This is a genomic window from Delftia tsuruhatensis (assembly GCF_903815225.1).
GTDB lineage: Bacteria > Pseudomonadota > Gammaproteobacteria > Burkholderiales > Burkholderiaceae_C > Comamonas > Comamonas tsuruhatensis_A.
In genome coordinates this window covers 3,824,522-3,939,864 of sequence record NZ_LR813084.1, presented here as the reverse complement: position 1 = coordinate 3,939,864, position 115,343 = coordinate 3,824,522, and the positions used below count along the sequence as shown (strand labels likewise).

General features: G+C 66.2%; 88 protein-coding genes, 4 tRNA genes and 1 pseudogene (2 of these 93 running past the window's edge). 51 read left to right on the top strand and 42 right to left on the bottom strand.

Annotation, left to right across the window (positions count from 1 at the left end; all coding sequences use genetic code 11):
• The 9 genes from L1Z78_RS17805 to adhP form a co-directional block, all read left to right on the top strand.
• Positions 1-1,270 carry the 3' portion of an NAD(P)-dependent oxidoreductase gene (locus tag L1Z78_RS17805; RefSeq protein ID WP_234637712.1) on the top strand. The gene continues 107 nt to the left of window position 1, outside the view, so only the last 1,270 of its 1,377 coding nucleotides appear in the window; its start codon lies off the left edge, out of view; the stop codon is at positions 1,268-1,270.
• Positions 1,271-1,304: 34 nt separating this feature from the next.
• Positions 1,305-2,624, top strand: coding sequence for an NAD-dependent dihydropyrimidine dehydrogenase subunit PreA (gene preA, locus L1Z78_RS17800; protein WP_234637711.1), 1,320 nt, complete (start codon positions 1,305-1,307; stop codon positions 2,622-2,624).
• Between the two features lie 132 nt (positions 2,625-2,756).
• Positions 2,757-4,250, top strand: a complete 1,494-nt coding sequence (locus tag L1Z78_RS17795; protein WP_234637710.1) for an NCS1 family nucleobase:cation symporter-1 — start codon at positions 2,757-2,759, stop codon at positions 4,248-4,250.
• Positions 4,251-4,280: 30 nt separating this feature from the next.
• Positions 4,281-5,741, top strand: a complete 1,461-nt coding sequence (gene hydA / locus L1Z78_RS17790; protein WP_234637709.1) for a dihydropyrimidinase — start codon at positions 4,281-4,283, stop codon at positions 5,739-5,741.
• Between the two features lie 24 nt (positions 5,742-5,765).
• Positions 5,766-7,031, top strand: a complete 1,266-nt coding sequence (locus L1Z78_RS17785) for a Zn-dependent hydrolase (protein WP_234637708.1) — start codon at positions 5,766-5,768, stop codon at positions 7,029-7,031.
• Positions 7,032-7,101: 70 nt separating this feature from the next.
• A tRNA-Val gene (locus L1Z78_RS17780) sits at positions 7,102-7,178 on the top strand.
• Positions 7,179-7,388: 210 nt separating this feature from the next.
• Positions 7,389-7,928 (top strand): polyhydroxyalkanoate synthesis repressor PhaR, encoded by a 540-nt coding sequence (gene phaR / locus L1Z78_RS17775; protein ID WP_234637707.1) that lies wholly within the window; start codon positions 7,389-7,391, stop codon positions 7,926-7,928.
• A gap of 103 nt (positions 7,929-8,031) precedes the next feature.
• Positions 8,032-9,420, top strand: coding sequence for a 30S ribosomal protein S12 methylthiotransferase RimO (gene rimO / locus L1Z78_RS17770; RefSeq protein WP_234637706.1), 1,389 nt, complete (start codon positions 8,032-8,034; stop codon positions 9,418-9,420).
• A gap of 155 nt (positions 9,421-9,575) precedes the next feature.
• A complete protein-coding gene (gene adhP, locus L1Z78_RS17765) occupies positions 9,576-10,604 on the top strand; it encodes an alcohol dehydrogenase AdhP (protein WP_234637705.1) in 1,029 nt (342 codons plus the stop codon).
• A gap of 66 nt (positions 10,605-10,670) precedes the next feature.
• Here the strand turns inward: adhP and L1Z78_RS17760 are convergent, their stop codons facing one another.
• The 5 genes from L1Z78_RS17760 to L1Z78_RS17740 all read right to left on the bottom strand — a co-directional run bounded on the left by L1Z78_RS17760 (position 10,671) and on the right by L1Z78_RS17740 (position 15,649).
• On the bottom strand, positions 10,671-12,092 hold the full coding sequence (locus L1Z78_RS17760; RefSeq protein ID WP_234637704.1) for an MATE family efflux transporter: 1,422 nt from the start codon (positions 12,090-12,092) through the stop codon (positions 10,671-10,673).
• Positions 12,093-12,140: 48 nt separating this feature from the next.
• Positions 12,141-12,761, bottom strand: coding sequence for a DUF2239 family protein (locus tag L1Z78_RS17755; protein ID WP_234637703.1), 621 nt, complete (start codon positions 12,759-12,761; stop codon positions 12,141-12,143).
• Between the two features lie 147 nt (positions 12,762-12,908).
• A complete protein-coding gene (efp, locus tag L1Z78_RS17750; protein ID WP_234637702.1) occupies positions 12,909-13,463 on the bottom strand; it encodes an elongation factor P in 555 nt (184 codons plus the stop codon).
• Positions 13,464-13,625: 162 nt separating this feature from the next.
• Positions 13,626-14,759 carry an elongation factor P maturation arginine rhamnosyltransferase EarP gene (earP, locus tag L1Z78_RS17745; RefSeq protein WP_234642202.1) on the bottom strand — a complete coding sequence of 378 codons (1,134 nt, stop codon included), beginning with the start codon at positions 14,757-14,759 and terminating at the stop codon, positions 13,626-13,628.
• A 5-nt stretch (positions 14,760-14,764) separates the two neighbouring features.
• Entirely contained in the window at positions 14,765-15,649 is an 885-nt protein-coding gene (locus tag L1Z78_RS17740) for a LysR family transcriptional regulator (RefSeq protein ID WP_234637701.1), read from the bottom strand.
• Positions 15,650-15,805: 156 nt separating this feature from the next.
• Here L1Z78_RS17740 and L1Z78_RS17735 point away from each other — a divergent pair, with 156 nt between their 5' ends.
• The 10 genes from L1Z78_RS17735 to L1Z78_RS27995 all read left to right on the top strand — a co-directional run bounded on the left by L1Z78_RS17735 (position 15,806) and on the right by L1Z78_RS27995 (position 26,091).
• Positions 15,806-17,023, top strand: coding sequence for a CaiB/BaiF CoA transferase family protein (locus L1Z78_RS17735; protein WP_234637700.1), 1,218 nt, complete (start codon positions 15,806-15,808; stop codon positions 17,021-17,023).
• Positions 17,020-18,009 (top strand): hydroxymethylglutaryl-CoA lyase, encoded by a 990-nt coding sequence (locus L1Z78_RS17730; RefSeq protein ID WP_234637699.1) that lies wholly within the window; start codon positions 17,020-17,022, stop codon positions 18,007-18,009. The genes L1Z78_RS17735 and L1Z78_RS17730 overlap by 4 nt, the downstream gene beginning before the upstream one ends.
• A gap of 51 nt (positions 18,010-18,060) precedes the next feature.
• Positions 18,061-19,047, top strand: a complete 987-nt coding sequence (locus L1Z78_RS17725) for a Bug family tripartite tricarboxylate transporter substrate binding protein (protein ID WP_234637698.1) — start codon at positions 18,061-18,063, stop codon at positions 19,045-19,047.
• Between the two features lie 50 nt (positions 19,048-19,097).
• Positions 19,098-21,050: an excinuclease ABC subunit UvrC gene (uvrC, locus tag L1Z78_RS17720; protein WP_234637697.1), complete on the top strand. Its 1,953-nt coding sequence runs from the start codon at positions 19,098-19,100 to the stop codon at positions 21,048-21,050.
• A gap of 77 nt (positions 21,051-21,127) precedes the next feature.
• Positions 21,128-21,697, top strand: a complete 570-nt coding sequence (gene pgsA, locus L1Z78_RS17715; protein WP_234637696.1) for a CDP-diacylglycerol--glycerol-3-phosphate 3-phosphatidyltransferase — start codon at positions 21,128-21,130, stop codon at positions 21,695-21,697.
• A gap of 452 nt (positions 21,698-22,149) precedes the next feature.
• Positions 22,150-22,422, top strand: coding sequence for an HU family DNA-binding protein (locus L1Z78_RS17710; RefSeq protein ID WP_012204727.1), 273 nt, complete (start codon positions 22,150-22,152; stop codon positions 22,420-22,422).
• 14 nt (positions 22,423-22,436) lie between these two features.
• A tRNA-Val gene (locus tag L1Z78_RS17705) sits at positions 22,437-22,512 on the top strand.
• Positions 22,513-22,573: 61 nt separating this feature from the next.
• The gene (locus tag L1Z78_RS17700) at positions 22,574-24,469 is read left to right on the top strand and encodes a SurA N-terminal domain-containing protein (protein ID WP_234637695.1); all 1,896 of its coding nucleotides are present in this window, start codon (positions 22,574-22,576) and stop codon (positions 24,467-24,469) included.
• A 74-nt stretch (positions 24,470-24,543) separates the two neighbouring features.
• Positions 24,544-24,619: transfer RNA gene (locus L1Z78_RS17695), tRNA-His, on the top strand.
• Between the two features lie 329 nt (positions 24,620-24,948).
• The gene (locus L1Z78_RS27995) at positions 24,949-26,091 is read left to right on the top strand and encodes a hypothetical protein (protein ID WP_267966984.1); all 1,143 of its coding nucleotides are present in this window, start codon (positions 24,949-24,951) and stop codon (positions 26,089-26,091) included.
• A gap of 47 nt (positions 26,092-26,138) precedes the next feature.
• Here the strand turns inward: L1Z78_RS27995 and L1Z78_RS17685 are convergent, their stop codons facing one another.
• Positions 26,139-26,771 (bottom strand): TetR/AcrR family transcriptional regulator C-terminal domain-containing protein, encoded by a 633-nt coding sequence (locus tag L1Z78_RS17685; RefSeq protein WP_234637694.1) that lies wholly within the window; start codon positions 26,769-26,771, stop codon positions 26,139-26,141.
• 63 nt (positions 26,772-26,834) lie between these two features.
• Here L1Z78_RS17685 and L1Z78_RS17680 point away from each other — a divergent pair, with 63 nt between their 5' ends.
• Positions 26,835-28,052 (top strand): TCR/Tet family MFS transporter, encoded by a 1,218-nt coding sequence (locus L1Z78_RS17680; RefSeq protein WP_234637693.1) that lies wholly within the window; start codon positions 26,835-26,837, stop codon positions 28,050-28,052.
• On the opposite strand, the gene L1Z78_RS17675 is transcribed toward L1Z78_RS17680, so the two are convergent.
• The 5 genes from L1Z78_RS17675 to L1Z78_RS17655 form a co-directional block, all read right to left on the bottom strand.
• Positions 28,022-30,115, bottom strand: coding sequence for an IPT/TIG domain-containing protein (locus L1Z78_RS17675; RefSeq protein WP_234637692.1), 2,094 nt, complete (start codon positions 30,113-30,115; stop codon positions 28,022-28,024). The two genes, L1Z78_RS17680 and L1Z78_RS17675, sit on opposite strands and share 31 nt — an antisense overlap.
• Before the next feature lie 291 nt (positions 30,116-30,406).
• Positions 30,407-32,932, bottom strand: coding sequence for a PAS domain S-box protein (locus L1Z78_RS17670; RefSeq protein ID WP_234637691.1), 2,526 nt, complete (start codon positions 32,930-32,932; stop codon positions 30,407-30,409).
• A gap of 22 nt (positions 32,933-32,954) precedes the next feature.
• Entirely contained in the window at positions 32,955-33,710 is a 756-nt protein-coding gene (locus L1Z78_RS17665) for an ABC transporter substrate-binding protein (RefSeq protein ID WP_234642201.1), read from the bottom strand.
• 104 nt (positions 33,711-33,814) lie between these two features.
• The gene (locus tag L1Z78_RS17660; protein ID WP_234637690.1) at positions 33,815-34,579 is read right to left on the bottom strand and encodes an HD-GYP domain-containing protein; all 765 of its coding nucleotides are present in this window, start codon (positions 34,577-34,579) and stop codon (positions 33,815-33,817) included.
• A complete protein-coding gene (locus L1Z78_RS17655) occupies positions 34,576-34,950 on the bottom strand; it encodes a response regulator transcription factor (RefSeq protein WP_234637689.1) in 375 nt (124 codons plus the stop codon). The genes L1Z78_RS17660 and L1Z78_RS17655 overlap by 4 nt, the downstream gene beginning before the upstream one ends.
• 115 nt (positions 34,951-35,065) lie before the next feature.
• On the opposite strand from L1Z78_RS17655, the gene L1Z78_RS17650 reads away from it, so the two are divergent.
• Together L1Z78_RS17650 and L1Z78_RS17645 are read left to right on the top strand one after the other, a co-directional pair.
• Complete coding sequence (locus L1Z78_RS17650) at positions 35,066-35,725, top strand: helix-turn-helix domain-containing protein (protein ID WP_234637688.1); 660 nt, start codon at positions 35,066-35,068, stop codon at positions 35,723-35,725.
• Positions 35,722-36,471, top strand: coding sequence for a response regulator (locus tag L1Z78_RS17645; RefSeq protein WP_234637687.1), 750 nt, complete (start codon positions 35,722-35,724; stop codon positions 36,469-36,471). The genes L1Z78_RS17650 and L1Z78_RS17645 overlap by 4 nt, the downstream gene beginning before the upstream one ends.
• A 30-nt stretch (positions 36,472-36,501) precedes the next feature.
• On the opposite strand, the gene L1Z78_RS17640 is transcribed toward L1Z78_RS17645, so the two are convergent.
• Complete coding sequence (locus tag L1Z78_RS17640) at positions 36,502-38,241, bottom strand: methyl-accepting chemotaxis protein (RefSeq protein ID WP_234637686.1); 1,740 nt, start codon at positions 38,239-38,241, stop codon at positions 36,502-36,504.
• Positions 38,242-38,468: 227 nt separating this feature from the next.
• The gene (locus tag L1Z78_RS17635) at positions 38,469-41,111 is read right to left on the bottom strand and encodes a putative bifunctional diguanylate cyclase/phosphodiesterase (RefSeq protein ID WP_234637685.1); all 2,643 of its coding nucleotides are present in this window, start codon (positions 41,109-41,111) and stop codon (positions 38,469-38,471) included.
• A 411-nt stretch (positions 41,112-41,522) separates the two neighbouring features.
• Between L1Z78_RS17635 and L1Z78_RS17630 the strand changes: the two genes are divergently transcribed.
• The 19 genes from L1Z78_RS17630 (at position 41,523) to L1Z78_RS17540 (ending at position 64,739) form a co-directional block, all read left to right on the top strand.
• Entirely contained in the window at positions 41,523-42,032 is a 510-nt protein-coding gene (locus L1Z78_RS17630; RefSeq protein ID WP_234637684.1) for a chemotaxis protein CheW, read from the top strand.
• 11 nt (positions 42,033-42,043) lie between these two features.
• On the top strand, positions 42,044-43,687 hold the full coding sequence (locus L1Z78_RS17625; RefSeq protein ID WP_234637683.1) for a methyl-accepting chemotaxis protein: 1,644 nt from the start codon (positions 42,044-42,046) through the stop codon (positions 43,685-43,687).
• Positions 43,688-43,742: 55 nt separating this feature from the next.
• Positions 43,743-44,972, top strand: a complete 1,230-nt coding sequence (locus L1Z78_RS17620) for an HD-GYP domain-containing protein (RefSeq protein WP_234637682.1) — start codon at positions 43,743-43,745, stop codon at positions 44,970-44,972.
• 110 nt (positions 44,973-45,082) lie between these two features.
• On the top strand, positions 45,083-48,139 hold the full coding sequence (locus tag L1Z78_RS17615) for a diguanylate cyclase (RefSeq protein ID WP_234637681.1): 3,057 nt from the start codon (positions 45,083-45,085) through the stop codon (positions 48,137-48,139).
• A 290-nt stretch (positions 48,140-48,429) separates the two neighbouring features.
• Positions 48,430-48,978 (top strand): GspH/FimT family pseudopilin, encoded by a 549-nt coding sequence (locus L1Z78_RS17610; RefSeq protein ID WP_234637680.1) that lies wholly within the window; start codon positions 48,430-48,432, stop codon positions 48,976-48,978.
• A complete protein-coding gene (gene pilV, locus L1Z78_RS17605; protein WP_234637679.1) occupies positions 48,978-49,526 on the top strand; it encodes a type IV pilus modification protein PilV in 549 nt (182 codons plus the stop codon). The genes L1Z78_RS17610 and pilV overlap by 1 nt, the downstream gene beginning before the upstream one ends.
• A 31-nt stretch (positions 49,527-49,557) precedes the next feature.
• Complete coding sequence (locus L1Z78_RS17600) at positions 49,558-50,370, top strand: prepilin-type N-terminal cleavage/methylation domain-containing protein (RefSeq protein WP_234637678.1); 813 nt, start codon at positions 49,558-49,560, stop codon at positions 50,368-50,370.
• Between the two features lie 41 nt (positions 50,371-50,411).
• The gene (locus tag L1Z78_RS17595; RefSeq protein WP_234637677.1) at positions 50,412-50,957 is read left to right on the top strand and encodes a pilus assembly PilX family protein; all 546 of its coding nucleotides are present in this window, start codon (positions 50,412-50,414) and stop codon (positions 50,955-50,957) included.
• A gap of 60 nt (positions 50,958-51,017) precedes the next feature.
• Entirely contained in the window at positions 51,018-55,469 is a 4,452-nt protein-coding gene (locus L1Z78_RS17590; protein ID WP_234637676.1) for a pilus assembly protein, read from the top strand.
• 80 nt (positions 55,470-55,549) lie between these two features.
• Complete coding sequence (locus L1Z78_RS17585) at positions 55,550-55,963, top strand: type IV pilin protein (protein WP_267966983.1); 414 nt, start codon at positions 55,550-55,552, stop codon at positions 55,961-55,963.
• A gap of 739 nt (positions 55,964-56,702) precedes the next feature.
• A complete protein-coding gene (locus L1Z78_RS17580; protein WP_418921633.1) occupies positions 56,703-57,869 on the top strand; it encodes an ABC transporter substrate-binding protein in 1,167 nt (388 codons plus the stop codon).
• A gap of 38 nt (positions 57,870-57,907) precedes the next feature.
• Positions 57,908-59,368 (top strand): 4-hydroxyphenylacetate 3-hydroxylase family protein, encoded by a 1,461-nt coding sequence (locus L1Z78_RS17575; RefSeq protein ID WP_234637674.1) that lies wholly within the window; start codon positions 57,908-57,910, stop codon positions 59,366-59,368.
• A gap of 18 nt (positions 59,369-59,386) precedes the next feature.
• The gene (locus L1Z78_RS17570; protein WP_234637673.1) at positions 59,387-59,941 is read left to right on the top strand and encodes a flavin reductase family protein; all 555 of its coding nucleotides are present in this window, start codon (positions 59,387-59,389) and stop codon (positions 59,939-59,941) included.
• A 71-nt stretch (positions 59,942-60,012) separates the two neighbouring features.
• On the top strand, positions 60,013-60,420 hold the full coding sequence (locus L1Z78_RS17565) for a cupin domain-containing protein (RefSeq protein WP_234637672.1): 408 nt from the start codon (positions 60,013-60,015) through the stop codon (positions 60,418-60,420).
• 110 nt (positions 60,421-60,530) lie between these two features.
• Complete coding sequence (locus L1Z78_RS17560; RefSeq protein WP_234637671.1) at positions 60,531-61,307, top strand: ABC transporter ATP-binding protein; 777 nt, start codon at positions 60,531-60,533, stop codon at positions 61,305-61,307.
• Positions 61,300-62,010 (top strand): ABC transporter ATP-binding protein, encoded by a 711-nt coding sequence (locus L1Z78_RS17555; RefSeq protein WP_234637670.1) that lies wholly within the window; start codon positions 61,300-61,302, stop codon positions 62,008-62,010. Before L1Z78_RS17560 ends, L1Z78_RS17555 begins: the two co-directional genes overlap by 8 nt.
• Before the next feature lie 3 nt (positions 62,011-62,013).
• The gene (locus L1Z78_RS17550) at positions 62,014-62,901 is read left to right on the top strand and encodes a branched-chain amino acid ABC transporter permease (RefSeq protein WP_234637669.1); all 888 of its coding nucleotides are present in this window, start codon (positions 62,014-62,016) and stop codon (positions 62,899-62,901) included.
• 1 nt (position 62,902) lies between these two features.
• The gene (locus L1Z78_RS17545) at positions 62,903-63,916 is read left to right on the top strand and encodes a branched-chain amino acid ABC transporter permease (RefSeq protein ID WP_234637668.1); all 1,014 of its coding nucleotides are present in this window, start codon (positions 62,903-62,905) and stop codon (positions 63,914-63,916) included.
• 250 nt (positions 63,917-64,166) lie between these two features.
• Complete coding sequence (locus L1Z78_RS17540) at positions 64,167-64,739, top strand: MarR family winged helix-turn-helix transcriptional regulator (RefSeq protein WP_234637667.1); 573 nt, start codon at positions 64,167-64,169, stop codon at positions 64,737-64,739.
• Positions 64,740-64,746: 7 nt separating this feature from the next.
• Here L1Z78_RS17540 and L1Z78_RS17535 read toward each other — a convergent pair whose 3' ends face one another.
• The 8 genes and pseudogenes from L1Z78_RS17535 to L1Z78_RS17505 form a co-directional block, all read right to left on the bottom strand.
• Positions 64,747-66,885: a TonB-dependent siderophore receptor gene (locus tag L1Z78_RS17535; RefSeq protein ID WP_234637666.1), complete on the bottom strand. Its 2,139-nt coding sequence runs from the start codon at positions 66,883-66,885 to the stop codon at positions 64,747-64,749.
• A gap of 46 nt (positions 66,886-66,931) precedes the next feature.
• Positions 66,932-67,063 (bottom strand): hypothetical protein, encoded by a 132-nt coding sequence (locus L1Z78_RS27990; protein WP_418921719.1) that lies wholly within the window; start codon positions 67,061-67,063, stop codon positions 66,932-66,934.
• A 260-nt stretch (positions 67,064-67,323) separates the two neighbouring features.
• On the bottom strand, positions 67,324-69,804 hold the full coding sequence (locus L1Z78_RS17530) for a TonB-dependent siderophore receptor (RefSeq protein ID WP_234637665.1): 2,481 nt from the start codon (positions 69,802-69,804) through the stop codon (positions 67,324-67,326).
• A 135-nt stretch (positions 69,805-69,939) separates the two neighbouring features.
• Positions 69,940-70,935 (bottom strand): FecR domain-containing protein, encoded by a 996-nt coding sequence (locus tag L1Z78_RS17525; RefSeq protein ID WP_234637664.1) that lies wholly within the window; start codon positions 70,933-70,935, stop codon positions 69,940-69,942.
• Positions 70,932-71,447, bottom strand: coding sequence for a sigma-70 family RNA polymerase sigma factor (locus L1Z78_RS17520; RefSeq protein WP_234637663.1), 516 nt, complete (start codon positions 71,445-71,447; stop codon positions 70,932-70,934). Before L1Z78_RS17520 ends, L1Z78_RS17525 begins: the two co-directional genes overlap by 4 nt.
• 391 nt (positions 71,448-71,838) lie before the next feature.
• Positions 71,839-71,915 (bottom strand) — tRNA-Arg (locus L1Z78_RS17515).
• A gap of 88 nt (positions 71,916-72,003) precedes the next feature.
• Positions 72,004-73,748, bottom strand: a pseudogene (locus L1Z78_RS17510) (M14 family metallopeptidase).
• A 432-nt stretch (positions 73,749-74,180) separates the two neighbouring features.
• Positions 74,181-75,944 carry a DEAD/DEAH box helicase gene (locus tag L1Z78_RS17505; protein ID WP_234637661.1) on the bottom strand — a complete coding sequence of 588 codons (1,764 nt, stop codon included), beginning with the start codon at positions 75,942-75,944 and terminating at the stop codon, positions 74,181-74,183.
• A gap of 268 nt (positions 75,945-76,212) precedes the next feature.
• Between L1Z78_RS17505 and ettA the strand changes: the two genes are divergently transcribed.
• Together ettA and L1Z78_RS17495 are read left to right on the top strand one after the other, a co-directional pair.
• Positions 76,213-77,874, top strand: a complete 1,662-nt coding sequence (gene ettA, locus L1Z78_RS17500; protein ID WP_234637660.1) for an energy-dependent translational throttle protein EttA — start codon at positions 76,213-76,215, stop codon at positions 77,872-77,874.
• Positions 77,875-77,934: 60 nt separating this feature from the next.
• On the top strand, positions 77,935-80,427 hold the full coding sequence (locus L1Z78_RS17495) for a DUF1631 family protein (protein ID WP_234637659.1): 2,493 nt from the start codon (positions 77,935-77,937) through the stop codon (positions 80,425-80,427).
• Between the two features lie 9 nt (positions 80,428-80,436).
• Here the strand turns inward: L1Z78_RS17495 and L1Z78_RS17490 are convergent, their stop codons facing one another.
• The gene (locus L1Z78_RS17490) at positions 80,437-81,414 is read right to left on the bottom strand and encodes an AraC family transcriptional regulator (RefSeq protein WP_234637658.1); all 978 of its coding nucleotides are present in this window, start codon (positions 81,412-81,414) and stop codon (positions 80,437-80,439) included.
• Between the two features lie 173 nt (positions 81,415-81,587).
• On the opposite strand from L1Z78_RS17490, the gene L1Z78_RS17485 reads away from it, so the two are divergent.
• On the top strand, positions 81,588-82,733 hold the full coding sequence (locus L1Z78_RS17485) for an FAD-dependent monooxygenase (RefSeq protein WP_234637657.1): 1,146 nt from the start codon (positions 81,588-81,590) through the stop codon (positions 82,731-82,733).
• A gap of 37 nt (positions 82,734-82,770) precedes the next feature.
• Here L1Z78_RS17485 and L1Z78_RS17480 read toward each other — a convergent pair whose 3' ends face one another.
• From L1Z78_RS17480 to L1Z78_RS17435, 10 genes are all read right to left on the bottom strand, one after another.
• Positions 82,771-83,781: a P1 family peptidase gene (locus L1Z78_RS17480; RefSeq protein ID WP_234637656.1), complete on the bottom strand. Its 1,011-nt coding sequence runs from the start codon at positions 83,779-83,781 to the stop codon at positions 82,771-82,773.
• Between the two features lie 55 nt (positions 83,782-83,836).
• Positions 83,837-84,196: a copper-binding protein gene (locus L1Z78_RS17475; protein WP_234637655.1), complete on the bottom strand. Its 360-nt coding sequence runs from the start codon at positions 84,194-84,196 to the stop codon at positions 83,837-83,839.
• A 15-nt stretch (positions 84,197-84,211) separates the two neighbouring features.
• Positions 84,212-84,721 (bottom strand): DUF411 domain-containing protein, encoded by a 510-nt coding sequence (locus L1Z78_RS17470; protein WP_234637654.1) that lies wholly within the window; start codon positions 84,719-84,721, stop codon positions 84,212-84,214.
• A 33-nt stretch (positions 84,722-84,754) separates the two neighbouring features.
• A complete protein-coding gene (locus L1Z78_RS17465; protein ID WP_234637653.1) occupies positions 84,755-85,246 on the bottom strand; it encodes a cupredoxin domain-containing protein in 492 nt (163 codons plus the stop codon).
• Between the two features lie 20 nt (positions 85,247-85,266).
• The gene (locus L1Z78_RS17460) at positions 85,267-86,649 is read right to left on the bottom strand and encodes a multicopper oxidase family protein (protein ID WP_234637652.1); all 1,383 of its coding nucleotides are present in this window, start codon (positions 86,647-86,649) and stop codon (positions 85,267-85,269) included.
• A 1-nt stretch (position 86,650) separates the two neighbouring features.
• The gene (locus L1Z78_RS17455) at positions 86,651-88,066 is read right to left on the bottom strand and encodes a TolC family protein (protein ID WP_234637651.1); all 1,416 of its coding nucleotides are present in this window, start codon (positions 88,064-88,066) and stop codon (positions 86,651-86,653) included.
• Complete coding sequence (locus tag L1Z78_RS17450) at positions 88,063-88,413, bottom strand: hypothetical protein (RefSeq protein ID WP_234637650.1); 351 nt, start codon at positions 88,411-88,413, stop codon at positions 88,063-88,065. Before L1Z78_RS17450 ends, L1Z78_RS17455 begins: the two co-directional genes overlap by 4 nt.
• A 106-nt stretch (positions 88,414-88,519) precedes the next feature.
• Positions 88,520-88,966: a hypothetical protein gene (locus L1Z78_RS17445; RefSeq protein ID WP_234637649.1), complete on the bottom strand. Its 447-nt coding sequence runs from the start codon at positions 88,964-88,966 to the stop codon at positions 88,520-88,522.
• Between the two features lie 49 nt (positions 88,967-89,015).
• The gene (locus L1Z78_RS17440) at positions 89,016-89,402 is read right to left on the bottom strand and encodes a DUF3703 domain-containing protein (protein WP_234637648.1); all 387 of its coding nucleotides are present in this window, start codon (positions 89,400-89,402) and stop codon (positions 89,016-89,018) included.
• Positions 89,399-91,591, bottom strand: a complete 2,193-nt coding sequence (locus L1Z78_RS17435) for a heavy metal translocating P-type ATPase (protein ID WP_234637647.1) — start codon at positions 91,589-91,591, stop codon at positions 89,399-89,401. The genes L1Z78_RS17440 and L1Z78_RS17435 overlap by 4 nt, the downstream gene beginning before the upstream one ends.
• Before the next feature lie 39 nt (positions 91,592-91,630).
• On the opposite strand from L1Z78_RS17435, the gene L1Z78_RS17430 reads away from it, so the two are divergent.
• From L1Z78_RS17430 to L1Z78_RS17415, 4 genes are read left to right on the top strand one after another with little or no spacing between them, the layout of a single operon-like run.
• Positions 91,631-92,101, top strand: coding sequence for a MerR family transcriptional regulator (locus L1Z78_RS17430; RefSeq protein WP_234637646.1), 471 nt, complete (start codon positions 91,631-91,633; stop codon positions 92,099-92,101).
• A 60-nt stretch (positions 92,102-92,161) separates the two neighbouring features.
• Complete coding sequence (locus tag L1Z78_RS17425) at positions 92,162-92,965, top strand: MlaE family ABC transporter permease (protein WP_234637645.1); 804 nt, start codon at positions 92,162-92,164, stop codon at positions 92,963-92,965.
• 49 nt (positions 92,966-93,014) lie between these two features.
• Positions 93,015-94,007 (top strand): MlaD family protein, encoded by a 993-nt coding sequence (locus L1Z78_RS17420; RefSeq protein ID WP_234637644.1) that lies wholly within the window; start codon positions 93,015-93,017, stop codon positions 94,005-94,007.
• Positions 94,004-94,687 carry a hypothetical protein gene (locus L1Z78_RS17415; protein WP_234637643.1) on the top strand — a complete coding sequence of 228 codons (684 nt, stop codon included), beginning with the start codon at positions 94,004-94,006 and terminating at the stop codon, positions 94,685-94,687. The genes L1Z78_RS17420 and L1Z78_RS17415 overlap by 4 nt, the downstream gene beginning before the upstream one ends.
• A 46-nt stretch (positions 94,688-94,733) precedes the next feature.
• Here the strand turns inward: L1Z78_RS17415 and L1Z78_RS17410 are convergent, their stop codons facing one another.
• Both L1Z78_RS17410 and L1Z78_RS17405 read right to left on the bottom strand, forming a co-directional pair.
• Positions 94,734-94,898 carry a hypothetical protein gene (locus tag L1Z78_RS17410; protein WP_234637642.1) on the bottom strand — a complete coding sequence of 55 codons (165 nt, stop codon included), beginning with the start codon at positions 94,896-94,898 and terminating at the stop codon, positions 94,734-94,736.
• A 238-nt stretch (positions 94,899-95,136) separates the two neighbouring features.
• Entirely contained in the window at positions 95,137-96,165 is a 1,029-nt protein-coding gene (locus tag L1Z78_RS17405; RefSeq protein WP_234637641.1) for a porin, read from the bottom strand.
• Between the two features lie 505 nt (positions 96,166-96,670).
• Here L1Z78_RS17405 and L1Z78_RS17400 point away from each other — a divergent pair.
• Positions 96,671-97,309, top strand: coding sequence for a LuxR C-terminal-related transcriptional regulator (locus tag L1Z78_RS17400; protein ID WP_234637640.1), 639 nt, complete (start codon positions 96,671-96,673; stop codon positions 97,307-97,309).
• A gap of 9 nt (positions 97,310-97,318) precedes the next feature.
• Here L1Z78_RS17400 and L1Z78_RS17395 read toward each other — a convergent pair whose 3' ends face one another.
• Positions 97,319-99,970 carry a PAS-domain containing protein gene (locus tag L1Z78_RS17395; RefSeq protein ID WP_234637639.1) on the bottom strand — a complete coding sequence of 884 codons (2,652 nt, stop codon included), beginning with the start codon at positions 99,968-99,970 and terminating at the stop codon, positions 97,319-97,321.
• Between the two features lie 212 nt (positions 99,971-100,182).
• On the opposite strand from L1Z78_RS17395, the gene L1Z78_RS17390 reads away from it, so the two are divergent.
• Positions 100,183-101,514, top strand: coding sequence for a dicarboxylate/amino acid:cation symporter (locus tag L1Z78_RS17390; RefSeq protein ID WP_234637638.1), 1,332 nt, complete (start codon positions 100,183-100,185; stop codon positions 101,512-101,514).
• A 1,353-nt stretch (positions 101,515-102,867) separates the two neighbouring features.
• On the opposite strand, the gene L1Z78_RS17385 is transcribed toward L1Z78_RS17390, so the two are convergent.
• Both L1Z78_RS17385 and L1Z78_RS17380 read right to left on the bottom strand, forming a co-directional pair.
• Positions 102,868-107,106: an RHS repeat-associated core domain-containing protein gene (locus tag L1Z78_RS17385; protein WP_234637637.1), complete on the bottom strand. Its 4,239-nt coding sequence runs from the start codon at positions 107,104-107,106 to the stop codon at positions 102,868-102,870.
• A gap of 54 nt (positions 107,107-107,160) precedes the next feature.
• Positions 107,161-109,809, bottom strand: coding sequence for a type VI secretion system Vgr family protein (locus L1Z78_RS17380; RefSeq protein ID WP_234637636.1), 2,649 nt, complete (start codon positions 109,807-109,809; stop codon positions 107,161-107,163).
• A gap of 337 nt (positions 109,810-110,146) precedes the next feature.
• On the opposite strand from L1Z78_RS17380, the gene L1Z78_RS17375 reads away from it, so the two are divergent.
• Complete coding sequence (locus L1Z78_RS17375) at positions 110,147-111,121, top strand: DUF4434 domain-containing protein (protein WP_234637635.1); 975 nt, start codon at positions 110,147-110,149, stop codon at positions 111,119-111,121.
• Positions 111,122-111,137: 16 nt separating this feature from the next.
• On the opposite strand, the gene L1Z78_RS17370 is transcribed toward L1Z78_RS17375, so the two are convergent.
• The 5 genes in view from L1Z78_RS17370 to L1Z78_RS17350 are tightly spaced (at most 51 nt apart) and all read right to left on the bottom strand, a layout consistent with a single transcriptional unit that may run on beyond the window.
• On the bottom strand, positions 111,138-112,265 hold the full coding sequence (locus L1Z78_RS17370) for an acyl-CoA dehydrogenase family protein (RefSeq protein ID WP_234637634.1): 1,128 nt from the start codon (positions 112,263-112,265) through the stop codon (positions 111,138-111,140).
• A 31-nt stretch (positions 112,266-112,296) separates the two neighbouring features.
• A complete protein-coding gene (locus L1Z78_RS17365; protein ID WP_234637633.1) occupies positions 112,297-112,995 on the bottom strand; it encodes an alginate O-acetyltransferase AlgF in 699 nt (232 codons plus the stop codon).
• Positions 112,992-114,467 (bottom strand): AMP-binding protein, encoded by a 1,476-nt coding sequence (locus L1Z78_RS17360; RefSeq protein WP_234637632.1) that lies wholly within the window; start codon positions 114,465-114,467, stop codon positions 112,992-112,994. Before L1Z78_RS17360 ends, L1Z78_RS17365 begins: the two co-directional genes overlap by 4 nt.
• Positions 114,468-114,518: 51 nt before the next feature.
• Positions 114,519-114,758 carry an acyl carrier protein gene (locus L1Z78_RS17355; protein ID WP_234637631.1) on the bottom strand — a complete coding sequence of 80 codons (240 nt, stop codon included), beginning with the start codon at positions 114,756-114,758 and terminating at the stop codon, positions 114,519-114,521.
• 20 nt (positions 114,759-114,778) lie between these two features.
• A protein-coding gene (locus L1Z78_RS17350) for an MBOAT family O-acyltransferase (RefSeq protein WP_234637630.1) crosses the window boundary here: on the bottom strand, positions 114,779-115,343 show its final stretch. The gene runs 1,016 nt beyond the window's last position; 565 of the gene's 1,581 nt are visible here — the last part of the coding sequence; its start codon lies off the right edge, out of view; its stop codon occupies positions 114,779-114,781.

The following is a 115,343-nucleotide window of genomic DNA, read 5'->3' as shown; positions in this document are numbered from 1 at the left end:
GGCCTTGATCGAGGCCGAGCGCTGCTATTACTGCTATGACGCGCCGTGCACCACGGCTTGCCCCACCAGCATCGATGTGCCGGCCTTCATCGCCCGCATTGCCCAGGACAACGTCCGTGGCGCGGCGCGCGAGATCCTGACGGCCAATCCGCTCGGAGGCATGTGCTCACGCGTCTGCCCCACGGAGCAGTTGTGCGAGCAGGCCTGCGTGCGCAATACCCAGGAAGACAAGCCGGTCGAAATTGGTGCGTTGCAGCGCTATGCGACCGATGCCTTCATGGCCTCCGGTGGTGCACCGCTGTTCCAGCGTGCCGCCGCCACGGGCAGGAAGGTGGCCGTGGTCGGGGCAGGGCCTGCCGGCCTGACCTGCGCCCATCAGCTGGCGCTGCAGGGCCACGAGGTGGTGCTGTTCGACGCCCGGCCCAAGCTGGGCGGGCTCAATGAATACGGCCTGGCCAGCTACAAGACCCCGGGCGATTTTGCGCAAAAGGAAATCGACTGGCTGCTGTCCGTGGGCGGGATCACGCCGCGCAACAACCAGCGGCTGGGGCGTGATTTCACGCTGGATTCGCTGCTGGCAGAGCATGACGCCGTGTTCCTCGGCCTGGGCCTGGCGGGCGTGAATGCGCTGGGTACAGCAGAGCCGCAGGCCGAAGGCTTGCGCAATGCGGTGGACTTCATTGCCGACATCCGCCAGGCGGCCGACAAATCCACGGTGCCGGTGGGCCGGCGCGTGGTGGTGATCGGCGGCGGCATGACGGCTGTGGATGCGTCCGTGCAGGCCAGGCTGCTGGGCGCCGACGAGGTCACCATGTTCTATCGCCGGGGCAAGGATGCGCTGTCCGCCTCCTGGGTGGAGCAGGAGTGGGCGCAGACCCATGGCGTCAACCTGCGGCTGTGGGCCGCGCCCCAGGAGATCCTGGTGCAGGACGGCAAGGTCTGCGGCGTGCGCATGGCCAGCACCCGCATGGAGGGCGGCAGGCTGCAGGTGACGCAGGAGGTGTTCGACGTGCCGGCCGACATGGTGCTCAAGGCCATCGGCCAGACCTATGTCGGCGCTTCGGCGGGCGCGGCAATCGCGCTGCGCGATGGCCGCATCGATACCGACGCCCAGGGCCAGACCAGCGTGCCCCGCGTGTGGGCAGGCGGTGACTGCCGCGCCGGGGGACAGGATCTGACCGTGCAGGCGGTGGAGCACGGCAAGGTAGCCGCGCGTGCCATGCATCAGGCGCTGATGGGCGCTGCAGTGGCCGTGGCCACCGGGGTGTAAGCGGCTGTGCCCGCGCTTTTCAAGGAGCATTGACATGGCAGACATCAGCAGCCGCTTTCTGGGCATTTCCAGCCCCAATCCGTTCTGGCTGGCCTCGGCCCCACCCACGGACAAGGAAATCAACGTCACCCGCGCATTCGAGGCCGGCTGGGGCGGCGTGGTGTGGAAGACCCTGGGCGAGGACCCGCATGTGGTCAACGTGAACGGGCCGCGCTACTCCACGCTCATGGCGCAGGACCGGCGCGTGATGGGCCTGAACAACATCGAGCTGATCACCGACCGGCCGCTGCGCACCAACCTGGAGGAGATGACCCGCGTGAAAAAGGCCTGGCCTGACCGCGCGCTGATCGCCTCGCTGATGGTGCCCTGCGTGGAGGAAAGCTGGAGGCGCATCCTGCCCATGGTGGAGGACACCGGCGCCGACGGGCTGGAGCTGAACTTCGGCTGCCCGCACGGCATGAGCGAGCGCGGAATGGGTGCGGCCGTAGGCCAGGTGCCCGAGTACATCCAGATGGTCACGCAGTGGTGCAAGCAGTACAGCCGGCTGCCCGTGATCGTGAAGCTCACGCCCAACATCACCGACGTGCGCTTTCCCGCGCGGGCGGCCAAGGCCGGGGGGGCGGATGCGGTGTCCCTGATCAACACCATCAACTCGCTGATGGGCGTGAATCTGGACACACTGGTGATGCACCCCAGCACCGACGGCCAGGGCTCGCACGGCGGCTACTGCGGCCCTGCCGTGAAACCCATCGCCCAGAACATGGTGGCCGAGATCGCGCGCGACCCGCAGACGGCCGGTCTGCCCATTTCGGGGATTGGCGGCATCACCACCTGGAAGGACGCTGCCGAATACATCGCGCTGGGATGCGGCAATGTCCAGGTGTGCACGGCGGCCATGGTCTATGGCTTTCGCATCGTGCAGGACATGTGCGACGGCCTGTCCAACTACATGGATGCCCACGGTTTTGCCTGCATCGAGGACTTCCGGGGCCGGGCAGTGCCCACGGTCAGGGACTGGAAGGACCTCAACCTCAACCACATCGAAAAGGCCGTGATCAACCAGGACAGCTGCATCCAGTGCGGGCGCTGCCATGTGGCCTGCGAGGACACCTCGCACCAGGCCATCACCTTCAGCAAGGAGGGCGGTGTGCGCCGGTTCGAAGTGGATGACACCGAATGCGTGGGCTGCAACCTGTGCGTGTCCATCTGCCCCGTGCCCGAGTGCATCACCATGCGCAGCCTGCAGCCGGGCGAGGTGGACCCCCGCACCGGCCAGACGGTCACCGGGGAGTATGCGAACTGGACGACGCATCCCAACAACCCCATGCGCCAGGCCGTGACGGCGCAGGGCTAGAGGGACCATTGCGGCAGGTCGGCGCACGGCCCGCATCCGGGTCGACCTGGCACGAAATGCGCTTGATGGAAAAGGTCAGACCCTGGATCAGCAATGGATTGGTGATTTCTCTCTTCGAGAAGGAGCTTCGCAATGTCGCATGCCCCGCATTCCGGTGATTCCGCAGGCAACCTGTGGAACCACGACCTCGCACCCACGCTGCCCAGTCAGCGTACCTGGACCTGGTACCACTTCGCCGCCCTGTGGATAGGCATGGTGATGTGCATCCCGGCATACACGCTGGCGGCCAGCATGATCACCAACGGCATGTCGTGGTCGCAGGCCGTGATGACGGTGTTCCTGGGCAATCTGATCGTGCTGATTCCCATGCTGCTCATCGGCCATGCCGGGGCCAGGTACGGCATTCCCTTTGCGGTGCTGGCCCGTGCCTCGTTCGGCACCCACGGCGCCAAGCTGCCCGCCTTGCTGCGGGCCCTGGTGGCCTGCGGCTGGTACGGCATCCAGACCTGGTTCGGCGGCATGATGATCTACACCCTGCTGGGCGTGCTGCTGGGCCATCCGCTGGAGGGCGAGAAGATCGCGGGCCTGGGCATCAATCTGGGGCAGCTGGTGTGCTTTCTGGTGTTCTGGGCGATCCAGTTCTACTTCGTGGTGCATGGCATAGAGTCCATCCGCAAGCTGGAGACCTGGACCGCGCCGCTCAAGATCCTGATCTGCTTCGTGCTGCTGGGATGGGTCTACCAGAAGGCGGGCGGCTTCGGTCCCATCATGGAGCAGCCTTCGCAGTACGCGCCGGGCGGCCCCAAGGCGGGCCAGTTCATGACGGTGTTCTGGCCGTCGCTGACGGCCATGGTGGGCTTCTGGGCCACGTTGGCATTGAATATTCCGGACTTCACGCGCTTTGCCAAGTCGCAGAAGGACCAGGTGGTGGGCCAGGCCATCGGCCTGCCGGTGCCCATGGGGCTGCTGGCCATGCTGGCGGTGGTGGTGACATCGGGCACCGTGGTGATCTACGGCAAGGCCTTGTGGGACCCCGTGGATGTCGCCAGCCGCATGACGGGGGCGGCCGTGCTGATCGCGCTGATCGTGCTGCTGATCGATACCGTGAGCGTGAACCTGGCGGCCAACCTGGTCGGGCCGGCCTATGACTTCTCGGCCCTGGCGCCGAGGAAGATCAGCTACCGCGTGGGCGGCTACATGACGGTGGCCATTGCCATCGTGATGATGCCCTGGAAGATCCTCGAGTCCACCGAGGGCTACATCTTCACCTGGCTGATCGGCTACTCGGCACTGCTGGGACCGATCGCGGGCATTCTGATGGTGGACTACTTCCTGGTGCGGAAAAAGCAGCTGGTGGTGGAGGACCTGTACCGGGAAGAGGGCGCCTACCGCTACTCCAACGGCTGGAACTGGGTGGCCGTGGCGGCCTTCGCGCTGGGCGTTGCGCCCAACCTGCCCGGCTTCCTGCATGCGGCGTTTCCTGCCGCCTTCCCGAACGTGGGTGATTTCTTCAAGCATGCCTATGACTACGCATGGTTCATCGGCCTGTTCATTGCCGGCGTGGTGTACCGCATCGGCATGGCAGGCCAGGTGACCAAGGGCGCTCCCGCGCTGAGCAAGGCATAGGCCGGACCAACCAACAGGAGGCATGACGCTATGGGTCAATCACAGGGTTCGGTATGGGTGCGTGGCGGCACGGTGGTGAATGCAGACCGGCAGGAGAAGGCCGATGTGCTGTGTGTGGACGGGGCGATTGCGGCCGTGGGGCCGGATGTGGCGGCCCTGGTGCCGGCCGGGGCGCAGGTGATCGATGCCTCGGGGCAGTTCGTCATGCCCGGCGGCATCGATCCGCACACCCACATGCAACTGCCCTTCATGGGCACGGTCACGGCCGATGACTTCTACACCGGCACGGCGGCGGCGCTGGCCGGTGGCACCACCAGCATCATCGACTTCGTCATTCCCGATCCGCAGGAGCCGCTGCTGGACGCCTACCGCAAATGGCGCGGCTGGGCCGAGAAGGCTGCGGCCGACTACTCCTTCCACGTGGCCGTCACCTGGTGGAGCGACAGCGTCCATGCCGACATGGGCACGCTGGTGCGCGAGGAGGGCATCAACAGCTTCAAGCACTTCATGGCCTACAAGAACGCCATCATGTGCGACGACGAAACCCTGGTGAACAGCTTCAAGCGCGCGCTGGAGCTGGGCGCCATGCCCACGGTGCATGCCGAGAACGGCGAGCTGGTCTACCTGCTGCAGCAGGAAGTGGCCAAGATGGGCATCACCGGGCCCGAGGGCCATCCGCTGGCCCGCCCGCCCATGGTGGAGGCCGAAGCAGCCAACCGCGCCATCGCCATCGCCGGCGTGCTGGGCGTGCCCATCTACGTGGTGCATGTCAGCTGCACCGAGGCGGCGCAGGCCATTGCCGCTGCCCGAGCGCGCGGCCAGCGCGTGTATGGCGAGGTGCTGGCCGGCCATCTGGTGATCGACGAAAGCGTGTACCGCGACCCCGACTTCGCAAAGGCGGCCGCCCATGTGATGAGCCCGCCCTTCCGGGCCAAGGGCCACCAGGAGGCCTTGTGGCAGGGCCTGCAGTCGGGCCAGCTGCACACCACGGCCACCGACCATTGCACCTTCTGCGCCGCGCAGAAAGCCATGGGCAGGGACAACTTCGCCAAGATCCCCAACGGTACCGGCGGCGTGGAAGAGCGCCTGGCCGTGATCTGGGATGCGGGTGTGAACACCGGCCGGCTGACGCCCAGCGAATTCGTGGCCATCACCTCGGCCAACACCGCCAGGCTGTTCAACATCTATCCGCGCAAGGGTCTGGTCGGTGTGGGGGCCGATGCCGATCTGGTCGTCTGGGACCCCGCCGCCACTCACACCCTGTCGGTCAGGACCCAGCATTCCAAGGGCGACTACAACATCTTCGAGGGCCGCACCGTGCAGGGCATGCCCAGCCACACCATCAGCCAGGGCGTGGTGGCCTATGCGCAGGGCGATCTGCGTGCCGAGATGGGTCGTGGCCGCTATATCAAGCGCCCGGCGTTCGGCCCCAACTTCGATGCGGTGCAGCGCCGCGCTGCCGCGCTGCAGCCCACGGCCGTGGCGCGCTGAACCCCGCATGACAAGGAGACAGCAATGGATACGGATACCCAAGTGAAGCAGGACATCGCACAACTGCGCGTCAACGGAAGCAGGCTGTGGGATTCACTCATGGAGCTGGCCCGGATCGGCGCCACGCCCAAGGGCGGCGTCTGCCGCCTGACGCTGACCGACCTGGACCGCCAGGGCCGTGACCTGGTGACCCGCTGGGCGCGCGAGGCGGGCATGACGGTGACCATCGACAAGATAGGCAACGGCTTCATGCGCCGGCCCGGGCGCGACAACAGCCTGCCTCCCATCATGACGGGCAGCCACATCGACACCCAGCCCACGGGCGGCAAGTTCGACGGCAACTACGGCGTTCTGGCGGGGCTGGAGGTGGTGCGCACGCTCAACGACCACGGCATCGAGACCGAAGCTCCCATCGAGGTGGCCTTCTGGACGAACGAGGAAGGCTCGCGCTTCGTGCCGGTGATGATGGGCTCCGGCGTGTTTGCCCGGGCCTTCACGCTGGAGCATGCCTATGCCGCCACCGACTCCGAGGGCAAAACCGTCAAGGGCGAGCTGGAACGCATCGGCTATGTGGGCAGCCAGGAGCCCGGCGACCACCCGATCGGTGCGTACTTCGAGGCGCATATCGAACAGGGTCCCGTGCTGGAGGACCACGCCAAGACCATTGGCGTGGTCACCGGCGTGCTGGGCATACGCTGGTATGACTGCGTGGTCACCGGCATGGAGGCCCATGCCGGCCCCACGCCCATGGCTCTGCGCAAGGACGCGCTGCAGGCGGCCACGCAGCTCATGCAGGAAGTGGTGGCCTGCGCCCACCGCCACCCGCCGCACGGCCGTGGCACGGTGGGCATGGTGCAGGTCCACCCCAACAGCCGCAACGTGATTCCGGGGCAGGTCAAGTTCAGCATAGACCTGCGCAACGCCACAGATGCCGACTGCGAAGCCATGGACGCCGACATCCGTGCCGTGGCCGACCGCATCAGTCGGGAGACGGGCTTGCCCATCGCGATCAACCTGGTCTCCAGCTACCCGGCCCAGCCCTTTCATGGCGACTGCGTGGATGCGGTGGCGCGGGCGGCCAGGACCCTGGGCTACTCGCACATGCCCGTTGTCTCGGGGGCCGGGCATGACGCGGTCTACATGGCAAGGCTGGCGCCGGCCGGCATGGTCTTCATTCCCTGCAAGGACGGAATCAGCCACAACGAGATCGAAGATGCCGCGCCCGCGGACATCACTGCAGGCTGCGATGTGCTGATGCACGCCATGCTGGAACGCGCCAAGGTGCTGTGATCGGAAAAACTGCGCAACTTGCCCGGAAGCCCTGTTTTGCACTGCTATACTTGCGGCTTCAACAAACGACAGGCGCGTAGCTCAGCTGGTTAGAGCACCACCTTGACATGGTGGGGGTCGTTGGTTCGAGTCCAATCGCGCCTACCAAATATCTCAGTCTCGCCAGGGGCTGAAAAAAATCCCGCTTCATGCGGGATTTTTTTTGTCCGGATGATTGTGCGTCCATGGGACGTGTCGCATGCGTTGATCGCCATCAGGGTTACTGCTGCGCCGGGGGGCGTGGGCGCTGCCTAGAATCTGTTGCAGTGCAAAAGATCGATGGCCCGTACAAGACCGTGCAAGAGGAGAAGCATTGCAATGCAAGAGACGCCAAAAGCCGCTGCCCCCAACGCCCAGCGCGTGATCAAGAAGTATCCCAACCGCCGTCTCTACGACACCGATACCTCCTCCTACATCACCCTGGCCGAGGTCAAGCAGCTCGTGATGGCCAGCGAACCCGTGGTGGTCAAGGATGCCAAGACGGGCGAGGACCTCACGCGCAGCATCCTGCTGCAGATCATCCTGGAGGAGGAGGCCGGTGGCGCGCCCATGTTCTCCGAGGCCGTGCTGGCCAACATCATCCGCTTCTACGGCCATGCCATGCAGGGCTACATGGGCTCCTACCTGGAAAAGAACGTGCAGATGTTCACCGATTTCCAGAGCAAGCTGGCCGAGCAGGCGCAGGGGGCATCGCCCGAGGCCTGGAACCAGTTCATGCGCATGCAGCCGCCGGCCATGCAGAACATGATGAGCAGCTACCTGGAGCAGTCCCAGAACATGTTCAGCCAGATGCAGGAGCAGATGCAAAAGCAGACCGAGCAGATGCTCAACGCCATGGGCATCAAGCGCAACGGCTGAGTCCTGCCCGGCGGTGCCGGGGCAAGTTCCCGGGCGGCGTGCCAGGTTCGCCCAGAACTGGGACAATACCGCCCCTATGAACCCCACGAGCGACGCAACAACCATGACAACCCCTGCCGGCGCGGCCGCGCCGCGAGTGGGATTCGTATCCCTCGGGTGCCCCAAGGCGCTCACGGATTCCGAGCTCATCCTCACCCAGCTCAGTGCCGAGGGCTACCAGACCTCCAAGACCTTCGAGGGCGCGGACCTGGTGATCGTCAACACCTGCGGCTTCATCGATGATGCGGTGCGCGAGAGCCTGGACACCATTGGCGAGGCCCTGGCCGAGAACGGCAAGGTCATCGTCACCGGCTGCCTGGGTGCCAAGGCAGGCAAGGACGGTGGCAACCTGATCCAGGAGGTGCATCCCAGCGTGCTGGCCGTGACCGGCCCCCATGCCACGCAGGAGGTGATGAACGCCGTGCATACGCACCTGCCCAAGCCGCACGATCCGTTCATCGATCTGGTGCCTGGAGCCTTCGGCGAAGCGGGCATCAAGCTCACGCCCAGGCACTACGCCTACCTGAAGATTTCCGAGGGCTGCAACCACCGCTGCACCTTCTGCATCATCCCCTCCATGCGCGGCGATCTGGTCTCGCGTCCCGTCGGCGATGTGCTCAAGGAGGCGCGTGCGCTGTTCGAGGGCGGCGTCAAGGAACTGCTGGTGATCAGCCAGGACACCTCGGCCTATGGCGTGGACGTGAAGTACCGCACGGGCTTCTGGGATGGCAAGCCTGTGAAGACGCGCATGCACGAGCTGGTGCAGACACTGGCGCAGATCGCCGAGCCCTATGGGGCCTGGGTGCGCCTGCACTATGTGTATCCGTACCCCAGCGTGGACGAGATCATCCCGTTCATGGCCACGGGTCGCGTGCTGCCCTACCTGGACGTGCCGTTCCAGCACAGCCATCCCGATGTCCTCAAGCGCATGAAGCGCCCGGCCAACGGCGAGAAGAACCTGGAGCGCCTGCAGCGCTGGCGCGAGATCTGCCCCGACCTGGTGATCCGCTCCACCTTCATCGCGGGCTTTCCTGGCGAGACGGAGGCGGAATTCGAGCATCTGCTGCAGTTCCTGCGCGAAGCGCAGATCGACCGCGCGGGCTGCTTTGCCTACAGCCCCGTGGAAGGGGCTGCTGCCAACGACATTCCCGGCATGCTGCCCGAGGAGGTCCGCGAGGAGCGCCGTGCGCGCTTCATGGCGGTGGCCGAGGAGGTCTCCACGGCGCGCCTGCAAAAGCGCGTGGGCCAGACCCTGCAGGTGCTGGTGGACAAGTCCGTGGGCCTGGGCAAGAAGGGTGGCGTGGGCCGCAGCTATGCCGATGCGCCCGAGATCGACGGCCTGGTCCATCTGCTGCCGCCCGAGAAGGCCAGCAAGACCTACAAGGTGGGCGACTTCGTGAAGGCGCGCATCGTGGGCACGCAAGGCCACGACCTGGTGGGGCAGCCGGTCTGAGGCGGCGCTGGCGCCCGCGCCGGTGCTCAGGCAAAAGGCAAGGTCATCCTTGCCTTTTTTGCTTTCCCGGGAGATTCTTGATCTTCATCAGGACGGCGGGGCCTGTTCGCTGAAATGCTGTCCACACCGTTTGAATTCGAGAAAGGATGGCGCGAATGAACAGGACCATGAAAGCCGCCGTGGTGCGGGAGTTTGGCAAGCCACTGACCATCGAGGAAGTCCAGGTGCCCCGGCCCGATCCTGGCCATGTGCTGGTGAAGATCGAGGCCTGTGGCGTCTGCCACACCGACCTGCATGCCGCGCATGGCGACTGGCCGGTCAAGCCCAATCCGCCCTTCATACCGGGTCATGAAGGCGTGGGCTATGTGGCTGCCGTGGGAGCGGGTGTCACCCATGTCAAGGAAGGCGACCGCGTCGGCATTCCCTGGCTGTATACGGCCTGCGGCCATTGCGAGCATTGCCTGGGCGGCTGGGAGACGCTGTGCGAGCAGCAGAAGAACACCGGCTACTCTGTCAACGGCGGCTTTGCGCAGTATGCGCTGGCCGATGCCAATTTCGTGGGCCTGCTGCCCGGCAACGTGGACCTCATCGAGATCGCTCCCGTGCTGTGTGCGGGCGTCACCGTCTACAAGGGACTGAAGGTCACCGACACCAGGCCCGGCAACTGGGTGGTGATCTCGGGTATCGGCGGCCTGGGCCATATGGCTGTGCAGTATGCCAAGGCCATGGGCCTGAACGTGGCGGCGGTGGATGTGGATGATGCCAAGCTGGATCTGGCTCGGCGCCTGGGTGCCCAGGTCACGGTCAATGCCATGACCACGGATCCGGCGGCCTATCTCAAGAAGGAGATCGGTGGCGCGCACGGCGCCCTGGTGACGGCGGTGTCGCCCAAGGCCTTCGAGCAGGCGCTGGGCATGGTGCGGCGCGGCGGCACGGTGTCGCTCAACGGCCTGCCGCCCGGCAGCTTCCCGCTGCCCATCTTCAACATGGTGCTCAGCGGCGTGACCGTGCGCGGCTCCATCGTGGGCACGCGGCTGGACCTGCAGGAGTCGCTGGACTTCGCGGCCATGGGCAAGGTCAGGGCCACGGTGGCCACCGACCGGCTGGAGAACATCAACGACATCTTCTCCCGCATGCACGAGGGCAGGATCGAAGGCCGCATCGTGCTGGACTTGAACGCCTGAGCGTTCGCCGCAGGCAAGAAAGGCTTCCCGCGGGAAGCCTTTTTTCTCAGGGTGGCACAGGGCCTGTCAGACCATCCGCCGGATCGGCTTCTTTTTCCAGACCAGCCGGTAGTAGGCGGTCTGCAGGCACAGGGTGATGGTGTAGGACAGCGGGAAGGCCATCCAGATGCCCATGAGCCCGAAGCCGCGGCTCAGCCACCAGGCCAGGGGCAGCTCCAGCACGGCCAGCACCGCAATGGTGATGGCGGTGGGAATGACCACGTCGCCGCTGGCGCGCATGACCGAGGACAGCGCGATGAAGCAGCCCAGCAGCAGCCCGCTCCACAGCACGATGTACAGCAGCTCGATGGCCAGCACCAGCACCTGCTCGTCGGTGATGAACAGGCCCAGCAGCGGCCGTGCGAACAGGCTGCCGATCAGCGCCAGGGCCGCGCCCAGGGCGAGGTTCATGCGGATGGCCGTGGCCGTGATGGCGCCCAGGCGCTCGCTGCGGCCCGCGCCGATCGCCTGTGCACCGAGGATGGATGCCGTGATGGCCACCGAGATCACGGGAAACTGCGCGAACGAGTTGATCTGGTTGACCGCGCCGTAGGCCGCCGTGGCGCTGGAGCCGAAGCCGTTGACCAGGGAGACCACGACCAGGCCCGCCATGGACGAGGCGATCATCTGCACCCCCGTGGGAATGCCCACGCGCAGAATGCTCTTGAGCAGGGCCTTGTCGATGCGCATCGCCTTCCACAGCGCGGCATTGGGTGCCAGCGGGCTGGCGATGCGGCGCAATCGCCAGCCCAGCCAGGCCAGCGCCAGCGTGAAGCCGATGATCATGGACACGCCCGCGCTGGCCACGCCCAGGCGCGGCAGCCCGCCCCAGCCCGCGATCAGGGCCGGCGTGCAGACCAGGCCCGTGGCCGTGGAGATCAGCAGGGCCAGCATGGGCGAGACCGTATCGCCAACGCCGCGCAGCAGCGAGGTGGCCAGCAGGAACACGAACAGCCCGGGCATGCCCAGCAGCACGATGCGCGAGTACAGCGTGGCCTGCTCCATGATGTCGGGCGGCGTGCCCAGCAGGCGCATCAGCGGCTCGGTGAACAGGCCGCCGAACAGGGCGACGAGGGCGCCGAACAGCAGGCCCACGCACATGGCCGTGCCGGCGATGGCGCGCAGCTTGTCATGCAGGCGTGCGCCATAGGCCTGGCCGACCAGCACCGAGGCGCCGGCGCCCAGGCCGATCACGAAGGCAATGAACAGGAACATCACCGGAAAGAAGGCCGCGACCGCTGCCAGGGCCTGCACGCCCAGCATCTGACCGATGAAGACGCTGTTGATCGTGCCCGACAGCGACTGCAGGATGTTGGCCAGGACCATGGGCCCGAGGAATACGAGGAAGATGCGCCACAGAGGCTGGCTGCCGGAGGCGATGGGCGGACCCGCGGGGGTGGGCATGGCAGGCGCGGCGGCCTGCGGCAAAGGGGTGTCGGGCTTCGTCATGTGTTGTGTGTCTGGTATTGCGACGAGAAATCGGAGCCGGGCGGACGGTCAGCCCTGCATGGGCCACAGCGGCTGGCTGAGCTGGCGCAGGTAGCTTCGCACGTCCTCGGGCCAGGCGGCGGTATGTTGTGCAAAGGCGTCGGCCTGGCGTGCGAACAAGGCACGGCTGGCTTCCTCGAAATGGGGAAGATCGCCCGCGATCTCGCTCATGAACCGGTAGCTGGCCTCGGTGGCCGCGCGCATGGCGTCCTGCTCGGCATGCTTGCCCCGGGCTTCCTCGACCAGCCGCCGCAGCGCACCGGAGGCGCCGCCGGGCTGGCGGTTGAGCCATTCCCAGTGGCGCGGCAGCAAGGTCACTTCGCGCGCCACCACGCCGAGCTTGGGCCGGCCCACGCTGCGCGCCGGCGGGTTGGGTGCGGCGTGCGATGTGGCTGCTGTGGCCGCTGTTGCAGCCAGCTCGCTGCGCCAGTCCAGGTCCAGCCGCATGCCGCTGTGGTCTTCGAAAACCCATGGCATGGACTCGTCGGCCTTGCCGTCGGTTCGCTGTTCATGGCTTTGCAGAAACCGCAGCACGGCCTGGCGGTCACCCTGCAGCAGGCGGCGGTGGCCCAGGAAGATGGTGTAGCTGGCGCGGGGTTCGGCGCCGGCCTCTTGGAAAGGTGTCGTCATGGCGCGGAATATTACCTGGGTAAAAATAAGAAGTCAATTCAACCCGGGTAAAAATTTCGCAACACTGGCACGGCAAAGAAGAATCCAAAGAAAAAGCCCCTGGCAGACGGGCTGCCAGAGGCTTCGCAGGGGGAATGCAGGCGCTGCTTAGACGCGCTTGCGGTATTCGCCGGTGCGGGTGTCGATTTCGATCTTGTCGCCCTGGTCCACGAACAGGGGCACGGGCACTTCGAAGCCGGTGGCGATCTTGGCGGGCTTGAGCACCTTGCCGGACGTGTCGCCCTTGACGGCGGGCTCGGTCCAGGTGATCTCGCGCACCACGGAGGTGGGCAGCTCGCAGGAAATGGCCTTGCCATCGTAGAACACGACTTCGGCTTCCATGCCGTCTTCCAGGTAGTTGATGGCGTCGCCCATGTTGGCGGCTTCCACTTCGTACTGGTTGTATTCGGTGTCCATCCAGACGTACATCGGGTCGGCGAAGTAGGAGTAGGTGCACTCCTTCTTGTCCAGGATCACGTTGTCGATCTTGTCGTCGGCCTTGAAGACGACTTCGGTGCCCATGTTCGACAGCAGGGCCTTGAGCTTCATGCGCACCGTGGCGGCGCCACGGCCACCGCGGGCGTATTCGGTCTTCAGGACGATCATGGGGTCCTTGCCCTGCATGATCACGTTGCCGGCGCGGATTTCTTGAGCGATTTTCATAGCTTGCTTGGCTGGGGTTGGAGCCGCTCAACAGGGCAGGCAAGCGAAGTCGCTGGGACGGTGCGCCTGCCGCATGTTCCGCGGCGGGTGCAACCCTGGTCGTCGGCGCCCGGCTGGCGGTCGCCCGCAGCGGCACCTCTCCAGGGAGGCAAAACGTGCATTCTAGCTTTTTTCGGCTGCAAAAGCTTGCAGTTGGTCAATCAGTGGGGGCTGGCGCAGCAGTTGCGCGCGTGCCGCCTGGATGCATTGCTGCCATTGGCCCAGCAGTGCGGGCGTGAGCGCCGGCAGCGTGGATGCGGGCGCCATGCCGTTCCAGGCATGGTGGAAGGCACGCAGGCTGGGCGGCGCCCGCAGCCAGTCCAAGAAGGCGTCGAGCTTGTCGTGGTGGGCATCGTCGTGCTGGGGGTAGATGTGCCAGACCAGGGGTTGGCCTGCCCACAGTGCGCGCACCAGGGAATCCTCGCCGCGCACCAGGTTCAGGTCGCAGGCCCAGAGCATGTCGTCGAACTGGCGCTGGGGGCAGGGCGCCAGCGCATGATGCCTGACGGCACCGTGCCCCGTGGCGGCCATGGCGCCCATGGCCTGTCGTACGGCATCCGCCGCGCGGCCCGGGGTGACCAGCAGGTGGGTGGCGCCTGGCAGGGGAGGCTGGGCATGCAGGGCCGCCAGCCATTCGGGCAGGGCGGCCGGCTCATAGCAGAACAGCGAGATGGCGCAATCGCCAGGCGCGATGGCATGGCGCGCGCGCCAGGCGTTGCGGCCTTCGCCCGCAAAGGTCTGCTGGCGCGCGGCCAGGTCGCTTTCGCGCAGCAGCCCGCCCGTGGCGGCCGTGAAGCCGGGATAGAAGAACCAGCGCGTCAGGCCCGCGGCCGGACCGGACATCAGTGGCGAAGGCAGGCCGTGGCAGCGCTCCACATAGCCTTCGGCCGACAGGTACTCGAGATTGATCCATAGCGGCGCCCGGCGGGCGATGGCGGCCAGGAAGGGGGGCGGGATCTCGCAACCGAAGGCCTCGATGACCACATCGCCCACCACGGGCGGCACGTCGGCTGCCTGCACGGGCCAGCCGTGCACGCTGAGCCCTTCGGGGTGGGGCAGGGGCGCCATCCAGGCCAGCGCGCCGGCATCATCCATCCACAGCCGCACACGCTGGCCGCGCGAAGCCAGGTCGGCCGCCGCGCGCCAGCACACGCCGATGTCGCCGAAGTTGTCTATGACCTGGCAGAAGATGTCCCAGGTCAGTGCGGGCCGGGGCTGCGAGGCGTGCGTGGAGGGCAGGGGAATGAAGGGCAGCATGGGGGTCAGGGTTGGCACAGGTGTTCGGCCAGCAGCTGGGCCACGGGGGGCAGTGCCTCCTGCGAGCGCAGGCAGAGCATCAGTTCGCGCTCGGCCCAGGGTTCGTCCAGCGCGATGCAGCGCAGCGGCAGGGCGCCCAGGTACAGGCGCGCGCTGCCCTTCGGCAGTATGCCTATGCCCAGTCCCGAGGCCACCATCAGGCACAGCGCGTCATAGCCCGTGACCTTCATGCGCAGCCGGGGTTGCAGGCCCAGGTCGGCCGCGGCACGCGTGATCTGGTGGTTGAGGGCGCTGCCCGCATGCATGCCCACGAGGTCATGGTCCAGCACCTGGGCCAGGCGCAGGCTGCGGCGGCGCGCCAGCGCATGGCCCTGGGGCACGATGACGATGAGGCGGTCGCGCCGGTAGGGGCGCAGGCGGATCTTGTCGCCATAGCTGCCCTGGTTGAGGATGCCGATGTCGGCCTCGTTGTCGGCCACGGCGCGGGCGATGTCGCTGCTCACGCGCTCTTGCAGGCGCACGTCCACATGCGGGTGCTGCTCAAGAAAGCCTTGCAGCTGGGAGGGCAGGAACTGCGTGATGGCCGAGATGTTGGCCATCACGCGGACGTGGCCGCGCAGGCCCCGGCCATAGTCGCGCATCTGCCCGGCGATGCCGTCCAGGTCGTTGAGCACTCCGCGCGCCATGTTCAGCAGTGCATAGGCCGCGGCCGTGGGTTCGCTGCCCCGGTTGCTGCGCGTGAACAGCTCCACCTGCAACTGCCCTTCCAGCTCGGCCAGGCGCCGGCTGGCGGCCGACGGGGCGATGTGCTCGCGCGCGGCGGCACGGGCGATGGCGCTTTCCTCCATCACGGCCACGAACAGGCGCAACGAGATCGGGTCGAGTTTCATGGGGTGGCGATTATCCCCGCCTCGGCCGTGCCATGCCGGTTTGCGATGGCAGCGTCGCGCTTGAGCGTTTTGCGGCCGGCGAGGACAGCGGCAAGATCGGCGCCGCGGCTGTGCCATCGCAGGCAGGCTGCGGAGACAACGAGGAAGCGTTCACCCATGACACAACAGACAAGGCTGGTCCCCACCCCCGGCGCGCTCAACGGCGTGCGCGTGGTCGAGATGGGGCAACTGATCGCAGGGCCGTTCTGCGGCAAGACGCTGGGCGAGTTCGGCGCCGACGTGGTCAAGATCGAGGCGCCGGGCGCGGGCGACCCGCTGCGCAACTGGCGCCTGATCAAGAACGGCACCTCGGTCTGGTGGCAGGTGCAGTCGCGCAACAAGCGGTCCGTGGCACTGGACCTGCGCCAGCAGGAGGGCCAGGACATCGCGAGGCGCCTGATCGCCGAGGCCGATGTGCTGGTCGAGAACTTCCGCCCCGGCACGCTGGAAGGCTGGGGCATGTCGCCCGAGGAGCTGCATGCGCTCAATCCCGGCCTGATCATCCTGCGCATCTCTGGCTATGGCCAGACCGGCCCCTACCGTGACCTGCCGGGCTTTGGCGTGATCGGCGAGGCCATGGGCGGCCTGCGCCACCTGACGGCCGAGCCGGGCCGCGTGCCCGTGCGCGTGGGTGTGTCCATCGGCGACACGCTGGCCGCGCTGCATGGCGTGATCGGCGTGATGATGGCCCTGTACCACCGCAAGGTGAATGGCGGCGCGGGCCAGGTCATCGACGTGGCACTGCATGAGGCCGTGTTCAACGTCATGGAAAGCCTGCTGCCCGAGTACAGCGCCTTCGGTGCCGTGCGCGAGGCGGCGGGCAGTGCGTTGCCGGGCATTGCACCTTCCAACGCCTATCCCTGCCAGGACGGCTGGGTGCTGGTGGCCGGTAATGGCGACTCCATCTTCAAGCGGCTGATGGCCACCATCGGTCGTCAGGATCTGGCCGATGATCCGCAACTGGCCGACAACGCGGGCCGCGTGGCGCGCGTGGCCGAGATCGATGCCGTGATCGGCGGGTGGACGAAGGCGCAGGGCGTGCAGTCGGTGATGGACCAGCTGGCCGCCGCGCGCGTGCCGGCCGGCAAGGTCTATACGGCCAAGGACATCGCCGAGGACCCGCATTACCGCGCCCGCGACATGATCCTCAGCCAGCACACACGCGATGGCGACGACATTGAGGTGCCGGGCATCGTGCCCAAGCTGTCGCTCACGCCCGGCACGGTGCGCAGCAGTGCGCCCCATGTCGGTGACGACACCGATGCCGTGCTGGCCGAGGCCGGCCTCACGGCCGAACAGATCGCGCTGCTGCGCAGCAAGGGAGTGATCCAATGAATACCGTCCACACCACGGATGTCTGGCAGGGCGCGGGCCGCCGCGTCTTCTTCAACGAGGTCGGTACGCGCGACGGTCTGCAGATGGAGCAGGCCTTCGTTCCCACCGAGGACAAGATCGCCCTGGTCAATGCGCTGTCGCGGGCCGGCCTGTCCAAGATCGAGGTCACGGCCTTCGTCTCGCCCACGGCCATCCCCGCGCTGCGCGATGGCGAGATCGTGATGCGCGAGATCGAGCGCCGCCCCGGCACGGTCTACACCGCCCTGGTGCCCAATGCGCGCGGCGCCGAGCGTGCCATCGAGGCACGCACCGACGAACTCAACCTCGTCATGTCGGTCAGCGAGACCCACAACCTGTGCAACCTGCGCATGCAGCGCAGCCAGTCGTTCGCGGCCCTGGCCCGGGTCGTGGCCACGGCCCGGCAGGCGGTCGTGCCCGTCAACGTCTCGCTGTCGTGCTGCTTCGGCTGCCCCATGGAAGGAGACGTGCAGCAGCAGGAGGTGTTCGACTGGGTGCAGCGCTTTGCCGACCTGGGCGTGCAGGGCATCACGCTGTGCGACACCACGGGCATGGCCTACCCCACCCAGGTCCGCGCCATGGTGGCCGCCTTCCTGCTGCGCTGGCCGCGGCTGGGCCTGACGCTGCACTTCCACAACACGCGCGGCATGGCCCTGGGCAATGTGCTGGCCTCGATCGCGGCCGGAGGCCAGCGATTCGACGCGTCCATCGGCGGCCTGGGCGGCTGCCCCTACGCGCCCGGCGCCTCGGGCAATGCCTGCACCGAGGACATCGTGCACGCGCTGCAGCTCATGGGCTATGACACGGGCGTGGACCTGGCGCAGATCGTCGCTGCCGCGCGCAGCCTGCCCGCGCTGATCGGTCATGACACGGCCAGCCAGATCGCCAAGGCCGGTGCGCGGCTGGACCTGCACCAGCCACCAGCCGACTTTGCAGCCATCCGCGAACGGGCGTTGGCCAAGGGCTGAGGCCGGCGCGCATTCTCATTCACAGGAACCGGGCAAACCAAGGAGACAAAGATGAAGAAGATTCAACGCAGACAGATCGCAGCCGTGGCCCTGGCCATCGCAGGACTGGGCCTGGGCGGCACGGCCGCGCTGGCCCAGGGCGGCTACCCCGCCAAGACCATCACCATGATCGTGCCGGCCGCGGCCGGTGGCACCACGGACCTGGCCGCGCGCATGGCGGCCCAGGCGCTGGCGCCCGTCATCGGCCAGCCGGTGGTCGTGGACAACAAGGGTGGCGGCAACGGCGCCATCGCGGCCAGCCTGGTCAAGCGTGCCGAGGCCGATGGCTACACGCTGCTCATGCAGTACTCGGGCTACCACGTGATCTCGCCCCACCTCACGAAGGCGCGCACCTGGGAGCAGGGCGACTTCCAGCCCGTGGCGAATGTGCTGTCCGCGCCGCAGATCATCGTGGTGCGTTCCGAGCTGCCGGTGAAGACGCTGGCCGAGCTCGTGGCCTATGCCAAGGCCCAGCCGGGCAAGCTCAACTACGCTTCCTCGGGCAATGGTTCGCTCCAGCATGTGACGGGCGCCATGCTGGAGCAGCAGGCCGGCATCAAGATGGTCCACGTGCCCTACAAGGGCACGGGCCCCGCCCTGCAGGACCTGCTGGGCGGCCAGGTGGACCTGACCTTCGGCACCGCGCCGCCCTTCATGCCCCATGTGCACAGCGGCAAGCTGCGCGTGCTGGCCGTCACGGGCGCGCAGCGCCTGCCCAGCCTGCCCGACGTGCCGACCACGGCCGAGGCCGGCTATGCGGGCGTCAACGCCACCTCGTGGTTCGCCGTGTTCGCGCCGGCCGCGACCCCCAGGCCCGTGATCGACAAACTCACGGCCGACCTGAAGAAGGTGGTCGAGAACCCCGCCTTCAGGCAGAAGGCCCAGGAGCAGGGCGCCACGGCCGACTACATGAACCCGCAGCAGCTCGGCGCCATGGTCAAGGCCGAATGGGCCAGTTGGGCCCAAGTGGTCAAATCCTCGAAGATCGAGGCCGAGTAAGCCGCCCCGGGCTCGCTGCGGCGGGCCCGGGCAGCGGACACAATAGGCGCATGTCCGAACCCCATTCCGATGAACTGCTGGCCCAGGTGGCCGGCTTGCCGGGCCTGCCCGGCGTCTACCGCTATTTCGATGCGGCGGGCAGCCTGCTGTACGTGGGCAAGGCCATCAACCTCAAGCGCCGTGTCTCCAGCTACTTCAGCAAGAACCACGGGGGCACGCGCATCGGCCACATGGTGGGCAAGATCTCCCGCCTGGAGACCACGGTGGTGCGCTCCGAGGCCGAGGCGCTGCTGCTCGAGAACAACCTGATCAAGACGCAGCACCCCAAGTACAACATCCTGTTCAGGGACGACAAGAGCTATCCCTACCTGAAGATCACCGGCGTGGCCGCGCGCGACGGCAAGGATGGCGAGCCCGCGCACCAGCGCTTTCCCCGCATGGCCTACTACCGCGGCGCGGTGGACAAGCGCCACCGCTACTTCGGGCCCTATCCCAATGCCTGGGCCGTCAAGGAAAGCATGCAGCTGTTGCAAAAGGTCTTCAGGCTGCGCACCTGCGAGGACACGGTCTTCGCCAACCGCTCGCGGCCCTGCCTGCTCTACCAGATCAAGCGCTGCACGGGGCCTTGCGTGGACCTGATCTCGCCCGAGGCCTATGCGCTCGATGTACGCAATGCCGAAGCCATGCTGCGCGGCGAGACGCAGGAGCTGCTCCTGCAGCTCGAGGCCCGCATGATGGAGTACGCGGGCCGCATGGAGTACGAGCAGGCCGCCGAGGTGCGCAACCAGATGACGGCGCTGACACGCGTGCTGCAGCAACAGGCCATCGAGACCGCCGATGACCGTGACGTGGACATCCTCGCCGTGAAGGTGCAGGGCGGCCGCGCCTGCGTCAACCTGGCCATGGTGCGCGGAGGTCGCCACCTGGGCGACCGGCCGTACTTCCCTGCCAATCTGGGCGATGCCACATCGGTCTATGCGGGCGAGGAAGAGGCCAGCCTGGCCGAGTCCGCGCGGCCTGTCGAAGACATCGTGCTGGAGGCCTTCATCGCCCAGCACTACACGGGTGTGACCGTGCCGCCCGTGCTCATCGTCAGCCATCCGGTGGACAAGAAGCTGCTGGCCCTGCTCGCCGAGCAGGGGGGCACGCGTGTCACCGCGATACAGCAGCCGCGCGGGCAGCGGCGCATCTGGCTGGAGATGGCGCAGCAAAATGCCGGCATCCAGATGGCCCGCCTGCTGGCCGAGGAGGGGTCACAGCAGGCGCGCACACGCGCACTGGCCGAAGCGCTGGATCTGCCCTGCGAGAACCTGGACGAACTCACCATCGAGTGCTTCGACATCTCTCACACGGCAGGCGAAGCCACGCAGGCTTCCTGCGTGGTCTTTCACCACCACAAGATGCAAAGCAGCGAATACCGGCGCTTCAACATCGAGGGCATCACCGGCGGCGACGACTACGCGGCCATGCGCCAGGTGCTGATCCGCCGCTACAGCCGGGTGGCCGAGGCACAAAGAGAGGCCGGCGGCGCCGAGCTCACGGGCAGGCAGCCGCAACTGCCGGACCTGGTGCTGGTCGACGGTGGCAAGGGCCAGGTCAGCATGGCGCGCGAAGTGTTCGAGCAGCTCGGCCTCGATGTCGCGCGCATCGTCGGCGTGGAAAAGGGCGAGGGCCGCAAGGTCGGCCTGGAGGAACTGGTCTTCGCCGACGGACGCGAGAAGATCTACCTGGGCCATGATTCGGCGGCCCTGATGCTGGTGGCACAGATCCGTGACGAGGCCCATCGCTTCGCCATCACCGGCATGCGCGCGGCGCGTGCCAGGGTGCGCATGGGAGGCGGACAGCTGGAGGACATTCCGGGCGTGGGCCCCAAGAAGCGGGCACGCCTGCTGCAGCGTTTCGGCGGTGTGCGCGGTGTGGCCGAAGCCAGTGTCGAGCAACTGTGCAGCGTCGACGGCATCTCGCCCGCGCTGGCCGAGGACATCTACCGTGCGCTGCATTGATCCGCTAGTCGCGCAGGCTGCATCCGGGACCCGCAAACAGAGCCTCAAGGACCAAGGTACGTGACACAATGGCGGCCATGTTCCTCACCATCCCCACCTTGATGACATGCACGCGGATCGTCGCGATTCCGCTGATCGTCGGGGTGTTCTATGCGCCTCTCGACGAAGCGACCCGCAACCTGGTCGCCACCGTGATGTTCATCGTGTTCGCGGCCACCGACTGGCTGGACGGCTACCTGGCGCGCAGGCTCAACCAGACCTCGGCCTTCGGTGCCTTCCTGGACCCCGTGGCCGACAAGTTCCTGGTCTGTGCATCGCTGCTGGTGCTGGTGCATCTGCAGCGCACCGATGTGTTCGTGGCCCTGATCATCATCGGCCGCGAGATCGCCATCTCGGCACTGCGCGAGTGGATGGCCCATCTGGGTGCCGGCAAGAGCGTGGCCGTTCACATGCTGGGCAAGCTCAAGACCACGGCGCAGATGGTGGCCATCCCCTTCCTGCTGTACGACGGCCGCGTGTTCGGCGTGGTCGACACCGGGGTCTGGGGCCAGGTGCTGATCTGGGTGGCGGCCGTGCTGACCGTGTGGTCCATGGTGTACTACCTGCAAAAGGCATTGCCGGAGATCCGCGCACGGGTCACGCACTGAGTGCGCCAGGGTCCCGGGAGAGGCGCTGCCGGGGGGGGGCTGGGCAGGCGCAGAGGTGCTATGTTTTTAATGGCGCTTCAGCAAGACGGGGCAAGGCCTTGCGGCGTTGCATGCGGGCGTCTTGGGAGCACATCTCAGCATTGGCAAGGCCTGCGGCGGTGCGGCGCTTTGTCAACCCTTGTCAATTCGTGAAGCCGCTAGCGTGCCTGGCCCGCAAAAAACCGGCCGCCAAGCCAAAGCTGGCGCCAAAACCGCATAGAATCGTGGCTTGTCGCTGCGATGCGCAGCGCGCATTGACACTTGGAAGGTCGATGGCTTTGATCCCAGGATGCCCACCGTCAGGTGACGTCCCGCAGCAAGCCAGATTCCGTATCCGTCGCGCCGGGTTTCTGGCCGCGCCAAGCTTGTGGCCGCAGAGACATTCCATTCACTTATTTCTCGAGAGGCATCTTGTGAATAAAACCGAACTGATTGAGCACATCGCCAACAACGCCGACATCTCCAAGGCTGCGGCTGCTCGCGCACTGGACTCCACGATTGAGGCTGTGAAGAAAACCCTCAAAAAGGGTGGTACAGTGTCGCTCGTTGGTTTTGGCACATTCGCCGTCGGCAAGCGTGCTGCTCGCACGGGCCGCAACCCCCGCACTGGCGAAACCATCAAGATCAAGGCCGCCAAGGTTCCAAAGTTCCGTCCGGGCAAGGCATTGAAGGATGCCCTGAACTGACATCAGTCAAGGTGGGGTGCTTAGCTCAGTTGGTAGAGCGGCGCCCTTACAAGGCGTAGGTCGGCGGTTCGACCCCGTCAGCACCCACCAAGAACAGAAGGCGAACGAGAGTTCGCCTTTTTTTATTTCTGCCAGTGAAAGACGACAGACCATGTTCGAATCCATCCGCAAGCATTCCAAGTTCGTGATGATCTTGTTGTTCTTGCTGATCATTCCCTCGTTCATCTTCGTGGGCGTGAACCAGAACTACTTCACCGAGTCCAGCGTCATCGTGGCGCGTGTGGACGGACATGAGATCAAGCAGGCGGACTGGGAGAACGCGCACCGCATGGAAAGCGACCGCCTGCGCGCAGAGAACCCCAACATCGACCCCAAGCTGCTCGATTCGCCGCAGGCGCGTTACGCCACGCTGGAGAAGATGGTGCGCGACCAGGTGCTGGCTGCCGCCGTGCAGAAGATGCACCTGGCTGCCTCCGATGCGCAACTGGTGCGCTCGCTGCAGGAGATCCCCGCGATTGCCGCGCTCAAGAAGCCTGACGGCACGCTGGATGCCGAGGCCTATCGCGCCCTGGTCGGATCGCAGGGCCTGACCCCCGAAGGTTTCGAGGCCAATCTGCGCCGCGAACTGTCCATGAACCAGGTGATGGGTGGCGTGACCGGCACGGCCTTCGCGACCGACACCCAGGTGCGGCAAGCCATCGATGCGCTGTACCAGCGCCGTGAAGTGCAGGTGGCGCGCTTCGACGCCAGCGCCTATGCGTCCAAGGTCCAGCCCACCGAGGCCGATCTGAAGGCCTACTATGACGCGCACACCGCCCAGTTCCAGCAGGCCGAGGAGGCCACGGTGGAGTACCTGCTGCTGGACGTTCCCGGCATCGAAGCCGGCATCACCCTGAGCGAAGAGGATGTGCGCTCCTACTACACGCAGAACCTCGAGCGCCTGTCCGGCCCCGAAGAACGCCGTGCCAGCCACATCCTGATCAATGCCACCAAGGATGCGCCGGCCGCAGAACAGGAAAAGGCCAAGGCCAGGGCCGAGGAGTTGCTGGCCGAACTGCGCAAGGACCCCAAGCGCTTCGCCGAGCTGGCCAAGGCCAACTCGCAAGACGGCGGATCCGCGGCTGCTGGTGGCGACCTGGGCTACTTTGGCCGCGGTGCCATGGTCAAGCCGTTCGAGGATGCGGCCTTCGGCATGAAGGTCGGCGACATCAGCGACGTGGTCCACAGCGATTTCGGCTACCACATCATCTCGCTGGTGGACATCAAGAAGCCCAAGGCACCGAGCTTCGAGCAGATGCGCCCCAAGCTGGAAGCCGAACTCAAGCAGCAGCAGGCGCAGCGCAAGTTCGCTGAACTGGCCGAAGGCTTCTCCAATGCCGTCTACGAGCAATCCGACAGCCTGCAGCCCGTGGCCGAGAAGTTCAAGCTTACCGTGCACAAGGCCGAGCATGTGACGCGCCAGCCCGGCCCCAATGTCAAGGGACCGTTGGCCAACCCCCGTTTCCTGGAGGTGCTGTTCTCCAGCGACTCCCTGAACAGCAAGCGCAACACCGATGCCGTGGAGCTGGGCTCCAGTCAGCTCGTCGCTGGCCGTGTGCTCGATTACACCCCGGCACGCACACTGCCCATGGCGGAAGTGGGTGACCGGCTGCGCACGCTGTACGTGGCCCAGAAGTCCGCCGAGCTGGCCAAGGCCGATGGCGAAGCCCGGCTTGCCGCCTGGAAGGCCCAGCCCGATACGGCGCAACTGCCCGCTGCCAAGGTGATCGGCCGGGACCAGCCTGAAGGCCAGCCGCGCGAAGTGGTGGATGCGGCCCTGCGTGCCTCCACGGCCCAGCTGCCGGCTTGGACGGGCGTGGATCTGGGTGCCCAGGGCTATGCCGTGCTCAGGATCAACCGCATCGTCGAGCGTCCTGCGGATGATGCGCAAACTGCCGCCGCGCAGAAACAAGATTTCCTGCGAAGCTCGGCAGTGGCAGAAGCTGTGGCATACTACGAGCTTCTCAAGAAACAGCTCAAGGTGCAGATCAAGGTCACGCGCCCCTGATGAGAGAAATTTCTAGAAAATCAGAAATTTCAAAAATCAAGCAGTTTTTTGACATATAATAGAATTCTTCTACGGTGGCTGTAGCTCAGTTGGTAGAGTCCAGGATTGTGATTCCTGTCGTCGTGGGTTCGAGTCCCATCAGCCACCCCAAATAAAAAAAGCGCCAGTGCAAATGCACTGGCGCTTTTTTCTTTTCCGATCCGCATTTCGGTGCAATGCCGTTCAAAACCGGATTTCTGGATTTCCCCCACGGCGCATGCCCTCTGCACGGCACCGCGCTCATGCCGCGTCTCCTTGCGGCTACCTCCTTTGCACGGCCCGAGGCCATCCCCCTTGCGACCCGCAGGCCTGACGAACTGCGGGTGCAGCAGGTTTGTCAGATAACGAAAATTGAAAATCTATTTTGATAGTTTTTGGCTATCGATCATTCACAATGAAAGGATGTTGAACAACACAGAGCTGTGAGGGAGGGAAAGCCGATGAAGGTGGAAAGAAAGCCCGATGCCATGCCGGGCCTGGAGGCATGCCGCGACAGTTGCCATGGTTCATGGCAGCCCGTGCCCTTGCCGGATCCGCACGCTGAAGGACAGCCGCCTGGCCCCGACATCCGACGAGCCGGCCTTGCCGGGTCGGTGGCGGGCGCGATGGTGCTGCTGGGCTGCCTGGTGGCCATGCCGTCGGCGGCCCAGGTCGCAGGAGGAACTACCGTATTCACGGTGCCCGGCGTGACCACCTATGTCGTGCCGCCGGGCACGGTGGCCTTGCAGGTCGAGGTCCGCGGTGGCGGCGGCGGCGCGGGAGGCTGGGACGATGCCAGGGGGGGGGACGGGGCCGGAGGCGCCATCGTCACAGCCATGATTGCAGTACAGGGCGGAGAGAGCGTGCATCTGGTGGTGGGCGCCGGTGGCATCGGTACGGTGCTCAACCCGTTCGGTCAGGGCGCGGCCGGCGGGGGCGCGGGCCAGCCAGGCGCCGGCGGCGCAGGAGGGGATGCCGGCTCGGTTGGCTCCAGTCCTGGCGGCAGCGGTGGTGGCGGCGCTTCCAGCCTGAGGGTGAACGGTGCCATGGTTCTTGCCGGCGGCGGTGGGGGAGGGGGCTCCAACTCGCGGATCTTCCAGAACGGTCAGTGGAATGTCCCGGCCGATTCCGCCGTCAATGCCCTGGCTCTGGGCATCCAGGATGCCGCCTGTCTCCAGATGGTCGATGGCGGTTCGGGTGAGAGTGCCGGGACAGGAGTCGATGGCAGCGGCGGTGGCGGAGGCGGTGGTGGCTACCAGGGCCAGGCCGGGCAGGGAGGCATCAGCGGCCGTGATGGAAGTCGCAACAGCGGCCCGGGAACCAGTGGCGGTTCCTGCACGCTGGAAGCCGGCCCGCACAGGATCAGCGCAGTCGGCATCTCCGAGGGCAGCAAGGCACAGGCGGATCGCTACAACAAGGCGGTTCAGCAGGAGGCCGGCGAAGACGGTCGCATCTCCATCACCGCGATAGCCGGCATCGTCCCCGGGCCTGGGCAGGCCAGGGCGATTCCCGTATTCGATGGCGCGGGATGGTTGCTGGCCACATCTGTCCTGGGCAGCCTCGGGGCCTTGCTGGCACGGCGCCGCAAAAGGCAGGTGCCCTAGCAGGCTTCCAGGTCCGTGGCGCGGTCTTGCGGCGTTGCGGGCACAGTCTAGGCCCCGTCCTTGGCCAGCATGGCCTGCGCGCCGGCCACGAACAGTCGCAGCTGCCGGTCAAAGACTTCGTCCGGGGCCTGGGCCGCCAAGGTCTGCCAGCCGCGGGCGCTGAGAGGATGGCGGGTCGGATCGGGGCCATCGCCTCCCAGTTGACCGCCTTCCGGGGCCGCCTGTTCCTCGAGCACCCAGCCGACCACGAAGCGGCTGATCGCCAGCATCAGGCCGATGGCCTGCCCAGGCTCGAAGCCGGCGCCATGCATCAGGGCCAGCTTGGCTTCCAGGGCCTCGAACTGCGCGCCATGCGGCCGAGTGCCCGCATGCAGGCGCGCGCCGTCGCGATAGGCCAGCAGGGCGCGGCGAAAGCTGTGGGCGTTGGCCACGAAGCCTTCCTGCCAGGACAGGCTGCGGTTCGGCAATGATTGCTGGTGCTGCTCCAGGATGGCCTCGTTCATGGCTGCCAGCAGTTCAGCCTTGTTCTTGAAATGCCAGTACAGCGTCGGCGACTGCACGCCCAGGCGTTCGGCCAGCCGGCGGGTGCTGAGGGCATCGATGCCCACCTCATTGAGCAGGTCCAGCGCGGCGCGCAATACGGTGTCGCGGCTCAGGCGCGGGGAAAAGGTGTCGTTCAAGGCTCTATCACTGATAGGGTGGATGTGGAATAATTGCATCTCTATCACTGCTAGAGATGCCGTATGCGCCAACCGTTGTTCGTTCTGCTTGCCATTTTGCTGATCGATGCGATCGGCCTGGGGTTGATCATGCCCATTCTTCCCGGGCTGCTGCAAGGCATGGTTCCTGGCCCGAGTGCCAGCAGCTTCCACTACGGCGCGCTGCTGGCAGTGTATGCACTGGCGCAGTTCCTGTGCGCACCGCTGCTGGGTGTGCTGAGCGATCGCCATGGCCGCCGCCGGGTGCTGCTGGTGTCCCTGGCAGGAGCCGCGCTCGATTACGTGCTGATGGCCCTGGCGCCCGACCTGGGGTGGCTCTACCTGGGACGTGTGCTCGCAGGCGTCACGGGGGCCAACATGGCGGTGGCCAGCGCCTATCTCACCGACATCACGCCGCCGCGGCAGCGTGCGGCGCGCTTCGGCCAGATGGGGGCGGCCATCGGCATGGGCTTCATTGCGGGGCCGGTGCTTGGCGGTCTGCTGGGGGACTGGTGGCTGCGGGCGCCCTTCATGCTGGCGGCGTTGCTCAACGGCGCCAACCTGATCCTGGTCTGGAGCCTGCTGCCGGAGCCGCAGCCGCAGGGCCGCACCGACCTGCCCGGGGAGCCGATGCTGGAGCCGCCACGGCAACCGGGCAGCCTCAACGCCTTTGCCGCGCTGCACGGGCTGCGAGAGCAGCCAGGCCTGGGGCCTCTCGTGGGGGTGTTCGGCGTGGTGATGCTGGCCTCCCAGTGGCCAGCCACGCTGTGGATCCTGTATGGACAGGAGCGTTTCGGCTGGAGCCTTTGGCTGGGCGGTGTGTCCTTGGCCTGCTATGGGCTGTGCCACGCGCTGGCGCAGGCTTTTGCTATCGGCCCGCTGGTCTCCCGCCTGGGTGAACTGCGCGCGCTGTTGACGGGCCTGGCCTGCGAGGCCCTGGGTCTGCTGCTGCTGGCGTTTGCCGGTGCAGGCTGGGCGCCTTTCGCGCTGCTGCCACTGTTCGCCGCAGGCGGCATGGCCGTGCCGGCCCTGCAGGCCCTGATCACGGGAAGGATCGACGCCGGACGCCAGGGCGAGATGCAAGGAACGCTGACCAGCATCACCAGCCTCATCGGCGTGGGTGGTCCCTTGCTGGTCACCTCGCTGTATGCAGTGAGCCGCAACCTGTGGCCGGGGCTGGTCTGGGCCGTGGGTGCTGCGAGCTATCTGCTGGCCTTGCCGCTCTTGCTGAGTTATCGCCGTGCCCGACGGACCCACTCCTGAGATGGATCGAAGGGCACCCGATGCAGGCCTCGGACCGCCAGCCCGCCCAGTGCCATGGACAGCAGCACCAGGGCCCACAGGCCGAGGCTGGGTATCGGAGCCGGTGCCGCCGGAGCCAGAGCGATGGCCACCATGATCGGATCATCGATCCGGCCGGGCGCAGGGTCGTTGTCCCCGGTGGCTTCGGCCGTGGAGCTGCCTGTGTTGTCCGTGACCGAGAATTCGAGGTTCGCGCCATCCATGCTTGCTGCCCACTTCACCCACCGGCCGCCCACCTGTTTGTAGATTGCAGAGCCGGGTGCCGGTTTCTCCGGTAGTGTGAGCGCCACACGCAGCACCCCGCCGCTGGTGCAGCCACTGGCCTGGAATGCGATCTGTCCGTAGGGCGCCTCGAAGCCCGGTGGTACGTCGCTGGAGTGGATGGTGCCTGCGCTGGGCGTACCCTCGAAACTGCAGTCTGCACCGGTGATCCGCATCTGTACCTGACCCCGGGGGAACTGCAGTGAGGCCGCGGTGGGCTGATAGCGGAACTGGGCTGCAGGCGCTGTGGCGCTGGTTCCTTCCGGTGTCGTGACCGACACATCCACCAGCCCCGGGGATCCGGGCGGGGCAACGGCCGTGATCCGGGTCGCACTGTCCACCGTGAAGCCGGTGGCGCTGGCCGTGCCGAATCTCACCGACGTGGCGCCGGTGAAATCGCTGCCCGTGATGACGACCGGAGTGCCGCCTCCCACCGGGCCGCGCTGGGTGGAAAGGGCTGTGATGCCGGGCAGGCCCGCATAACGGAACAGGGCTGTGCCGTTGGCGACCGAGGTGCCTCCCGGCGTGCTGACCGTCAGATCCACCGAGCCCGTGCCGGGCGGGGAGACGGCAGTGAGCTGGGTGGCGCTGATCACCGTGACATCCGTGGCAGCGTGGGCACCGAACATCACGGTGTTCGCTCCCGTCAACTGGGTACCGCTGACCGTCACCCGCGTCCCGCCAGCGCTGGGTCCCCCGGCAGGGCTGATGGCGGTGACGGAAGGCGCCGCCACGTAGGTGAACTGGTCGGCCGCGCCGGTGGTGGAGATGCCTCCAGGCGTGGTCACGGTGATATCGACCGTGCCGGCTGCCGCGGCGGCAGGGGCGGTGGCGGAGATCCGCGTATCGCCGAGGATGGTGTAGGTGGCGGGCGTGCTGCCGAAGCGCACGGCGCCGGTGGCCGCAGCGGCGGCGAAGCCGGTGCCGGTGAGCGTGACGATGGTGCCGCCTGCCGTGGGTCCGCTGGCGGGGCCGATGGCGGTGATGGACGGGCTGGCCACAAAGGTGAAGTTGCCGCTGGTGGAGGCTGCGTTGGCGCTGGTCGTCAGCTCCATGCTGACGGTCCCACCGGGATGAAGGGGCGTGATGGCCGTGATCTGGGTGTCGCTGTCCACCTGGAAGTGGGCGGCATCCACATTGCCGAATCTGATCCGGCTGGTATCCAGCAACCCGGTGCCCGTGAGTATGACGGTGGTGCCGCCGCTCGATGGGCCAGCCGCCGGCGCTGCCAGATGGACCGTTGGCAGCGCAAGGGCAACCACCTTGGCCGCAAACAGATATCCTGGAGCGGCCGTGGATGCGCCGGGGACGGTCCTGGACCCCATATAGACACCGTAGCCGGACGGTGTGTCGCAGGCGCAGTCGAAGATGATTCGGACAAATCGATTCGCGGTGACCTGATAGGCGCCGGTGAACCGGTAGACGTTGCTGCCCGAAATGTCCTGGTGGATGAACTGCTGGCAGTTCGCGGAGGCATCATCGCAGAGCCTCACGGTGGGAACAGCCGCGCCATAGGTGTCGGCAATCCGCATGGATATCTCGGAGACGACGGCGTTTGCGTCCCCCGTGCTGAACCGGAGGTACCTGGGATTGCTGGCGTTGACCCATACGTTGCCCGAGCCGGCGTCCAGGGTGTCCAGCAAGGTTCTCGGCGTGGCTGCATGGGCCTTGAGCGCGAAAATGCTGATGATGCAGAGTGCGAGAAGGATGCACAGCCATCGGCCTGCATCCATCCACGGATGACCTCTCTTGTCATTTGCCATGTTGTTCTCTTTTTCCGTTGGAAGTTTCGATGCGCAAGCCGAGTCCATTGCGAAGGGTGCAATCCGGCAGGCCCACCGTCTGGCGCATGCAACCCATGGGCGCAATGCGGCATCGACCTATCTTGCATGCCGGAGCCGCCTGTGACTTGACCGAGCGTCCGCCCAATGCTTGACCGTGCATATGGCGCCAGGCGGCCCTTTGCCGGCTGGGATCAGTGGCCCTTGCGGCTGGCGGGGAGGCAGGTGCGGCCACGCTGCCCGGCAAGGCATCGGACCACGGCGGACGACCCGCTATGCCAGCGCTCCAGGCTGGGTTTCACAGGCGTGGCGGCAAGGCAGCAGAATGCGGAACATGGAGCCACCGGAGGAGCGGTTGCTTGCCATGATGGTTCCTTCCATGGCGGCAATGATTTTCCGGCAGATGGCCAGGCCCAGCCCCGTGCCTCCTGCGCCGTCCTTGGTTTTGCTCGATTGCACGAAGGGCTGGAAGATCTTGTCGAGTTCCTGCACGGGAATGCCGGGCCCTTGGTCCAGACAGTCGATGCGGATGTTTCCCTGACCGTCCAGCATGCCCCGCACATCGATGCGTCCGCCGGACGGGGAGAACTTGATCGCATTGGCCAGTACATTGCGTATGACCTGCTGGAATCGGACGGGGTCGGCCTTGGCGATGAGGGGGGCGTCATCCAGTTGCAGGCGCAGGTCTATCTGTTTCTGGTGCTGCAGGGGCTCCAGTTCACGCACCACCGGTCGGATGAGGTTTCTGAGGTCCACGCGCTCGAGGTGGATGGTGCCCATGGTGCTTTCGAGCTTGGCCACATCGAGCAGGTCGTTGACCAGGGCCAGCATGCGCTGGCCGGCGGCATGGATGTCGCCGAACATGTCGGCCAGCTTGGGCGTGGCCTGGGCTCGCAGCTGGCCCAGTTCCGCGAATCCCATGATGGACTGCAGTGGAGTGCGCAGCTCATGGCTCATGTTGGCGACGAACTCCGATTTCACGCGCACGGCCTCCTCGGCGGCATCGCGTGCCTCCCGGGTGGCCAGCTCGGCGGCACGGAATTCACTCACGTCCACGGAGATGCTGAGCACGCCGGTGATGTGGCCCTCCGCATCCTGCACGGGCGCCTTGGAGATCTGCATGTCCCGGTAGCTGCCGTCGGCGTGGGCGACCTTGGCTTGCAGCGTCATGCGCTGTCCCGTGTGCATCACCTGGGTGTTGCCGAGCATCTGGTGGAGAGCGTCGTCGCGCGGCATGAAGCCCAGCAGATCGGCGCCCAGCACGGCGTAGCGGTTCTTGCCGAAGAAGTCTTCCCAGGCCTTGTTGACGAGCGCCACGCACTGGTTGGCATCCGTGACCAGCATGGGCAGCGGCGTGGTCTCGAACAGCAGGTGCTGGAACGCCAGCTGGGTCTGCAGTTCCTGCTGGGCTTTCCACCGGGCCGTCACGTCCACGGCGCTGCCCGCAAAGCCCACCAGCCTGCCATCGCGCATGAGCGGCACGACGGCGATGTCGCACAGCATTTCCATGCCATTGGGCAGCCGAAAGAGGGCCTGGCAGGAGCGCGGCTTGAGCGGAGCCTGGGGGTCGAGAAGCGCCTGGACCCGTGGCCGGTAGTGCTCGTCCACGATCTTGTCCAGGCCCAAACCCATGGCCTTGTCGCTGCTCTGGCCCGTGAGCTTTTCCCAGCGGGCGTTGACGAAGATCAGCAGGCCTTCGCTGTCGGTGCGAAAGATCAGCTCCTGCACGCTGCGCATGAGCACGGCCAGCTCATGTTCGCTGCGTGCGATGCGTGCCTGGGCCTGCTCCATGTCCTTCTGGGCCGATTTCTGCAGCCTGCGTGTCTTGAGCACCGAAAAGCCCAGTCCCAGCACCAGGGCCAGCAAGGCCAGTCCGGCCACGAAGAAGACGAAGGCGTCGTCACGCCAGCGTGCCACGAGGGCTGAGTAGGGCTCCTCGACGACCAGCAAGAGCGGCAGGTTGCGCACGGTGCGAAACGAGACGATCTCGCGCTCGCCCAGCATGCCCATGCCCACGTAGGAGCCGAATTCCCGGCTCGGCGCCTGGCCCCTGAACACCGGCGTCTGCAAGGCCGCTTGCGTCGTGACGCCAGCGCGCGCATTGGTGCTGGCCAGCGGCCTGCCCTCATAGGACAGCAGCACGGCCTCGTAGCTGAGCGATTCCAGTGTCGCCTGGTAGAAGTTGGCCACGGCGTCGGGGTTGATCAAGGCCACCAGCAGGCCGCGCGTCCCGTCGTCGTACTCCAGGCCCAGTGCATAGGGAAGAAAGGCGATTCCCCGGGGCGTGGCCTTTTCGGCATGCGCCAGGGCCGCCAGGCCACGGCCGGGGACCAGCCCGCCGAGCTGGGCCTTGCCCGGGGCCGGTATCTTCAGCGGCTGGCCCAGCAACTGCGGCATTGGTATCGGCAGGCCCACCTCGTCGGCCCGGGTACTGGCCAGGACGCGGCCTTGCGCATCCAGCAAGGCCATGCCGCGCATGAAAGGCAACTGGGCGACGGTCTGCGCCATGGCGGCCTCGCGTGTGGCCTGCTGGCCATCGTGTGCACGGATGACGGGATTGTTGGCAAGGCTGGACAGGGCGACTTCGCTGGTCTCGAAAGTCTTTGCCGTCTGGTCTTCCAGAACCCGTGCCAGCAGCGTTGCCTGCGTCCGGCTCTGCTCCGCCTGGACATGCAGCTGGTTCCAGACATACAGCACCAGGCCGCCCAGCACGCAAAGCGCGAAGGTCAGTATCAGCGCCTTGGCATGGGCGCTGCGCCGTGTGCCCATGAAGCGATGTGCCGCGGCTCGGTGGGGCATGGTCATACTCCCTCCAAAGGGTTCAGGGTGCGACGAGCGGTGTCAGCGCATTGTTGCGTGCGGCCCGGGCCAGGCGTCCATCATGCTTGATGTCCGAGACGAACTGATCCAGCCGCTCCAGCCATTGCGCATCGCCGGGTCGAACGGCATAGCCATAGGGCAGGACATGGAATGGCCTGGGCGGTGCGATCAACTGGGCCCAGTCCGAACTGTCGAGCAGTTTGCGGCTGTAGGGATAGTCGGTCATGAAAACGTCCACGCGTCCCGCCATCAGCTCCTTTTCCCGGGTCTGCGGCGGGCCGATGGCGATGATCTGCGCATGCTTGAGCGTATCGCGCATGACCGGCTCCATGAACGTGCCCCGCTGCACGGCCACCTGCACGCCGGGCCTGTCGATGTCCTCCCAGGACTGCACGGCCGGATTGCTCTTGGTGGTGATGCCATAGATGTCGCTGCTCATGTAAGGCTGCGTGAAACGCAGTTGCTGCTGGCGCTGGGGCAGCATGCCCACGGCGAACATGGCCACGTCGCAGCGGGACTCCAGCAGATCGGGCACGAGCCGGGAAAAGGAGGAGTCCACGTGCTGCAGGCGAACCCCGAGATCCTTGGCCAGTTCCGCCGAGAGCTCCGCATCCATGCCCTGCAGCCTGCCCGATCGAGGATCGCGGAAGGTGATCCCATAGTATTCAGGCCAGATGCAAACGCGTACCTCCCCACTGGTGCGCACGCGCTCGAGTACCGCGCCCGCCCGGCCGGGGCCGGGCCACAGGGCCAGCATGGAAACCAGGGCGGCCCCAGCCAGCAGGCCGGCGTGGGCCGGGCGAGCCGTTGGGGCGCCCCCTTGCGGAAGTGGTGTGAGTGAGGCAGGCATGGCGTGTCCTCTCAAGGGGTGTCGATCAGGTCTGCAAAGCTGGGTGATTGTCGTGTCAAGGCACGGCGGAGTCCGTCGAGTTCCTCGATGTGCTCCATGAATGCGTCGACGATCTGCGGATCCAGCGCCTTGCCGCGCTCGGACTCGATCATGGCCAAGGCCTTGTCCAGAGCGAATGCCGGACGGTAGACCCGGTCCATGGTCAGCGCGTCGAAGACGTCCACGATGGAGGTGATGCGGGCCGACAGCGGGATGTCGTGGCCCGACAGGCCCTGGATGTAGCCCTTGCCGTCGAAGCGCTCATGGTGGAAGGACGCGATCTCGGCAGCCATGCGGAACACGGGAATGCGCGACTGGCCCAGCAGCCTGCCGCCGATCTCCGTATGCCGGTTCATGATGGCGCGCTCTTCTGCCGTCAGGGCGCCCCTTTTCTTGAGGATGGCGTCGGGGATGCCCACCTTGCCGATGTCGTGCATGGGGGCGGCCTTGCGCAGCAGGCTGGCGTAGTCGGGGCGGCAGCCCAGGTGCAGGGCCAGGGCCTCGGCCAGGTAGCCGATGCGGATGATGTGCGAGCCCGTGTCATCGTCTTTCAACTCCGCCGTCATGGCCAGGCGCAGCAAGGTTTCATGGTGCGCACGCGTCACTTCCTTGAGCAGGTCGTTGCGTTCGCGGTACATGCGGCCGAAGTCATGGAGGAATTGCTCCATCTGCTCGAAGGCGGCCGGATCGAAGCGCCGCGCCTCGGTGCCGGGCATGGCGGCCTGCCACTGGCTCATCGCAGGCTCCCGCTCAGGCAGTCGATGGTCTCCAGCAGCTTGAGTGTGCTGAAGGGCTTGACCAGGTACTCGTCCGCCCCCGCCTGCAAGCCGGCTTCCCGGTCCTCGGCGCTGCCGCGCGCCGTGAGCAGGATGACCAGGGTGTGATCCATCTCGGGGCTGCTCTTGATGCGGCTGCACACCTCGAGTCCGCCCAGCGTGCCGGGCATCATGACATCCAGCAACACGATGTCCGGATGCATCCTCTGCGCACGGTCCCAGGCTTCATCGCCATTGGTCGCCTCGAAGACTTCGAAGTCGCTGAACTCCAGCGTCATCCGCAGCAGCTTGCGGATGTCGGCGTGGTCCTCGACGATGAGAATTTTTTTCATGGAACGCCTTTCGCGGAGCAGATGCGGCTTTGAATGATGATGTGCGTATCATAGGTATCAAATTAATCAAATTATTATTGAATTTTTCAATTGGTTTTGCTGCAAAATTGCGAACATGTCCAAGACCAACCCTCCACCCGATCAGATTCCCCACTACACCACGGCCGAGGTGGCCAGCCTGCTGGGGATGGCAGTGCGTTCGGTGCAACTGATGGTGGACCGCGGAGAGCTCCAGGCCTGGAAGACCCCGGGAGGGCACCGCCGCATCACCAGGGACTCGGTGGAGCAGTGGCGCGCACGCCAGTCGGGTGGTGGTGTCATCGCTGGCGCTGTGCCCGCTCCGGCCCTGCCTGTCCCTGCGCCTGTGGCAATGGAAGGGGCGGCATCGCCGGGGCGGCCGAAGGTGCTGCTGATCGAGGATTCCGTGCATTTCCAGAACCTGATCAGGCTGCTGGTGGAGCGCCATTTCCCCGAGGTGCAGCTGCATGTGGCGCATGACGGCATCACCGGCATGGCGCTGTACGGCCAGATCCAGCCCCAGGTGCTGCTGGTCGACATACTGCTTCCCGATATCGATGGAGCCGCCCTGATCACCACCTTGCGCACGCATGCGCAGTTTGCCCACAGCAAGCTGCTGGTGATCACTTCCCTGGATCCCGCCGAGCGTGAGGCCTATTCCTTCGCACTCAGCGGGGTGCCGGTGATCCACAAGCCGCAACTGGTGCAACTGTTGCCCCCGATCCTGAAGGAGCTGCTGGAGGACCCGGTGCCATGAGCCCGGCCCCGGCCCATGTCCTGCTGGTGGAGGACGACCCGTCCATCGCGCGCTTCGTGGCCATGGTGCTCGATGAGATGCCTCTGGTGCTGACGGTCAGCACGAGCGCGGAGGATGCGTTGGAGAAGATGCTCGCGGCAGGGGGCGGGCCGGCGTTTTCACTGCTGATCACCGATCTCATGCTGCCGGGCATGTCCGGGGTGGAGCTGATCGAGCGGCTGAACCAGTCGTGCCGCGGCAGCGTGCCTACCGTGGTGTTCAGTGCGGGCGTCGACCCTGAAATGCAGCAGCGCCTCGAGTCCCTGCAGGTGCTGCGCATCTTGCGCAAGCCGGTGTCCGTGGCGCAACTGCTGGAATGCGTGGGGTCTGCCCTGCAGGCGCCTGAATCGCTGCCCGGAGCAGGGGCGGCAACTGCCCAGGCACCTCAGGATCGCGCGGCCGTCGATGCCTTCTTCGAGGGCGATGCCGTGCTCTTTCTCAGCTATCGGGCCGCCTGCCTGGCCCAGATGCCGCTGGATCTGGCGCAAGGGCAGCACCTGCTGGATGCGCGCGAGGCGGCGGGGTTGCGCCGGCTGGCCCACAGCCTCAAGAGCGTGCTGCGCATGCTGGGCAGGGCGCCGCTTGCAGACGCAGCCCAGGTGCTGGAGCAGATGTGCCTGCAGCAGGACTGGGAAGGGGCACAGGGGCAGTGGCAGTGGCTGCAGGCGCAGCTGCGGCGGCTCATGGAGGACGGCGCCACGGCCTGAAGGGTGCCGCAGCGTCACCCTGCATACGGATCAGAAGGCTTCCCATTCGCCGGCTTCCGCGTCCACGGCGGTCTTGGCCACCGGATGTGTCGACACGGTCTTTCTCGTGGCGCGGGCGGCCGGCAGAGGAGGGGCGACGTCCGCCTGCATGGGCCGCCTGGATGGCTGGCGGGGCGCGGCGGGCTCGGGTGGCACCATGGCGCGCTGTGGCGCCTGTGCCGCCAGCGTGAACGTGGCGACGACCTGGGCGAGAACGTCGGCCTGCTGCTTGAGGCTGCCCGCCGCTGCCGTGCTCTGCTCCACCAGCGCCGCGTTCTGTTGCGTGACCTGGTCGAGCTGGTTGACGGCTTCACCGATCTGGCGGATGCCCAATGCCTGCTGGTGGGAGGCGCTGGCGATCTCGCCGATCATGGTATCCACGCTGCGGACCTGCTCCACGATGCGTTCCATCTGTTCGCCGGCCTTGGCCGCGATCTGCGCACCCTCGCCGACCTTGCTCAGGTTGGCTGCAATCAGGTCCTTGATTTCGCGTGCCGCCGTCGCCGAACGCTGTGCCAGCGTACGTACCTCGGCCGCAACGACCGCGAAGCCCCGGCCCTGCTCGCCTGCCCGCGCCGCTTCCACGGCGGCATTCAGGGCCAGGATATTGGTCTGGAAGGCGATGCCGTCGATGACATTGGTGATGTCCGCGATGCTGCGGGACGCGGCCGTGATCTCCTCCATGGTCTGCACCACATGCTGCACGGATGCGCCCCCTTCGGTCGCCGACCGGGAGGCGGACGATGCGACCTGGTTGGCCTGCTGGGCCGTTTCCGCATTGGTGCGCACGGTCGCCGTCAACTGCTCCAGCGAGGCGGCCGTCTCCTCCAGGCTGCTTGCTTGCTGCTCCGTGCGCTGGCTCAGGTCCAGGCTGCCGGCCGCGATTTCACCCGACCCCGTGGCGATGCTGTCGCTGCCTTGGCGTACCTGGGAAATCAGCGCGGCGAGCCTGTGGCTCATATCCTGCATGGCGCCCAGCAGCGCGGCGGGCTCGTCGTGCCCCTGTACCTGCAGGGAGGTGGTCAGATCACCGTCTGCGACGGTCCGGGCCACGGCGACGGCGCGGTGCAGAGGTTGGGTGATGGAGCGCGTGATGGACCATGCCAGCGCGATGCCCGTCAGCACGGCAGCGGCGATGACCCCGGCGAGCTGGTACAGGGCCTTGTGGTAGTCCGCCTGTGACTGGCTGGTGGCGGACTCTCCGCCAGCGATGTTGAGCTTGGTGGATTCCAGAACCGCCGTCAGCAGTTCAGCGAAAGCCTCTGTCGTCGGTCCGAGGGCCATCTCCTTCGCCCGGCTGGCCTGTTCCGCACCTGCGTTCGACAGCGCCAGCTGCTTCTGGTTCAGGGCGGAAAAGCTCTGCCAGCGTGCGACCAGGGTCTGGTACATGGCGCGTTCCTCATCGGAGGAGACGAGCTTTTCATAGGTGGCCAGTTGCTGGGGCAGCGCCGTGCTGCTGGTGCGCGTGATCGACGACTCCAGGGCCTGGCGGGCGGCTGGTGTGTCGACCAACGCATGCTGCAGGCTGAGGCGACGTATTTCGTTGGAGGTGGCCCGGATGTTGGCGAGTGCCTGGACACTGGGCAACCAGTTGGAGCCCAGCTCGTTGGCGTTGAACTGCACGCGTCCCAGTTGGATGACACCGATGGCGCCCACCAGGGCTTGCAGCGCAAGCATGACGAGGAAGGCCAGGCCCAGGCGGGCCCCGATGGAGATGCGACGAAGAACCATGATGTGTCCAGTTCCTGCGGGGTTGGGAAGTTAAAATGATTAATTTGATTTAAATGATAGATGTTGTGGCTGATTTTTGATGATCAATAGGAAAAAATGTAGTATTTGCTAATTTCTATAGCAATCTACCTATTGGTGTGCAGTGGTGCCGGGGATGGCGCAGGCCGTCCCGCCAGGCTGGTGTTGCTGCCAGGCGGGAGGTCGGTGCTCCGTTCGTGGAGCGATGGCTACCGGGCGGCCAGCCAGTTGTTGCCCGCCGCCCACTGGCGGGCCCATCCGGGCAGCTGCCCTGCCGGCATGGGCATGGCAATGCCGTAGCCCTGGGCGTGATGGCAGCCCATGTCCAGCAGTCGCCGGGCGTGTTCTCGTGTCTCCACGCCTTCGGCCACCGCTTGCAGCTTGAAGGTGGTGGCCAGATGGATGACGCTTTCCACGATGCTGAGGTCATCGGAGTCGCTCAGCATGTCGCGGATGAAGCTCTGGTCTATCTTGATGACTTGTACTGGCAGCTTGCGCAGGTAGGTCAGAGAGGAGTAGCCGGTACCGAAGTCATCCAGTGCGAAGCCCACACCCGCTCGTCGGCAGCAGTGGAGCACTTCGATGGCCTGTTCCAGGTCGGCCAGCGCGGCGCTTTCCAGGATTTCCAGTTCGATGCGCTGGGCGGGCAGGTCGGGGTAGCGCGCCAGTACCTGTTCCAGCCGGTTGCAAAAGCCCGGAGCCAGCAGTTGACCGGCACCGACATTGATGCTGACCTGGATGTCCAGCCCCTGAGCGGCCCACGCCGCCGCCTGGGCAATGGCCTCGTCAATGATCCACTGGCCCAGAGGCAGTTCCAGCTCGCTGCCCGTGATGAATGACAGAAACTCCGCTGGCGCCTTGAGGCCATGGCCAGGGTCCTGCCAGCGCAGCAGGGCCTCCACGCCCAGCAGCCGGCCGGTGGCCAGTTCCACCTTGGGCTGATAGTGCAACTGGAACTGCTGCTGCTCCAGCGCTGTCCGCAGGCGGCCGGTCTGCAGGCGATGGGCCTGTGCCCTGCGGTCATGCTCCGGGTCGAAGAGGTGGTAGCGGTTCTTTCCTGCCAGCTTGGCCTGGCACATGGCCTGGTCCGCATGGCGCAGCAGCGTGTCCGGGGTCGCGTGGTCGTCAGGGTAGAAGCACACGCCAATGCTCGCACTGGTCGCCACGCTGGTGCCGTCCACGGTGACGGGCCGGCTGGCGGCTTGCAGTATGCGCTCCAGCACCGAGGGGCATTCCCGTACGGACTCCAGATTCTGGAGCAGCAGCACGAACTCGTCGCCGCCCAGGCGCGCCAGGGTATCGTCGCCGTGCAGTACGGCCTTCAGGTGCTCGGCCACTCCGATGAGAAACCTGTCGCCTGCGCCGTGGCCGAGCCTGTCATTGATTTCCTTGAAACCATCCAGGTCGATGAAGCACACGGCAAGGGATTTGCTGCTGGCCGATGCGCGCAACACGGCCTTGTCCAGTCGCTCCACCAGCAGGCGCCTGCCGGGCAGCCCGGTCAGGGCGTCGTAGTAGATTGCTCTGTCCAGCGCGGCCTCATGGGCCTTGAGTTCACTGATGTCGGTGAACACGCCGATGTAGTGCTGCACGGCTCCGTCGCTGCCGCGGGCGACCGAAATGGATAGCAGTTGTGCGTAGATCTCGCCCGATTTGCGGCGATTCCAGATTTCGCCGCTCCAGAAGCCCGCGCGGTCGATGTCCTGCCACATCTGCTGGTAGAACCGGGGACCGTGAACCCCCGATGAGAGCGCCCTGGGCGTTTTCCCGAGCACTTCCTCCAGGGTGTAACCGGTGATCCGCGAAAACGCGGGATTGACTCTGCTGATGTGCCTGGCAGGGGAGACGATCATGATCCCCTGGTGGCTGCTTTCGAAAACAATCGCGGCCTGGGCCAGTTCCCGCTCGGAGGTTTTCCGGGCAGTGATGTCGTGTGATATCCCGAACAATCCCGATTGCTGTCCTCTGGCATTGAGAACAGGGCCCTTTGTCACGAGGAAGTCCAGCGCCTGGCCATTCCCGGTTTCCACATGTTCTTCGTGTGTACTCGTGTGCCCTGCGTGAAGAATTGCCCGATCCATGTCCATGATTCGTCGTGCCGTTTCCTCAGGGAAGATATCGGAATCGCTTTTTCCCAGAAGTTCCTCGATGGGCCGGCCTACATATCTGGCTGCCGCCTCATTGGCGAGCAGGTAGCGGCCCTGCATGTCCTTCACATAGATCGCATCGGACGTCCCCGAGATCACGGAGTCCAGCAATTGGCGCCGGAATTCGGATTGCCGCAAAGAGTGTTGCAGGGATTCCACCAGAAGGCTGACGATCACTCCGTTGAGCGCCACGATGGCGAGATGGACACGATCTTGGGCAGCGGACACATACAGGCTGAACAAGGGTTCCATGGCCAGTTGGTCCATGCCCAGGACGGATGCAGCCGTTGCCAGCAGCCCGGGGCCGAGTCCGCCGACCAGGGCGCCGAGCAGCACGGGAAGCATGAACAGAATGGCCAGGGAGCGTTCGCCGAAATGGCCGACCAAGGGTTCACGCACAGCCAGGGCTGCAATGCTCAAGGCCGCTGCGAACAGATAGGCGGCCCAGCGGGGAATCCGGTGGCCGCCGTGTGACCTGACCCTGCCTTCCACTATTTCCGGCGGAACGAAATGGAGTGCGAAGTACAGCAGAAATACGGTGGCCGAGACAAAGAAGATTCCCTTCGCCGTCGAAATCGCGCTGATATCAGAATCTCCTGCCAAGGCAAACAGCAGCTTGTCAGACAAGATGATCCACGCCACAGACAGCATTCCGTAGGTGGCGGTAATGAGCCATATGAAGCGGCTTCGTGCCGATCGGAGCATAAGCGGCCTGGTGAATCCAAGGATCTGGGGGCAGGGCAGACGATAGCGCGCTGTGGATGTTTTGATTCTTGGGATTTTTCAAATGCTGGTCAAGCCGCATTTGTGTTTTCCATTCCCCGACCATGCGACATGGCCAGGCACATGCGTGGTGTTGCCAATTTCCCGCTGCCAGTCCTCTGTTGGCGATGGAGCGATACGGCCTGTCTGCGCCTGCGGGCCCTGTTTGCGCACCGCAGCCCTTCCTGCTTGCCGCCAGGTTGGGGTGGGGCCTTGGCTGCAACCGCCTGCGCTTCAAGCGCAAAACGGGCGCAGTCCTTGTGGCAGAAATTTGTAACCTGCGGTTGCATGCTTACCAAATTCGGGTATGATTTTTTCAAATTGATCATTTTTATTCGATGAAAGTGATGCGCCATGAACACAGCGACCCCTAGACAATCCTCCGTGCAGTGGCTTGCGTTCCATGTGGATGGCGTGGAGTACGGCATCGATCTGCTGCAGGTGCAGGAAATCCAGTCCTACCAAGCCCCCGCGCGCATCGCCAATGCCGCGGCGTACTGCAACGGCGTGCTGGACCTGCGCGGCGAGGTGGTGCCGGTGATCGACCTGCGCCTCAGGCTGGGCCTGCAAGCCAGACCCTATGACGCTTGCACGGTGACGATCGTGCTGCGCCTGCCGCAGGGCGTGGTGGGCATGGTGGTCGAGAGCGTCACCGACGTGGTCACCCTGGAGCCAGGGCACCTGAGAGCCGTGCCCGCGATGCGGGGTTGCATCGCGGGGGATTGCCTGCTGGCCATGGCAGTGCTGGACAAACGTTCCCTGCTGCTGGTCGATGCCTGCAGGTTGATGGACATGAGCGCAGCCGGCCTGGCTGCCGCAGTGCCTGCCGTTCACCACTCTTTCCCCGCCTTCCCCAACGCCTGAAAGACATTCCCATGAAATTCCGCTCCTGGACCGTCAAGACCAAGCTGTCCGTGGCCTTTACCGCCATGGCATTCCTGGTGATCCTGGTTTCCCTGTTTGCCTTGCAGGCGCTCGGCGATGCCAACCACCATCTCAACGCTTTCGTGAACGGTGTCAATGCGCGGGCCCATCTGGTCGAGGAGGTTCGAGCGGCCGTGGATCGGCGCGCCATCGCCGCGCGCAATCTGGTGCTGGTCACGACGCCATCGGACCGTGAGATGGAGAGAAACGCCGTGGTCGCCGCGCAGGCGGATGTCAAAGACCGGCTGGAGCGGCTCAAGGCCCTGGCGGCTGCTGCCGATGCGGGCGCAGACACCCGCGAGCTGGTGGCGCGCATCGACCAAGTCGAGCAGCGCTATGGCCCCGTGGCCAGCGAGATCGTTGCGCTGGCCCTCGACCTCCGCAGCGAGGCCGCCATCGCCAAGATGAATGATGAATGCCGCCCGCTGCTGGCCAAGCTGGTCGAGGCGACCATGCAATTCAGCGAGATGACCGGCAAACGTTCCGGCGCGGTCATCGAGGAGGCGTCCCGGGCCTATGCCCAGCGGCGCAACCTGTTGATCGGTGTCAGCGCGGCAGCCTGCCTGCTGGCCTTGGTCATGGGCCAGTTGATTGCACGAGGCCTGGCACGTGCCCTGGGGGCGGAGCCCGTTCAACTGGGGGAGGTCGCGCGGCAGATCGCCAAGGGCAACCTGAGTTCCGAGCTCGTGTGCGGCAATGCCCCGGCCGACAGCGTGAGGGCGTCGTTGAACGCCATGCAGCAGAGCCTGGCCGCCGTGGTCTCCGAGGTGCGCAACAACGCCGACAGCGTGGCGGTGGCCAGCGAGCAGATCTCCAAGGGCAATGCGGATCTGAGCCAGCGCACGGAGCGCCAGGCCTGCGCACTGCAGGAAACCGCCGCCTCCATGGACCAGTTGTCTTCCACGGTCCGACAGAATGCGGACAACGCGCGCCAAGGAAACGAGCTGGCACGGGGTGCGAGCCAGGTGGCGGCGCGCGGCGGCGAGGCGGTGCGCGAGGTTGTCACCGCCATGCACGATATCAGCGAGAGTTCGCGGCAGATCGGGGACATCGTCGGTGTCATCGACGGCATTGCCTTCCAGACCAACATCCTGGCTCTCAACGCGGCCGTCGAGGCCGCGCGGGCGGGAGAGCAGGGCAAGGGTTTCGCCGTCGTCGCGGGCGAGGTGCGCAGCCTGGCGCAGCGCAGCGCCCAGGCTGCCCGGGAAATCAGGCAGCTGATCGCCACCAGTGCCACGCGTGTGCAGCAGGGGGCCGAGCGCGCCGACCAGGCCGGCGCCACGATGGCCCAGGTGGTGCAGTCCATCCAGCAGGTGACAGACCTGATGGGGGAGATCAGCGGAGCCAGCGAGGAGCAGAGCGCTGGTGTGGCCCAGGTCGGACTTGCGGTCGGGCAGATGGATCAGGCCACCCAGCAGAACGCAGCGCTGGTGGAGGAAAGCGCGGCCGCGGCGTCCAGCCTCAAGGCGCAGGCGCAGCAACTGGTGCAGGCCGTGGCCACTTTCAGGCTTGATGGCCGGGACAGCGGTACGGATGTCCGGCGACGCCCGGTCATCGCCGGGCCCATGGCGGCGCCCACCGCCCGGTTGAGCTAGGACCGCCTCGCCTGTCTGCAGGCCTTCGCACACCCACCTTCAGGGACACCAGACCATGCAAAAGACCATCGCCTTGGAACAGCTGCGCCTGGGCATGTTCATCGTCGACATTCGCGGCGGCTGGATGCAGCATCCCTTCTGGCGCTCCAGGTTCCTGCTGACGGACCCTCTGGACCTGGAGAGGCTGCGCACCAGCGCGATCGAGCAGTTGAGCATCGATACGTCCAGGGGCTGCGACGTGGACGGCGGGCCGCGCCCAGGTGACCGCATTGCCCGCGCGCCCGTGGCACCATCGCAGCCCTGTGGTCACGCCTTGCCCCAGGGGGCGGACTGCGTCGGCATGGACGAAGAATTCAAGAAGGCCGCCGTGTTGTGCGAGCAGTCCAGGAACGCGGTGACCTCCATGTTCGAAGAGGCGCGCATGGGCCGTGCGCTGAGCACACAGACGGCGCGGGCCCTGGTGTCGGAGATCTCCGATTCGGTTGCGCGCAACCCGGGGGCACTGATCAGCCTGGCGCGCCTGAAGACCGCCGATGACTACACCTACCTGCACTCCATGGCGGTATGCGCGCTGATGGTCGCCCTGGCGCGACAACTGGGGCTGGACTCCACCCAGGTCCACCAGGCTGGCCTGGCCGGTCTTTTGCACGATGTGGGCAAGATGGCCGTGCCGCCCCAGGTGCTGAACAAGCCGGGCCGGCTTACCGAAGCCGAGTTTTCCATCGTCCAGCGCCACCCGGCCCAGGGCGTCGAGCTGCTGGCCCAAAGCCGGGTGGATGATGCCGTGCTGGACGTCTGCCTGCACCACCACGAGAAGATGGATGGAACCGGCTATCCCGAACGGCTGCAGGCAGACCAGATATCTCTTTTCGCCAGAATGGGGGCCGTGTGCGACGTCTACGACGCCATCACCTCGAACCGCCCCTACAAGGACGGCTGGGACCCTGCCGAGTCCATTCACAGGATGGCGCAGTGGGCGCCAGGGCATTTCGATCCGAAGGTATTCCAGGCCTTCGTGCGCAGCATCGGCATCTATCCCGTGGGCTCGCTGGTGCGGCTGGCCTCCGCGCGCCTGGGTGTCGTGGTCGGCCAAGGGCCGCGCTCGCTCACCATGCCACGGGTCAAGGTCTTCTACTCCATCGCATCAGGCATGCGGATTCCCGAGAGGGTGATCGATCTTTCCCATCCCGGCAGCGCCGACAAGATCGTGGGGCGTGAAGACCCGGCCGTCTGGCGTTTTCCCGACCTGCTGGCGCTGTGGGCGCCAGGCTGTGGCCCTGGCTGACGCATGTCTGCTGCCTCCCTTTTCCGACAGGATGGGCCCGAGCCGTGCCGCGTTGTCCGGCTGCCTCCACCTTGTTCGGCAATGTCTTCCCTTTTTGTGCCTGTACACCCTTGTCTGCTACTGATCCCCGTACCTCCGCCAGCCGCGTATCTTCTTCCAACCGCACATCGCTGGCGATCATCGTGGGCCTGTGCCTCATGGTGATCGCTGCGTGCGCCTACTGGATGGTCCTTCTGGACAGCCACAGGTACATCCAGCGCTATACCCGGGAGCAGGCCTGGTTGCGCGTGGCCCAGACGTCGCGGGCCGTGTCGGAGCAGGTCGGCGCGATGCTCACCGGCCTGGACTACACGCTGCGGGACATCGCAGGCGACTACGAATCGGGGGACAGGGATGCTTTCCACCGTGCCGTGGCCAGCGTGCAGGACACCTATCCATCAGGCACGATCGTGCAACTGTCGGTGGCCGATGCGCAGGGGCGCGTGGTGTACTCCAGCCTGGACATGGCGCAGGTCGCCGGGCCGGCGATCTCCATCCTGGACCGCGAACACTTCCAGGCGCATTTGACGGGAGCGGCCAAGGGGCTTTTCGTGGGCAGCCCCGTGCAAGGCCGCGTCTCCGGCCAATGGAGCATCCAGCTCAGCCGAGCCCTGCACCATGAGGGCAAGTTCTCCGGGGTGTTGGTGCTGTCGCTGTCTCCACGGTACATCTCGCAGCAGTTGCGTGCCATCGTCGAGAACCAGCGCGATGTGATCATGCTGCTGCGCGAGGACGGCACCTATCTTGCCCGCTCGCAATCGCAGGACACGGTCCTGGGGGGCAAGGTGCCCGAACAGCGGCTGGCGCTGTTCACCGGCCGGCGATCCCATGGCACCTATGAGGCACAGGCGGGCCCGGATGGCCTGTGGCGCATGTATGCCTGGAGCCGCGTGAGCGGATTCCCGCTGGTGGTCAGCATGGGACTGGATCGCCAGTCCATCCAGGGACCGCTGGACGAGGCCGTCCGGCACAGTGTGTGGCGCAATGCGCTGGGCACGGCGGTGATCTTTCTGGGGGGGCTGTTGACCGCCTGGCTGGCCCGCCAGCGCGGGCGCGAGGAGGAGCAGCGCAAGCAAAACGAGCGGCGCTTCATGGACCTGGCCCAGGAGGTGCCTGGCGGCCTGTTCCAGTTCAGCGTGGACAGCAAGGGCCGCCACGCCCTGCCTTTCGCCAACCCGGGCTTCTACGCCATGCACTGCCTGGACCCATCGGGAAAGAACGCCGACCTTGCAAGCCTGGCGCAGCGTGTGCACGCCGACGACCTGTCGGCACTGACGGCCTCCATCGCGCAGGCCATAGGCGCCCAGGGCCATTGGGCCCACCGGTATCGCGTCAACTGCACCGACGGGGTGGTGCACTGGTTGCACGGCCATGCCCGCCCGCAAAGGGAAAGCGACGGCACGGTGGTCTGGCATGGCCATATTCTGGACGTGACGCAGGATGAGGCGCTGCAACAGGCATTGCGCCAAAGTGAAGAGCGGCTGCGTCTGACCATCGGTGCGGTGCGCGACGGCATGTGGCAGTGGGACTGTGCCAAGGACTGCGTCCTGTGGGATGGCCGCTGTCACGAGATGCTGGGCCTGCCGCAGCAGTCCCTGGGCACCTTCAGCCTGGCGGACTTCATCGCCCGCCTGCACCCGCTGGACCGGCAGCGCGTGCAGGACAGTCTTGAGCAGCACCTGCGGCAGGGCACGGAGTTCCGGGTGGAGATGCGCTTGCGGCAGGCCGACGGACACTGGCGCTGGGTCGAGTCGCGCGGGGAGGTCACCCAGCGCGATCGGGACGGTCACCCCCTGCGCATGATGGGAACGCATACCGATATCCACGAGCGGGTGGAGCAGACGCGAATGGTCAGCGCCCTGCTGGACCGGGGCAGTGCACTGGTGCTGATGGCCAGTCCACGCAGGGAGATCGTCTACGCCAACGAACGGGCCGCCGCCTACTTCGGCATACCTGCTGGCAGGATGCAGCCGCTGCGGTCTTTCAGCGAACTGCATGCCAGCGATGTCAGCTTCGAGAGCTTCGCGGAGCTGTACAAGCTGCTCAGGATGGACGGTGCCGTGCGTACCGAATGGGCTTTGCGCACACACGACGGATCGCTGCGCTGGTGCGACATGCAGGGGGTGCTTCTGGATCCGCAGGACCCAGACGGCAACGTGATCTGGACGCTGTTCGATGTGGACGCCCGCCACAGGGCAGAGACCGAGCTGGCCCAGGTGCAGCAGCGCATGGAGGCCGTCATCGAGCGCTTCCCCTCGGGCCTGCTGGTGACCGATGCGGCCGGCCAGCGCATAGTGGCCACCAACCAGATGCTGGTGTCCGTGCTGGGGCTTCCCATGGCTGCGCGGGCCCTGGTGGGCGAACCCGTGCAGGCGCTCGCCCGCTACCTGCCGGCGGCCGTCGCGCAGGCGGTTGAGGCACAGGCCGGGCCGGGCCCGTACCCGGCACGGCAATACCACCGTACCGTCCACGCGTTGCCCGATGGCCGGCATATCGAGACGGAGCAGTTGCCCTTGCGCAAGGACTCACGCCTGCTGGGGCAGTGCTGGGTATTGCATGACGTCACGGACTACAAGCAGCGCGAATCGCAACTGGAGGCACTGGCCTCCACCGACCCACTGACGGGGGCACGCAACCGCCGTGCCTTCATGGAACGCATGGAGGCGGAACTGGAGCGCCTGCGGATGGGAATGGGAAGTGCCTGTTCACTGATCATGCTGGACATAGACCACTTCAAGCGCGTCAACGACACCCATGGGCATGCGGTGGGCGACGAGGTGCTCAAGCAACTGGTCGCCACGGTATCCAGGCAACTGCGCAAGGATGATTTGCTGGGGCGCCTGGGCGGCGAAGAGTTCGCCGTGCTGCTGGCGGGTGCGGATGAGAAGACCTCGGTGCAGCGTGCAGAGGCCCTGCGGCTGGCCGTGCAGCAACTGTCGGTCACGGTGCCGGGGCACCCGCCCATCCGCTTCACGGTGAGCCTGGGCATCTGCGCCCTGGCGATGGGCGACGGCTCCGTCACGCGCTGCCTGGAGCGCGCTGACGCAGCCATGTACCACTCCAAGCACACGGGCCGCAACCGCACGACCTGCTGGACCCCCTCGCTGGCCATCGGCCAGCCGCAGTGAATCCGGGCGCCACGGGGACTGTGTTTGCCATCGGCAGGCAGGCTTGTGGCGGTGCGGTATGGGCAGGTGCAAGGCCTGCCGCTCGACTCCGGCTCCGTCGGCGATGGCATCGATCTCCGCAACTGTGCCTGGTAGCACAAGACCTGCCGGCCAAGAGCAAGCCAGGTATGCAATTGTCAATGAATGATAGATATTGTTTATTTGTGCATGATTTCGATGCAAAATAACTATTGATGTGACTGTGATGGTCCGCATCGCTTGAGTTTTCCCCAACAAGATGCAGGCTTGGCATGGTCACAGCTGGTTTTTCGCATGATGGATACCTCGTTTGCAGCGGGCGATTTCGCTTGGCATCGGGGGAGCTTGTCAGGGTCCGGCAGGCACTCGGCTTCACCCTGATAGAGATGATGGTCGTGCTGGCCTTGGCTGCCATTTTGGCCGCTCTGGCTGCTCCTTCGTTCACGGCGCAGATCGCCAATCAGCGCGTCGATTCGGCCGCGCAGGAGTTGCAGTCGTTGCTGCAGTTCGCTCGCTCCGAAGCTGTGTACCGGCGCGTGGAAAGCAGCTTTACAGGCATGGGGCGGGCCTGGACCGCGCGGGCGGGTCTGCAATTGCTGCGTGAGGCGCAGGTACCTGCGGCGGTGACGGTATTGCCGACCGGCGACTCAACCCAGGGCGTCAAGTTCGAGACGACAGGCTCTGCCAAGCTGGTCTCCGGGGCCAGCACGCCATACACGCTGGCGGTTACCGCGCCCGATGCCACGCGCATGCATTGTCTGAGCGTGACGCGCTCGGGCGTGGTGCGTCAGCAAAAACTGCCTGCTGGCGGGAGCTGCTGATGCTTACTCCGTCAAAAGGGACGCCGATGCAGGTCCACTCATGGTCCGGCAGGCAAAGCGGTGTGGGCCTTGTCGAGGTGCTGGTGGCCGTCTTGCTTGTGGCCGTGGGGCTTTTGGGTGCAGTGCGCGTCCATATGCGTTCCATTGAATTCACCGTGGATACCGAGCGACGTCAGATGGCGTCCATGCTCGCCACCGAACTGCTGGAGACCATGCGTGGGGATACGGCCAAGGTCTTGAACGCCAAGGGCTTGCCGGTCGACCAGTTGGCGGGTTACGAGAAGGTGGCGGGTAGTGCCTTGCCTGCCGCACCTGCCACATGCCTGCCCCTGCCCGTGGAGCCCTCTCAGCGCCTGGCCTGCTGGGGCGAGCGTGCCAGGCAACTGGTGCCTGAGTTGACCGCGGACCGGATCACCGACTCCTTCACCGTGAATGCGGATGCCAGTGGCGTAGTGACGGTGACGGTCGCCTGGCCCGTGAAGAAGGGGCAATGCCTGGATGGAACCGACAATGAATTTTGTGCATTCACGCTGCGATCCCGGCTTTGAGCCGCCGCCGGGCAAGCAGAGGTCATGTCCCATGCCCATGGCGCCGCAGGCAGGCCTGACTCTGGTGGAGCTCATGGTGGCTCTGGCCATTGGTCTGTTCATCGTGCTCATCGCCACCACGATCTATATGCAAGGGCTGTCCAGCCTGGTCTTTCGCGTGGGGCAGAGCGAGAACCTGGGCAACAGCCGGCAGGCCCTGGCAGCGCTGGACGCCGAATTCTCCAAGGCGGGCTACAGAAGAGATCCCGCGCAGTCTCTCCTGGATGCATTCCCAGCAGATCCCGTGCCGTACCCCAATGGCTGCCAGTTTGGCCAGGGCCAGGCGTTTTATGCGGTCGACCTGCAAACGATCTGCATGCGCTTTCAGCCCCGTGATACGGCGGAAACCGACTGCGCCGGCACGCCTGCCAACCTGGGGGGCGCCGGCCCCTATGACGCGCCGTCACCTGCCCCTGCTCCGGCGGTGGGCGCAGGAATGTTCGTTGAGAAATACACCATCGAAAACAGCACGCTGGTCTGCAAGGCGGTGCAGCAGGCGGTGCCGCTGGTGGATGGCGTGCGCGCGGTGCATTTCGAGTTCGGGGTCGATCAGCAGACAAGCCCTGGCGCGATACGGCGGGTGGATGCCTTCCTGGCCACGCTGCCGGAGGCGAAGGAGTCGGTCCGTTCCCTGCGCTATGCGATCTTGCTGGAAAGCTCGGGCAAGGTCACGCAGGGCATGTCGTCCACCGTCTGCGATCGCTGGGCCGCGCTGGGCGGTGACACCGCCCGGTGCGATGCCAATGCCGGCCAGCTGCTGCAACTGGCCACGGGCACTCTCAGCCTGAGGAACCTGATGCCATGACCCTACCCATGCCACCAAAGCACCACTGCGCGGTGTCTGCCATGCCCTTGCGTCAGCGCGGAAATGCGTTGCTGGTGTCCATGATCATGCTGCTGCTGGTGCTTTTGCTGGCGGTGGTCGGAATGCGGGTGGTCACGATGGAGGCGCGGATCGCGGCCAACATGGTGGAGAACCAGCGACTGTACGAAACCGCGGACGGCAGTTTGCGCGAAGGCGAGCGCCTGCTGCTGGCGCATGCCGTGGCACTCAAGCCCTGCAATGGCGCCGATACGCCGGTGGCCCAGGGCAGCGGCATCCCCTGCTTCGTGTCCGATGCACGGGCGGATCCGATAGGGCTGAACACGGACTTCATGACGACCAAGGCCAAGGCCGCAGGTTTTCGGCAGCCAGACGGGTACTGGTATCCGCGCTACATCACGACGGCCTGCCCCAAGTCGGGCAGTGCGACATCCGCACTGGATGTTCCTGCCACGGGGTGCACGGACTTCTATGAGATCAACGCCCAGGCCACGGAGAAGGCTCAGGCGCAGGCCTGCGGCGCTGACGCACTGTGTCTGAGATCCAGCGTCAACATGTTCATCAAATAGAGGGAGAGCATCATGACTTGCGTTGACAACGCGAAGCAGGGAAACGGCACAATGCCGGGCATGCATGCGGAAGGGAGGCTGGCGCTTTGGGCCTGCCTGCTCGCGGCGGGCAGTGCACCGGCCTTGGCGCTGGGCAGTGCGGATACCGTGCTTTCGCAGACGCCGCTGTTCGTGAACCAGGCCCTGGCCCCCCTGAACATGCTGGTGATGGGGCGTGATCACAAGCTGTACTACGAGGCGTACAACGACGCCTCCGACCTCGATGGCGACGGCGTGATCGAGGTGGGGTACAAGCCCGACCAGATCGACTACTACGGCTACTTCAACAGCAACGTCTGCTATGACTATTCGGGCGGCGTCTTCACGCCGTCACAGCCTGCCACGGGCAACAGGAAGAAAAAATGCTCCAACAGCTGGAGCGGCGACTTCCTGAACTACCTGGGCACCTCGCGCATGGACGCCATCCGTCGTGTGCTGTACGGCGGCATGCGTGTGGAGGACACGGCTTCGCGCACCGTGCTGCAGGCCGCCTATGTGCCCAGGGACGCACATACCTGGGGCAAGGCCTATGACCCCGTGCGCGATGGCAAGGTGTACAGCATCTCGGACTATGCGCCGCTGGGCCGGCCCGCCTCCGGTACGCGCCATTTGTTCGCGGTGACGACATTGAGCGAGGCTGCCAACGTCATCCCGCAACTGCGGGTGCTCAATGACTCCTCCTTCCAGATCTGGGATTGGGTGTCCCAGGAGGGCAATGCCGGCCAGAACAACTGCAACGGCAAGACCGCCAATTCCTGCATCCGGGGCAGCAGCAGGATCACGGACTACAACCTGCGTGTGCAAGCCTGCTCCAGCACCAATGCTCAGTTGCGTGAGGCCACTTGCAAAGCCTATCCCAATGGAGGCAAGACGGTCTACAAGCCTACGGGCCTGCTGCACGACTTTGGTGAAAACGCGAAGATGTACTTCGGTCTGCTCACGGGATCGTATGAGAAGAACATTTCCGGCGGCGTTCTGCGCCGCAACATCAGTAATTTCGCGGAGGAGGTGGATCCTCAGACGGGCCAGTTCAAGTCAGGTGTCAATGGCGTGGTCGCCAACATCGACCGACAGCGTCTGATCGGCTACAACGGCACCAACTATGGAGCTTGTGGCTGGATCACGTCTGGCTCCATCAGTTCGCTTTCCAGGCCATCGGACTGCGCCATGTGGGGCAACCCGATCGGCGAAATGATGTTCGAGACCATGCGCTACTTCAGCGGCGCTGCCCAGGCGCTCGGCATCTATGACTACGCAAGCGGGTCGTCCAAGGATGCCACGCTGGGCCTGTCCAGACCGGTCTGGGAGCCACCCTACAAGAGCAAGGCCGAGGGCGGTGGGGGCTACCAGCACTGCGCCCGCCCCGTGATGACGGTGCTCAGCGACATCAATCCCTCCTACGACGGCAAGCTGCCCGGCAGCCGTTATGCCAGTGTCAGCGCCAACGCCAGTGCCCTCAATGGTTTCAATGTCTCCAACGAAGTCTCGGCCATCGGGGCAGCCGAAGGCATGCACGGTCGGAACTTCTTCATCGGCCAGTCGGCATCGAACAATGCCGATCAGGCGCCATCGGTCAAGACCATTGGCGATCTGTCCTGGGCGCGCGGTCTGTCTCCCGAGGAACCCAGCAAGGAGGGTACCTACTATGCGGCCGGCGTGGCACGCTTTGGAGCCAGCAACGCCATATTCGGCAACAGCGAGGGCAGGAGCGCGCTGAGAACCTACTCAGTCGCCATTGCCTCGCCATTGCCGGAAATACGCTTTCCGGTGGGGGCGAACCGCTTTGTGACCATCGCACCGTTCGCAAAGACGGTCTCCGGCAGCGCGGGTGGCAGCTCCGTGAACAATGCAGTTTTCACGCCTACCAACCAGATCGTCGACTACTACGTGGCCAGCATCGCCAATACGGGCAAGGCGGATGCCGATCCCTCCATCAACGGTGGACGGCCCTATGCGGAGTTTCGCATCAACTACGAGGACGTGGAACAGGGAGCCGACCATGATATGGATGCCATCGCCCGCTATACCGTCGCACTGCAGGCAGATGGCAAGGTGAAGATCGACATGGTGTCCGAGTACGCGGCTGGCGGCCTAGGCCAGCACATGGGCTATGTGATCTCGGGTACCACCAAGGACGGCATGTACCTGGAAGTACGTGACAAAGACACCGCTTCGGCCTACTACGCCTACAACACCCCGCCCAATCGCGACCCTGGCTACTGCCGGGAACGCATCTCGGACCCTGCGTGTGCGAACCTGGGGCTCACGGCTACACGCAGCTTCACGCCTGCCAATGTGGGCGATGCAGGCAGCTTCCTCAAAGGGCCTCTGTGGTATGCCGCCAAGTACGGCGTTCCCGACCGGGACCCCTCCAAGATCAAGGGCGATCCGGACAACTATTTCCTGGTGACCAATGCCGGAACGCTAAAGGAGCAGTTGACCAAGGCATTCAACGACATCTTGCAGAACATCAGCTCCGTGACGGCGGTCAGCGTGGACATGCCCACAGCGTCCATGAGCGAGGGCGCCGACGTGTACCGGACCTCGTTCGAGGCCGAGTCCTGGAGCGGTGACGTGATCCGCGAGAAGCTCACCACCGGTTCCAGAACCCTTGCATGGAGCGCGGCGGAGCGTCTGTCGGAACGCTCCGCCGACGATCGCAGGATCTACTACCCCAGCAGGACCGGCGGTGCTGTGACACTCAGCCCCTTCACGTTCTCCAGCCTTAGTGGGCAGCCGTTGGATGCGTCCTGGCTGGAGGTGCTCAATACCGATCCGGTCACGAACACAACCGACGGACAGGCCAGAAAGCGCATTGAGTTCCTGCGCGGGCAAGCACGGGATGAACTGCGTGTACGAAAGCTGTTGGCCAACGGCAAGCCCAATGTGCTGGGTGACATCGTCAATTCCTCGTTGGTGCGCGTCAAGGCCGGTCTTTACCGGGCCTCCGCGGCAGACAAGCTGGAGGGCTCCTCGGGCTATGCGGCCTTTGCGGCGGGCCAGGCCTCCAGGGAAATGCTGTATGTCGGAGCCAACGATGGCATGCTGCACGCCTTCGATGCGGCCACGGGCAGGGAGGAGTTCGCCTTCATTCCGTCGGGCGTGAAAGATGCCCTCCATGTCCTGACATCGCCCAAGTACGGTGTCGACGGCGCTTCGCATCGCTATTTTGTCGACGGAACACCTGTACTGTCGGATGTCTATTTCGGCAACGCATGGCACAGGGTGCTGATCGGCAGCCTGGGTGCCGGCGGGCGGCAGATTTTCGCCCTGGATGTCACCGATCCGACCGCGCCTCGCCTGTTATGGGAGTTCGGCCTTGAACAGGACGAACGCATGGGCTATTCGTTGCCGACGCCTGTGGTTGCGCGGCTCAATGATTCCGGGCAGACCAAGGGCAGATGGGTCGTTTTTCTCTCCAACGGTTATCAGGGGCTGAACAGCGCATCCGGCGAGTCCAGCCTGTTCGTGCTGGACATCTCCAGCGGTGCGGTCATCAGGCGCTTCGATCTTGCATCAGGCATGACGACTGCGGAGCTGAATGCCTTGCCTGCGCCCAAGAACGGTCTGTCGCGCGCTGCCGTGGTGGACAACAATGGCGACGGCAAGGTGGACATGGCCTATGCCGGAGACCTGGCCGGCAATATGTGGCGTGTGGACCTGGCCAGCGGGGCCAGCGGCTCCTGGGATGCGCAACTGTTCTTCGTCGCCCGCGATGCCGGGCGTGGCAATGGCGCTGGAAACCGGCTGCCCATCACCGCCGCTCCCTACGTGGTGCGGCATCCCAGTGGCAAGGGGGACGTGGTGGCCTTCGGCACGGGCCGGTTCATGACAGACGACGACAAGCAGGATGCCCGCAGGCAGACGGTATTCGGTGTCTGGGACCGCTACAGCACGCCGGCCATCGATGCGCCCCGGTCGTTGCCCACGGCCGGCAAGGGGCGTGGCGATCTGCAGGCCCAGCAATTCACGCAGGTGAGCGGCTTTCCTGGAAAGTTCGCACTGTCGGCCAATCCCGTCACCTGGTACAGGGATGGCAGCAGCACTGCTGACTCCAATGTCCGGACCTGGGGCTGGTATGTCGATCTGCCGCGCGATGGCGAGAGGCTGGTCTATGACATGAGCCTGTATGGACGAGGCCTGGTCTTCACTTCCATACGGCCCATGGCGGACCCTTGTTCTGCGGGGTTGGCAAGCACGATCTACGCCATTGACCCCAACACTGGTGGCAAGACGGACTACGTCGCCTTCGATGTGAACAAGGACGGCATATTCAATGCGTCTGACAACCTGGCGGGCCAGCAGGTCAACGGATACGAAGTGGGGCCGGGCAAGCCCGCCATCAGCGGAGCGAAGATATTCGACTCCAGCGGCAAGCCAAGTGGCGCGGGAGGGGCGGGTGGCGGCGATGACATCAACAGCGGAGTGGACCGTGGCCGGCAGAACTGGCGCCGCCAGCCTCCCAACCCGTGAGTGTCGCACCGGCGACGACAGATGAGGCCATGCAGCGCCGCGCCTTTCGGGCCGGGCTGCGTCCCTTGAAGGAGCAACGAGTGCGAAACAGGTTACAGGGATTCACGCTGATCGAGTTGATGATCACGGTGGCGGTCGTCGCCATTCTTTCCGCGATCGCCTATCCCTCCTATCAGGAGTACATGCTGCGCTCGCGGCGCGTGGAGGCCCAGAGTCTGCTCGGTGAAGCCGCCGCAAGGCAGGAGCGCTGGCGAGCGCAGAACGGCAGCTATACCTCCACGGTCGCCAACCTCAGGCTTGCCTGGGGAGACAAGTCGGAGAACGGCTACTACACCCTGACCGTGGCGTCCGTCGCCAACGACGGCGGCTATACGCTGACGGCCACGCGCACGGCAAGCCAGACCTCGGACAGGCGCTGCGGCGACTACACCTTGAACGCACTGGGTGTCAAGGGCATGTCTTCCGGTGGCTCGGTGGGTGACTGCTGGCGCTGAGCCTGGTTCAGGGCCTGGCGGGCATCCAGGCCCCCGCGGCCACGCTCGTGCGCGGGCTGTTTCCATGGCCGGACGGCGCGGCCTGGGTGGTGCCGGCGGCCAGGGCTTGGGCTTTCCAGTGGCGATACGCCACGAAGGTCACTTCGCCTGCGGTCGCCGCTTGTGATCTGGATCCGACCACGGTGCGGGTCGGATGGATGGTCTTTGTCCGCCGGTCCGTTCGAACGGATATGCGTGACGGATGGGGCACAAAAAAGCCCCCACGCTCCCTTTGCTGCGCAAGGTCCACTGCCCCCTGAGGGGAGCGCTTTTTGTCTTGGGGCGGCCCGGCGACAAAAAACGCCGGCTCCGGCGCACTGGAGCCAGCGTCCTCTTCTTGGCGTATCTCCCGCGGACCCGGATAGGAGCCGTGGCGGGAATCTGTCCAACAAGAAATTCTTGGCGGGGCCGAAAAGAAAATTCTATGAGTGCATGGCCATTGCGCTCTGATTTATTGCAAGTCATTGTCATTGAATGGTTTTCTGGCTTTCCGGCAAGGGCTGGACAGGGCTGTTCCGCAGCCATTCCACGCGCTTTTCGTGCGCTCGGGGTTTTCTCCGATATCTAAGTAACTTAGCTAATTTGATCATCCTGACCCAGGGCCACGCAACGTGGGCGGTGCCCATCTCAGCAGGGGAAAGGACATCAGATGAGAGTCTCGGGACGAGGTATCCGCAGCCTTGCCGCAGCAGCGGCGTGGATGGCTTGCATGGTCACTGCATCCGGCCAGCCGGCCGGTGAAGCGCCGCTGAAGATCGGCGTGCTGACGGACATGAGCTCCCTGTTCGCCGACATCGGAGGCCAGGGTTCGGTGACGGCGTTGCGCATGGCCGTGGAGGATTTCGGCGGCCAGGTGCTGGGCAAGCCGATCGAGGTGGTTTCCGCCGATCACCAGAACAAGACCGACGTGGCGGCGAACAAGGCCCGCGAATGGTTTGACGTGCAGGGCGTGGACATGATCACGGACCTGCTGCCCTCATCCGTGGCGCTGGCGGTGTCCGACGTGGGCCGCCAGAAGAACAAGGTGGTCATCGTCAATGGCGGCGGTTCCTCCAAGCTGACGGGCGAAGCCTGTTCCCCGAACACGGTGCACTACGCCTATGACACCTACGCGCTGTCGACCAATACCGTCAACGCCCTGCTGGCGCAGGGGCTGGACAGCTGGTTCTTCCTGACCGTGGACTATGCCCTCGGCCACTCGCTGGAGGGGGATGCCGTCGGTGCCGTCAAGGCCGGCAACGGCAAGGTGGTGGGTACGGCGCGCCATCCCGTGAATGCATCGGACCTGGCTTCCTATCTGCTGCAGGCCCAGGGCTCCAGGGCCAAGGTGGTGGCATTGGCCGATGCAGGCGGCGATTTCGTCAACGCCGTGAAGCAGGCGGGTGAGTTCGGGCTGCGCAAGTCGGGCCGGCAGACGCTGGCCGGCCTGCACGTGTTCATCTCCGACATCCACAGCCTGGGACTTGCCCAGGCCCAGGGCATGGTCCTGACGACCGGCTTCTACTGGGACCAGAACGAGGCCACGCGTGCCTGGTCGCGCCGTTTCCACGAAAAGACCCGGCGCATGCCCACCATGGTGCAGGCAGGCGTGTACTCCTCGACGATGCACTACCTCAAGGCGGTGCAGGCCAGCGGCACCAAGGACCCGCAGACCGTGCTGGCCAGGATGCGCGAAACGCCCATCAACGATTTCTTCGCGACCAACGGCCGCATCCAGGCCAACGGCCGCATGGTCCACGACATGTTGCTCGTGGAGGTGAAGAAGCCTTCGCAGGCCAGGGAGCCCTGGGACTACTACCGCATCAAGGCCGTCATTCCCGGCGCATCCGCATTCATTGCGCAGGAAAAGAGCGGTTGCAAGCTCTGAAGAACAACCCAGGCCATTCAAGAAAAAAGGAAATCATCATGGTGAAGAACGGACAGATGCACCTCGACAGCCTGCGTGACGGCCGCGAGGTCCATATCGACGGCCAGCGTGTGCAAGACCATGTCGAGCACCCCGCATTCCGCCAGGCGATCCGCTCGGCCGCAGGGCTGTATGACTACCAGGCCCGCCCCGGCAACATCGAGCGCATGACCTTCAGGTCCCCGACCAGCGGCGACCAGGTCAGCCGCATGTGGCAACTGCCCACGTCGCACGCCGAGCTGGTGGAGCGCCGCAAGGCGCTGGAGGCCTGGGCCGAGCAGACCTGCGGTTTCCTGGGCCGTTCGCCGGACCATGTGGCCTCCTGCATCGGCGGCATGGTGATGGGACTGGACGTGTTCGAGCGCTACGACCCTCGGCGCGCCAAGGCCCTGCAGGGCTACTACGAATATGCCCGCGACAACGACCTGTATCTCACCTACGTGATCGTCAATCCGCAGGCCGATCGCGGCAAGGACGCCGGCCAGCAGGCCGACGGCCTGATCGCCAGCGTGGTGGACGAGGATGCGCAGGGCATCACGATCAAGGGCGCGAAGATGCTGGGCACGGCATCGCCCATGTCCAACGAAGTGTTCGTCGGCGCCATGCAGCCGCTGAAGCCGGGCGAGGAAAGCATGAGCTTTTCCGCCTGCATCCCGCTCAATGCCAAGGGCGTGAAATGCTTCTCGCGCAAATCTTTCGAGGCAGCCTCGACCTCGACCTTCGACAGCCCGCTGGCAAGCCGCTTCGACGAGAACGACGCCATCATCTACTTTGACGAAGTGAAGGTGCCGTGGGAGCGGGTGTTCGTGCACAACAACGTGCAGATGGCCCAGGCGCAATGGCATGTCGCTCCGACGCACCTGTACCAGAACTACCAGTGCCAGATCCGCTTCACGGTGAAGTCGCGCTTCCTGCTGGGCCTGGCCCGCAAGATCGCCGAGGTCAACGGCGTGATCAAGTTCCCGCAGGTGCAGGAGGCCCTGGGCCAGATCGCCGCGGAAGTGGCCATGGTCGAAGGCCTGCTCCATGGCATGGAGGTCGCCGGCACGCACCACGGCAGGTACTACGTGCCCAACCGCCAGATGCTGTATTCCGCGATGGTGATCACGCAGCAGCTCTACCCCAGGCTGATGACCCAGATCCGCGAACTGGCCGGCGGCGGCATGATCATGCTGCCGTCCTCCTTCCGCGACCTGCTCAGCCCCGAGATCGCGCCCTACATCGAAAAGACCCAGAAGTCCCCCGTGACCGACCATGTCGGCCGCGTCAAGCTGTTCAAGCTGGCGTGGGATGCCGTGGGCTCCGAGTTCGGCTCGCGCCATCTTCAGTACGAGATGTTCTACGGCGGCGCCAACATCGTGACGCGTGGCTACGCCTACCGCTCGTACGACTGGGATCGCGCGCTGGGCCAGGTGGACGGCTTCCTGTCCGGCTACGACCTCGGCCAGGCGGCGGCCTGACATCGGCAGGAGCACGATGTGGCCAACGCCCTGGATCCCCGCGCACTGCGAAACGCCTTTGGCCACTACACCACCGGCGTGGTGGTGGTGACCACCACCACGGCCCAGGGGCACAAGGTGGGCGTGACGGTGAATTCCTTCACCTCTGTCTCGCTCGACCCGCCACTGGTGCTGTTTTGCCTGCTCAACCGCTCCAACGCCTACCAGACCTGGGCGCAGGCGCGCCACTTCACCATGAACATCCTGACGGCGGATCAGCAGGCGGTCTCCAACGCGTTCGCCCGCCCATCGCAGAGCAGCCCGTGGGATCTTGTGGCGCACACCACGGGGGCCAACGGTTGCCCGCTGGTCAGCGCAGCCGCGGCGAGCCTCGAATGCGCGCTGCACGAGCACTTGCCCGGCGGGGACCACCTGATCCTCGTCGGTCGGGTCACCGCCGTGCACACCGCTGCCTCGCATGCCGTGCCGCTGGCGTTCTACCGGGGCCAATACGGCACGTACTGGGGCGTCGATTTCGGCGCACCGCCGGCGGACAGCTCGCTGTCCGACATGGTCATGGCCGGGTTCGGCTGAGCGGGAGCGTGCCTTTCCCGCAGGCAGATATCTCTGCATTCACCCATTGCAATCAACCAGGAGTCACCACCATGAAAGTCAGCAAGACCCACCAGGAGTTCCATCCCGTGGACATGGACACCGAGGGCTGGAACGTGCCGCCGGGCTACCCCCAGGGCATCGAGCAGAAGATTCTCTCGGGCCACCTCGACGAGCACAGGAAGGAGGGCTTTCGCACGCGGCTGCTGCGCTTCAGGCCCGGTGTCTACACCACCAAGCCCTTCGTCCATGACTACTTCGAGGAGGTGTACCTGGTGGAGGGTGACCTGACCGTGGGCAATGACGAGAACGGACAGGGCGGCGAAGCCTTCAGGCCGCACACCTATGCCTGCCGTCCGCCCGGAGCCTTCCATGGACCGTTCAAGTCGAACAACGGCTGTGTCCTGGTGGAGCTGCACTACTACGTTGACAGGCCGCAGGGCGTCCATCCCGTGCGCTGACACGGCTTTCCGACCTGGCGGGCTTCCGTGCAGGGGGCGCATGGCCGTGCGGCCTGCGTCTTCTCGGGGAGGCCCTGGACGTCTTCTTCCACTGCCTCGGGCCGCTGAACATGCAATCCGAAATCATTCTAGAGACAAGAGACCTGCGCAAGGAGTTCAACGGCTTCGTCGCGGTCGATGGCGTGAATCTGCGAATCCGGCGCGGCCACATCCACGCATTGATCGGTGCCAACGGCGCCGGCAAGACGACCTGCTTCAACCTGCTGACGCGCTTTCTCGCCGCGTCCGGTGGATCGATCCACCTGGACGGGCAGGACATCACGCACACGAGGCCGCAGGTCCTCGTGGACCGGGGCCTGGTGCGCTCGTTCCAGATTTCTTCGGTGTTCGCCCATCTCACTGCGCTGGAGAACGTGCGGCTGGGGTTGCAGCGAGCGCTGGGGCTGACGTATCACTTCTGGCGCAGCAAGAAGGTGCTGGACCAGCTCGACGAGCGGGCCATGGGTGCGCTGGAGCAGGTGGGGCTGGCCGCTCAATCGGGCCTGCGCGCGGGTGATCTTCCCTATGGCCGCAAAAGGGCCCTGGAGCTGGCGACGACACTGGCGGTGCAGCCCCAGCTCATGCTGCTGGACGAACCCACCCAGGGCATGGGCCACGAGGACGTCGGCCGCGTCACCGAGCTCATCCGAAAGGTCGCCGCGGGCCGCACCGTGCTGATGGTGGAGCACAACATGAACGTGGTGGCCGGCCTCTGCGACCGGATCACCGTGATGCAGCGCGGCCGGATCCTGGCCGAAGGCAGCTATGCGCAGGTCTCATGCGACGAGCGCGTGCGCGATGCCTACATGGGCCGACGCAAGCAGGGCGGGGAGGTCGCCCATGGCTGAAGCGGCGGTACTGGACATCCGGGCGCTGAACGCCTGGTACGGCGAATCCCACGTGCTGCACGGGGTGGACCTGCAGGTGGGCGAGGCAGAGCTCGTGACGCTGGTGGGCAGGAACGGCGCGGGGCGTTCGACGACGCTGCGCGCCATCATGGGCCTGACAGGGACGCGCAAGGGCTCGGTCCGCATCCACGGCAAGGAGACCATCGCGCTGCCCACGTTCTCGATAGCACGCTGCGGCGTGGGCTACTGCCCCGAGGAGCGCGGCATCTTCTCGGGACTGAGCGTCACCGAGAACCTGATGCTGCCGCCGCCGCTGCCCGGCGGCAGGCCGATGTCGGTGCAGGAGATCCACGATCTGTTTCCCAACCTCGCCCACCGGGGCGCGACCCAGGGCACGCGGCTGTCGGGCGGGGAGCAGCAGATGCTGGCGCTCGCACGCATCCTGCGCACCGGTGCCAGATTGCTGCTGCTCGACGAAATCTCGGAAGGACTCGCGCCGGCCATCGTCGAGCAGATCGGCGTCGCCTTGCAGGCGCTCAAGCGGCGCGGCTACACGATCTTGCTGGTGGAGCAGAACTTCGAGTTTGTGCAGACCCTGGCCGACCGCTTCTACGTGATGGAGCATGGCCGGATCGTGGAGCATTTCCGCGCCAGCGAGCTGCCTGAGAAGGCGGCAACGCTCAACGAACGGATGGGAGTCTAGGCCATGGACGAAATTCTCGGCGTTCCCCTGGCGGCCCTGGGCGGGCAGCTGCTGCTGGGCCTGGTCAACGGCGCGTTCTACGCCGTGCTGTCGCTGGGCCTGGCCGTGGTGTTCGGCCTGCTGAACATCATCAATTTTTCACACGGCGCGTTCTACATGGTCGGCGCCTACGCCGCCTTCCTGGGGCTGAACTTGCTGGGCATCTCCTATTGGCTGTCCCTGCTGCTGGTGCCGCTGGCCGTCGGCGCCGCGGGCATGCTTTTCGAGCGCAGCATGCTGCGGCGCCTGTATCGGCTGGACCACTTGTACGGGCTGCTGCTGACCTTCGGCCTGACGCTGGTGCTCGAGGGCGTCTTCCGGGCCGCGTATGGCGTGTCGGGCCAGAGCTATCCGGTGCCGGATGCGCTGCGCTCGGCCATCGACCTGGGCTTCATGGTGCTGCCCGCCTACCGTGCCTGGGTGGTCGTGGTGGCGCTCGCCGTCTGCGGCGCGACCTGGTACGTGATCGAGCGCACGCGCCTCGGGGCCCTGCTGCGCGCGGGCACCGAGAACCCCAGGCTGGTCGAGGCCTTCGGGGTGAATGTGCCACGCATGGTGATGCTGACCTATGGGTTCGGCGTGGCGCTGGCGGCGTTCGCTGGCGTGCTGGCGGCGCCGGTACTGCAAGTCAACGCGCTGATGGGGTCCGGCCTCCTGATCATCGTGTTCGCCGTGGTCGTCATCGGCGGCATCGGCTCCACCGCGGGAACCGTGGCCACTGCGGTGGGGCTGGGCGTGGTGGAGAGCCTGGTGAAGATTTTCTATTCGGAGGCCTCCTCGACGGCCGTGTTCCTGATGATGGCCCTGGTGCTGCTGGTGCGCCCTGCGGGCCTGTTCGGCAAGGGGAATTGAGATGAAGCACACCCGTACATGTCTGCTGCTGGCGCTGGCCGCCAGCCTCGTGGCCCCCGCGGTGGTCTACCCCGTGCTGCTGATGAAGCTGCTGTGCTTTGCACTGCTGGCCTGCGCGTTCAACCTCCTGCTGGGGTATGGCGGCCTGCTGTCGCTGGGGCATGCGGCGTTCTTCGGCGGCGCGGGCTATTGCGCCGGCTACGCCCTCAAGCACTGGGGGGTCACGGCCGAAGTCGCGCTGTTGCTGGGGCTGTCCGTGGCCGCGCTGCTGGGCTGGGCCATCGGCAGTCTTGCGCTGCGCCGCCAGGGAATCTACTTCGCCATGATCACGCTGGCATTGGCGCAGCTGGTGTATTTCCTGGTCCTCCAGCAGCCCGGGCTCGGGGGGGAGGACGGCCTGCAATCGATTCCCCGCTCCCGCCTGTTCGGCCTGATCGACCTCGCGGACGACCGTGCGCTGTACTACACCTTCCTGGCCGTGTTCGTCGGTGCATGCCATGTGATCCACCGCACCGTCCATTCGCCGTTCGGCCAGGTGCTGGTGGCGGTGCGCGACAACGAGGCCCGCGCCATATCGCTGGGCTACGACGTGGTGCGCGTGAAAAAGCTGGCGTTCGTGCTGTCGGCCGCGCTGGCGGGCCTGGCCGGTGCGATGAAGGCGCTGCTTTTCGGTGTGGTCACGCTGGCCGACGTGCATTGGCATCTGTCGGGCAGCGTGGTGCTGATGGCCTTGCTGGGGGGCATGGGCACCGTCTTCGGCCCGGCCGTCGGGGCATGCCTTGTGGTGCTGCTGGAAAACGAGCTGGGCGACATTGGTGCATGGTTTGCGGCAGTGACCGGGTGGAGCGGTTTCGGGCGGCTGGGTGATTCGGTGTCCATCGTCACCGGCCTCGTGTTCATGCTGTGCGTGCTGCTGTTTCGCCGCGGCGTGGTGGGCGAGTGGCTGGCCTGGCTGGAGCGCCGCAGGTCGCGGCCTGGCCATGCGGCGGCACGGGAGGCGCAAGGCGGCGCCTGAGCGGGCGGCGGGAGCCCGGTCCCGCAGCAAGGGGGAGGGGCGGCGCAATGGAGTCGACGGCGTTTTCGCGGGGCGGCGTTGCTATCATGAAAAGATGAGTCGCAAGCCAGCCAATGCATCCGTTTCATCACCATCGAGCCAGTCCGCACCCACCAAACCTTCGAAATCCACACAGCCGCGCACCGCTGGTGCTGCTGCCTCCACGCAAGGCAAGGGGGCGGGCTCCAGGCGCTCTTCCCGGTTCACCCTGATGCCCACGGTGTCGGTGCCGGCCGTGATCGATCCGGCCAGCGGCGGCGACAAGGCATTCCGGCGGCTGCTGTATGACCTGGGCAGTGCGGCCGCCTATCTGGAGGTCGCGCGGGCCTATCTGGCCTCGAGGATCGGGGTGACATCCCCCCAATACAACATGATGATGATCATCGCGCAGAGCGAAGACGCGCTGGGCATCAGCATCAATGACATCGCCGACCAGCTGAATGTGAGCAATACCTTCGTGACCATGGAGCTCAAGAAGCTGGACCAGCGCGGCCTGATCGTGAAGTCGCCCAATCCGGCCGACGCGCGCAGCGTCCTGGTCTGCCTGTCGGCCGAGGGCGAACGGCAGATCGAATCGCTGGCCCCCGAGTTCCTGCGGGTCAACGACCGGCTGTTCGAGCACATCACCGCAAGGGATTTCCAGTCGCTCGCGAGAATCGTGGCATCGCTGATCGGTGATTTCTCCCGCACGGCCGCCATGCTGGAGACGATTCAGCGCCAGGAGGCGCTGCAAGCGTCGCGGGACCGGGTCCGTGGTTCGGCCAGGGGTGCCGGCAAGCAGTAGCATCGCATCAGTACTTGAACCGGGCATTCACCATCAGGGTTCGCGGGCTGCCGAAACTGATCAGCTGTGCATTCGGTGTCGTGCCCTGGATGTAGTCCTTGTCCAGCAGGTTCTTGACGGCCAGGCTCACACCCCATGATTTCGCTTCGTAGCCCACGTTCAGGTCGAGCAGCGTGTACCCGGCCAGGTGGACGAAGGCGGTGCCGCGCTGCGCCGTTCGCGCGCCCTGCATGCGCAGGCCTGCACCCATGTTCCAGCCGAGGCGGTCGGGGTTGAAGTAGTACTGCGTGAAGACGGAACCTGCGTTCCTGGGCACATGGTTGATGCGCTTGCCGATTTCGCTGGCCGTCAGGCTTTGGGAGGTCCGGGCCGAGGGGATGTAGCTGTAGGCGGCCGAGACATTCCATTGCCGCGTCAGCGAGGCGACGACTTCCGCTTCGAAGCCCTTGGTGGTCTGCTCGCCGGTCTGGACGGCGTAGCCCAGCGTGGCGTCGTTTTCGGTGACGTTCCTGCGCCGCAGGTCATACACCGCCAGATAGCCTTGCACGCGCCGGTCCAGCGCCTGGAATTTCATGCCCAGCTCGGTCTGCTTGCCTTCCTCGGGATTGAGCAGCGTGCTGTTGATGCCGGCATCCGTCACCGGCATGAAGGAGGTGGAGTAGCTGACGTAGGGTGCCAGGAACTCGCTGGCCTGGTACATCAGCGAGGCGCTGCCCGTGAAGGCGGTGTTGCTGTTGCTGACGGAGCCGCCGGCCAGCCTGTCCTGGATTTCCACGCGCGTCCAGTCATGGCGGCCATTCAGGCCGACGATCCATTTCTCGTCGATCTTGATGGTGTTGCGCAGGTACAGGCCCACGTACTGGCTGTAGGTCAGGTTGTGCGAGGGCTTGCCCTGCTTGATGGAGGTGACGCCATAGACCGGGTTGTCGGCGTCGAAGGGGTTGATGTTGTCCACGCGCTGGTAGTAGTCGCTGCGCTCTCTCATCATGTCGATGCCGGCGGTCAGCTCATAGTCCACACGGTCGAACCTGAAGCTGCGCTGCAGATAGTTGTCCAGCGCGATGTTGGTGTCCTGCTTGTCCTGGAAGTTGATCTGGCGCGCGACGATGGGAAACCTGGCATTGGCCGCCGCGAAGACGGAGTTGCTCCGGCTGCTGCCCTTGGTCAGCGCAAAGTTCTGGCGGAACACCCATCCGCTGTCGAAGTAGTGCGCGTAGTTCGCACCCAGGCGGTAGGAGTCCACGTCGTAGCTGCGGTCGGGCTCGCCAATGAAGACGTTGCGTCCGTACTTCTCGTAGTTCTGCGGAATGCCCTGGTTGCGGATGTAGTTGCGATGCTGGTAGCTGGCGATGACGGACAACTCGTTCCTGCCATCCAGGTCGAAGTTGTAGGAGCCCGCCAGGTACTGGTTCTTGAAATAGACGAAGTCCGTGGGGTCGCTCTGGTCGGACGTGCGGCCCACGATCCGGAAAGCGCCCTTGCGGCTTGCGTCGGGAGAATGGTTCAGGTCGAAGTTCGCCTCCCTCAATCCATGGCTGCCCACGCTGAAGCCTGCGCGCGAAAAGGACTCGGCCTGTGGGCGCTTGGTGGTCAGATTGACCAGGCCGCCGGGCAGGGCCAGCCCGAATCCCGCCGACGTGGGGCCCTTGACCACTTCGATGGAGCCGATGCCGAAGATGTCCTCGGAGCGCAGCACGTTGGTGGACGTCTGCGCACGCAGGCCATCCACATAGGTCTGCGCACTGGAGATCTGGCCGCGGATGATGAAGTCGTCCCAGCCGCGCCGGCCATAGGCGCCCGACGATACGCCGGCGATGCTCTCCAGCGCCTCGGCCACGGACTTGACCTGCTTTTCTTCGATCTGCTGATGGGTCACCACGCTGATGGACTGGGCCGTTTCAAACAGCGGGGCATCCGAGCGCAGCACGCCCGTGGTCTTCCTGGCGACGAAGTTGTCTTCATTGTCCTGCGGCTTTTCGGCCTGGATCTGGACGGTCGCCAGCTCCGTGGACGGTGCGGTGGCGGCCTGTGGCGGTGTGGCCGAAGGCTGGGAGAAGGCCAGCACGGGGATGGCAGCCAGTGCCAGGCACAGGCAGGACCTGGACATGCCGGGAACGGCGGGGAAGGAGTGGAAGGAGGAACGCATGCGCAATGGCCAGTCAATAACGGAAGAAGGAGCGGTCGGAGGGGCGTCAGCGTGCCTGCAGCGCCCAGTCCATGGCGGCATCGAACAGCTTCGGGCCGGCGGCGGAGAGGTTGGGGAAGGTTTCGTTGTCCAGGAAGAACATCACGCGGTGCGCGGGGGCCAGCGACTCGTAGTCCATAGCAGTGCTTTCCTGGGTGAGGAGTACGGGGTGGCCAGGACCTGTGCGGGCTGGCTGCCCGCCAGCAGTCCTGCGGCTGCCAGCAGCAGGGCCGAGCGGCGCGAGAGGGCGGTGCAAGAGGGAGCGATTTCTGGGCGGGACATGGAAAAATCTTCCGGGACGTTCATTGAGGTGGTGCGTGGTGCAAGGCGGCGCAGATGGCTGCGCGCCGAGGAAAACGCGTCAGGAGCAGGAAAGGGCGGAAGAGGGCTGGCGCCCGCTCAGAACTCGACCGTGGCGCGCAGCAGCACCTGGCGTGCATCGCCCATCGAGATGAAGTAGGTGTTGGCGCTCGACGGGTAGTAGGTGCGGTCGAGCAGGTTCTTCACGTTGAGCTGGAATCGCGTTTGGTAGCCGTTGATCCGCGTGTCGTAGGTGGCGAAGCCATGGGCCACGGTGTAGCCCGGCAGCCAGAAGGAATTGGCCGAGTCGCCGGGGCGCTTGCCCACGTACTGCAGGCTGCCTCCCAGGCGCAACCGTCCCGCGCCGCCCGGAACCTGTCCGAAGTCGTACACGGCAGACAGCGAGGCTGTCTGCCGCGCCACGTTCCACAACGGGTTGCCTTGGTAGAGCGGGTCCTGTGTGGTCCTGGCATCCACATGGGCATAGGCCGCGATGGCGCTCCAGCGGCGGCCCAGCTCGCCGGCCACATCCACCTCCAGGCCGCGCGAGCGCGCCGCGCCCGAGGTGCGCCAGTCGGTGAGCTTGGTGGCGTCGTTGAATTGCGAGACCAGTACGTTCCTCTTGCGGATGTCGAACAGCGCCAGCGTGCCGGTGAGCTGGCCTGGCAGGTCCAGCTTGGCCCCGATCTCCCAGGAGCCGGCTTCTTCCGGCGCCACGCCGGAGTCGATGACGGTGCCGCTGGCCAGTGGCGCGATGGTGGATGTCGGCCTGAGCGACTGGGAGTAGCTGGCGTACAGCGACAGGCTGTTGTCCAGCTTGTAGACCAGGCCTGCGCGTGGCAGCCAGGCCGTGCCGTCTGCCTGGGTGTTCGCCTTGAAGGGACGGCCCCGGCCGGCGGTCTGGCGCCAGCTCTGGTAACGCAGGCCGGCGGTCAGCACCCAGCGATCGCCCAGATGGATGGCGTCCTGCACGAACAGCGACTGGTTGTGCAACTGGTCCCTCTGGTCGCTGTCGCTGGCCGAGACGGTGGCCGAGGGCTGCTCCAGCCCGTAGATGGGATGGCGGTAGCTGAAGGTGGAGGTGACCGCCTGGCGCAGCAGCTCGGAGCGGTAGATCAGGCGGTACTCGGCATCGGCGCCGAACTGCAGGTCGTGGCGCATGCCCGCCCACTGCAGGCTGCCGTCCACATAGGCCGAGCCGTAGCTGTCGGTGCTCAGCGCGCCATGCGTAGCATCGTTGCTGCGCAGCAAGGTGCCGCGCACGGTGTCCACGCCATTCACGCGCAGTTGATTGGCGTCGTAGATCTCGCGGTTGTAGCTCAGGTTCAGGTGGGTGGCCCAGCCGTTGTCCAGCCGATGGTCCACGGACAGTTGTGCCAGATGGGTCTCGCCCGTCATCTGGTTGAAGGGCTCGTCCAGCCGGCGTGTGGCGGGCAGGTCCAGCGGTCGCCGTGTGACCGGGTCCAGTGCCGTGCCACGGTCAAACGGCGTCAGGTACTTGCGGTACTCGTACCAGAGCACGGCCTGCGTGTCGTCGCCATACCAGGCCAGCGATGGCGCCACCAGCGTTTCGCGGTGCTGACCGAAATTGCGCCAATAGTCCTCATCCACATGGTCGACGATCAGCCGGTAGGCCAGGGCGCCATCGCCGATGCTGCCGAGGGGGCCCGTGGCGTCCAGCGTGGCGCCCGTTCCGTCGCGTCCGCCCGCATAGCCCGAACCCTGAAGCGACAGCGCGGTGCGCTGGCGCAGCTGCGGCTTCTTGCTGACCACGTTGATCACGCCGCCCGGGTCCATCAAGCCATACAGCAGGGAGGACGGTCCCTTGATCACCTCCACGCTCTCGGCGGCGGCGTTCATGCCGCGCCCCTGCACCAGCGGCATGCCGTTGTGCATGACGGAGCCATCCCGGTTGGCGCCGAAGCCACGCTTCATGATGGTGTCCTGCGTACTGGCCAGGGTGTTGCCCTGGGTGACGCCGCTGACGCCGGCCAGTGCCTCATCCAGGGTGCGCGGGCGCTGGTCACGGATCACCTGGGCCGGGACCACGTTGACCACCTGCGGGATCTCCAGCGCAGGCGCCGTGGTGCGCAGGCTGGAGGCGTCGGGCGTGGGTTGGTAGCGCTCGTCCGCATCGACCGGGGCCGGCGCGGCACGGGCCACGACGCGGACGGCCGGCAGTTCGGCCGCATCCGAGGGGGCCGCGGCGGTCCCGGGGCGTGTGGAGGGGGGCGCTGCCCGGCGCACGATGAATTCATCCGTACCCCCTTCCACGGCCTCCAGCCCCGAGCCAGCCAGGATGATCGCAAACCCCGCAACCACGGTGTAGCTCCCCCGCAGGCCGCCCGACTGCAACTGGCGTGTGCTGGCCGGGTCATAGGACAGGGCCACGCCTGCGGCGGCGGCGAACTGGCCGAGCACGGACGCCAGCGGGCCGGCACCGATCTGGTAGGCCCTGGCCACCTGGCCGCCTGCCGGCAGGCGGTCGGCTGCGTGGCTCGCGGCCGCAAAGCCCACCGCCGCAGCCAGCAGGCAGGTCAGCGCCGCGCGGGCGGGAGTCGGTGTGAAGGGCTTTTGCATTCGGGTTTCCTGGCCATGAACAGCGGTGGAACAAGGGCTTTCATGAAGGGAGCCGAACGAGATCGCAAAAGATGAAAATCTGCCGCAAGTTGTTTGCACGGCGTGGGGGCGGGGGCGGATGGGGCCGGTGCCGGCCTAGGCTGGCACCAGGGTGAGCCAGTAGCGTGACAGGCCGGCCGTGCGCACGGGGAAGGCACGGGTGATGACGGCCAACGCCTTGTCCGTATCTGCCAGAGGGAATACACCGGACACGCGCAGGTCGGCCACGGCCGGGTCGCAGGCCAGGCGACCGGGCCGGTAGCGTGCGAGTTCACGCACCACATCCTCCAGCCGCCAGCCGTCCACGACGAGGCTGCCATCCACCCAGCTGACGAGCGCAGGGTCTGCGGGCTGGACTTCCTGCATGCCGTTGCGACTGAAGGTGGCCTGCTGGCCGGCCTGAAGCCGCAGGCGGCGACTGCCGTCCTGCAGGGGGTGGATTTCCACGGCGTCCTGCAGGACGCCCACCACGCAGTCGTCGCCCTCGCTGCGCACGGTGAAGCGGGTGCCGAGCGCCAGGATACGGCCCTGCGGCGTATGCACCATGAAGGGTCGGCCATCCTTGGCGCCGCCGCTGCGGGCGGTCTGCACCAGGATTTCGCCCTCGCGCAGCACGAGCAGGCGGCGCGCGGGGTCCATGTGGACATCCACCGAGGTCCGGGTGTTCAGCGTTAGCCCGGATCCGTCGGCCAGCACGACGTGGCGCCGCTCGCCCGTGCCGGTGCGGTAGTCGGCCAGCCAGGAGCGCACGCCGCCTTGCCGGCCTGCCCACTGCCAGGACAGGCCGGCCACCGCTCCGGTACCCAGCAAGGCCGCCACACCGCGCAGCACGCGCCGACGGCCGCGCCGGCTGGCCTGGAGCGTGGATGCGGCAAGGTGTCCCGGCACGCGCTGCAGCATGGACTGCAGCGCGTCGAAATGCCGCCATGCGCGCTGGTGGTCGGGATGGGCTTCATGCCAGCGCTGCCAGTCCGCACGGTCGGTGTCGGTAGCTTCGCCGGAGCACAGGCGGGCGTACCAGGCGATGGCTTCCTTGCGGATGCGTGCCTGGGTGCGCGCAGCGGTGTCCGTGGTCGAGGACGCAGCGGTCATGCGCCGTCGGCCATGATGAGGTAGCAGTGCTCCAGCGCCTTGAGCATGTAGTTGTTGACGGTGCGCACCGTCACGTCCAGCCGGGCGGCGATCTGTGCATAGGTCAGGCCTTCCAGCTGGGAGAGGATGAAGGCCTGGCGTATCGCGGGCTTCATGCCGTCGAGCATGGTGTCGATGGCCACCAGGGCTTCCATCACGATGGCCCTTGCCTCGGGCGAGGGTGCTTGGGGTTCGGGCAGGGCGGCCAGCGATTGCAGGTAGGCCCGCTCCAGTGCCCTGCGTCGATGGAAGTCCACCATCAGGCCATGGGCGATGGTGGTCAGGTAGGCGCGGGGGTCCATCGGGTTCGCACGCTCCTTGCGGCCGAGCAGGCGCACGAAGGTGTCGTGGGCCAGGTCCGCCGCATGGTGGGAGCAGCCGAGCTTTCTGCGCAGCCAATCGCGCAGCCATCCGTGATGGTCACGATAGAGCGACTGGACCTCGTTGTGCAGCGCGAATTCGCCGGATGACATGCTGACCCCTGCAGCCGCAAGATTGATCTCCCGGCATCATTTGTGAATGAGATTGGTTCTCATTTTACAAGCTTCCAGCAGGCTGGCGCGCCCGTGCGGCGCAGCCCCGTGGATCACTCCACCGTTCGACAGATGAAAAACTGGCGATGGTGTCGGTTCCCATGGACGCGCAGGACGAGGTGCCTGCTGCGGTTCATTGCGGCGAGCGATGGGACGGCGCCTGGCCGGGCTCAAGAGCGTATGCGAAATCTTGAAATGTTGGCCGGCGGCGCCTCATGACGAGGGCGTCGTGTCAGCAGGTCGTGACACGGCGGCAAAGATGAAAAGCGATAAATGATCCCTGGATGTTCCCCAGAATTTTTCTGGAGAGCCGTTCTCAGAGGGGGAGTGCTGGCCTGCCCGGAGGGACTCGAACCCCCGACCTATTGCTTAGAAGGCAATTGCTCTATCCGGTTGAGCTACGGGCAGATAGGCCCCGTCGAGGGCCAAGCATCAATCATACCCGCAACGAAAGGGCGCCCGGGCATAGGATGGGAGTCTGTGGCGCCCGGGTTCGTCATTCGGCGTCGTCTTCCTCGAACACCACGGAGGGCGGAGCCATCACGCGGGCCATGTCGGCCAGGTTGGGTACCAGGCCATGCGCGAGGTAGCTGTAGGGCGTATCGGGCTCCAGGGCGGCGGCGGCCAGGTGGGCCATGGGCTGGTTCATGGACACGTAGTAGCTGCCGATGGAGGCCTCGACGGCGCCGCGCGTCAGTGCATAGGTACCCGCTCCGGCAGAGCGCGTCTCGTTGTACGAGTCCGCCAGCAGTTGGCCGGGCTCGGCCACCTTGAGCACCTGCAGGCCCAGCATGCGCAGCCGGTCCACGGCGTTCTGCGCACCGGCGGACAGCCAGTAGCCGCAGGAACGGGCACGCGACAGGGTGCTGTGGGGTTGCAGCGAGGCGTTCCAGTCCACGCGCACCTGCTGGTCGGCCCCGGTGTCGGGCTGGATCATGGTCAGCGTGCGTTGTTCGGGCGTGCGCTCGGCCTGCACGACCAGTTGCTGGTGGCAGGCCAGGGAGGCGGTCTCCCGTGCCACATAGGCCTGCACCTGGGTGAGGTCCTTGGCGCGTTCGGCGGTTGTGTGGAGCACGCGTGTCGCTGCCGTTACCAGGGTGTGCACCCGGCGCTGGATATGGGCACGGCCCAGGTCCGAGCCCCGGCTGCTGACCAGATAGCCCACCGAGTTCTTGAGTCCGCTGATGTTGCGCAGCGAATCGGGTGCGATGCCGCCCATGGAAATGGATTTGTCCTGCAGGTCCTGGCTGGTGGTGTAGTACCAGTCGCTGCTCAGACCGGCCTGCGACAGGGCCGTGCGCAACGCTGCGGTATACCACTCCCGCGCGGCCTTGGTCACGAACTCGTTCTGGTTGGGGGGAGTGGAGTACTGCAGCAGCGCGTCATAGCGCTGTATGGCCTGGTACTTCTGCAGGAACAGGCCCATGGCCGGGAACTCCCGCAGATCCACGACGGCCACGGGCCGGTAGTCGCGTGCCAGCGTTGCCAGGGCACGTGTTTCGGGGGTGTTCAGCAGCAGGTGGTCCTGGCCGATGTCCGTGCCGTCGGCGGCGTTGCGAGTGCCGGCCTCCATGGCATCGGGATTGGCGCGCGGGACCAGCACGACGTTGATCTGTTGCAGCAGCGGCTCCAGCAGGCCGCCGGGAGCGAGTTCGCGGGCCATGATGAGCAGGGCTTCGGTGCCGGCCGGTTCGTCCCCATGCTGGCCGGCCACCAGCAGGACGGTGGGGCGACGGCTGTCGTTGAGCGCCGAAGGCTGGATGCCCGAAGCCCGCGTGGCCACCAGGGCCTGTATGGGCGTGCCACGCTGGGAACTGCCTGCCTGCACCAGCCCCAGGCGCGTGTCGCGGCCCAGCGATTTGTTGGCCTGGCTGTGCAGCCAGGACGACAGCTCGCTGGTCGTGGTGAACTGATTGCGCTGCGGCGCAAGGCCGGGGGTGTCGTAGCGCGTGGCCGGATCGGGAAAGCGTGCAGCCACGGCGGCGTTGTAGGGCAGGGGCACGAGGTTGCCGGCCTGAGGCACGGGCTGCGATGTGGCCTGGGGCACTACCGGCGTGACGGGGGGCGGGCCGGGGGGCAGGCGTCGCCGTGGGTGTGGATGTGGCGGGGGGGCAGCGGGGTGCTGGAGCAGGCGGCCAGCAGGGCTGCGCAGGCCAGGACGGACCACCTCAGCCGCCCCTGGGGCTGCCGCAGTGCGCGACGTTGGCTGGAGAGGAGGGCGATTGGAGTCTGCAGTGTCATGGCATGGCCTTGAGGAACCAGCCATGGAAGGCTGGGGGAATCCGAAAACAGGAGGCGGCCTTCGATCGCCGCAGGCCGCAATGCTATCGGGAGGATAGCCATGCAGGCTTGCTGGGCGCTGTCGGCTGAATGCGCAATCTAGAGCGTGTTATGCACTTTTACGTGCCCGCGAAAGCCGGGAAAGCCGGGCCCCTTTCCCGGCTTTCCCTTCGGGTTGACTCTGCGCGCAGGCGCTCGCGGCGTTGCAGCGCTTGCCAAGGCTGGAGCCTTGGCGGCGCACCGCGCCTTGCGATCACCAGCGCGCAGAGCCAACGCGGGTTCGTCAAAGTGCATAACACGCTCTAAGAAAAAGGGCTGCAGCCCCGGAGAGATGCAGCCCTTTCGTGACGGCCGCCAGGGCCTGCCTGTCGGCCTGCCCTGGCAGCGTGAGGGTCAGCGGCCGTAGCCGCCGCGCGAGGAGCCGCCGCGGCCGCCGCCGAAGCCACCCCCGCCGCCGCCACGGCCAAAGCCGCCGCGCCGGCCCCGCTCTGCCATGGTGTCCACGCTGGTGCGCATGGGGTCGGGCTGGCCGCCACCGGCGCCCCCGCGCGGGCCGCTGTTGCGCACATGGCCCAGCTGCGTGCCCAGGTGGGCATCCGCGCGCGGAGGCTGGTCCTCGAAGCGGCGGCCGCCCTCGCCGTCGGGGCGGGGACCGCGCTTGTGGGCGTGCTGAGGGGTCGCCGCCTTGGGGCGATGGGCTGCTGCCTGGCCGTTGCCGCCATCGAAACGGTCACGGCGCGGCTTGCTGTTGCCAGCCGCATGGTTGCGGCTGCGGCCCTGGCCGCCGGCGCTGCCCTCGGGACGGGTTTCCTCCGGGCCACCGGCCTTGGGAGATTGCCCGCGGCCCTGGCGGCCTCGGTCGGGCTGGGCAGCCTTGTTGGTGCGGATGCGCTCCATCATTTCCTGGCGGGCGGCCTTGGCGGCTGCCTGCATGACGTCGCGGCTCGGGGGCTTGCCGGCGCCGCCCCAGATGGTCTGGCGGCCCATGGCGATGGGCTCGGCCACTTCCCCTTCGTCGGGGCCGAAGCCTTCGAGCACCTGTACCGGGATTTCCTGCTTGGTGAAGCGCTCGATGTCCATCATGAAGCCCTCTTCGTCCATGCAGACCAGGCTCACGGCATGCCCTTCGCGGCCGGCACGGCCCGTGCGGCCGATGCGGTGCACGTAGTCCTCGGACACGTTGGGGATCTCGTAGTTCACGACGTGCGGCAGCTCGTCGATGTCGATGCCGCGCGCGGCGATGTCGGTGGCCACCAGGGCGCGCAGCTCGCCGGTCTTGAAGCCGGCCAGGGCCTGGGTGCGGGCGCTCTGGCTCTTGTTGCCATGCAGCGCCATGGCGCTGATGTTGTTCTTGGTCAGGAATTCGGCGACGTTGTTGGCGCCGAACTTGGTGCGCGTGAACACCAGGACCTGGCTCCAGTTGTTCTCGTTGATGATGTGCAGCAGTACCTGCTTTTTCTTGGCGCGGCCCACGGGGTGGATGACCTGGGTGATGCGCTGCACGGTGGTGTTGCGGGGTGTGACCTGGATGGACTGCGGGTTGCGCAGCAGGCCGTTGGCCAGGTCGCGGATCTCGTCGCTGAAGGTGGCGGAGAACAGCAGGCTTTGCTTGTCCTTGGGCACCAGGGCCAGCACCTTCTTGACGTCATGGATGAAGCCCATGTCCAGCATGCGGTCGGCTTCGTCGAGCACCAGGACTTCCACGGTGGACAGGTCCATGAAGCCCTGTTGCTGCAGGTCCAGCAGGCGGCCCGGCGTGGCGACCAGGATGTCCACGCCCTTGTTGACGCGGTCGATCTGGGGCTTCATGCCCACGCCGCCGAAGATGACGGTGGAGTTGATGTCGAGGTACTTGGCGTAGCTGCGCACCGACTCCTCGACCTGTGCGGCGAGTTCGCGCGTGGGGGTCAGCACCAGGGCCCGTATGCCCTTGCCGCCGAACTTGTTGCGCGGCGCCTGGCCTTGCGACAGGCGCTGCAGCATGGGCAGGGTGAACGCGGCGGTCTTGCCCGTGCCGGTCTGGGCGCCGGCCAGCAGGTCGTGGCCTGCGAGCACGGCGGGAATGGCCTGTGCCTGGATCGGCGTGGGGTTCTCGTAACCCTGTTCGAGCACGGCCTTGAGAATGGCGGGGGCCAGGTTCAGTTCTTCAAATGTCATGTGATCAAAGATGCGCCCGTCCGGGGCGCTGGGTATCAGCCTGTCTTGGCAGCCGTGGCGGCTGCCGGGACCAGTCGTAGGCGGATGAGGTTCAATGTCGGGAGCCTGGAAAACAGCGTCCATCGTCCCCAGCTGGAATGCTGATGTCACGGGCAACTGGAACCCGCGACGCAGGGTATTGTCGCATGCGCGGATAATCATGTCTGGCGTGCAACCGATTTGTTGCCCGATTTTTGCAGAAATCAACGATTCAAGTACTCGGACCAGAATGGCTCAATACGTTTTCTCGATGAACCACCTCACCAAGACCGTGCCGCCCAAGCGGCAGATCTTGAAGGACATCTCTCTCAGCTTTTTCCCGGGCGCCAAGATCGGCGTGCTGGGCCTGAACGGCTCGGGCAAGTCCTCGCTGCTCAAGATCATGGCAGGGGTGGACAAGGAGTTCGAAGGCGAGGCGCTGCCCATGCAGGGCCTGTCCATCGGCTACCTGCCGCAGGAACCTCAGCTCAATGCCGAGCACACCGTGCGCCAGGCGGTGGAAGAGGCCATGGCCGAGGTGAATGCGGCGCGCACGCGCCTCGATGAGATCTACGCCGCCTATGCCGAGCCCGATGCGGACTTCGACGCGCTGGCCGCCGAGCAGGGCGAGCTGGAGGCCAAGATCGCCGCCGCCGGCACCGACTCCGAGCACCAGCTGGAAATCGCCGCCGACGCGCTGCGCCTGCCCCCCTGGGACGCCGTGATCGGCAAGCTGTCCGGCGGTGAAAAGCGCCGCGTGGCACTGTGCAAGCTGCTGCTGTCCAAGCCCGACATGCTGCTGCTGGACGAGCCCACCAACCACCTGGACGCCGAGTCCGTGGAATGGCTGGAGCAGTTCCTGCACCGTTTCTCCGGCACCGTGGTGGCCATCACCCACGATCGCTACTTCCTGGACAACGCCGCCGAGTGGATCCTGGAACTGGACCGTGGCCATGGCATTCCCTACAAGGGCAACTACTCCGAGTGGCTGATCCAGAAGCAGAACCGCCTGGAGTCCGAGCAAAAGGGCGAGGAAGCCCGCGCCAAGGCCCTGAAGAAGGAGCTGGAGTGGGTGCGCCAGAACGCGAAGGGCCGCCAGGCCAAGTCCAAGGCGCGTATCGCCCGCTTCGAGGAACTGAGCGACTTCGAATACCAGAAGCGCAATGAAACCCAGGAAATCTTCATTCCTGTGGCGGACCGCCTCGGCACCCAGGTGATCGAGTTCAACAACGTCACCAAGAGCTTTGGCGACCGCGTGCTCATCGACAACCTGACCATGAACATTCCCGCTGGCGCCATCGTCGGCATCATCGGCCCCAACGGCGCCGGCAAGTCGACGCTGTTCAAGCTGATCGCGGGCAAGGAGCAGGCCGATTCCGGTCAGGTCATCGTGGGCCAGACCGTGAAGATGGCCTATGTCGAGCAGACGCGCGACGCGCTGGCCGATGACAAGACCGTGTGGGAAGACATCTCGGGCGGTCTGGACATCATCAATGTGGGCAAGTTCCAGATGGCTTCGCGTGCCTACGCCGGCCGCTTCAACTTCAACGGCCAGGACCAGCAAAAGAAGGTGGGCAACCTCTCCGGCGGCGAGCGCGGCCGCCTGCATCTGGCCAAGACCCTGATCCAGGGCGGCAACGTGCTGCTGCTGGACGAACCCTCCAACGACCTGGACGTGGAAACCCTGCGTGCGCTGGAAGACGCGCTGCTGGAATACGCGGGCACGGTGCTGGTGATCTCCCATGACCGCTGGTTCCTGGACCGTATCGCCACGCACATCCTGGCGGCCGAAGGCGATTCTCAGTGGGTGTTCTTCGACGGCAACTACCAGGAGTACGAGGCCGACAAGAAGAAGCGCCTGGGCGAGGAAGGTGCCAAACCCAAGCGCATGCGCTACAAGGCACTGAAGTAAGCATCAAAGGCAAGCCTCAAAGCGCCTCCGGCACGGGCTGGAGCCTGTATTCTTCGGGCCATGAATCCTCCACCCGTTTCTGTTGCCGCGTTGCAAGCCTGCCTGGTGCAGGCTGTGCGTGGCTCGGAGGCGCTGATCCTGCGGCTGCTGCAGCGCACGGCCCATGCCATGGAGCAGGCCGATCTGCCCGGCACGGGCTTGCCACGCCGCCCCGAAATCCCCGAGGCACTGGAGCTGCTGTCCCGCCATCGGGCAGCCATGCTCAAGGGCTATGGCCGGGCGCTGCTGGAGTGCTTCGGGCAGTCCGGCGAATCGTCGGTCTGGCCGGCAGGCTCCGGCGGCACCGGTTTCGCGTCCTTGTCCCTGCTCGATGACGCCGTGCTGCAGTCGCAACTGGCCCATCAGCGCCTGCTCCAGCACGTGGCGCCCCAGGTGGAGATCGCGCTGGCCGAACTGGATGCGCTGGTCAGTGCCATCCAAGGCCTGGAGCGTGTCCAGCCCGAGCGCAATCCGCTCAGGCCCCAGAGCTATGTGCGGGCGCTGCAGCGCGTGATCGACGAGACCGGGGTGGAGCCCGGCCCTGCCGCCTGCTGGATGGGCTTCATGCGTGAGCATCTGGGTGCGCTGCTGGTGTCCGAGTACAGCCATATCGCCCAGTCGCTGCGCGACCAGGGTGTGCAGCCCGCTGCCTATGGTGTCTCGCCCGTGCAGGCGCCGGTGCTCGACCATGGCCGGCGCCAATCCGACCAGCAGGCGCACAGCCGCTGGCGCGCGCCTTCCCATTACGGCGATGCGCTGGCCCAGAGCCGTGCATATGGCGCCTATGGCCAGCAGGCGCAGGAGGATGAACTGACGCGGCGCCTGGTGGCGGCGCTGCTGTCCGATCCGCGCTGGATGGAATCGCTGCGCGAGGCTCCTGCCGCCGCGCCTTCCTCGATGCTGGCCCTGGCCCAGCACACACCGTTGTCCATGCCCGACTCCTTGCCTGCGGCCACGGCCTGGCAGGCTGGCGAGATCGCTCCCACGGTGCTGGCCGCACTGCCGGAAGGATGGACTTCGCTGAGCTGCATGGCGCTGGAGTCCGTACAGCACCATTCGGCACAGCTCGAACAGCTGATGCAGGCGTTGCAGCCGCAGCAGGAGACGGCTGCCGGCCCGCAGGCGGATGACGGCGCGGCGCTCAATACCTTGCGGCGCATGATGCGCTTCATGGCGGCCGATACGCGCCTGCTGCCCGCCGTGCAGCGCACGGTGGGCCGGCTGGAGCCACTGCTTCAGCAGCTGGTGGTCCAGGACGCGCGATTCTTCGATGACCGCAACCACCCCGCGCGGCAGTTGCTCGATGAGCTGACGGCGCGCAGCCTGTGGTTCGACAGCGAATCGGCGCCCGGTTACGACCAGTTCCAGCAGGTGGCCGATTCTGCCGCCATGCGGCTGGCGGCCTTGCCCCGCATCGACGCCTCGGCCTTTGCGTCGGTGCTGCAGCAATTGCGGGAGGGGTGGGGTGGGAGCGGCCTGCAGCCCCCGGCGGGCCATGAGGCGGCTGAAGGCGGCTCGGTGCCCGGGCTGGTCACGGCGGCGCTCGGGCGCGTCGACAGGAGCGGGCAGGATGCGCGCTGGCCTGAATCGGCCATGCCCCGGGCCGAGCAGATCGCCGCGGCCATCCGCCGGCTGCCCAGCGCGCAGGGCGTGCCCGACGACATTCTCGAATTCGCCACCGGTCCCTGGGCCGAGGTGATCGCCAGCGTTCAGGAGCCGGTGGATGGCAGCGAGGCCCGGGATCCTGGCGGCTATCTGGCCCTGGTTCCCAGCCTGCTGTGGAGTGTTTCCGCGCATGCCGGCCGCGATACCGATCGCCTGGTGGCCCTGGCTCCGCGATTGCAGGCCAGGTTGAGGGCCGGCCTGCGCAGCGTGGGTCGCACCGAGGAGGAGATCCAGGCCTTCGCCGCCCGCCTGGCCGGGCTGCACCAGGATGCCCTCGACGCAGGCGTGGTGCGCCAGCCCATAGAGAGCGTGGACATCTACCTGGACTCCGTGCCGCCCACCGTCTACGGGTCGGAGTCGGCGCTGGCATCGCTGCCGTCCCAGCCGGCCGGCCTGTCGGCGCGCCTGCCACAGTCGCTTTTCGGCGTGGCCGCCTCCATGCCCGCACCGCTGGATGCGCACGCGCTTTCCCCAGAGGGCAGCGAAGTCCAGATCGTGCCGGAGGCGATGCCTGCCAGGCAGTCCTCCCGGCCACCGCCACCTGAAGCCGGTCCGTTGCCGGCGTCACCACGAATGCCGCAGGAGCCTGGGTTGCTGCAGGAGCCTGAACTGCCCGCGGAACCTGCCGCCGCCGAGGTTCCCGCCGCGCCCCTGGTGTCGGAGGACTGGGCCCTGGGCATCTGGGTGGAGTTGTCCAACGCCAGGCAGCGCCTGCGCACCCAGCTGACCTGGGTCAGCCCGCAGCAGACGCTGTTCCTGTTCACGGCCACCGATGGCAGCACGCAGTCCATGACCCGCCGCATGCGTGACAAGCTCCTGGCGCAGGGGCAACTGCGGCGCGTGGAGTGAGGCGCCGCCTCAGCCTGCCGATCCGCTGAGCGCCCGCTGCAGTGCCTGGCTGCGCACATAGGCCGCGGGCGTCTGGCCCGACCAGCGGCGAAAGGCCCGTGCGAACACCTTGTCGGACTCATAGCCAGCCTGCGCGGCGGCCTGGGCCACGGACAGCAGGCCAGTCTCCAGCTGTTCGGCGGCCAGGGCCATGCGGTGCGCCGTCAGGTAGCCCATGGGGGTGGCGCCGACCAGGTGCCTGAAGGTTTCGCTGAAGCGCGAGCGCGACATGCCGGCTTCTGAGGCCAGCGTCTGCACGCTCCAGGGCTGCTGGGGCGCATGGTGCATGGCACGGACGGCACGCGCGATGGCCGGATGGGTGAGCCCCCGCAGGCCACCTTCGCTGAGTGCGGCGGGCCCCGCCAGATGCTCGCGCAGGATATTGATCAGCAGCAGCTCTCCCATGCGCGCCGCCGAAAGGCGCCAGCCCGGGCGCCGGTCCAGCGTTTCGGTGACCAGGGCCTGCATGGTGGCGGCCAGGCCGCCGGCCAGTGGCAGTTCACGGGCACGGACATGGATCAACGGCGGCAGCATGCGCAGCACCGAGTGGCGGCAGTAAGCGGAAAACCAGAGCATGGCGGAGAACATGTCCGTATCGGGCGGGCCGTCCGCGGGGCCGCCATGGCGCAGGACCAGCGGCTGCTCGTCCTGGGTGCCCACCACGTGGGGCGGCACCAGCGTGCCGAAGGGGGTCAATGGCGTGCCAGGCGCGCAGGCCATGGTGTGTGCCGTGCCCTGTGCCAGCATGACCAGGTCGCCGGGCTCCACCCGCAGGGGGGCTGCACCGGGCAGGCCCAGCCAGTAGGGGGCGCCGCGCGCCATGCGGATCATGGCGCCGGACACGCCGGCAGAGGACAGGCCCCAGGGCGCGTGCAGCGCGAAATGCGCGGTCACAGCGTGCTCGGCGCGGCAGATGGCGAGCACATCGCTCAGGGCATCGCTGGACATGGGGTTCAAGAGGGCTCGGGGGCGGTGGACCGGGATGGGGACGAATCGTACCCAAATCGGGCGTTGCGGAGGTTGAGCCGCCAGGGAGGTCGGAAAGACAATGCCTCCCACGATGCGTTCCATGTCTTGGCGCGCATCTCCACAGGACATCGCATCGCAAGGAGACAGACATCATGGCGCGTTTGAGAATAGGCATCGTGGGAGCAGGCATCGGAGGGCTGGCCGCCGCCAATGCGCTGCATCAGGCAGGGCATGAGGTGCTGGTGTTCGAGCAAAGCCGGCAGTTCCTGCGCGTGGGCGCGGACATCAATCTCACGCCCAATGCCGTGCGGGCCCTGGACGGCCTGGGGCCGGGCATCGCCGCCGCCGTGCGCGCCAGCGCCGCCCGGCCCACGCACCGCATCAGCCGCAGCTGGGACACGGGCGAGGAGACCTCTCGCCTGGCCATGGGGGACGAGGCCGAGCGCAAGTACGGTGCGCCGCAACTGACCATCCACCGCGCCGACCTGCTGGCTGCGCTGGCCGATGCCTTCCCCTTGGCGCAGGTGCAACTGGGCAAGCGTGCCAGCCGTATCGTGGAGGGGCCGGATGGCGTGGACATCGGCTTCAACGACGGCAGCGAGGTGGCGGGGCTGGACGCGCTCATCGGCGCGGACGGCATCCACTCCGTCGTGCGCGCGGCCCTGTTCGGCGCCGAAAGCCCGCGTTTCACGGGCGTGGTGGCCTTCCGTGCGGTCGTGCCCACCGAACGTGTGCGCCATGTGCCCGACATCCAGGCCTTCACCAAGTGGTGGGGTGCCACGCCGCAAAGCCAGATCGTGACCTTTCCGCTGAACCAGGGGCGCGATACCTTCATCTTCGCCACCACGGCGCAGGATTCCTGGCATGAGGAGTCCTGGACCACGCCGGGCAGCGTCGACGAGCTGCGCGGCTTCTATGCCGGCTTCCATCCCGATGCCCGTGCGTTGCTGGACGCCTGTGATTCTGTCCTCAAGACCGCCCTGTATGAGCGCGATCCGCTCCCCGAATGGTCCCGGGGCCGCATGACGCTGCTGGGCGACGCCTGCCACCCCATGATGCCCTTCATGGCCCAGGGCGCGGGCATGGCCATCGAGGACGCCGTGGTGCTGGCGCGCAATCTGGCTGCCGCCGGGGAGTCGCAGCAGGTGTCCGCCGCCCTGGCGCGCTATCAGGCCATGCGCATGCAGCGCACCAGCGAGATCCAGATCGGTTCGCGCGGCAACAACTGGCTGCGCGCGGGTGGCAATGCCGATGGGGTCTACGGCTACGATGCCTGGGCCGTCGCACTGGCGGCCTGAACCCGTTGTGCCCGGCGTGCACAGCGGGCCATGGCGTTCATGGCCGGCACGCGGCCAGCTCCCTGGCGCAGGGCAGATCCAGTCCTTGGTCCGTGGTCAGTGACTGCGCCGCCAGCACGGCACGCACCGTGGCAAGGGCCACGGCCTCGGCGGCCATGGCCGACAGGGTCAGCATGCCCAGCGAGCGTCCGGCAAGGCCCGTTCCCAGTGCGAACAGCGTGTCGCCGTCGCTCATGGTGTGTACCGGGCGGATGGCGCGCGCCAGGCCGTCATGGGAGACCACGGCCAATCGCTGGGCCTGGACCTTGGTGATCGCCGCATCGGTGGCGACGACGCCGATGGTGGTGTTCGTGCCGGCCAGCAGCGGCCGCGGCTCCTCGCCCCGCAACAGGGCGCGGCAGGTGTCATGCAACTGGCGACCATCGGGGCTGCGGGCACCGGCCAGCAACGCTGCGCTGTGTGGGTCCACCACATCGCCCACGGCATTGCAGGCGATCAACGCACCCACGGTGACGCCGTGCACGGTCAGCGAGGCCGTGCCTATGCCGCCCTTCATGGCGCGCTCCATGCCGAAGACCTTGCCCACGCAGGCGCCGGCACCCGCGCCCACATTGCCTTCGGCGGGCGGCCTGGAACTGGCGGCACGGCAGGCCGCGTAGCCGGCCTCGGCATCCGGCCGGATGCGGCTGTCGCCCACGGCCAGGTCGAACAGCACGGCGGCTGGCACGATGGGCACGCGGCCCACGCCCACATCCAGGCCTATGGCCTGTTCGTCGAGCCAGCGCATGGCGCCGCCGGCCGCATCCAGTCCCCATGCGCTGCCGCCCGAGAGCATGACCGCATGCACCTGCTGCACCAGGTTGCCCGGGTGCAGCAGATCGGTTTCGCGCGTGCCGGGGGCGGCCCCCCGCACGTCGCAGCCGCCCACGGCTCCACCGCGCGCCAGCACGACGGTGCAACCTGTGGGCCGACGGGCATCGGTATGGTGGCCCACTTCGATGCCCTGTACACGGGTGAGGGAGCCGGGGTCGGAGTCGGTGCGGTGCATGCGCTGCTCTGCTCGGTGATGGACAGGCCTCCACCTTAGCCGAATCCGCAGGCCGTCACCCCCGGACTTCGAGCTCGGTGACCACGAAGCTGCCGTTGTCCTGCTCGGCGCGGAACCGCACCTTGTCGCCGGGCTTGAGCGAGGGGGCGGGAGCGGGCACGCGCAGCTGGAAGACCATGGTCATGGGCGGCATGCCCAGGTTCTTGAGTTCGCCGTGGCGGATGGTGACCTTGTTGGCGCGCGCGTCCCAGCGCGTGACCTCGCCTTCGCTGAGATCCTGGCTGGATGCCGCCGGAGCGGCCTGGGCGGTGGGGGCGCCATGGCCTGAGTGGTCATGTGAGGTGGCCAGGGCCCAGCCCGGCAAAAGCGCGAAGGCCAGGGCCAGGCAGGTGGAGCGGGCAGATGGGTGTTGCATGGTGTTCTCCTGGGATCAGCGGTAGCTGGTGAAGGTCTGGGTGGTGACGTCGCTGTTCATGAGGTTTTTGGTGACCAGCAGCACGTCGTAGGGGTCCTTGCGGCCGCCGTATTCGGGGCCGTCCATGCCGGGGCTGCCCACGGGCATGCCGGGCACGGCGATGCCCAATGCCTTGGGCTTTTGCCTGAGCAGCTTGTGCACATCGGCCGCGGGCACATGGCCTTCGAGCACATAGCCCTCGACCAGGGCCGTGTGGCAGGAGCCCAGCCGCGTGGGAAGGCCCAGTTTGGCGCGCACGGCGTTGTTGCCGGTGTCGTGCACGGTCACGGCGAAGCCGTTTTGCTCCATGTGCACGACCCAGTCCTGGCAGCAGCCGCAGCTGGGGTCTTTCCAGACTTCGACGGGAATGCGCTTGGCGGGCGCGGCCGCCCACAGGGCGGGCGCGGCGAGCGCCACGCCGGCCAGGGCCAGGCGGCGCAGCACGGCGCGGCGTGCAGGGGCGGATGTCGTGTGTTCAAGGCTCATGGAGGCTTTCCTTGGGGTTGCGGTTGGGAAGGGTCATGGCGTCACCGTGATGGAGCCCCGCATGCCGCCCTGGTAATGGCCGGGGATCAGGCAGGCGAAGTCGAAGCTGCCTTCGCGGTTGAAGTTCCAGACCAGGTCGCCGGACTTGCCGGGCGAGACATGGGCCATGTAGGGCTCGCCATGCTCCATGGTGGGGAACTTGAGCATCATCTGCGAGTGCTCTTCGAGCGAGGCGGGCGTGCCCAGCACGATCTCGTGCAGGATCTGGCCCTTGTTGGCCACGCGCAGGCGCACGGTCTCGCCGCGCTTGACGCTGATGCGGTCGGGCGTGAAGCGCATGTTGTCGGTCATGTCCAGCGTGATGGTGCGCTTGGCGGCTGCGGCGTCGCCGGCAATGCCCCAGGGCTTTTGCTCCTTGACCACGGGTGCATTGGCGGGCTTGTCATGGTTTTCGCTGCCATGCGCAAAGGCGGCAGCGGGGCCTGCCAGCAGCAGGGCGGCGCAGATCAGTTCAATCGTCTTCATGGTGTGCTCCTGGGGTGGCTTCAATGGTGCTCATGGCCCGCACCGGGCTTGCGTACGCTGGGGGCGCCGGGGGACTGGCCGGGCGCGGTCTGGCGTGGCGCCGAGGCGGCAGCCGGCGCACCCTGCCATTCATAGGCCACCGTCCCCTTGGGGTGGCTGAACCAGCCCGGGTCCTTGTAGTCGTCCGCGCCCAGCCCTTCGCGCACCTTGAGCGTGGTGAACATGCCGCCCATCTCGATGGGGCCGAAGGGACCGGTGCCGGTCATCATCGGGAAGGTGTTGTCGGGCAGTGGCATCTCCATCGCCGCCATGTCGCCCATGCCACGCTCGCCCATGACCATGTAGTCGGGCAGGATCTTCTGGATCTTGCCTACCAGGCCCCGGTGGTCCACGCCGATCATGGTGGGCAGGCTGTGCCCCATGGCGCCCATGGTGTGGTGGCTCTTGTGGCAGTGCAGCGCCCAGTCGCCGGGCTCGTCGGCGATGAACTCGACCTGACGCATCTGGCCCACGGCCACGTCGGTGGTGACCTCGGGCCAGCGTGCGCCCTTGGGGACCGGGCCGCCGTCCGTGCCCGTGACCTCGAACTCGTGGCCATGCACGTGGATGGGGTGGTTGGTCATGGTCAGGTTGCCCACGCGCATGCGCACGCGGTCGCCCCGCCGGGCGACCAGGGGGCTGATGGCGGGAAAGGCGCGGCTGTTGAAGGTCCAGATGTTGAAGTTCACCATCTCGGCCACGCGCGGCGTCATCGAGCCCGGCTCCACGTCATAGGCCGACAGCAGGAAGGCATAGTCGCGCTGCACCTCGCTGATCAGCGGATGGGCCGGCCGGGGATGGGTGATCCACAGGCCCATCATGCCCATGGCCATCTGCACCATCTCGTCGGAATGCGGGTGGTACATGAAGGTGCCGGGGCGGCGCGCCGTGAACTCGTAGACGAAGGTCTTGCCGGGCGGAATGTGGGGCTGGTTCAGCCCGCCGACACCGTCCATGCCGTTGGGCAGGCGCTGGCCATGCCAGTGGATGGTGGTGTGCTCGGGCAGGCGGTTGGTCACGAAGATGCGGACCTTGTCGCCCTGGACCACCTCGATGGTCGGCCCCGGGCTCTGGCCGTTGTAGCCCCACATGTTGACGAAGAAGCCCGGCGCCACCTCGCGCACCACGGGTTCGGCGACGAGGTGGAATTCCTTGACGCCGGCGTTCATGCGCCAGGGTGCGGTCCAGCCGTTGAGCGTGACCACGGGTTGATAGGGGCGGCCGTTGGGCGGTGCCAGCGGCGCGGCGGTTTCGGCCGAGGACTGGCTGGCGGCCTCGGGCAGCGCGGCCAGGGCCACGCGGCTGACGGCGGCGCCGGAGACGGCGGCCACGGCCGCGCCGGTGAAGAAGTTGCGGCGTTTCATGTCATTGGCTCGCTTCGTTCGAGGACAGGGCGGTGGTCTCGCCCGGGGTGCTGCTGGTCAGCGCCAGCTGCAGGTCGATGTCGGCCAGCCAGAAGTCGCGCTGGGCCTCGGTGGCCGTGGCCACGGCCTGGGCACTGGCGCGCGCTTCTGCCAGCAGTTCCCAGGTGCTCAGCAGCATGCCGTTGTAGCGGAGCATGGATTCCTCCTGGATGAAGCGGCGCAGGGGCAGCACCTCGGACTGCTGCTGGTAGGCGAGATCCCAGGCCGTGCGGTAGCGCAGCCAGCTGCTGCGCGCTTCGCCGCGTGCACGGATGGCGCCCTGCTGCAGCAAGGCCGCGCTGCGCTGGACCTGGGCGCGCGCGCGCGCATTGGCGGCACCGCCCCAGTCGAACAGGGGCAGCGGCATGTCGATGCCCCAGCCGCGCGTGGCGGTATCGCTGCCGCTGCTGGTATTGCGGCTGTAGCTCAGGCCGATGTCGCCGAACATCGCGCCCAGGCGCGCCCAGCCGCTGCGGTCTGCCAGATGGTCCAGGTCCAGGCGCAGGGCGCGCAGGTCCAGGCGCTCGCGCAGCGCGGTGGCTTCGGCGTCGTCGCCGTCGCGCAATGCCGTGGCAGCCTGGGGGATGGCCGGTAACTGGTCGGGCAGGCGCAAGGCCGTGCGCGTGCCCCACAGGCCCAGCACGCGCGCCAGCTGCTCATGCGCCACGTCCGCGGACAGCCGTGCCCGCGCCAGCTGGGCGGCTGTCTCATGCTGGATGCTGAGTTCGCGCGCCTGCTGCAGCCGGCTGTAGTTGCCCACGCGGGCCATGCGGCGCGCCAGCTCGGCACCCGCCTCGGCGGCCTCATGCATGCGTTCGGCGGCGGCCAGCTGCTGGCGCGCGGTGACGGCATGCAGCCAGGCGCGGCGCGTGTCGGCGGCCAGCAGCACCACGTCCTGCGCGGCCGACAGCGTGGCCTGCTCCATCTGCAGGCCCAGCCAGCGGGTGCGCCAGGGCAGGGTGATGAGGCTGACCAGATCGAAGCCCAGTTGCCGGCCGATCTCCCGCTCGCTGCCGGTGATGGACCGGCTCAGTGACAGGGCGGGGTTGGGCAGGGTCAGGGCCTGGACACGCTCGGCATCCTCCACGCCCAGCTGTGCCAGCCGGGCGCGCAGGCCGGCGTTGTTGAGCAGCGCGATGCGCACGGCCTGTTCGGCGTCCAGGGGCTGAAGCAGCCATTGCGCAATGCGTTCCTGGGCAGCCTGTTCGGCCTGGGCGTCGGTGGCCGGCAACTGGGCACCATCGGGCAGGCGCGATGCCGTGTGCGACTGGACCGCTCCGCGCAATCCGTCGGGCGAGACGCTGGCGCAGCCCGCCAGCACCACCACGGTGCTGGCGGCGGCGGCCAGGCGGGTCAGGGACAAGCGGCGGCGGGTCATGGCTTGCCTCCGTGCGCGCCATGCGTGCCATGGGCAGGCGGTGGCGGTACGGATGGGCCTGCCTGCCCGGCTTCCCAGCGCAGGATGTCCACATGGCCGCGCGGGAACTCGGCGACGGCCGCATTGGCCTCGCGCCAGTCCGCCCATTCCTGGGACACGGCGCCGCTGGGCGCCAAGGCCGTGTGGCGCAGCGGCAGCCGCGGGGCCGAGGGGTCCAGGGCACTGGGCTGCGGGACGGTCGGAGTCGGTGGGGAGGCCTGGCCATCGCGGGCCTGGGCATGTATCGGCGGGCTGGTGGCCAGCAAGGCCGCCAGCCCCAGGGGGGCGAGAAGATGCGCGTGGCGCATGGTGATCTCCTGAAGGCGAAACGGACAACGCATCCGCAGCCGGACCTCATGCCGACCCTGGTTCGGGACGGCAGGCTCGCTGCGGACGCACTTCGGGCGTCAGGCTTCAGGAAATGGGTGGCTTGATGGCTTGCAGCAGCGCTGCGCTGGCGAAGCGCTCGCTGCCCTGGGGGCGCAGGCTGGCCTGGGAGAACGCGCCATGGGGCTCGATGCCGCCAGGGGTGAACAGGGCCGAGTGGCAGATGCCGCACAGCGTGCAGCTGGGGCCGTGCTCATGTCCGCCACAGGCGGACGCGTTGCCCTCCACGCACGAGGTTGGGCTTGCCTGCGCGGGCCCGGCCGCATGGTGCGGGGCAGGTGCCGAATGCGCGCCATGCTGCGCATTCTCCGGCGAGTCTGCGGCGGCCAGGAACGCCTGTGCCAGCTCGGGTGCATGGTGGTGCGCCTCGGCGGCATGTGCGGGGTGCACGCTGGGCACTGGCGCCGCGCCCATGGCCATGGCGTCGCCCAGCAGGCCCCGGAGGACCAGCAGCAAGACCATGACAATGGACAAGGGGCGGCGCATAGGCATGGATGATACCGGATGGAGGGTGGAAGTTCCCTCAGGCCGGGGGCCTGCGCGCCGTCCGCCCGCGCGTGGCGCGCAGCGCCTCGGCGATCAGCGCCGAGATGGCGGGAGGCATCTCCATCGGCAGCGTGGCGGGCACGGTGGCGCGGCCGATGTTGCCGCGCGGCAGCCGGTTCAGCAGGTGTCCCGCCGGCACCAGGGCCAGGCGCAGCAGCTGGCCCGATACCTCGCCCGCGTCGCGCAACTGCAATGCGTGGCGCAGCATCCACCAGTGGGAGCGCCAGTGCAGGCCCAGCATCTCCTGGCCGAGCACATGGCTGGCTTCGAGCAGCAGCCAGCGTCTTTGAGGGGGCTGGTCGGCGCTGGCCCGGAAGCTGCCCAGCAGATGCGCGAAAGCGGCGCGCCGCTGGCCCGGCGTCATGTGTTCTCCTTGTCGCTGCCCCAGCGGCGCAGGCGCAGGCCGTTGGCGACCACGAGCAGGCTCACGCCCATGTCCGCCAGCACGGCCAGCCACATGCTGGCGTTGCCGGCCAGCGCCAGGCCGAAGAACAGCAGCTTGACGCCCAGCGACAGGGCGATGTTCTGCCAGAGCACGGAATGGGCGCTGCGCGACAGTTCCACGACTTCGGGCAGGCGGCGCAGGTCGTCGTTCATGAGCACCACGTCGGCGGTCTCCATGGCCATGCCCGTGCTGTGCATGCCGCCCATGGCAAAGCCGATGTCGGCCTGCGCCAGGGCCGGGGCATCGTTGATGCCGTCGCCCGTCATGGCCGTGGGGCCGCGCGTGCGCTGCAGATCGGCCAGGGCGTCGAGCTTGTCCTGCGGCAGCAGGCTGCCGCGCGCGTCCTCGATGCCGGCCTCGGCCGCGATGGAGCGCACGGTGGCCGTGTTGTCGCCACTGAGCACCACGGGCTGCACGCCCAGGGCCTGGAGCCGGGCCACGGCCTCGCGGGCCTGCGGGCGCAGCGGGTCGGCCACGGCGAACAGGGCCCGCACGCCGCCGGCATCGGCCAGCAGGGTCACGGTGCGGCCCTGGGCCTCATGGCTGGCCAGGCTGGCGCGCAGCGCGGCGCTGTCCCAGCCTTGCTCCTGCACCCAGCGCAGGTTGGCCAGTGTCCAGGGCTGACCGTCGATGTCGGCCTGCACGCCTCGGCCGGGCAGGGCCAGCAGCCGGCTCACCGTGACACGGGCAGCATGGGCAGCAACAGGTGCGTCGGCCTGCAGCCCGGTGGCAATGGCACGCGAGACCGGGTGGTCGGAGCGGCCGGCCAGGGCCAGCGCATGTGCGGCGACGCGTTCGGTATCGGCTGTGGCGGTGGCGTCGGCGGTGGCTTCGCTCACGGACCGCCATTCCACCAGGCGGGGGCTGCCCGTGGTCAGCGTGCCGGTCTTGTCCAGGGCGATGGCCCGCAGCTTGCGAGCGGATTCCAGTGCCTGGCCGCCCTTGATCAGCAGGCCTCTCCGCGCGGCGGCCGTCAGCGCGCTGACCACGGTCACGGGAGTGGACAGCACCAGGGCGCAGGGGCAGGCGATGACCAGCAGCGCCAGCGCCTGGTAGGCGGCCTCGCGCCAGCCCCAGTCCATCAGCAGGGGCGCCAGCAGGAACAGGGCGATGGCCAGCACCAGCACGATGGGCGTGTAGATGGCGGCGAAGCGGTCCACGAAACGCTGCGTCGGCGCCTTCGAGGCCTGGGCCTGCTCCACGGCATGGACGATGCGCGCGATCAGGCTGTCGTTGGCCGGCGCCATGACGCGCATCTGCAGTTCGCCATCCTGGTTGATGCTGCCGGCGTAGAGTTCATCGCCGGGTGCCTTGTCGGCCAGGGCGCTTTCACCTGTGATGGGCGCCTGGTTGACCGAGCTTTCGCCGCGCACGACCACGCCATCCAGCGGAACGCGCGCGCCCGGTGCCACGCGCACCACGGCATCCAGAGGCACTTCGGTCGCGGCCATCTTGCGCACCTGGCCGTCGGGTCCGATCAGGTCGGCGGTTTCGGGGGCCATCTGCAGCAGGCTGCGGATGGCGTTGCGCGCGCGGTCCATGGCCTGGTCCTCGATGCGCTCGGCGGCGGCATACAGCGCCATGACCATGGCGGCCTCGGGCCATTGGCCGATCAGGAAGGCGCCCGTGACGGCCACGGCCATCAGCGCGTGGATGCCCAGCTTCAGGCGCAGCACATCCCGGATGCCGGCCTTGTAGACACCCAGCCCCGACAGGACGATGGCCAGCACCGCCACGGCCATACCGCCGTATTGAAGGGCCGGCACGCCGCCCTGGGCGCCGCTGATCCAGTGGGCCGTCTCGGCCAGCACCGCTGCGACCAGGGCAGCCGCGATGCGCGGCCAGCCGGGCAGCACGCTGTGGTCGTGGCCGGCGTGGGGATCGCTTTCGTCGTGGTCGTGTCCATGATCATGGTCATGCCCGTCGCCATGCGCGTGATCATGGCCATGGTCATGGCCTTGTTGGTCGTGGGCCTTCCTGCGGCCCGGCGTCGGCTGCGTGATGGTGAACGGAGCGCAGCAATCGGTGCCGCAGGCGGACGATGAAGGGGGAGGGGAGGCGTTCAAGGCCTCGTTGCCCGGAGGGCTTGGCAGGCGGTTGGAGTTCATGCGAGCATTGGAAACGGTGAAGTCACTTCAAGGTCAAGCATGTCACAACATGAATCTGCGCGCTGGCGCATCGGCGAGGCAGCCCGGCGCTCCGGCGTTGCTGCGGCCAATATCCGCTACTACGAAAAGGAAAGGCTGCTCAGCGCGGGTGCGCGCGAGGACAACCAGTACCGGCTCTACAGCGACAGCGACGTGCACCGCCTGCGTTTCATCCGCCTGTGCCGGGCCATGGACATGTCGCTGGACGAGGTGCGCAGGCTGCTGGCGCTGGACGGAGCGAGCAAGGCCGACTGCGAGGCCGCCAACGAGACGCTCGATGCCCACCTGGGCCACGTGCGTGAACGCCTGGCCGAGTTGCGTGCGCTGGAGCATGAACTGATGCAGCTGCGCAGCCAGTGCGATGGCACGGACAGCTACTGCCACCTGATCGAGGCCCTGCACGCCCAGGCCGATGAGCCGCTGGCGTCATCCCTGGGCAATGCCGGCGCCACCGCGAAGCGGCATGTCTAGCACGATTGGTGGCGCCTGCGTCCGACGGGCCGCCCCGGCGCGGCTCGCTATCATCGGCCGATGAGCCTGAGCCACGCAGCCCTGTCCCTTCCCGATCGCGCCTGGGCGGCGCTGCGCGACCATGCGCTGGCCTGGGGGCGAAGCGTGTACCTGGGCGCCGTGCTGCTGGTGCTGGCCATGTCGCCTTCGAGCTACCGACGTGGTGCACGACGGGCCATGGCCCACCAGATCTATGTGCAGACGGGGCCCATCCTGCTGGGGTTCACGGGCCTGGCCGCGCTGATGTGCGCGGTCATCACGCGCATCGTCATCGTCACGGCGCTGAGCTACGGCCTGTCACGCTATGCGCTGGAGATGGTGGTGCGCGTGCTGGTGATCGAGCTGATCCCGCTGACGGCGGCCCTCTTCGTGGCCATGCGCTGCACCATTCCCAACGGCACACTGATCGCGCAACTGCGCGCACGTGGGCAGTTGAGGGCCTGGCAGGAGCGTGGCGCTGACCCGCTGCGCATGGCCCTGGTGCCGCGCGCGGCCGCAGGGGTGTTCGCGTCGGTCACGCTGGCCGTGCTCAGTTGCGTGGTGGCTCTCATCACCGTCTATCTGAGCGTCTATGGCTTCACCCTGGCCGGGCTGCCCGGCTACACGCGCATCTTCGGCCAGATCTTCACGCCGGCCGTGACCCTGGTCTTCGTGCTCAAGACCTGGTTCTTCAGCCTCGCGGTGGCCATCATGCCCCTGGCCTCGGGCCTGTATGCGCCCCTGCGGCGCCACCGGCTCGGTGGCGCCGCACTGGGCGGATTCGCGCGCATGTTCGCCGTGCTGCTGCTGATCGAGGTGATCTCGCTCATGGGCAACTATTACTGACACCCGCGAAACACGGCGCGGCCCGGGCCGCGCCAGAACAAGGAATGCCATGAACGATACGCGGCGCACGCCGCCAGACCCCTGGGACGGCGAGGAAATCGAAGCCCTCAAGCCCGTGGCCCATCTGCGCGCCAAGGCCGCAGGGCTGCTGCTGTTCACGCTGGTGCTGATCCTGGGGTCGGCGCTGTACCTGCTTTATTCACGCGGTGTGTTCGAGCCCACGCAGCGCCTGGTGCTGACGGCCGACGACTCCGAGGGCGTGAGCGTGGGCATGGACATGACCTTCTCGGGTTTTCCGATAGGCCGCGTGCGGCGCATCGAGCTGGCGCCGGACGGCAATGTGCGCATCCTCATCGACGTGCCGCGCAAGGACGCGCACTGGCTGCGCGAGTCCAGCGTGTTCACCCTGGTCAAGGGGCTGGTCGGTGGAACGACCATCAAGGCCTACAGCGGCATCCTGAGCGACCCGCCCTTGCCCGACGAGGCGGTACGCCCCGTGCTGCGCGGCGACGCCACGGCCGAGCTGCCGCAGATCATGGCCACGGCCAAGGAGGTGCTGGGCAATATCGCGCAGCTGACGGCCGCGGACTCTGCGCTGGGAGGCTCCCTGGCCGAGCTGCGCGGCCTGGCCGGGCGCATCCAGGGGCCGGGCGGCGTGCTGGGCGTGGTCATGGGCAGCGAGCAGGAGGCCCGCAAGGTGTCCGCCCTGATCGACCGCGCCAACGCCACGCTGGCGCGCATGGAGCGCATGGTGGCGCGTGCCGACAGCCAGGTCTTCGATGCCGGAGGCGTCATGCCCGAGGTACGCTCCACCGTGGTGCAGCTCAATGGCCTGCTGGCCGATACGCGCCGCACCCTGTCCAAGGTCGACGCCGTGCTGGCCGAAGCCCAGGCCGTGGGCTCCAATGCGCGCGAGGCCACGGCGGACCTGGGAGCGCTGCGGGCCGAAGTCGAAGGCAATCTGCGCCGCCTCGAAGGCGTTCTGGCCGACCTGCAGCGCAGGTGGCCGTTTGCACATTCACCGGAGTTGAAGCTGCCATGAAGATCGCAAAGACGGGGTGTGCCGGCGCCTTGGCACTGTTGCTGTGCGCCTGCGGCGGCCAGCCGCCCGCGCCGGACTGGGCGCTCAATGCCGAGTCGGCCGCCCGGCGGGCTTCGTCGGCCTATCTGCAAGGGCGCCAGCGGGTACAGGCCATGGAGTGGGACAAGGCGCGGGCCGAGGTGGCGGCCACCGGCCGCACGGACCTGGCCGCGCGGCTGGAGCTGATGCGCTGCGCCGCCCAGGTGGCCAGCCTGGAATGGGATGACTGCCCGGCCTACCAGGCACTGGCGCGCGACGCGGCCCCGGCCGAGGCGGCCTATGCCCGCTATCTCGCCGGCCGGTCCCAGCCCGCTGACGTGCCGCTGCTGCCTGAAAGCCAGCGCCCGGTCGCGCAGGCGCTGATCGCGTCCCCCGCTGGCGCGGCGGTCGTCGTGCAATCGATCGGCGAGCCACTGCCCCGGCTGGTCGCCGCGGCTGTGGTGATGCGTGCGGGCCAGGCCACGCCGCAATTGCTGGAGCAGGGCGTGGACACTGCTTCGGCGCAAGGCTGGAGCCGTCCGGCCATGGCATGGCTGCTGCTGCAGGCCAAGGCCTGGGACCAGGCGGGGCGGACGCAGGAGGCCGACGCCGCGCGGCGCAGGCTGTCATTGCTGGAGAAGTCGGCGACGGCGGGCCGCTGAACGCGCTGCCATCACGTGGCCCAAGGTGCCGCAGGCACCGGGCGGATCACATGGACGACAGCAGGGCGCCCGGGTCTTTTTGCAGCAGGGTGTCGGCGGCCGGGGCGGCGCTGTCCAGCCAGAAGGTGGCAACGCTGGCGGCCACGGCGAGGATGACCGTGGCGGAGAAGGCGATGAAGGGATGACGTCCGAGGGGGCTGGGTCTGCGCATGGTGGCCTCCTTGTCTGGCTAGCGCAGGCGGAGCTTGGGGCTGGGCCTGGACTCTATTGCACACCAGATTGCGCACTGGGGCTGTCAGACAATCGCTTTCTCTCTTGACGTTCGTGAAAAAAAGCAGTGGAAGAAATTGCCTATCGACCTGAGGGACAGGCAAAAAAAAGCGAGGCAGAGCCTCGCTGAAAGCTGCGGGACGGAATCCCCGGCCTGTGCTGGCAGGCCGGGCGTCGCCTTAGAAACGGTGGCGGATACCCGCGATCAGGCTGGTGCCCGACTTCAGGTCCGTGATGCGGTCGTGCATGAGCACGGTGTAGACATCGGTGCGCTTGGACAGGTAGTGGTCGTAGCCCAGGCTGACCGTGGTGCGCGTGGAGTCCACGGCGCCCACTTCGGCCTTGGTGCGGGCCAGGGCGGCCTTGATGGTGCCGGCCGAGGTCAGCGGCACATCCAGGCCCAGCGAGTAGGTGCTGTTCTTGCGGTCCAGGTCCTTGACCTTGGCCTGGCCATAGGTCGCGTACAGCTTGGCCACTTCGAAGTTGTAGGTGCCGCCCAGCATCCAGTCGGTCTTGGTGGGCATCACGGCCAGGCTCACGGGGTTGCTGATCTGGGCGCGCTCGTAGAAGGCCACCAGGCTCAGCGGGCCGCCGAAGTACAGGGCGTTCACGCCGATGTTCTTCTTGCCGGAGTCGCCGCCCTTTTCACCGAACTGGTAGTGGACGTTGGCCTGCAGGCCGCCGAACTTGGGCGTGGTGTAGACGACCTGGTTGCTCCAGCCGGTGTCGGAGGGCGTGGTCAGGTTGGCCGAGCCCCAGGCGCCCGTGCCCACGTTGGCGTGCAGCACCAGCGGCGAGATGGTGAAGGAGTCGCCGAAGGGGTTGGTCAGGATGGTGGGCAGGAAATTGGGCGCCATGCCGCGGCCCAGGCGCACCGTGCCGAAGCCGCCGGTCAGGCCGACGTTGGCATCGCGCGAGAAGTACGGGTCGCCATCGAAACGGCCGGGGCTGCCGGTGTCCACACGCATGAAGGCCGTCAGCTGGAAGTCGACCTTCAGGCCGCCGCCCAGGTCTTCCTGGCCCTTCATGCCCCACCAGGAGGTGGTCATGCCGCCCGAACCCACGACGCCCTTGCTGTTGGCGTCGCCGGCCATGCGCATGGAGCCTGCATAGGCATCCACCAGGCCCGTCAGCTGGACCGAGCTTTGCGCATGGGCTGCGCCGGCGCAGGCCAGGGTCGCGGCCAGTGCGATGAAGGAACGTTTCATGTTGAGGAGTCTTTCATTGTTGGAGAGTGGAAACGGTTGGCCAGTGCTGTGACCGGGCCAGACGATGAACCAATCGCCCGGGGTGGGCTACGTGGCAAACCTGGGACAGTGGTGTTTTCGCATCAGGGGCCGGCTGGCATCGGCGCGCCTTCGCAGGGGGCGGAGCAGGCGCGCGTGACTGGCTAAGCCGCGTATTACAACGCATCCAAGGCATTGCGCCGGCCACGAAGTTGCAGTTTTGACACAGTTATGACGAAACTTAATTTGTGTTTTGCACTCTCGCGTCTTGAATGTCTGCATGCACATCCCTGGTGCCCGGGCACCAGGGATGTGCAGCGGGTCCTTTGCAGAGTGCTCAGCGGTCAATTCAAGGCTCCTTGGGTGCGAATTGCGGGGCGTACCGGCCAGCGGGCAGGCGTGATGACGCAACCGATTGCAAACCGCGTGCCAGCTTGCAACGAAAGGTGAGCGCGGCAAGTGCTTCCAGACGTGTCAGACTTGGCCCATGTCCGAACCCACGCTTCTCGTCGCCGATGACCATCCGCTGTTCCGCGCCGCGGTCATCCATGTGCTGCGCGAGTCCCTGCCCCGGTTCGCGGTGCTGGAGGCGGCCAGCGCCGCCACGCTGGGCACGGCGCTCCAGCAGCATCCGGAGATCGAGCTGGTGCTGCTGGACCTGGCCATGCCCGGAGCGCGTGGCTTCTCGGCGCTGCTGCATGTGCGTGGCGAGTACCCGGACATTCCGGTGGTGGTGATCTCCTCCAACGACCATCCGCGCGTGATCCGGCGGGCCCAGCAGTTCGGCGCCGCCGGTTTCATCCCGAAGTCGGCGCCGGCCGAGGCGATAGGCGCGGCGCTGCAGGAAGTGCTGGACGGCGGCAGCTGGTTTCCGCCCATGGCGGCCGAGCGCTCCGAGGCCGATGCCGCGCTGGCCGCGCGACTGGCCCAGCTCACGCCCCAGCAGTTCCGGGTGCTGCTGTGCCTGGCCGACGGCTTGCTCAACAAGCAGATCGCCCATGAACTGGGCCTGGCCGAGAACACCGTCAAGGTGCATGTGACGGCCATCCTCAAGAAGCTGGAGTGCTACAGCCGCACCCAGGCGGCCGTGCTGGTCAAGAGCCTGGAGAACGACGACGCGATGTGAGCGGGCGGCTCAGCCGCCCTTGTCGCGGTGGCGCAGCAGCATCTGGCTCATGAGGGCGCGCAGCGCGGGCGGGCGCACCGGCTTGGCCAGAAAGCCCCAGCCGCGTTCGGCCGCCTGGCGGCGCAGCGTGCCGTCGCGCTCGGCCGTGACCAGGATGACCGGCGGCGACTGCCCCCAGCGCTGGCACAGCTGTGCATAGACGTCGGGGCCGTGGAGCTGGCCCAGCCGCACGTCCAGCAGCACGAGCTGGGGTGCCTGGCCGGGGGCGGCCAGGGCCAGTGCCTCGGCCGGTCCGCCGGCCAGGGGCACCTCGCAGCCCCAGCGCTGCAACAGGGCACGCATGGCAGTGCAGGTCTGGGCGTCGTCCTCCACGTGCCAGGCGCTCATGCCCAGCAGCGGTGCGTCCTGGTCGGGATCGCCTCCGGGCGCGGTGGTGGTGATCTGCGGCACTGCGGCAGGGTCACCCAGCGGCACGCAGACCCAGAACACGCTGCCCCGGCCCAGTTGCGAGCGCAGGCCGATCTCATGGCCCAGCAGCCGGCCCAGGCGCTCGACGATGGCCAGGCCCAGGCCCGCGCCACGGTCCTCGCCATGGCCTTCGTCCAGTCGGCGGAACTCCTCGAAGATCTCGTGCTGCAGGCTTTCGGGGATGCCTGGGCCCTGGTCGTGGACCTCGATGCGCAGGTGCGGGCCCTGGCGCCGGCATCCGATCACGATGCGACCCTGGCGCGTATAGCGTATGGCGTTGGACAGGAAGTTCTGCAGGATGCGGCGCAGCAGCGCCTCGTCGCTGCGCACCACGCAGCGGGTGTCCACGCCGCTCAGGCGCAGTCCCCGGCTTTCGGCCAGGATGCCGAAGTTGTGGCGCATGACCTGCAGCAGCGGTCCCAGCGCGAAATCGCGCACCCGCACCTCCAGCTGGCCCGACTCCATGCGCGAGATGTCCAGCAGGCTGCCCAGGATGGCATCCTGGGCGGCCAGGGCACCGTCGATGCTGTCGGCCACATGCCGGCCTGCGTCGTCGTGCAGGTGGCCGCGCAGCAGGGAGCTGAACATGCGCGCGGCGTTCAGCGGCTGCAGCAGGTCATGCACGGCGGCCGCCACGAAGCGGGTCTTGTAGCGGTTGGCCTGCTCGGCCTCGCGCTTGGCCTCGGCCAGGTCGCGCGTGCGTTCGGCGATGCGCTGCTCCAGCGCGTCGGCCAGGGAGCGCAGATCGCGTGCCGCGTTCTTGTAGCTGGTGATGTCGGCATAGCTGGTCACGAAGCCGCCGTCGGGCAGGGGGTTGCCGCGGATCTCCAGCACGGTGCCATCGTCCTTGGTGCTTTCGCGCAGGTGGGGGCTGCCGCTGCGCAGGTGCTGCAGGCGGCGGTGGATCGCCTCCTCGATGGGGCCGGGGCCCAGCAGGCCGCGCCGGGCGTTGTAGCGGAACAGGTCCTCGATGGGCTGGCCGATGCGCAGCAGCTCGGCAGGGAAACGGAACAGCTCCACGTAGCGCGAGTTCCAGGCCACCAGGTTCAGGTCGGCGTCGATGACCACCACGCCCTGGGGCAGATGCTCCAGGCTGCGGCTCAGCCCGGTGTCGGCCTGGCGCGCCGCCTGGACGATGCCGTCCTGCGCCGTGCGCAGCTCCTGGGCATGCTGGCGCAGCACGGTCTCCAGTTCCAGGCGGCTGCGCAGGCGCAACGCGGCCAGCCGGCGTCGCTGGCGGATGAACAGCACCAGCAGGCACAGCGCCAGCCAGCCGCCGGCCGCCGCTGCCGCCGCCCAGCGCCCGGCCACGGTGCTGGCCTGCGTGTCGTGCAGCAGGTGCAGCCGCCAGTCGCTGCCCGGCAGGTGCAGGGTCTGCCACAGCGTGGTGCCCGGCAGGGAAGGCTCCTGCAGCTGCGCCAGCCGGCTGCCGGGCTCCAGGCTTTCGCGGATCCGGTAGCGCATGGGGTGCAGTTCCTGATCGATGTACTGGCGCGTGGCGGCCAGGTCCGCCTGGTCGGCCGGGGTCAGGGGCGTCAGCAGGCGGTAGCGCCAGTCCGGCTGGCTGGCCAGGAAGACCACGCCATGTTCGTCCGATGCCAGAACCACGTCGGGGGTCTGCAGCCATTCGCGCTCCAGCTCCAGCAGCGCGATCTTGATCACCACCAGCCCCGCGACCGCGCCTTGTGCGTCCAGGATGGCCTGCGACAGGAAGTAGCCCGGAACGCCCGTGGTCAGGCCGATGCCGTAGAAGCGTCCGCTGCCGTGTGCCAGGGCCTGCTGCACATAGGGCCGGAAGCTGTAGTCCACGCCCACGTTGCTGCGCGCCTCGCGCCAATTGCTGGCGGCCAGGGCCGTGCCGTGGCGGTCGATCAGCGTCAGCGTGGAGGACTGGCTGGCACCGTTGGCCTGCTCCAGCTTGCGGTTGAGGGCGTCGACCTCGGCGGGCGAAAGGGGGTGGGTGAGGGCGGTACGCAGTTGCTCGTCCAGGGCCAGCACCTCGGGCAGGGTGCGGTAGCGGTCTATGCGCTGGCCCAGCGCCTGGGCGTAGAGGGTGAGCTGGCGCTGCACGCTTTCGGCCTCGCCACGCAGCGCGTGGTGCCAGGCCAGCTCGCCGGCCAGCAGCATGCAGGCGAGCATGCCACCGAACAGCAGCGACAGGGTGCGGAAGGAGCGGCGAAGGGAAGTGGGCATGGGGTCTGGACCCGATTGGGCGCCAGCTTGGTGCCTTGCGGGCCTGAATGAGGCCTGGGGATTACCCTTATTCTGGTGCACGCCCTCCCAGGAGAGCGCCGCGACCTAATACCAATAGGTTATCGGCACGGGAAGACGCCAGCGGTACAACCTGCACCTCGCCGCACCTTGGTGGTGCGCCAACCCCCACAGAGTCCTGCCGGAGCCGCACCATGCACGCCGTCCCCACCGAAGTCGCCATCCCCGAGCGGCTGCCTTTCTACCGTCAACTGTATTTCCAGGTGGTGGTCGCCATCGTGGCGGGCGTGCTGCTCGGCCACTTCGAGCCCCAGTACGCCGAACAGTTCAAGCCCCTGGGCGATGCCTTCATCAAGCTGGTGAAGATGATCATCGCGCCGGTGATCTTCCTGACCATCGTCACCGGCATCGCCGGCATGACGCACCTGCGCACGGTGGGCCGGGTGTTCCTCAAGGCCATGGCCTACTTCCTGTTCTTCTCCACGCTGGCCCTGGTGGTCGGCATGGTGGTGGCGCACGTGGTGCAGCCCGGCGCCGGCATGAACATCAATCCGGCCGACCTCGACCAGGCCGCCGTCAAGGGCTACGTGGCCAAGTCGCATGAGCTGACGCTCACGGGCTTTGCCATGGACATCATCCCCAAGACCCTGGTCAGCCCCTTCGTGGGCGACAACATCCTGCAGGTGCTGTTCGTGGCCGTGCTGTTCGGCATCTCGCTGGCCATGGTCGGCGAAGCCGGCAAGCCCGTGCTCAACTTCCTGGAGGCGCTGACGGCACCCGTGTTCAAGCTGGTCGGCATCCTGATGAAGGCCGCTCCGCTGGGGGCCTTCGGTGCCATCGCCTTCACCATCGGCAAGTTCGGCCTGGGTTCGCTGGTCAACCTGGCCTGGCTGGTGGGCTCGTTCTACGTGACCTCGCTGCTGTTCGTGGTCGTGGTGCTGGGCTTCGTGGCACGCCTGTGCGGCTTCTCGGTGCTCAAGCTGGCCCGCTACCTGAAGGCCGAGCTGCTGCTGGTGCTGGGCACCTCGTCCTCCGAATCGGCCCTGCCTTCGCTGATGCAGAAGATGGAGCGCGCCGGCTGCGGCAAGTCCGTCGTCGGCCTGGTCGTGCCCACGGGCTACTCCTTCAACCTGGACGGCACCAACATCTACATGACGCTGGCGGCACTGTTCATCGCCCAGGCCACCAACACCCACCTGACCCTGGGCCACGAGATCGCGCTGCTGCTGGTAGCCATGCTCAGCTCCAAGGGCGCGGCCGGCGTGACCGGCGCGGGCTTCATCACCCTGGCGGCCACGCTGGCCGTGGTGCCCGAAGTGCCGGTGGCCGGCATGGCCCTGATCCTGGGTGTGGACCGCTTCATGAGCGAATGCCGCTCGCTGACCAACTTCATGGGCAATGCCGTGGCCACCGTGGTGGTCTCGCGCTGGGAAAACGAGCTGGACTACGGCAAGCTCAACGCCGCCCTGGACGGCGAACCCACCATGGCGGCCCTGCCCACCGAAGCCGCCGTGGCCAAGGCCTGACGCGAAAGGGCCGGGGCGGCAGGCGCAGTCCCCCCGGCCTCATCGGTAGTCGGCCCAGATCTTCATGCGAAGCTGCAATCCTTCCAGCCGATACCCAGCACGCGCAGATACCCGAATCGTGGGCACTCCATCGCGATCCCCCTGATGCGCAGGCGCAGCGCGCCTGGATCACGTGCCTCGCTCCTCTGATACCAGGCCGAGGGCCGCAGCAGCGCCTGCCGACACGACCTGCGTACGCTCCTGATCCAGGCTGCCAGCTCACGCCGCTTGCCGGCCTTCAGCGCCTTTTTCGGACGACCTCCCGCAAGATCTGTGTGTCCAGGGTCGGGTCGGCCACGAAGCGCTTCAACCTGGCATTCTTGTCCCGCGCATCTTCAGGCGGTTGAGCTTCATGGCGCCGGATCTGCGAACTTCTTTTTCCAGATGCAGTACGTCGCCTCGGACATGCCGGTCTGGCATCAGAAATCGACAACGGGTACGCCCGACTCAGCCAGGCGAAGTGCATATGCGATCTGCTCCACGGAAATATCGACCTTTTAATTGCTTCTCTTTCACGACTATCGGCGGCGCCGGAAGCAACCCTATCCCAGTTTTGAAACTTCCGGAATTAGATGGAGGGCGATAGTTTGGAAATAAATCCAGAAACTGTCCACTGGATTAGATCAAATTCAACTCCAAATTCAATCTGGTTTATAGGGAAAATTTGATTGAATTAGTAGCTGCTGATGCTGTGGCATAGGAGTATTCTTTGTATTGAAAGATCATATTTTCCATCGACAAATCAAGAAAATCCCGGATGTAATATATGGAATAAGATAAAATAGTAATAGTATAAAATACCCTCGTTTATTCTTTTTCTTATACTCCTTTGAACCAGCACCAAATATATATAATCCACAAAATATGTAAAATACCAAGCAAAATAATAGACTTATATTGTCTTCATTTAAATGAAAAATCAAAATTAAATTCATCAAAATCGATACAAGACCAGCATATATATCTGAGAATTTTTCAAAATGTACCAAGAACGATTTGTGATCTATTTTCATGGATGGTGTTTGTCAAGGCAGTAGGAATCTTCGCATTTCAAGAAATTCTTCTTGGGGAATGGTTTAAATATTCTGTAATTTATTGGTTTTGCTTGATTGATTTCTAATCAATAGTACTATTGGCTGATATGGTTTGCAAAAGTCCTAAGGTGCGTCTGTTGGGGGATGGTGCCATGAGGTGTGAAACAGGTCTGCTGAGCCTACGAAACGGCGCCCTAATGGCGTATTGCAAAGCAGTTTTTCAGCTGCGGCGTCAGACGCACCTGTTGAACGGTATTTTCAGATTCTTCCTAATGGATTTTTATTTTCTACAAATGGAACTGCCGGAATTAATCAAGCTCTGCAAAGCAGAGGCTCCTTGCAATACATCCAGAGCGGTGTTTTGCCCTTGTGTGAACATGCTACTGATAGGCTGTTTCCAAGGAGGATCTACATCCATGCCCCATTTTATGGGTAGTTTTATTTTGTTGCTGACTGGAATTTTTCCAACAGCCAAATCCAAGCTTAAATCAATGGCATCGGCAACCCCTCTGCCAGTGTTATTGCAGCCGACTGCACACACAAGTGTGCGAGGCAAAGATGATTGATCGCTCGGGATATCGAAGCTTGAATCGTCACTAAGTGCCCTGGTAAATCCATACCGGCTTGCGCCAAAACCATACACAGATTTTGAAAGCACAGCAGATCCAGCAACTTTTGTTATCAAGGTTGGCTCCGGCGCTGCCAACAACGCACTGCCAACGATTGCACCGCCCGCATTTCCTAGTATTCCTAGCCCATTATTCACTGCATCAGACCATCTCACTAACCCTAGTGGATCAATCCATTGCAATGGATCTGGTGCATAAACGGATGTATTCATGCCCCCCATCAACCCAGTCGGATCTTGACTGATATAAGCCCCCAGCCCTGGGTCGTAATACCGATGCCGGTTGTAATACAGCCCACTTTCTTCATCCTCATGCTGTCCTGGTAGCCGAATGGGCTGGTTCAGATTTTCGGGGTTGTATGTCGCAATGACGTTTCCCCATGGCCCCACGCGAGCCGCCCAGGCGATCCTGCCCTGCGGGTCGATGAGCGCCAGCGGCGTGCCCAGGTGGTCGCAGTGGTACAGGTGTATCTGCTGCTCGCGCCCGGGCGGCTTCTCATCGAGCATGGCCTTGAGGGTTTCGGGTTGCAGTCGTGCTTGCCGCATCCACTGCTGCGAGACCGGGCTCAAGTTGTCTTGGCGCAATTCCTGCTCCAGGCCTTCGAGGATGGCCCGGGTCTTGCCATCTATCGTGTTGCCGCTTTCTTGCAGCTTTTGCACCAGCGTGCGCCCGGGTGGTGCCTTGCTCCCCTCGATGCGGATCAGCGGCACAAAGCTGCCCGGCTCGTAGATGGTGTGGATTTGCCGCTGGTTGTGCTCGGTGAGCACGAGCCGGTCACCATCCCAGCCGTAGAAGGTGGTTTCAGCGCCCCCCGTCAGGTTGCCGTCCTTGTCTGCGTGCTGCACCTGTTTTGCCACCCGTCGCCCAAACGGGTCGTAGTGGTAGTTCGCACCCTGCACCTGGGTGTCCGACTCCAGCGTGTATCGGATCAGCCGGTGGTAGCTGTCGTAGTGGTAGCGATGCTCTTCGTGGCCTTCTGTTTTGTATTTGCGCCTGAGATTGCCCCAGCCATCGTACTCGTAGTAGAACTCGCCATCGTCCTTGACGCGGTTGTCCATCCACCTGGGCTCTCCGCCATGATCTTCCTGCGTGCTGTCCCACGCCAGCAGGTTGAAGTCCTTGTCCAGGATGTGCTGGCGCACGGTCTCTTCCCAGTTCGCTTGTGGCGTTTGGGCTTGCCGTTCTTCAAAAAGACGGTTGCCGGCAGAGTCAAACCGAAAGTGCTGCTGTGCCAAGCCTGGCTGGAGAGCGCTCACCAGGCGGCCTGCCTCGTCATAGCCATACTGGTGCGGGCCCTGGGCGGTTTCGATACGGGTGAGCTGGCCGGCTGCGTCATAGTGGTGCTGGCGTTTGAACGCATTGACCTCGCTGATGAGCGGGCTGTGCGTGTGCTGGCAGGACAGGCGCGAGAGCGTGTCATAACTGCTTTCAGTTTGCGTGGGGCCGAACTGGCGTTTCGTTTCGCGGTGCCGCTTGTCGCGCTCAAATTCGATCACGCTTCGACCATCCAGTACAACGCCATGCAAATGGCCAGAGCCGTAGGTTTGCCATTCGATAGGGTTCAAGCCTTCATAGTGGGTTTTCGATTCAATGCCCAGTTCATTGAATGCACGCTTGACTGTGTGGCTCCATGATTTGTTTCCATCCGCACCGGTAATGCATTGGGTTTCCTCAATGCTGCGGCCCATGGAGTCACGAATGAATTCCACCGCGATGGTGCTGCCGCCCAACTCCGTACGATGCCAGGCTTTTCGCAGCCTGCCATCTTCGCCATAATCGAATTGCTCGTGCTGCACATCCTCGGGAAACTCTTGCAGAAAGGTCTGGCGCGCAACGACGCGGCCCACCGGATCGTGCCCGTAGTTGCTGATCAGATTCTCATCATGGCTCCGCGTCACCTCGCCTGCAGCGTTGTAGCACCAGCCTTGCGTGCGACCGTCGAAGTTGACTTGCTTGACAAGTCGATCCATGGCGTCATATTCGAAGGTGGTGTGGGCGCCATTTTCGTTGGTGAGGACAATCAGGCGGCCAGCCTGGTCATATTGAAATTTCTGCCTCAAGACGGTAGTGCCGCCACCGTATTGATATTCTGTCAATTGCCCCTGCATATCACGTTTGAATTCCGCATTGGCGCCATCCGCACCAGTGATGCGGATAGTGTCTCCAGCGGCGTTGTAGGCATATGCCGTTGTCTGGTTCAACGCGTTGGTGTGGGTGACAAGAAGGCCTGTGCCGTCGTACTGGCTGCTACTGCGCGCGCCTTCTTCGCCGCGGGTTTCGATGCGCTGGCCCCAGTGGTCGTAGTGGTAGCGGGTGACGCTGCCCGAGCAGTCGGTATGGCTGGTGAGCAAGCCTGTGGCGTTCCAGGTGAGGTGCCTTTGACCTCCTCGCGCATCTTCAATGGCACTGGGCATTTCGCTTTGCGGCTGCGCATAGCGATAGCGGGTCACGTGGCCCAGGGCATCGATGCTGGCCGCCAGGCGCCCCAGTGGGTCGTACTCCAAGGACTCATTGACCCTGCCTGGGCCGGTGGTTCGTACCACCTGACCTTGCATGTTGTAGCCCCAGCGGGTTTGCCTGCCATCGGGCAAGGTGATGCCCAGGATATTGCCTGTCGGTATGTCCAGTTCGTAGCAGGTCTCGCGGCCCAGGGCGTCGATGCTTGCGACAAGCCGGCCGCTGGCGTCGTAGCGGCTTTGCGTGGTGCTGCCGTCCGGATGCTGAAGCTTCGTGACGCGCCTGAGTCCTGCCTGGCCTTCGAAGTGGTAGATGCTGGTGCGCCCAAGGCTGTCGGTGACGGTGGTGCTGTCCTTCGCGTAGTCGAAACGGTAGGACAGTGCGCCTTGCCGATGCTGTTCCATGACCTTGCCGTGCTCGTCGTAGACATAGCCCACAGGCGGACGACCTGTATGAGCGTGGGTCGTCATGCGGCCCGGTAGTTTCGGGTGGTATTCAAAGCTGCGCCGCAAACTGGCATCTCGCCCGTAGACCGCCATGAGTTCGCCGCGCGCGCTGTATGCGTAACGCACCAGAGGCGCGGAGGGGACCTCGGGCCAGTGCGGGTCCCGCGCGAGATACACGGCGACCAGGCGAATCCCGCTGTCCACCCCCCAGCCATTCGCTCCTTCGTTGACGGCGCCCGGCACCGCTTCGAGTTCGAGTCGGTATTGCCTGCCGCTGCCATCTTGCACCGTGTTGATCCGGCCTTGCGCGTCGCGGCCCAGGCGCTGCGTGCGGCCAAAGCGGTCGCCCATGCCAAGCAGGCTCAGTCGCTGGCCCGTGATGTCGTTCAATGAGGGCGAATCTCCCGCTGCACCAAAAATCCACCAAGGCCCCAGCAGGTTGTTCGTGACAAAGAAAAGCCTGCTGTTGCAGCGGTCATTTTCGTCAAGGCACATCCAGCTTGTATTCAAGCGAGCAACCGCCAGTCCTTTGTGTTGGTCCAGCCGCTCCAACCCACCGCGCACGATCCAGAGGCTTTCGCTGCGGCTGTAAGCGGCCTGGCCTGGAGTGAGTGGCTCGAACCGGATGGTGCGGCCCTTGCTGTCATTGAGCGCGAGGGAGCCTTCCGTTTGCAGCAGGCTGACTTCACTGGGCAACCACCAGCCGGGACCCAGCAGCCCCACTGGCGCGGGAGCGTCTGTCTGGTAGCTGGAATACTCGCGCGTGAGCACGAAAGGCAAGGGGCCAAGCAGCGCCATGTCGATTTCTGCACTTTGCACCTTGGCGCCCAGCATGGGATTGACCGGGTTTCCGACAGAAACACCGGCAGGGCAGGTGGAGCAGGCAACCCCGCCCGATGAGCCGATATGCACCGTGAGTGAGCCCTGCGTGATGGGCCCTCCGTGCAATGTCATGTCGGTTTGGCGCGCTGCTGGCAAGCCTGTCATGCAGTTTCTCCCTGTTGTCCTGATTGTTTGTGGTTGGCCCGAGGCCTGGGATGCTCAGAAGTGGATCAGCGGGCCTGGCGAGGCCGGCGCTGCTGCGGAAGCTCCGCCTGCGCCTGTCAAGCCACCCACCGAACCAAGCGTCCCGCCAAGCGCACCGAGCTTGCCGCCAGCGGCACCCAGGGAGGTGGCCATGCCTGCCATGGCGGCCATGGCTCCCAGTGCGCCACCGAGTCCCGACGCAGAGCCACCTGCGCTCAGTCCACCAGGCTGACCCGCCCCGGCAGAGTCCGAGGCAACGAATGAATTCCCCCCTGGCGGCGAAGAGCCGCCCGACGACACAGCGTCATCTGCGCCTTCACCTCCACCATCGCCAGGTTCTCCGCCAGAGTCTGTGCGCTGGCCATCGCTCTTGGGGGGCGTCGGTGGCGACTGGCTTGCCTGGCAGTTCCACTGGATCATGCCGGCATCGCCGTTGATCCCGCCCTCCGCCTGCAGTTCGATGTAGGCGCCCTTGAGGTAGATACCGCCATCGCTCTTGAGCACGATCTTGGCCTTGCCGCAGGCCCACTCCAGATGCTCTCCCACCTTGTGCACCGAGACCTTGCCCACGATTTCGCTCTTGGCTTCACCTACCTCCAGGTTCATCGTCTTGCCGATGGTTGCCGCGTAGCTCTGGCCCACGCTTGCATTCATCGCCATGCCGACATTGAGGCTGTAGACCATGCCGTAGTTGTGCATCTTGGCAATGCCTACGTTCTGCATATACGCAAGACCGATGCTCTGGGTTTTGAGCAGGCCGATGGTGACGTTCTCCATCACGCCGACGCTCTTGGTGCGATTGAGGCCGATGCTGAGCTTCTCGTTGTTGCCGACGTCCTCGGTACGGTTGATGCCGATGGAGATCTTCTCGTTCAGGTCCACCCGCTCCTTGCGGTTCTTGTGGATGGTGATGGTCTCGTCCAGGTCGACTTCCTCCGTGCGCCAGCCATGCACGTTGATCTTCTCGTTGCGGTCCACCACCTCCGTCCTGTCGCGGTGGATGGTGTTGAATTCGTCCCGGTCTATGACCTTGCGCCTATCGTTACCGACCCACTTTTCCTCGTTGTTCTCGACCTCGGTGAGCTGATCTTTCTGCGCATGCAGCCACAGCTGCTCCGCACCGGCCTTGTCCTCGAAGCGCAGGACATTGGCCGTGCCCGGGCTGTTCTTCATGCCGTCGCCCGGCACGCCGCCCTTGCTGGAATGCGTCTTGATGCCCGACTGCGTCTTGTTGGCCGGCAGATCCCAGGGCGGTATCTGCAAGGCGTTGTAGACGCGGCCCGTGATGATGGGATGGTCCGGGTCGCCGTTGAGGAAGTCGACGATGACCTCCTGCCCTATGCGCGGGATGTGCATGCTGCCGTAGCCCGCCCCCGCCCAGGTCTGGCTGACGCGGATCCAGCAGCTGGAGTTCTCGTCCATCTTGCCGTAGCGGTCCCAATGGAACTGCACCTTCACGCGGCCGTACTTGTCGGTGTAGATCTCCTCGCCCGCGGGGCCCGTGACCACCGCCGTCTGCGGGCCCGTGGTGTGGGGCTTGGGCGTGCTGCGCTGGCTGCGGTAGGCCACGCTCTTGGGCACGGTGGCGAAGCTGATGCGGTAGGTGGTGGGGCTGTCCGTGCCCGCGCGCTTGGAGCGGCCGCTGCCGCCCGCGCCGTCGCTGCGGCGCACGTTCTCCTCGAAGCGGTAGGTGGCCGACTCGATCAGGTAGGGCTTGTTCTGGTCCTGGCGCGGGTACTTGCTGAGCGTGAACAGGTAGCCCGGCGCGATGTTGCGCGCGTTGCCCTCGCCCTGCGCCATCTCGCGCCGTGCCTTTTGCTGCTCGATGCGCACGCGGGCGTAGTGCTCGCCATCGCCCTGCTGGGTGTAGCCGCCGGGCCAGTCGTAGATCTCGCGGCTGTCTTCCCTGTGGCCGGCAGGCTGATGCTGGCGGGTGGTCAGCGTGGCCTTGGGGCGTTCGAAGTCGTAGTCGTCGGCCTCGAAGTGGCCCGAGGCGATGTCCTCGGCGAAGGTCCAGCCATCGATGTGATCCTCATCCTTCACGTGGGCCGCGCGGTCACCCGAGTAGTAGGGGATGGTGGCAGGTCCGTTGGGCAGCGGGCTCAGCGAGCCGATGTCGTCGGCCAGCACCAGGGTGTGGCTGCCCTGGCTGTGGGAGAAGAAGAAGAAAATTCCCTCCATCTCCATGAGGCGCGCGACGAAGTTGAAGTCCGACTCGCCGTACTGGACCAGGTAGACCCATTCGCGGTACTCGTCGGCCAGCCGGTTGTCGATGGCAAAGCCGTAGGGCGCCAGCACCTCCTGGAGGATGTCCGGCACGGTCTTGAACTGGAAGATCCTGAAGTCCGAGCGGCGTGTGGCATGCCATAGCCAGGGGCGCACGACGGCTTCATATGCACTGAATTTTCCGTCTTTGCCGGTGTAGGTGAACTGCGTCACCTGCCCCGACAGAAATCGCTTGCCGCCGCCATGGCGTTCGGTGGTCAGGTCGATCTCCACGCTCATGTCCTTGCCCAGCAGTTCCTTGGCGGAGATGGAGGGGGTTTCACTGATCAGGCGTATGCGGAATTCGAAGAGGCGGGAGATGCCTTCCTCTCCGGACAGGGCGCGGAATTCCAGTTGCTCGCCCAATGGGCTGTGGACGATGAAGGTGCGGTTGGACATGGAATGCGCCCCTCCCCCGGGCAATGATCTGGAATGCCGTGCGCGTGCTTTTTTGATGGGGCTACACGGTGGATCTGCAAATCATGCGCAACCATGGAAGCCTTGGGAAGGGATTCCCAAAGAACAAGACTATTCCTAGGAAAGTTCTGAGCCTTGCCCGGCGGGAGCAGTGCACTGGGCAAAGTGGCAGCGATTGCCAAGGCATGGGCCTTGGCTGCGCACTGGGCCTTGCGATCACCAGCGCGCAGCCAGCGCGGGTTCGTAAAAGTGCATCACACGCTTTGGCATGGCGTATTCTCGGGACTTCTTGTACCTGGCCCTGGCGCCTACTCTTCCCATGCACCTGTCCAGACGCGAATTCCTCGGAGCCGGCATCGCCGCAGCCTGCGCCTCGCTGACCGGCTGCGCGGCCTCGGCACCCGTGTCGGGGAGCTTTCTGCAACCCTGGCGCAGCCACCTCGACATGCCGCGCGAGCAGTGGCGCCAGCGCCTGGTCGCCACGCAGGCCCTGGGGTGCCGGGAACTGTTCGTGCAATGGTCGGGCCTGGCGGGCGATGCCCAGTCCGACAGCTGGATGCTGGCCGACACGCAGATCGCCGACCTGCTGGACATCTGCGCGGAGCTGGGCATGGGCGTGCACCTGGGCCTGCCCTATGACGAGCGCTGGTGGAAACAGATCAGCTTCACCAATGCCGCGGGGCCCGCGCCCTACCTGTCCCATATCGCCGAGCAGGGGGTGAACCACATGTACGCCAGCATCTGGCCGCGCCATGGGGCCTTTCGCGGCTGGTACATCCCCTATGAGCTGGAGCAGTACCACTGGGCCGCGCCCGAGCGCATCGAGCTGCTGGTGGGGGCGCTGCAGCCCATGGCGCAGGCCGCCGTGGCCACGACGGGCCAGTTGCCTACCATCTCCACCTACTTCAGCCAGCTGCAGACCCTGGGCAGCCTGGCCACGCTGTGGAGCATCCTGCTGGACCGCATCTCCCTGCACCCCATGGTGCAGGACGGCGTGGGTGTGGCAGGCCTGCGCAACTACGAGGCCCTGGCGCCGCTGCAGCAGATGCTGCTGGAGCGCCGGGCGCCGTTCGACCTGATCGTGGAGCTGTTCGAACAACTGCCGCCGACCCGCCCCGACGGCTCCGACTTCCGGGCGCGCGCCGCCAGCTTCGATCGCGTGCGCCAGCAGTGGGATGTGGCCCGGGACTATGGTGCCCAGCGCGTCGTGGCCTTCGCCATCGACCCCTGGGTGCTGGGCGACACCCCCGAAGCCAGGCAGCTCCTGCGCGACTGGAAATCCGCCGCCCGCTGAACGGGCGGTGGCCGGGTCAGAAGCGCTTGCCGATGATCTCCCTGAGGATTTCGCTGCTGCCCCCGAAGATGCGCAGCGCCCGCGCATCGCTCCAGGCACGGCCGATGCCGTACTCGGCCATGTAGCCGTAGCCGCCGTGCAGCTGCAGCAGCTCGTCCAGCACCTGGCCCTGCAGCTCGGTGGCGTTGAGCTTGGCCATGGCGGCGGTGACGGCGTCCAGGGTGCCGTCCATGTGGCGCGCCAGGCAGTCGTCCAGGAAGACGCGCAGCATGGTGGTCCTGGCCAGGGCGTCGGCGAACTTGAAGCGGGTGTTCTGGTAGTCGAGCACGCGGCGGCCGAAGACCTTGCGGTTGCGCACGAACTCGGCCGCGCTGTCCAGCATGCCTTCGGTGGAGGCGGCGGCGCGCAGCGCGATGGCCAGCCGTTCCTGGGCCAGCTCGCTCATCACGTAGCCGAAGCCTGCGTTCTCCTCGCCCAGCAGGTGGTCGGCCGGCAGGCGCAGTCCCTCGAAGAACAGCTCGCAGGTGTCCTGGCTGTGCTGGCCGATCTTGCGCAGCGCCGGGCCCTTGCCCAGGCCCTGCATGCCTTCCTCCACGACGAAGAGGGACAGTCCGCGCGCACCCAGGTCCGGATCGGTGCTGGCCAGCACCACCATCAGGCCGGCATTGACGCCGTTGGTGATGAAGGTCTTCTGGCCGTCGAGCACATAGTCCGCGCCCTCGCGCCGGGCCCGTGTGCGCACGGCCTTGAGGTCGCTGCCGGCGCCGGGCTCGGTCAGGGCGATGGCACCGATCAGCTCGCCCGTGGCCATGCGTGGCAGCCAGCGGTCCTTCTGCTCCTGGGTACCGAAGTTCCAGAGATAGGGCGCGACCATGTCCGAGTGGATGGAAAAGCCGATGCCCAGGCAATTGGCGCGCGCCAGCGCCTCGATGACCACGGCGGCGTGGCCGAAGTCGCCGCCCTGCCCGTAGGGCGGGGGCAGGGGGCAGTTGAGCAGGCCGCTGTCGCCGGCCTTGCGCCACAGCGCGCGTGGCGTGATGCCGGCGCTTTCCCAGTCGTTGATGTGGGGCAGGATCTCGGCCGCCACGAAGCGGTCGACCTGCTGCTGGAGCAGCAGGTGGTCTTCACGCAGTACGGTGCGCATGTCGGTGTCGGTCTCCTCGGATGGGGTGGGTTCAGGGGCGGTAGGGATCGGTGGCGCTGGCCTGGCCGCGCAGCACGGGGGCGTCGGCCGTGCCGGTCATGAACAGGCTGTAGTGGTCCCCAGGCTGCAGCTGAGGCAGGGCGATGGCCGCGCTGGAAGCCTTGCCACAGGAGGCGCTCAACTGGGCGCTGACCGGGTTGATGGAGCGGCTGGCCGAGGTCCCCGGTGCCACCGACTTGAACAGCGCAGGCCCCGAGGTGGCGACCTGCAGCGCGCCTTCGGCGCAGTCCTTGCCCAGGTTGTAGAAGCGCAATTCGGCCTTGAGCGCGTCCTGGCTGCCGCCGGAGTCGTCGATCGCGGTGAAGCGCATGGCGCCACCCTGGTCCTGGCGTGGCACCAGGGTGGTGAAGCTGCCGGGCACCACCTTCATGGGGCCTGCGCTCTTGCCGTCAAGCAGGATGCTGAACGGCGTATCGCCCTTGACGATGGCATAGCTGCTGGCAGGCTTGGCGCCCGACAGGGTCTGCTCGGGGCCGTTGGCGATCTTCACGCGCAGGGCGCCCGCATCGGGATGGACCACGCGCACGAAGGACGAACCCGCGGGCGGGCGCGCCGCATAGAGCTGGGCCAGCGTGCCTTCGGCGTGCGCGGCGGGCAGGGCCGACAGCCCGGCCAGGGCGAGCAGGGCGTGGCGGATGCGGGAGCTGGGGGATGGGCGGGCGAAGGTCATTCCTTGGGTTCCTTGGCGGGGCGCATGCGTGAGTCGAGGTACATGCGCTCCAGTTGCTTGCGGTCGGCCTTGTCGGTCTGGGTCAGCGGAAAGCCGTGGCAGGCCAGCAGCTCCGACGGGATCATGTAGGGCGGCACGCGCCGGGCGAGCAGCTCGCGCCAGCCGGCCAGCTCTTCGGGCAGGGGTTGCATGCCGGGCGGGCCGCTGCGGTCCAGGTCCACGAAGCCGATCATGCGCACGATGAAGCCGTCGGGCCGCCTGAGCGCGACGGCGGCCCCGGCGCGCACGCCCGGCAGGGTGGCCAGCACGGCATCGACCTCGGCCAGCTCGATGCGGTAGCCGTGCATCTTGATCTGGTCGTCGCGCCGGCCATGGAAGGTGACCAGGCCCTGGTCGTCGATCTCGCCGAGGTCGCCCGTGCGGTAGCCGCGCTTGCCCTTGCGTGTGAACATGCGGCTGGCGTGCAGGTCGGGGCGGTTCAGGTAGCCGCGCATCACATGGTCGCCGGCCACGCAGATCTCGCCCTCGTCCAGGAACACATCGGCATAGGGCTTGGCCCGGCCGATGGGAAAGGGCAGGGGGGCGCGGGCGCGCAGCGCGGGGTCGATCTCCACCCAGGTGGTCGAGCAGGTGGCTTCGGTCGGACCGTAGGAGTTGATGATGCGGGCCTGGGGAAAACGGCTCCAGAGCGCTTCGGCCACGGTGGGGGTCAGCGACTCCGCGCCGAAGACGAAGACGCGCAGGTCGGGCAGGTGCTGCTGGTCGAAGTCGGCATCGAGCAGCTGCTGGCGCACGAAGGAGGGCGTGGAGGCCCAGACGTTGACATGGGTACGGGCCAGGTAGGCGGCGAAGGCCTGGCGGTCGGCGATGGTCTCGCGCGCGCACAGCACGCAGGTGCCGCCCGTGATCAGCGCTCCCATCCAGTTGAACAGCGAGAAGTCGAAGCTGAACAGCATCTGGTCCATGAACACCGGGGCCTCGCCCAGGGCCAGGCAGTCGCGTATCCAGCCACCGAACAGGCCCAGGCTTTCGCGTCCGATCTGCACGCCCTTGGGATCGCCCGTGCTGCCCGAGGTGAACATGATGTAGGCCAGCGATTTCTCCTGCAGCGGCTGTGCGGCGATGCCGGTGTCCAGGAAGGCGCCTGCCTGCGCGTCGTAGTGCAGGCCCGCCTGCACCAGGGTGGCGATGCGCGCCATGCGCTCGGGCGGGTTGATCACGTCCACGGGAACGAAGGGCAGGCCCAGGCGCAGGCAGCCGATGATGGCCACGAGAAAGGCGCTCTCCTTGTGCCCGGTGATCAGCACGGGCTCGTCGCGCCGCGCGCCGCGTGCCAGGGCCTGCTGCTCCCATTGCTCCACGGCCCGGGCCAGTTGCTGCCAGCTCAGCGTGCCGGCGGCATCGATGACGGCGGGCCGCTGCGTGTCGGCACCGGTTTCGATGAAGTCGAAGCGGTCAAAGCAAAATCGCATGCGGCCTCCTGGCGGCTGTGTGGATGACGGTGCGCGGACAGTGGGCGCGCATCAGGCCTTGCGCTGCCCGGCCACGTACTGGGCCAGCGCGTGCACGGATTCCAGGTGCAGGTCGATCTCCGAGGGCGGTATCTTGACGCCGAACTCCTTTTCGATGGCCAGCGCCACGTCCACGGCGGACAGCGAGTCCACCAGGCCCGATTCCAGCAGCAGGGTGTCGGGTTCGACCGAAGTCAGGATGATGTTTTCGATGATCTTGGCAATCCGGGTCTCGATCTCGTTCAGGGACATGGTTTTCTCCGTCGGCGGTTTCAGAACTGGAAATACAGGAATCGGGTTTCCTTGTGCAGGTTGACCAGGCACAGGAAGAGCAGGACCAGGGTGGCGGCCGTCCAGGCCGCGTTGGGACGCCAGCGCATCCAGGCGCGCGGCGCCTCCTGCAGCTTGAACATGGCGGGCGAGTGGCGGCCCAGGATCTGGTGGGCATTGGGCGTGAACCAGGCGATGCCCAGCAGCAGCAGCACCAGGGCCAGCTGCATGTGGTGGCCGATGGCCAGGCGCAGGGCATCGCCCGCTGCCAGCCCCCGGACGTGGGACAGCGACTCCAGCGCCTCGACGCCGCGCAGGCCGGCCATGCCCTTGAGCAGCAGCAGGGCATCGCCCACGCCATGGGCCCGGAAGAAGGCCTGGGCCACCAGCACGGCCACGAAGGTGATGGCCACGCTGAGGGCATGGCCCGCCAGGCTGGACTTGCGCGCCGCGGCCGGCTTGCGGCTGACCACGAAGATGCGCCAGGCGTGGTTGACCGAAAGATAGAAGGCGTGCAGCAGGCCGAAGACCAGGTATTGGAAGCCCGCGCCATGCCAGATGCCCGCC

Coding starts and splice junctions, on each gene's coding strand:
- preA (WP_234637711.1), top strand. CDS start 1,305: ATGGCAGACATCAGCAGCCGCTTTCTGGGCATTTCCAGCCCCAATCCG.
- L1Z78_RS17795 (WP_234637710.1), top strand. CDS start 2,757: ATGTCGCATGCCCCGCATTCCGGTGATTCCGCAGGCAACCTGTGGAAC.
- hydA (WP_234637709.1), top strand. CDS start 4,281: ATGGGTCAATCACAGGGTTCGGTATGGGTGCGTGGCGGCACGGTGGTG.
- L1Z78_RS17785 (WP_234637708.1), top strand. CDS start 5,766: ATGGATACGGATACCCAAGTGAAGCAGGACATCGCACAACTGCGCGTC.
- phaR (WP_234637707.1), top strand. CDS start 7,389: ATGCAAGAGACGCCAAAAGCCGCTGCCCCCAACGCCCAGCGCGTGATC.
- rimO (WP_234637706.1), top strand. CDS start 8,032: ATGACAACCCCTGCCGGCGCGGCCGCGCCGCGAGTGGGATTCGTATCC.
- adhP (WP_234637705.1), top strand. CDS start 9,576: ATGAACAGGACCATGAAAGCCGCCGTGGTGCGGGAGTTTGGCAAGCCA.
- L1Z78_RS17760 (WP_234637704.1), bottom strand. CDS start 12,092: ATGACGAAGCCCGACACCCCTTTGCCGCAGGCCGCCGCGCCTGCCATG.
- L1Z78_RS17755 (WP_234637703.1), bottom strand. CDS start 12,761: ATGACGACACCTTTCCAAGAGGCCGGCGCCGAACCCCGCGCCAGCTAC.
- efp (WP_234637702.1), bottom strand. CDS start 13,463: ATGAAAATCGCTCAAGAAATCCGCGCCGGCAACGTGATCATGCAGGGC.
- earP (WP_234642202.1), bottom strand. CDS start 14,759: ATGCTGCCCTTCATTCCCCTGCCCTCCACGCACGCCTCGCAGCCCCGG.
- L1Z78_RS17740 (WP_234637701.1), bottom strand. CDS start 15,649: ATGAAACTCGACCCGATCTCGTTGCGCCTGTTCGTGGCCGTGATGGAG.
- L1Z78_RS17735 (WP_234637700.1), top strand. CDS start 15,806: ATGACACAACAGACAAGGCTGGTCCCCACCCCCGGCGCGCTCAACGGC.
- L1Z78_RS17730 (WP_234637699.1), top strand. CDS start 17,020: ATGAATACCGTCCACACCACGGATGTCTGGCAGGGCGCGGGCCGCCGC.
- L1Z78_RS17725 (WP_234637698.1), top strand. CDS start 18,061: ATGAAGAAGATTCAACGCAGACAGATCGCAGCCGTGGCCCTGGCCATC.
- uvrC (WP_234637697.1), top strand. CDS start 19,098: ATGTCCGAACCCCATTCCGATGAACTGCTGGCCCAGGTGGCCGGCTTG.
- pgsA (WP_234637696.1), top strand. CDS start 21,128: ATGTTCCTCACCATCCCCACCTTGATGACATGCACGCGGATCGTCGCG.
- L1Z78_RS17700 (WP_234637695.1), top strand. CDS start 22,574: ATGTTCGAATCCATCCGCAAGCATTCCAAGTTCGTGATGATCTTGTTG.
- L1Z78_RS27995 (WP_267966984.1), top strand. CDS start 24,949: ATGAAGGTGGAAAGAAAGCCCGATGCCATGCCGGGCCTGGAGGCATGC.
- L1Z78_RS17680 (WP_234637693.1), top strand. CDS start 26,835: ATGCGCCAACCGTTGTTCGTTCTGCTTGCCATTTTGCTGATCGATGCG.
- L1Z78_RS17675 (WP_234637692.1), bottom strand. CDS start 30,115: ATGGCAAATGACAAGAGAGGTCATCCGTGGATGGATGCAGGCCGATGG.
- L1Z78_RS17670 (WP_234637691.1), bottom strand. CDS start 32,932: ATGCCCCACCGAGCCGCGGCACATCGCTTCATGGGCACACGGCGCAGC.
- L1Z78_RS17665 (WP_234642201.1), bottom strand. CDS start 33,710: ATGCTGGCCCTGTGGCCCGGCCCCGGCCGGGCGGGCGCGGTACTCGAG.
- L1Z78_RS17660 (WP_234637690.1), bottom strand. CDS start 34,579: ATGAGCCAGTGGCAGGCCGCCATGCCCGGCACCGAGGCGCGGCGCTTC.
- L1Z78_RS17655 (WP_234637689.1), bottom strand. CDS start 34,950: ATGAAAAAAATTCTCATCGTCGAGGACCACGCCGACATCCGCAAGCTG.
- L1Z78_RS17650 (WP_234637688.1), top strand. CDS start 35,066: ATGTCCAAGACCAACCCTCCACCCGATCAGATTCCCCACTACACCACG.
- L1Z78_RS17645 (WP_234637687.1), top strand. CDS start 35,722: ATGAGCCCGGCCCCGGCCCATGTCCTGCTGGTGGAGGACGACCCGTCC.
- L1Z78_RS17640 (WP_234637686.1), bottom strand. CDS start 38,241: ATGGTTCTTCGTCGCATCTCCATCGGGGCCCGCCTGGGCCTGGCCTTC.
- L1Z78_RS17635 (WP_234637685.1), bottom strand. CDS start 41,111: ATGCTCCGATCGGCACGAAGCCGCTTCATATGGCTCATTACCGCCACC.
- L1Z78_RS17630 (WP_234637684.1), top strand. CDS start 41,523: ATGAACACAGCGACCCCTAGACAATCCTCCGTGCAGTGGCTTGCGTTC.
- L1Z78_RS17625 (WP_234637683.1), top strand. CDS start 42,044: ATGAAATTCCGCTCCTGGACCGTCAAGACCAAGCTGTCCGTGGCCTTT.
- L1Z78_RS17620 (WP_234637682.1), top strand. CDS start 43,743: ATGCAAAAGACCATCGCCTTGGAACAGCTGCGCCTGGGCATGTTCATC.
- L1Z78_RS17610 (WP_234637680.1), top strand. CDS start 48,430: ATGGTCACAGCTGGTTTTTCGCATGATGGATACCTCGTTTGCAGCGGG.
- pilV (WP_234637679.1), top strand. CDS start 48,978: ATGCTTACTCCGTCAAAAGGGACGCCGATGCAGGTCCACTCATGGTCC.
- L1Z78_RS17600 (WP_234637678.1), top strand. CDS start 49,558: ATGCCCATGGCGCCGCAGGCAGGCCTGACTCTGGTGGAGCTCATGGTG.
- L1Z78_RS17595 (WP_234637677.1), top strand. CDS start 50,412: ATGCCCTTGCGTCAGCGCGGAAATGCGTTGCTGGTGTCCATGATCATG.
- L1Z78_RS17590 (WP_234637676.1), top strand. CDS start 51,018: ATGCATGCGGAAGGGAGGCTGGCGCTTTGGGCCTGCCTGCTCGCGGCG.
- L1Z78_RS17580 (WP_418921633.1), top strand. CDS start 56,703: ATGGCTTGCATGGTCACTGCATCCGGCCAGCCGGCCGGTGAAGCGCCG.
- L1Z78_RS17575 (WP_234637674.1), top strand. CDS start 57,908: ATGGTGAAGAACGGACAGATGCACCTCGACAGCCTGCGTGACGGCCGC.
- L1Z78_RS17565 (WP_234637672.1), top strand. CDS start 60,013: ATGAAAGTCAGCAAGACCCACCAGGAGTTCCATCCCGTGGACATGGAC.
- L1Z78_RS17560 (WP_234637671.1), top strand. CDS start 60,531: ATGCAATCCGAAATCATTCTAGAGACAAGAGACCTGCGCAAGGAGTTC.
- L1Z78_RS17555 (WP_234637670.1), top strand. CDS start 61,300: ATGGCTGAAGCGGCGGTACTGGACATCCGGGCGCTGAACGCCTGGTAC.
- L1Z78_RS17550 (WP_234637669.1), top strand. CDS start 62,014: ATGGACGAAATTCTCGGCGTTCCCCTGGCGGCCCTGGGCGGGCAGCTG.
- L1Z78_RS17545 (WP_234637668.1), top strand. CDS start 62,903: ATGAAGCACACCCGTACATGTCTGCTGCTGGCGCTGGCCGCCAGCCTC.
- L1Z78_RS17540 (WP_234637667.1), top strand. CDS start 64,167: ATGCCCACGGTGTCGGTGCCGGCCGTGATCGATCCGGCCAGCGGCGGC.
- L1Z78_RS17535 (WP_234637666.1), bottom strand. CDS start 66,885: ATGCGTTCCTCCTTCCACTCCTTCCCCGCCGTTCCCGGCATGTCCAGG.
- L1Z78_RS27990 (WP_418921719.1), bottom strand. CDS start 67,063: ATGGACTACGAGTCGCTGGCCCCCGCGCACCGCGTGATGTTCTTCCTG.
- L1Z78_RS17530 (WP_234637665.1), bottom strand. CDS start 69,804: ATGCAAAAGCCCTTCACACCGACTCCCGCCCGCGCGGCGCTGACCTGC.
- L1Z78_RS17525 (WP_234637664.1), bottom strand. CDS start 70,935: ATGACCGCTGCGTCCTCGACCACGGACACCGCTGCGCGCACCCAGGCA.
- L1Z78_RS17520 (WP_234637663.1), bottom strand. CDS start 71,447: ATGTCATCCGGCGAATTCGCGCTGCACAACGAGGTCCAGTCGCTCTAT.
- L1Z78_RS17505 (WP_234637661.1), bottom strand. CDS start 75,944: ATGACATTTGAAGAACTGAACCTGGCCCCCGCCATTCTCAAGGCCGTG.
- ettA (WP_234637660.1), top strand. CDS start 76,213: ATGGCTCAATACGTTTTCTCGATGAACCACCTCACCAAGACCGTGCCG.
- L1Z78_RS17495 (WP_234637659.1), top strand. CDS start 77,935: ATGAATCCTCCACCCGTTTCTGTTGCCGCGTTGCAAGCCTGCCTGGTG.
- L1Z78_RS17490 (WP_234637658.1), bottom strand. CDS start 81,414: ATGTCCAGCGATGCCCTGAGCGATGTGCTCGCCATCTGCCGCGCCGAG.
- L1Z78_RS17485 (WP_234637657.1), top strand. CDS start 81,588: ATGGCGCGTTTGAGAATAGGCATCGTGGGAGCAGGCATCGGAGGGCTG.
- L1Z78_RS17480 (WP_234637656.1), bottom strand. CDS start 83,781: ATGCACCGCACCGACTCCGACCCCGGCTCCCTCACCCGTGTACAGGGC.
- L1Z78_RS17475 (WP_234637655.1), bottom strand. CDS start 84,196: ATGCAACACCCATCTGCCCGCTCCACCTGCCTGGCCCTGGCCTTCGCG.
- L1Z78_RS17470 (WP_234637654.1), bottom strand. CDS start 84,721: ATGAGCCTTGAACACACGACATCCGCCCCTGCACGCCGCGCCGTGCTG.
- L1Z78_RS17465 (WP_234637653.1), bottom strand. CDS start 85,246: ATGAAGACGATTGAACTGATCTGCGCCGCCCTGCTGCTGGCAGGCCCC.
- L1Z78_RS17460 (WP_234637652.1), bottom strand. CDS start 86,649: ATGAAACGCCGCAACTTCTTCACCGGCGCGGCCGTGGCCGCCGTCTCC.
- L1Z78_RS17455 (WP_234637651.1), bottom strand. CDS start 88,066: ATGACCCGCCGCCGCTTGTCCCTGACCCGCCTGGCCGCCGCCGCCAGC.
- L1Z78_RS17450 (WP_234637650.1), bottom strand. CDS start 88,413: ATGCGCCACGCGCATCTTCTCGCCCCCCTGGGGCTGGCGGCCTTGCTG.
- L1Z78_RS17440 (WP_234637648.1), bottom strand. CDS start 89,402: ATGACGCCGGGCCAGCGGCGCGCCGCTTTCGCGCATCTGCTGGGCAGC.
- L1Z78_RS17435 (WP_234637647.1), bottom strand. CDS start 91,591: ATGAACTCCAACCGCCTGCCAAGCCCTCCGGGCAACGAGGCCTTGAAC.
- L1Z78_RS17430 (WP_234637646.1), top strand. CDS start 91,631: ATGTCACAACATGAATCTGCGCGCTGGCGCATCGGCGAGGCAGCCCGG.
- L1Z78_RS17425 (WP_234637645.1), top strand. CDS start 92,162: ATGAGCCTGAGCCACGCAGCCCTGTCCCTTCCCGATCGCGCCTGGGCG.
- L1Z78_RS17420 (WP_234637644.1), top strand. CDS start 93,015: ATGAACGATACGCGGCGCACGCCGCCAGACCCCTGGGACGGCGAGGAA.
- L1Z78_RS17415 (WP_234637643.1), top strand. CDS start 94,004: ATGAAGATCGCAAAGACGGGGTGTGCCGGCGCCTTGGCACTGTTGCTG.
- L1Z78_RS17410 (WP_234637642.1), bottom strand. CDS start 94,898: ATGCGCAGACCCAGCCCCCTCGGACGTCATCCCTTCATCGCCTTCTCC.
- L1Z78_RS17405 (WP_234637641.1), bottom strand. CDS start 96,165: ATGAAACGTTCCTTCATCGCACTGGCCGCGACCCTGGCCTGCGCCGGC.
- L1Z78_RS17400 (WP_234637640.1), top strand. CDS start 96,671: ATGTCCGAACCCACGCTTCTCGTCGCCGATGACCATCCGCTGTTCCGC.
- L1Z78_RS17395 (WP_234637639.1), bottom strand. CDS start 99,970: ATGCCCACTTCCCTTCGCCGCTCCTTCCGCACCCTGTCGCTGCTGTTC.
- L1Z78_RS17390 (WP_234637638.1), top strand. CDS start 100,183: ATGCACGCCGTCCCCACCGAAGTCGCCATCCCCGAGCGGCTGCCTTTC.
- L1Z78_RS17385 (WP_234637637.1), bottom strand. CDS start 107,106: ATGACAGGCTTGCCAGCAGCGCGCCAAACCGACATGACATTGCACGGA.
- L1Z78_RS17380 (WP_234637636.1), bottom strand. CDS start 109,809: ATGTCCAACCGCACCTTCATCGTCCACAGCCCATTGGGCGAGCAACTG.
- L1Z78_RS17375 (WP_234637635.1), top strand. CDS start 110,147: ATGCACCTGTCCAGACGCGAATTCCTCGGAGCCGGCATCGCCGCAGCC.
- L1Z78_RS17370 (WP_234637634.1), bottom strand. CDS start 112,265: ATGCGCACCGTACTGCGTGAAGACCACCTGCTGCTCCAGCAGCAGGTC.
- L1Z78_RS17365 (WP_234637633.1), bottom strand. CDS start 112,995: ATGACCTTCGCCCGCCCATCCCCCAGCTCCCGCATCCGCCACGCCCTG.
- L1Z78_RS17360 (WP_234637632.1), bottom strand. CDS start 114,467: ATGCGATTTTGCTTTGACCGCTTCGACTTCATCGAAACCGGTGCCGAC.
- L1Z78_RS17355 (WP_234637631.1), bottom strand. CDS start 114,758: ATGTCCCTGAACGAGATCGAGACCCGGATTGCCAAGATCATCGAAAAC.